Origin of the sequence: Flavobacterium sp. UBA7682 (assembly GCF_002482945.1) — a bacterium.
In the GTDB taxonomy this organism is placed as follows: domain Bacteria; phylum Bacteroidota; class Bacteroidia; order Flavobacteriales; family Flavobacteriaceae; genus Flavobacterium.
Genome location: NZ_DLGY01000050.1, coordinates 1 through 110,208, shown reverse-complemented (window position 1 = coordinate 110,208; position 110,208 = coordinate 1). Strand labels below are relative to the sequence as shown.

At 35.5% G+C, this 110,208-nt stretch carries 103 protein-coding genes and 1 tRNA gene; 55 read left to right on the top strand and 49 right to left on the bottom strand.

From position 1 onward, the window contains the following. Window positions 1-131: 131 nt before the first annotated feature. The 6 genes from B3C16_RS15875 (at window position 132) to B3C16_RS15850 (ending at window position 3,514) form a co-directional block, all read left to right on the top strand. A complete protein-coding gene (locus B3C16_RS15875) occupies window positions 132-854 on the top strand; it encodes a tetratricopeptide repeat protein (RefSeq protein ID WP_121313732.1) in 723 nt (240 codons plus the stop codon). A 58-nt stretch (window positions 855-912) separates the two neighbouring features. Beyond that, window positions 913-1,371 carry a hypothetical protein gene (locus tag B3C16_RS15870; RefSeq protein ID WP_291133259.1) on the top strand — a complete coding sequence of 153 codons (459 nt, stop codon included), beginning with the start codon at window positions 913-915 and terminating at the stop codon, window positions 1,369-1,371. Window positions 1,372-1,577: 206 nt separating this feature from the next. Beyond that, window positions 1,578-2,204, top strand: coding sequence for a hypothetical protein (locus tag B3C16_RS15865; protein WP_291133257.1), 627 nt, complete (start codon window positions 1,578-1,580; stop codon window positions 2,202-2,204). A 118-nt stretch (window positions 2,205-2,322) separates the two neighbouring features. Continuing rightward, window positions 2,323-2,634 carry a hypothetical protein gene (locus B3C16_RS15860; RefSeq protein WP_291133255.1) on the top strand — a complete coding sequence of 104 codons (312 nt, stop codon included), beginning with the start codon at window positions 2,323-2,325 and terminating at the stop codon, window positions 2,632-2,634. A 164-nt stretch (window positions 2,635-2,798) separates the two neighbouring features. Next, window positions 2,799-3,284, top strand: coding sequence for a hypothetical protein (locus B3C16_RS15855; protein WP_291133253.1), 486 nt, complete (start codon window positions 2,799-2,801; stop codon window positions 3,282-3,284). Then, window positions 3,281-3,514: a hypothetical protein gene (locus tag B3C16_RS15850; protein WP_291133251.1), complete on the top strand. Its 234-nt coding sequence runs from the start codon at window positions 3,281-3,283 to the stop codon at window positions 3,512-3,514. Before B3C16_RS15855 ends, B3C16_RS15850 begins: the two co-directional genes overlap by 4 nt. Before the next feature lie 350 nt (window positions 3,515-3,864). Here B3C16_RS15850 and B3C16_RS15845 read toward each other — a convergent pair whose 3' ends face one another. From B3C16_RS15845 to B3C16_RS15830, 4 genes are read right to left on the bottom strand one after another with little or no spacing between them, the layout of a single operon-like run. Continuing rightward, on the bottom strand, window positions 3,865-5,298 hold the full coding sequence (locus tag B3C16_RS15845; RefSeq protein WP_291133250.1) for a DUF3570 domain-containing protein: 1,434 nt from the start codon (window positions 5,296-5,298) through the stop codon (window positions 3,865-3,867). A gap of 8 nt (window positions 5,299-5,306) precedes the next feature. Further along, on the bottom strand, window positions 5,307-5,516 hold the full coding sequence (locus tag B3C16_RS15840) for a DUF4266 domain-containing protein (protein WP_199717152.1): 210 nt from the start codon (window positions 5,514-5,516) through the stop codon (window positions 5,307-5,309). Further along, window positions 5,509-6,498: an FAD:protein FMN transferase gene (locus tag B3C16_RS15835; protein ID WP_121313729.1), complete on the bottom strand. Its 990-nt coding sequence runs from the start codon at window positions 6,496-6,498 to the stop codon at window positions 5,509-5,511. Before B3C16_RS15835 ends, B3C16_RS15840 begins: the two co-directional genes overlap by 8 nt. Window positions 6,499-6,500: 2 nt before the next feature. After that, window positions 6,501-6,935 (bottom strand): thioredoxin family protein, encoded by a 435-nt coding sequence (locus B3C16_RS15830; protein WP_121313728.1) that lies wholly within the window; start codon window positions 6,933-6,935, stop codon window positions 6,501-6,503. Window positions 6,936-7,093: 158 nt separating this feature from the next. Here B3C16_RS15830 and B3C16_RS15825 point away from each other — a divergent pair, with 158 nt between their 5' ends. From B3C16_RS15825 to B3C16_RS15810, 4 genes are all read left to right on the top strand, one after another. Further along, complete coding sequence (locus tag B3C16_RS15825) at window positions 7,094-9,184, top strand: LTA synthase family protein (protein WP_291133247.1); 2,091 nt, start codon at window positions 7,094-7,096, stop codon at window positions 9,182-9,184. A gap of 356 nt (window positions 9,185-9,540) precedes the next feature. Then, window positions 9,541-10,860: a serine hydrolase gene (locus B3C16_RS15820; protein ID WP_291133245.1), complete on the top strand. Its 1,320-nt coding sequence runs from the start codon at window positions 9,541-9,543 to the stop codon at window positions 10,858-10,860. A gap of 46 nt (window positions 10,861-10,906) precedes the next feature. Continuing rightward, entirely contained in the window at window positions 10,907-11,638 is a 732-nt protein-coding gene (locus B3C16_RS15815; protein ID WP_121313726.1) for a YoaK family protein, read from the top strand. 3 nt (window positions 11,639-11,641) lie between these two features. Further along, the gene (locus B3C16_RS15810) at window positions 11,642-12,025 is read left to right on the top strand and encodes a DUF2809 domain-containing protein (RefSeq protein ID WP_291133243.1); all 384 of its coding nucleotides are present in this window, start codon (window positions 11,642-11,644) and stop codon (window positions 12,023-12,025) included. On the opposite strand, the gene B3C16_RS15805 is transcribed toward B3C16_RS15810, so the two are convergent. Together B3C16_RS15805 and fabG are read right to left on the bottom strand one after the other, a co-directional pair. Continuing rightward, a complete protein-coding gene (locus B3C16_RS15805) occupies window positions 12,017-14,044 on the bottom strand; it encodes a hypothetical protein (protein ID WP_291133241.1) in 2,028 nt (675 codons plus the stop codon). The genes B3C16_RS15810 and B3C16_RS15805 overlap by 9 nt on opposite strands. Window positions 14,045-14,128: 84 nt before the next feature. Further along, window positions 14,129-14,875, bottom strand: coding sequence for a 3-oxoacyl-[acyl-carrier-protein] reductase (gene fabG / locus B3C16_RS15800; RefSeq protein ID WP_291133239.1), 747 nt, complete (start codon window positions 14,873-14,875; stop codon window positions 14,129-14,131). 140 nt (window positions 14,876-15,015) lie between these two features. Here fabG and B3C16_RS15795 point away from each other — a divergent pair, with 140 nt between their 5' ends. Continuing rightward, a complete protein-coding gene (locus tag B3C16_RS15795) occupies window positions 15,016-16,200 on the top strand; it encodes a cytochrome-c peroxidase (RefSeq protein ID WP_291133237.1) in 1,185 nt (394 codons plus the stop codon). Between the two features lie 105 nt (window positions 16,201-16,305). Here B3C16_RS15795 and B3C16_RS15790 read toward each other — a convergent pair whose 3' ends face one another. From B3C16_RS15790 to B3C16_RS15730, 13 genes are all read right to left on the bottom strand, one after another. Next, entirely contained in the window at window positions 16,306-18,423 is a 2,118-nt protein-coding gene (locus B3C16_RS15790) for a DUF7619 domain-containing protein (protein WP_291133235.1), read from the bottom strand. A 2-nt stretch (window positions 18,424-18,425) separates the two neighbouring features. Next, entirely contained in the window at window positions 18,426-20,777 is a 2,352-nt protein-coding gene (locus B3C16_RS15785; RefSeq protein WP_291133233.1) for a DUF7619 domain-containing protein, read from the bottom strand. 87 nt (window positions 20,778-20,864) lie between these two features. After that, window positions 20,865-21,416 carry a helix-turn-helix domain-containing protein gene (locus tag B3C16_RS15780; RefSeq protein WP_291133231.1) on the bottom strand — a complete coding sequence of 184 codons (552 nt, stop codon included), beginning with the start codon at window positions 21,414-21,416 and terminating at the stop codon, window positions 20,865-20,867. 133 nt (window positions 21,417-21,549) lie between these two features. Continuing rightward, window positions 21,550-22,422, bottom strand: coding sequence for a succinate--CoA ligase subunit alpha (gene sucD / locus B3C16_RS15775; RefSeq protein ID WP_121313718.1), 873 nt, complete (start codon window positions 22,420-22,422; stop codon window positions 21,550-21,552). A gap of 129 nt (window positions 22,423-22,551) precedes the next feature. Then, a complete protein-coding gene (locus B3C16_RS15770) occupies window positions 22,552-22,911 on the bottom strand; it encodes a nuclear transport factor 2 family protein (protein WP_291133229.1) in 360 nt (119 codons plus the stop codon). Between the two features lie 3 nt (window positions 22,912-22,914). Continuing rightward, on the bottom strand, window positions 22,915-23,844 hold the full coding sequence (locus tag B3C16_RS15765; RefSeq protein ID WP_291133227.1) for a UDP-3-O-(3-hydroxymyristoyl)glucosamine N-acyltransferase: 930 nt from the start codon (window positions 23,842-23,844) through the stop codon (window positions 22,915-22,917). Between the two features lie 81 nt (window positions 23,845-23,925). Beyond that, window positions 23,926-24,492, bottom strand: coding sequence for an elongation factor P (efp, locus tag B3C16_RS15760; RefSeq protein WP_121313715.1), 567 nt, complete (start codon window positions 24,490-24,492; stop codon window positions 23,926-23,928). Between the two features lie 40 nt (window positions 24,493-24,532). After that, window positions 24,533-25,318, bottom strand: coding sequence for an acyl-ACP--UDP-N-acetylglucosamine O-acyltransferase (gene lpxA, locus B3C16_RS15755; protein ID WP_121313714.1), 786 nt, complete (start codon window positions 25,316-25,318; stop codon window positions 24,533-24,535). Window positions 25,319-25,321: 3 nt separating this feature from the next. Then, window positions 25,322-26,710 carry a bifunctional UDP-3-O-[3-hydroxymyristoyl] N-acetylglucosamine deacetylase/3-hydroxyacyl-ACP dehydratase gene (locus tag B3C16_RS15750; protein ID WP_291133224.1) on the bottom strand — a complete coding sequence of 463 codons (1,389 nt, stop codon included), beginning with the start codon at window positions 26,708-26,710 and terminating at the stop codon, window positions 25,322-25,324. Between the two features lie 68 nt (window positions 26,711-26,778). Then, the gene (gene lpxD, locus B3C16_RS15745; RefSeq protein WP_291133222.1) at window positions 26,779-27,792 is read right to left on the bottom strand and encodes a UDP-3-O-(3-hydroxymyristoyl)glucosamine N-acyltransferase; all 1,014 of its coding nucleotides are present in this window, start codon (window positions 27,790-27,792) and stop codon (window positions 26,779-26,781) included. 121 nt (window positions 27,793-27,913) lie between these two features. Beyond that, window positions 27,914-29,149, bottom strand: coding sequence for an HD domain-containing protein (locus B3C16_RS15740; RefSeq protein WP_121313711.1), 1,236 nt, complete (start codon window positions 29,147-29,149; stop codon window positions 27,914-27,916). 30 nt (window positions 29,150-29,179) lie between these two features. Beyond that, the gene (menD, locus tag B3C16_RS15735) at window positions 29,180-30,841 is read right to left on the bottom strand and encodes a 2-succinyl-5-enolpyruvyl-6-hydroxy-3-cyclohexene-1-carboxylic-acid synthase (RefSeq protein ID WP_291133220.1); all 1,662 of its coding nucleotides are present in this window, start codon (window positions 30,839-30,841) and stop codon (window positions 29,180-29,182) included. A gap of 58 nt (window positions 30,842-30,899) precedes the next feature. Beyond that, window positions 30,900-32,006: a hypothetical protein gene (locus tag B3C16_RS15730; protein ID WP_291133218.1), complete on the bottom strand. Its 1,107-nt coding sequence runs from the start codon at window positions 32,004-32,006 to the stop codon at window positions 30,900-30,902. Window positions 32,007-32,106: 100 nt separating this feature from the next. On the opposite strand from B3C16_RS15730, the gene B3C16_RS15725 reads away from it, so the two are divergent. Beyond that, window positions 32,107-32,604: a GNAT family N-acetyltransferase gene (locus B3C16_RS15725; protein WP_291133216.1), complete on the top strand. Its 498-nt coding sequence runs from the start codon at window positions 32,107-32,109 to the stop codon at window positions 32,602-32,604. Between the two features lie 19 nt (window positions 32,605-32,623). Further along, window positions 32,624-33,007 carry a RidA family protein gene (locus B3C16_RS15720; protein WP_121313707.1) on the top strand — a complete coding sequence of 128 codons (384 nt, stop codon included), beginning with the start codon at window positions 32,624-32,626 and terminating at the stop codon, window positions 33,005-33,007. 48 nt (window positions 33,008-33,055) lie between these two features. Here the strand turns inward: B3C16_RS15720 and B3C16_RS15715 are convergent, their stop codons facing one another. Continuing rightward, window positions 33,056-33,430 carry a hypothetical protein gene (locus tag B3C16_RS15715; protein WP_291133214.1) on the bottom strand — a complete coding sequence of 125 codons (375 nt, stop codon included), beginning with the start codon at window positions 33,428-33,430 and terminating at the stop codon, window positions 33,056-33,058. A 188-nt stretch (window positions 33,431-33,618) separates the two neighbouring features. Then, window positions 33,619-34,224, bottom strand: a complete 606-nt coding sequence (locus tag B3C16_RS15710) for a glutathione peroxidase (RefSeq protein ID WP_291133212.1) — start codon at window positions 34,222-34,224, stop codon at window positions 33,619-33,621. Window positions 34,225-34,532: 308 nt separating this feature from the next. Between B3C16_RS15710 and B3C16_RS15705 the strand changes: the two genes are divergently transcribed. Beyond that, window positions 34,533-35,063, top strand: a complete 531-nt coding sequence (locus tag B3C16_RS15705; protein WP_121313705.1) for an RNA polymerase sigma factor — start codon at window positions 34,533-34,535, stop codon at window positions 35,061-35,063. Continuing rightward, the gene (locus tag B3C16_RS15700; RefSeq protein ID WP_121313704.1) at window positions 35,063-35,845 is read left to right on the top strand and encodes an anti-sigma factor; all 783 of its coding nucleotides are present in this window, start codon (window positions 35,063-35,065) and stop codon (window positions 35,843-35,845) included. Before B3C16_RS15705 ends, B3C16_RS15700 begins: the two co-directional genes overlap by 1 nt. A gap of 65 nt (window positions 35,846-35,910) precedes the next feature. On the opposite strand, the gene ccsA is transcribed toward B3C16_RS15700, so the two are convergent. Beyond that, window positions 35,911-39,048 (bottom strand): cytochrome c biogenesis protein CcsA, encoded by a 3,138-nt coding sequence (gene ccsA, locus B3C16_RS15695; RefSeq protein WP_121313703.1) that lies wholly within the window; start codon window positions 39,046-39,048, stop codon window positions 35,911-35,913. 153 nt (window positions 39,049-39,201) lie between these two features. On the opposite strand from ccsA, the gene B3C16_RS15690 reads away from it, so the two are divergent. From B3C16_RS15690 to B3C16_RS15645, 10 genes are all read left to right on the top strand, one after another. Beyond that, window positions 39,202-39,963: a Rossmann-like and DUF2520 domain-containing protein gene (locus B3C16_RS15690; protein ID WP_121313702.1), complete on the top strand. Its 762-nt coding sequence runs from the start codon at window positions 39,202-39,204 to the stop codon at window positions 39,961-39,963. Then, window positions 39,947-40,474, top strand: coding sequence for a KdsC family phosphatase (locus B3C16_RS15685; RefSeq protein WP_121313701.1), 528 nt, complete (start codon window positions 39,947-39,949; stop codon window positions 40,472-40,474). The genes B3C16_RS15690 and B3C16_RS15685 overlap by 17 nt, the downstream gene beginning before the upstream one ends. A 50-nt stretch (window positions 40,475-40,524) precedes the next feature. After that, a complete protein-coding gene (locus tag B3C16_RS15680) occupies window positions 40,525-40,896 on the top strand; it encodes a four helix bundle protein (RefSeq protein ID WP_291133208.1) in 372 nt (123 codons plus the stop codon). 40 nt (window positions 40,897-40,936) lie between these two features. Further along, a complete protein-coding gene (locus B3C16_RS15675) occupies window positions 40,937-41,863 on the top strand; it encodes a geranylgeranylglycerol-phosphate geranylgeranyltransferase (RefSeq protein ID WP_121313699.1) in 927 nt (308 codons plus the stop codon). Continuing rightward, window positions 41,856-42,437: a Maf-like protein gene (locus tag B3C16_RS15670; protein WP_291133206.1), complete on the top strand. Its 582-nt coding sequence runs from the start codon at window positions 41,856-41,858 to the stop codon at window positions 42,435-42,437. The genes B3C16_RS15675 and B3C16_RS15670 overlap by 8 nt, the downstream gene beginning before the upstream one ends. A 4-nt stretch (window positions 42,438-42,441) precedes the next feature. Beyond that, window positions 42,442-42,972, top strand: coding sequence for a mechanosensitive ion channel domain-containing protein (locus tag B3C16_RS15665; protein WP_121313697.1), 531 nt, complete (start codon window positions 42,442-42,444; stop codon window positions 42,970-42,972). Window positions 42,973-43,158: 186 nt separating this feature from the next. Further along, on the top strand, window positions 43,159-43,569 hold the full coding sequence (locus B3C16_RS15660) for a hypothetical protein (RefSeq protein WP_291133204.1): 411 nt from the start codon (window positions 43,159-43,161) through the stop codon (window positions 43,567-43,569). 213 nt (window positions 43,570-43,782) lie between these two features. Further along, window positions 43,783-44,163 carry a hypothetical protein gene (locus B3C16_RS15655; protein ID WP_291133202.1) on the top strand — a complete coding sequence of 127 codons (381 nt, stop codon included), beginning with the start codon at window positions 43,783-43,785 and terminating at the stop codon, window positions 44,161-44,163. A 95-nt stretch (window positions 44,164-44,258) separates the two neighbouring features. Continuing rightward, window positions 44,259-46,763, top strand: a complete 2,505-nt coding sequence (locus tag B3C16_RS15650; RefSeq protein ID WP_291133200.1) for a PIG-L family deacetylase — start codon at window positions 44,259-44,261, stop codon at window positions 46,761-46,763. 110 nt (window positions 46,764-46,873) lie between these two features. Then, window positions 46,874-48,595 (top strand): sodium:solute symporter, encoded by a 1,722-nt coding sequence (locus B3C16_RS15645; RefSeq protein ID WP_291133198.1) that lies wholly within the window; start codon window positions 46,874-46,876, stop codon window positions 48,593-48,595. Window positions 48,596-48,647: 52 nt separating this feature from the next. Here the strand turns inward: B3C16_RS15645 and B3C16_RS15640 are convergent, their stop codons facing one another. Next, window positions 48,648-49,499, bottom strand: a complete 852-nt coding sequence (locus tag B3C16_RS15640; protein ID WP_291133196.1) for a DUF2911 domain-containing protein — start codon at window positions 49,497-49,499, stop codon at window positions 48,648-48,650. Between the two features lie 134 nt (window positions 49,500-49,633). Here B3C16_RS15640 and B3C16_RS15635 point away from each other — a divergent pair, with 134 nt between their 5' ends. The 4 genes from B3C16_RS15635 to B3C16_RS15620 all read left to right on the top strand — a co-directional run bounded on the left by B3C16_RS15635 (window position 49,634) and on the right by B3C16_RS15620 (window position 52,449). Continuing rightward, window positions 49,634-50,101: an SRPBCC family protein gene (locus tag B3C16_RS15635; protein WP_291133194.1), complete on the top strand. Its 468-nt coding sequence runs from the start codon at window positions 49,634-49,636 to the stop codon at window positions 50,099-50,101. Window positions 50,102-50,142: 41 nt separating this feature from the next. After that, complete coding sequence (locus B3C16_RS15630; protein ID WP_291133192.1) at window positions 50,143-50,841, top strand: SDR family NAD(P)-dependent oxidoreductase; 699 nt, start codon at window positions 50,143-50,145, stop codon at window positions 50,839-50,841. 9 nt (window positions 50,842-50,850) lie between these two features. Further along, window positions 50,851-52,137, top strand: a complete 1,287-nt coding sequence (locus B3C16_RS15625) for a cryptochrome/photolyase family protein (protein ID WP_291133190.1) — start codon at window positions 50,851-50,853, stop codon at window positions 52,135-52,137. Window positions 52,138-52,221: 84 nt separating this feature from the next. Beyond that, window positions 52,222-52,449 carry a hypothetical protein gene (locus tag B3C16_RS15620; RefSeq protein WP_147406841.1) on the top strand — a complete coding sequence of 76 codons (228 nt, stop codon included), beginning with the start codon at window positions 52,222-52,224 and terminating at the stop codon, window positions 52,447-52,449. 69 nt (window positions 52,450-52,518) lie between these two features. Here the strand turns inward: B3C16_RS15620 and B3C16_RS15615 are convergent, their stop codons facing one another. The 4 genes from B3C16_RS15615 to B3C16_RS15600 form a co-directional block, all read right to left on the bottom strand. After that, entirely contained in the window at window positions 52,519-53,172 is a 654-nt protein-coding gene (locus B3C16_RS15615) for a GDSL-type esterase/lipase family protein (RefSeq protein WP_291133188.1), read from the bottom strand. After that, entirely contained in the window at window positions 53,169-53,831 is a 663-nt protein-coding gene (locus B3C16_RS15610) for an HAD family hydrolase (RefSeq protein WP_121313686.1), read from the bottom strand. The genes B3C16_RS15615 and B3C16_RS15610 overlap by 4 nt, the downstream gene beginning before the upstream one ends. Before the next feature lie 72 nt (window positions 53,832-53,903). After that, window positions 53,904-54,407 (bottom strand): DUF1648 domain-containing protein, encoded by a 504-nt coding sequence (locus tag B3C16_RS15605; protein ID WP_291133185.1) that lies wholly within the window; start codon window positions 54,405-54,407, stop codon window positions 53,904-53,906. A gap of 3 nt (window positions 54,408-54,410) precedes the next feature. Continuing rightward, window positions 54,411-55,133, bottom strand: coding sequence for a tRNA threonylcarbamoyladenosine dehydratase (locus B3C16_RS15600; RefSeq protein ID WP_291133183.1), 723 nt, complete (start codon window positions 55,131-55,133; stop codon window positions 54,411-54,413). Between the two features lie 161 nt (window positions 55,134-55,294). Between B3C16_RS15600 and B3C16_RS15595 the strand changes: the two genes are divergently transcribed. Continuing rightward, on the top strand, window positions 55,295-55,672 hold the full coding sequence (locus B3C16_RS15595) for a hypothetical protein (protein ID WP_291133181.1): 378 nt from the start codon (window positions 55,295-55,297) through the stop codon (window positions 55,670-55,672). Window positions 55,673-55,725: 53 nt separating this feature from the next. Here B3C16_RS15595 and B3C16_RS15590 read toward each other — a convergent pair whose 3' ends face one another. After that, entirely contained in the window at window positions 55,726-56,373 is a 648-nt protein-coding gene (locus tag B3C16_RS15590) for a TatD family hydrolase (RefSeq protein WP_291133179.1), read from the bottom strand. Continuing rightward, on the bottom strand, window positions 56,373-56,960 hold the full coding sequence (locus B3C16_RS15585) for a DUF1684 domain-containing protein (RefSeq protein WP_291133177.1): 588 nt from the start codon (window positions 56,958-56,960) through the stop codon (window positions 56,373-56,375). The genes B3C16_RS15590 and B3C16_RS15585 overlap by 1 nt, the downstream gene beginning before the upstream one ends. 146 nt (window positions 56,961-57,106) lie before the next feature. Between B3C16_RS15585 and B3C16_RS15580 the strand changes: the two genes are divergently transcribed. The 6 genes from B3C16_RS15580 (at window position 57,107) to B3C16_RS15555 (ending at window position 65,314) form a co-directional block, all read left to right on the top strand. Then, on the top strand, window positions 57,107-58,339 hold the full coding sequence (locus B3C16_RS15580; protein WP_291133175.1) for an MDR family MFS transporter: 1,233 nt from the start codon (window positions 57,107-57,109) through the stop codon (window positions 58,337-58,339). Between the two features lie 137 nt (window positions 58,340-58,476). After that, the gene (locus B3C16_RS15575) at window positions 58,477-58,833 is read left to right on the top strand and encodes a BlaI/MecI/CopY family transcriptional regulator (protein ID WP_121313679.1); all 357 of its coding nucleotides are present in this window, start codon (window positions 58,477-58,479) and stop codon (window positions 58,831-58,833) included. Window positions 58,834-58,837: 4 nt separating this feature from the next. Further along, window positions 58,838-60,598 (top strand): M56 family metallopeptidase, encoded by a 1,761-nt coding sequence (locus tag B3C16_RS15570; protein ID WP_291133173.1) that lies wholly within the window; start codon window positions 58,838-58,840, stop codon window positions 60,596-60,598. Between the two features lie 29 nt (window positions 60,599-60,627). Further along, window positions 60,628-62,463: a M56 family metallopeptidase gene (locus B3C16_RS15565; RefSeq protein WP_291133171.1), complete on the top strand. Its 1,836-nt coding sequence runs from the start codon at window positions 60,628-60,630 to the stop codon at window positions 62,461-62,463. A 189-nt stretch (window positions 62,464-62,652) separates the two neighbouring features. Beyond that, a complete protein-coding gene (locus tag B3C16_RS15560; protein WP_291133169.1) occupies window positions 62,653-65,103 on the top strand; it encodes an outer membrane beta-barrel family protein in 2,451 nt (816 codons plus the stop codon). A gap of 70 nt (window positions 65,104-65,173) precedes the next feature. Beyond that, window positions 65,174-65,314, top strand: a complete 141-nt coding sequence (locus B3C16_RS15555; protein WP_121313675.1) for an SsrA-binding protein — start codon at window positions 65,174-65,176, stop codon at window positions 65,312-65,314. 237 nt (window positions 65,315-65,551) lie between these two features. On the opposite strand, the gene B3C16_RS15550 is transcribed toward B3C16_RS15555, so the two are convergent. The 4 genes from B3C16_RS15550 to B3C16_RS15535 form a co-directional block, all read right to left on the bottom strand. After that, window positions 65,552-65,625, bottom strand: a tRNA-Arg gene (locus tag B3C16_RS15550). Window positions 65,626-65,706: 81 nt separating this feature from the next. After that, the gene (locus B3C16_RS15545) at window positions 65,707-67,122 is read right to left on the bottom strand and encodes an MATE family efflux transporter (RefSeq protein WP_121315045.1); all 1,416 of its coding nucleotides are present in this window, start codon (window positions 67,120-67,122) and stop codon (window positions 65,707-65,709) included. Between the two features lie 62 nt (window positions 67,123-67,184). Further along, a complete protein-coding gene (locus tag B3C16_RS15540) occupies window positions 67,185-67,715 on the bottom strand; it encodes an NUDIX hydrolase (protein WP_121313674.1) in 531 nt (176 codons plus the stop codon). Window positions 67,716-67,825: 110 nt separating this feature from the next. Continuing rightward, complete coding sequence (locus B3C16_RS15535) at window positions 67,826-68,869, bottom strand: GMP reductase (protein WP_291133166.1); 1,044 nt, start codon at window positions 68,867-68,869, stop codon at window positions 67,826-67,828. 147 nt (window positions 68,870-69,016) lie between these two features. Here B3C16_RS15535 and B3C16_RS15530 point away from each other — a divergent pair, with 147 nt between their 5' ends. Further along, entirely contained in the window at window positions 69,017-69,589 is a 573-nt protein-coding gene (locus B3C16_RS15530; protein WP_291133164.1) for a pentapeptide repeat-containing protein, read from the top strand. On the opposite strand, the gene B3C16_RS15525 is transcribed toward B3C16_RS15530, so the two are convergent. From B3C16_RS15525 to glyA, 4 genes are all read right to left on the bottom strand, one after another. Continuing rightward, window positions 69,582-70,256 (bottom strand): ABC transporter ATP-binding protein, encoded by a 675-nt coding sequence (locus tag B3C16_RS15525; RefSeq protein ID WP_291133162.1) that lies wholly within the window; start codon window positions 70,254-70,256, stop codon window positions 69,582-69,584. The two genes, B3C16_RS15530 and B3C16_RS15525, sit on opposite strands and share 8 nt — an antisense overlap. 62 nt (window positions 70,257-70,318) lie before the next feature. Beyond that, a complete protein-coding gene (locus B3C16_RS15520) occupies window positions 70,319-71,575 on the bottom strand; it encodes an ABC transporter permease (protein ID WP_291133160.1) in 1,257 nt (418 codons plus the stop codon). After that, window positions 71,575-72,723, bottom strand: a complete 1,149-nt coding sequence (locus tag B3C16_RS15515) for an efflux RND transporter periplasmic adaptor subunit (protein ID WP_291133158.1) — start codon at window positions 72,721-72,723, stop codon at window positions 71,575-71,577. The genes B3C16_RS15520 and B3C16_RS15515 overlap by 1 nt, the downstream gene beginning before the upstream one ends. A 74-nt stretch (window positions 72,724-72,797) precedes the next feature. Then, window positions 72,798-74,072, bottom strand: coding sequence for a serine hydroxymethyltransferase (glyA, locus tag B3C16_RS15510; RefSeq protein WP_121313669.1), 1,275 nt, complete (start codon window positions 74,070-74,072; stop codon window positions 72,798-72,800). 109 nt (window positions 74,073-74,181) lie between these two features. On the opposite strand from glyA, the gene fahA reads away from it, so the two are divergent. The 6 genes from fahA to B3C16_RS15480 all read left to right on the top strand — a co-directional run bounded on the left by fahA (window position 74,182) and on the right by B3C16_RS15480 (window position 81,757). After that, on the top strand, window positions 74,182-75,465 hold the full coding sequence (gene fahA / locus B3C16_RS15505) for a fumarylacetoacetase (RefSeq protein WP_291133156.1): 1,284 nt from the start codon (window positions 74,182-74,184) through the stop codon (window positions 75,463-75,465). 141 nt (window positions 75,466-75,606) lie between these two features. Then, complete coding sequence (gene gcvT / locus B3C16_RS15500) at window positions 75,607-76,689, top strand: glycine cleavage system aminomethyltransferase GcvT (protein ID WP_291133154.1); 1,083 nt, start codon at window positions 75,607-75,609, stop codon at window positions 76,687-76,689. A gap of 5 nt (window positions 76,690-76,694) precedes the next feature. Beyond that, window positions 76,695-78,719 (top strand): S41 family peptidase, encoded by a 2,025-nt coding sequence (locus tag B3C16_RS15495; protein ID WP_291133152.1) that lies wholly within the window; start codon window positions 76,695-76,697, stop codon window positions 78,717-78,719. A gap of 4 nt (window positions 78,720-78,723) precedes the next feature. Then, the gene (locus tag B3C16_RS15490) at window positions 78,724-79,758 is read left to right on the top strand and encodes an LIC11966 family surface protein (RefSeq protein WP_291133150.1); all 1,035 of its coding nucleotides are present in this window, start codon (window positions 78,724-78,726) and stop codon (window positions 79,756-79,758) included. Between the two features lie 107 nt (window positions 79,759-79,865). Beyond that, complete coding sequence (locus tag B3C16_RS15485) at window positions 79,866-80,576, top strand: YebC/PmpR family DNA-binding transcriptional regulator (protein WP_121313664.1); 711 nt, start codon at window positions 79,866-79,868, stop codon at window positions 80,574-80,576. Between the two features lie 245 nt (window positions 80,577-80,821). Continuing rightward, a complete protein-coding gene (locus B3C16_RS15480) occupies window positions 80,822-81,757 on the top strand; it encodes a hypothetical protein (protein WP_291133148.1) in 936 nt (311 codons plus the stop codon). A 127-nt stretch (window positions 81,758-81,884) separates the two neighbouring features. On the opposite strand, the gene B3C16_RS15475 is transcribed toward B3C16_RS15480, so the two are convergent. Together B3C16_RS15475 and B3C16_RS15470 are read right to left on the bottom strand one after the other, a co-directional pair. Continuing rightward, on the bottom strand, window positions 81,885-82,925 hold the full coding sequence (locus B3C16_RS15475; protein ID WP_121313661.1) for a PLP-dependent cysteine synthase family protein: 1,041 nt from the start codon (window positions 82,923-82,925) through the stop codon (window positions 81,885-81,887). 79 nt (window positions 82,926-83,004) lie between these two features. Further along, window positions 83,005-85,101, bottom strand: coding sequence for a S9 family peptidase (locus B3C16_RS15470; RefSeq protein WP_291133145.1), 2,097 nt, complete (start codon window positions 85,099-85,101; stop codon window positions 83,005-83,007). An 88-nt stretch (window positions 85,102-85,189) separates the two neighbouring features. Between B3C16_RS15470 and B3C16_RS15465 the strand changes: the two genes are divergently transcribed. Beyond that, window positions 85,190-86,236, top strand: coding sequence for a hypothetical protein (locus B3C16_RS15465; RefSeq protein ID WP_291133143.1), 1,047 nt, complete (start codon window positions 85,190-85,192; stop codon window positions 86,234-86,236). Window position 86,237: 1 nt separating this feature from the next. Here the strand turns inward: B3C16_RS15465 and B3C16_RS15460 are convergent, their stop codons facing one another. Beyond that, window positions 86,238-87,263 (bottom strand): threonine aldolase family protein, encoded by a 1,026-nt coding sequence (locus B3C16_RS15460; RefSeq protein ID WP_291133141.1) that lies wholly within the window; start codon window positions 87,261-87,263, stop codon window positions 86,238-86,240. Window positions 87,264-87,435: 172 nt separating this feature from the next. Here B3C16_RS15460 and prfB point away from each other — a divergent pair. Then, a protein-coding gene (prfB, locus tag B3C16_RS15455; protein WP_121313657.1) for a peptide chain release factor 2 occupies window positions 87,436-88,534 on the top strand; the annotation gives its coding sequence in 2 pieces (ribosomal slippage) (window positions 87,436-87,498 and window positions 87,500-88,534; 1,098 coding nt in all). Window positions 88,535-88,613: 79 nt separating this feature from the next. Continuing rightward, window positions 88,614-89,612: a UDP-3-O-(3-hydroxymyristoyl)glucosamine N-acyltransferase gene (gene lpxD / locus B3C16_RS15450; RefSeq protein WP_291133138.1), complete on the top strand. Its 999-nt coding sequence runs from the start codon at window positions 88,614-88,616 to the stop codon at window positions 89,610-89,612. A 273-nt stretch (window positions 89,613-89,885) separates the two neighbouring features. On the opposite strand, the gene B3C16_RS15445 is transcribed toward lpxD (B3C16_RS15450), so the two are convergent. The 5 genes from B3C16_RS15445 to B3C16_RS15425 all read right to left on the bottom strand — a co-directional run bounded on the left by B3C16_RS15445 (window position 89,886) and on the right by B3C16_RS15425 (window position 94,822). Then, entirely contained in the window at window positions 89,886-90,653 is a 768-nt protein-coding gene (locus tag B3C16_RS15445) for a dienelactone hydrolase family protein (RefSeq protein WP_291133136.1), read from the bottom strand. Between the two features lie 106 nt (window positions 90,654-90,759). Beyond that, window positions 90,760-91,308, bottom strand: coding sequence for a hypothetical protein (locus B3C16_RS15440; protein WP_291133134.1), 549 nt, complete (start codon window positions 91,306-91,308; stop codon window positions 90,760-90,762). Window positions 91,309-91,461: 153 nt separating this feature from the next. Beyond that, window positions 91,462-92,685 (bottom strand): porin, encoded by a 1,224-nt coding sequence (locus tag B3C16_RS15435; RefSeq protein WP_291133132.1) that lies wholly within the window; start codon window positions 92,683-92,685, stop codon window positions 91,462-91,464. A 135-nt stretch (window positions 92,686-92,820) separates the two neighbouring features. Continuing rightward, a complete protein-coding gene (locus B3C16_RS15430) occupies window positions 92,821-94,152 on the bottom strand; it encodes an inorganic phosphate transporter (RefSeq protein WP_121313652.1) in 1,332 nt (443 codons plus the stop codon). 25 nt (window positions 94,153-94,177) lie between these two features. Beyond that, a complete protein-coding gene (locus B3C16_RS15425) occupies window positions 94,178-94,822 on the bottom strand; it encodes a DUF47 domain-containing protein (protein WP_121313651.1) in 645 nt (214 codons plus the stop codon). A 191-nt stretch (window positions 94,823-95,013) separates the two neighbouring features. Between B3C16_RS15425 and B3C16_RS15420 the strand changes: the two genes are divergently transcribed. The 6 genes from B3C16_RS15420 to B3C16_RS15395 all read left to right on the top strand — a co-directional run bounded on the left by B3C16_RS15420 (window position 95,014) and on the right by B3C16_RS15395 (window position 102,514). Further along, the gene (locus B3C16_RS15420; protein WP_291133129.1) at window positions 95,014-96,642 is read left to right on the top strand and encodes an acyl-CoA carboxylase subunit beta; all 1,629 of its coding nucleotides are present in this window, start codon (window positions 95,014-95,016) and stop codon (window positions 96,640-96,642) included. Between the two features lie 28 nt (window positions 96,643-96,670). Continuing rightward, window positions 96,671-97,090: a DUF5004 domain-containing protein gene (locus tag B3C16_RS15415; protein WP_121313649.1), complete on the top strand. Its 420-nt coding sequence runs from the start codon at window positions 96,671-96,673 to the stop codon at window positions 97,088-97,090. Window positions 97,091-97,373: 283 nt separating this feature from the next. Further along, window positions 97,374-98,639: a hypothetical protein gene (locus B3C16_RS15410; protein ID WP_291133127.1), complete on the top strand. Its 1,266-nt coding sequence runs from the start codon at window positions 97,374-97,376 to the stop codon at window positions 98,637-98,639. A gap of 60 nt (window positions 98,640-98,699) precedes the next feature. Beyond that, a complete protein-coding gene (locus B3C16_RS15405) occupies window positions 98,700-100,358 on the top strand; it encodes an RluA family pseudouridine synthase (protein WP_291133125.1) in 1,659 nt (552 codons plus the stop codon). A 32-nt stretch (window positions 100,359-100,390) separates the two neighbouring features. Further along, on the top strand, window positions 100,391-102,007 hold the full coding sequence (locus tag B3C16_RS15400; RefSeq protein WP_291133123.1) for a M1 family metallopeptidase: 1,617 nt from the start codon (window positions 100,391-100,393) through the stop codon (window positions 102,005-102,007). Window positions 102,008-102,088: 81 nt separating this feature from the next. Next, a complete protein-coding gene (locus B3C16_RS15395) occupies window positions 102,089-102,514 on the top strand; it encodes a DoxX family protein (protein ID WP_121313645.1) in 426 nt (141 codons plus the stop codon). Between the two features lie 64 nt (window positions 102,515-102,578). Here B3C16_RS15395 and B3C16_RS15390 read toward each other — a convergent pair whose 3' ends face one another. Continuing rightward, window positions 102,579-103,619, bottom strand: coding sequence for an AMP-binding protein (locus B3C16_RS15390; protein WP_121313644.1), 1,041 nt, complete (start codon window positions 103,617-103,619; stop codon window positions 102,579-102,581). Beyond that, window positions 103,612-104,424, bottom strand: a complete 813-nt coding sequence (locus B3C16_RS15385) for a type II CAAX endopeptidase family protein (protein WP_349680466.1) — start codon at window positions 104,422-104,424, stop codon at window positions 103,612-103,614. The genes B3C16_RS15390 and B3C16_RS15385 overlap by 8 nt, the downstream gene beginning before the upstream one ends. A gap of 214 nt (window positions 104,425-104,638) precedes the next feature. Here B3C16_RS15385 and B3C16_RS15380 point away from each other — a divergent pair, with 214 nt between their 5' ends. Next, complete coding sequence (locus B3C16_RS15380) at window positions 104,639-104,980, top strand: ArsC/Spx/MgsR family protein (RefSeq protein WP_291133118.1); 342 nt, start codon at window positions 104,639-104,641, stop codon at window positions 104,978-104,980. A 92-nt stretch (window positions 104,981-105,072) separates the two neighbouring features. Next, on the top strand, window positions 105,073-107,532 hold the full coding sequence (locus tag B3C16_RS15375) for a TonB-dependent receptor domain-containing protein (protein WP_291133116.1): 2,460 nt from the start codon (window positions 105,073-105,075) through the stop codon (window positions 107,530-107,532). Between the two features lie 50 nt (window positions 107,533-107,582). Here B3C16_RS15375 and B3C16_RS15370 read toward each other — a convergent pair whose 3' ends face one another. After that, window positions 107,583-107,756: a hypothetical protein gene (locus B3C16_RS15370; protein WP_171223207.1), complete on the bottom strand. Its 174-nt coding sequence runs from the start codon at window positions 107,754-107,756 to the stop codon at window positions 107,583-107,585. A gap of 284 nt (window positions 107,757-108,040) precedes the next feature. Between B3C16_RS15370 and fumC the strand changes: the two genes are divergently transcribed. Beyond that, complete coding sequence (gene fumC, locus B3C16_RS15365; protein WP_291133113.1) at window positions 108,041-109,438, top strand: class II fumarate hydratase; 1,398 nt, start codon at window positions 108,041-108,043, stop codon at window positions 109,436-109,438. A gap of 83 nt (window positions 109,439-109,521) precedes the next feature. Here fumC and B3C16_RS15360 read toward each other — a convergent pair whose 3' ends face one another. Continuing rightward, the gene (locus B3C16_RS15360) at window positions 109,522-110,016 is read right to left on the bottom strand and encodes a CAP domain-containing protein (protein ID WP_291133111.1); all 495 of its coding nucleotides are present in this window, start codon (window positions 110,014-110,016) and stop codon (window positions 109,522-109,524) included. Between the last annotated feature and the right edge of the window lie 192 nt (window positions 110,017-110,208).

Below are 110,208 nucleotides of genomic sequence, written 5' to 3'. Positions count from 1 at the left end.
TTTGGTCGCATCAGAAATGTATCAGCTGACTGAAATTTTAGTTATATTTGGAAACGCTAGTGAGTGAAGAACGCCAAAATCACAATCTGCAAAACGTTAGCGATAAGCGTAATAAAACCATAAAATTCAATATGAGAACCATTTTAAAAACTTTATTAGTTTGCATAATTATAACCAGTTGTAATTTGGGAAAAGCTCAAATTAAGGACTTAAATTCATCACTTAAGGAAATAGAAAGTTTCCAAAGTGAAAACAATTATGAAAAAGCAAATGAAATGCTTGATTCTCTCATTACTGTATATCCAAACAATGCAGAATTATATTTTAGATTAGCTCATTCAAAAACCATTTCAAAACCTAATCTGTTTGAAATAATGAATCTTCTTGATAAATGTTTGTCTAAAGATTCATTACACTTCAAAGCTTTGTATCTAAAATCACAAGGACTAATGTTTATGGGAGATTTTCGAGGAGCTTTAAATATTCAAAATAAATTAATTGAAAATTATCCGAATTTATTTTTACTTAAACTGGATAGAATATCAACCTATTTATTTTGTGGTGATTTTAAATTGGCAAAATCAGAAGCTTTCAAATATATTCCTTTGTGCGAAGATTTAAATGAAAAAGAAAGGCTTTACAGAGTAAGTATGTACTCCAATTACTTTTTGGGAAATAAAGAAGCTATGTTGGAAAATATTAACGAAATGAATTCATTAGGTTTAAATACCGATTATTCTGCTAAACTTATTAATAAAGAATTAATATTTGAGGAATTTGCTAAAGGAAAAAATGTTGGAAATATACCGTGTTCTTTATCTCAACTTGAATATATGTTTCCAATAAAAAAATAACGCCTATCGCTAAAAGTAGTTTACAACAATTGCCTTACGTTCCTGAACGACACAAACAATGAAAAAATCAACAAAAACATTGCTAATAATTCTTCTACTCCTAATTCTTGGAATTTTTATACATCCCAAAAAGGTAGTCTATGTTCCAAAAATAACCGGAAAAGTAATTGACGAAAAAGGAAATTCAATAAAAGATGCCGTTGTCTCTCGAATAGAAGAGTTGAGTTCGATAAATGAGAAACAGGGTTATTATGATTATACAAAATATAAATCCCAGACCACAAAAACTGATGAAAATGGAAATTTTGAACTTCTGGAAAAATCAAGAATTGAATGGATACACACTCCGTTAGATTTACCTTTTGCTTGGTGCTTTGGGAATTTTGAAATTGAAAAAGACGGTTTTAAAACATACAAAACAGAGTTTGACGAATTTCGTCAATTGCATAAAGACAATTGTTATGCTTGTGAAGAAATAGAATTTAAACCAATAATAACTCTGAAAAAAAAGGAATAAAAAATGTTACAGAAAGAAAAAAGCAACGGTTAACAGCATTTTCTCGCAATTGCGAGTTTTGTGGTAAGTTCACGTTTAGCAAGAAAAATTTATCTTTAATAGAAAATAGTCAGTTCGGAAGTTTGCCACTTCGAAAAGCCAAAAACCGTTGGAGGGAAGTGTAAATAACCTCTACCCAATTGACATTAAATAAATATAAATAATTTATGGAAAAACCTCAATTGAACTATAATGAATATTTGAGATACACTTTTGCCGGTGGCTTTGGTGTATTGACATATTTATACTTAAATCCAACAATTAGACAAACATTATTTGATGAAAATGGAACGATTAAGGACTCACTTTTTCTTGTTCTTCTTTCATTATTACTTGGTTCATTTTTGTATGCAGTTCACAGGGCAACATTATATCCAATTTGCTATAAGCTGAATCTAATCATACTCAGGATTAGTGGAAAGACAAATAATAATTTGAGTTGGGTAAAATTCATTTTTACACAGGACGAAGTAAAGCGACAAGACTTTCGAAGATGGAAACAAAGAGCAAACCCGAAATCATTTGCGTCTAATTTGTTGGACTGGTCTGCACAAATACACTTTCTCTATTGTTGTGTTTGGGCAATGTGGCTATCGTTTATATTTACCGAAAATATAACAACTGATAACTTCTTGAAAAAAAACTGGTTGTTATTTACAATTATACTTTTTGTAATTTCATTAAGAAATCATTACCGAAGTTTATTGTATGATATTGATATTGTTAAGCATGACCAAATAGAAAATATTGACAAAAAAGTCAAAACTATAGAGTTGAAAGTAGAAACAGAATAAAGTGAAACACCAGTTGACAAGAAAGGTTTTACGCTATTGCGAGTTTTCTGACTTTAAAGCCGCGGCACGTCATAGGCAAGTTATCATTCCTTTAAAAGACATAAATCTTAATATATTCATGGAAAAATTAAACGTCAATTCAAACAAAGGATTCAAATGGGCAATAATAACAATGTCCATTTTCATACTTATAATAATTCTTCATGTTATTCAAGAGTTTGTAAAAATAGATATGTCAAATTTCTATGGAATATTATTGGTTTTAATTTTAATATTTACCGTTGTTGGTGTTATTGATTCAATTAAGGGAATAAAAGAACCAAATACTTTGCGAAAGGTTATTGGTATGATTTTGAATTCAGGTTATGTTGTTCTATTAATTTTTATAATAGTTGCAAATATTCTTGACATCTATAAAGCATTTCAATAGTAACCTGCCTATAAAAGTACTTTGCAACAACTGCTTGGCTTGAGTTTCTCACCGAGTTTTCTCTGAAAACTCAAAAGCAATTCTACATTTGAAATCATCAGTAATAAATTGTTACAACTATGCGAAGACGACACCTTATAGCCAATTTTTAAACTCTTGAACAAATGAAATATTTCTTAAGCATTTTACTCTTGTTGGTAATACAACCTAAGATTTACTGCCAAAAAAATGAGCCTATCAAACAACTTGATTCACTATCATTGAAAAACAATGAAAGACTTTTCATTTTGATGGAAACTGATTCATTTACTGTAGTAACAACGGAAAATTTTTTAATGAAGGATTGTAAAGATTGGATTAAAAAACATAATATAGATTGGGACAAACAGCTTTTAAATAGCTTAGCAAAAGAAAAGTCCAAAATTGTTCATGCAGACAGTTTAACAGAAAGCGCCAAAGTAAAATCCAGACTTAAGTTTAGAATAGCCAGCTTATTAGAAAAAGGAAAATGCCTAGTTTATAATAAACAGAAAAGAAAATTGGAAAAGTATACTTCGTCTGAATATTATAGAACTGAATATGTGGATGGCCGCACATTTAAAACAAAACAGAATTGGATTATTTTTAAAATTGTTGATGGAGTTTATTGAAAAAAACTGATTATAACAGCATTTTCCTTCTAATTCCCTCAAGTAACAAAACCCAAAAAGTACTGAACGAAACCCGAAAAGTACTTAACAAACATCGAAAAGTGCCTAACAAAACCCAAAAAGTACTGAACGAAACCCGAAAAGTGCCTAACAAACATCAAAAAGTACTGAACGAAACCCGAAAAGTACTGAACGAAACCCGAAAAGTGCTTAACAAACAACGATATTGACCTAACAAAACCCGAAAAGTGCCTAACAAACATCGAAAAGTGCTGAACGAAACCCGAAAAGTGCCTGACAAAAGTCGAAAAGTGCTGAACGAAACCCGAAAAGTGCTTAACAAAACCCGAAAAGTGCCTGAGTAACATCGAAAAGTAACAAAGTCACCTCAAAATGTGCTGTACAAATTGGGAAAAGTACCAAACCAAAACTGACTATTCCATTTTCACCATCAAATACCACCAACAAAAAAGCATCCCAAAAATGGATGCTTTTTTTATCTTTAGTGAATCTTTGTGCTGCTTCGCAATCTTTGTGAAACCACCTTCGTAATTCCTAATTAATAATTCGTAATTAGTTTCTATTTATCCATCACAAACTTAAACGCCATACTAACAATATCCGCGCTCAAAGTATCACTGCGTTGGTAATGATTGTACCTGAAATCGATATTCTTCAACCCAAACTTCCAAATATGAGCTTTGGTAAATATATCCAAGTACGTTGCGCCTACACCATACTGACTCGCATTAAAAGTTGACAAATCATAATCAGACGTATAATATTTCTCTGTAGACAAATGCGTTTCAAAGGGCGCAAAATACTTCGACTCTGTTTGCGTATAATAACGATACATCGGATAAACCGTGAAATGGTCATTCAACTTTATCGGCACTTCTATATTAGCCGTATGCGCCTGAACGCCCCAATCATCGGTATAGAAACGATAATAAGTTCTCAGTTTAAAGTGTTCATTGATGTAGTAATTAAAACGCGCACCAATCGGCAATTTAAAACGAGTATTCGGCAAACGCTCAATATCATCCGCCAAGCGATACACACCTACATTCTCCGGGCTTTCATACACCGGAATGTATTGGCTTTGCCCAACATAGTAATTCGATTTATCCGCAAAATAAATACGGTGATAAGGAGTTGACAACAAGCCTTGCTGTTTTAAAACATCAAAGAACACAGAAGCCTGAAGCTTTTTAGTCAATACTTGTGAATACCCAAACGATAACGAATATGAGTTTCTATTCACCGATTGAATGTTTTCAAATTGCGAAGGCAAATAACCGTTAGAAGCCACGCCGTTCTGATCATAAATGGTAATACCACTGAAATACCCGTTGTTCAAAAATGAATTTCCATACTGGTCATACTCATGCAGTTCCGTTGGCAATATCGGTCGCCATTGGTCAAGATACACATTGGCTTTCAAACTCAATTCGGTGTTTTTCTCATTAAAAAGTTTGGCAACGCCACCACCAAAACCGATAGAGGTATAATCAAATTCATTAGAAAAAGACACATCCGCATTCCATATAAAGTTTCTATCGTCAGAACTATGACTGTAGTTCACATTCACACTCGTCAAAGCATCTTGTGCCGATGCACCCGAAGAAGCCAACCAAGGCGTTCCATAAGGAGAACCGGCTTTGTCATCATCATCATCGTCATCACCACCGCCAGAAGCACCGGTATCATTAAAAGGATTAATATTACTCGAAGAAGCCGATGTATAAGCCGATAAACCCGCATCAATAGTCAATACATCATCGGCATTCATAGGCATGGTGACTATAATATTCGAAGCCAAATCGGTCAACTTCTCAGAACCCATTCCACCCGAAACGGAAGAATGCACACCGTCTTGTTTGTAATAACTCAATAAGAAGTCAACTTCCGTTGCCTCTAAAACTCTCTTTTTAAATACAACAGTACTGTCTTTTTCTTGTGAAAAAGAACAGTAACTGCTCAATAAGGCTAATAGAAATAGGTACTTTTTCATTTTATTTATTAATTACAACCACAACCACCACCGGTTTTTCCTCCATTGGCTCCAGCCGCAGCCTCTCGATAAACTTGGAAAGTCACTTCATAGCGTTCCGCGGTTTTGGCCGATAATTTCATTTCAGTGTCGTTGATGTATTCCTTTTCATATTCTTTCACCGGCGAGCAGGAAGTCATGAAAACAAACAAAGCGAGTATTCCAAATACTTTAGTCATGTTGGTACTTTTTTAAATCTATATTATTTGAGGTCGATATCTTACCGTCTTCGTCAACCATAATGCAGCCTATGCCCGGCAATTGGTTAATCAAGTTCATTCCGGCGTCTTTGCCCATTACAAACACACCGGTTGCCAAGGCATCAGCCAACTCAGTGGTATTGGCAAAAACACTAATGCTAATCAAACCCGTCGCAGGATAACCTGTTCGAGTGTCTATAATATGCGAATAGCGTTTTCCGTTAAACGTGACATATTTTTCATAACTGCCCGAAGTTTCAACCGCCTTATCTTCAAGCGGGAACGTAGCAAATATTTTGTTTTTATTCATCGGATTCTTAATCCCTACTTTCCATTGTTCACCATTAGGTTGTTTGCCCCAAGTGCTAATGTCACCGGAGATATTCACCAATCCGGCAGTACAACCTTTAGCAATCAAATGGGCTTTGACTTTATCGGCAATATAACCTTGACCAATGCCGCCCATGCCGAGTTTCATCCCTTCGAGTTTTAAGAAAACGGTTTGCTTTTCTTTATCAATGATGATATTTTCATAGCCAACCTTCTCTACCGATTTTTTGATGGCTTCCGGTGTTGGCATTTCCTTCATGCTGCCGTCAAACTTCCATATTCTGTCCATTGACGCATAACTAATGTCAAAAGCACCATCCGTAAGCTTCGATATTTTGATAGAACGTTCAATTAGTTCTATCAGTTCTAAAGGCACTTTAACCGCTTGCTTTCCGGCATTCTGATTAATTTGGGATAATGGTGTAGTCGGAATCCAATCAGAGATAATATTTTCTATCCGTTTGACTTCAGCGATAGCCATATCTTCATATTGATGGGCTTGTATGGTATCATTAGCCACTACGGTAATTTCAAACGGACTGCCGAGCAAACTCACTTTTCGTTTGTGAATCAGTTGGGCATTGGCACTGAAACCAATAGTTAGCAACAATATAAATAGTAATCTGTTCATGTTTATTTAATAATGGCTTTTAATTCGGTTACAAATTGGTCTGCGCTTTGGCTTTCATAACCTTTCTTAGCCATGACTTTTCCGGTTTTATCTAAAACAGCTACTAAGGGGAAAAACCCTTCTTTATTGTATTTTTCGGCTAAAGCCAAATTGGCGGTTCTCAAATCTTCCGGTAAAGCGTTGTTCTTCTTCTTAGGAAAATCGGCACGAAGAAGTACAAGATGATCATTGGCATAAGCTTTAAACACTTCAGATTGCCAAACGTTTTTATCTAATTTAATACAAGGCGCACACCAATCAGAGCCGGAGAACACCAATAAGATTTTTTTGTTTTCCTTTTCTGCAGTGGCTTTAGCTTCTTCAAAATTAGTCGTCCAGTTTTGAGCAAAACCAGCCATTGATAGGAATAAAAACGAGGCTATAAATATTTTTTTCATGTTGACTTTTTATGTAAAGCAAGTTCAAATTCATTTACCCTACTTTCTTTTTAAAGTATTTTTTTTATCACAACGGTATAGCCTTAATATCAAAACTAGCATAGGGTATTTAAACACTAATCGGTTATAGTTGTATCAGTCAATTTATAATTCGTTATATGAACTATTTTAAAAAGTACTCGCCTTTCATCAATTTACTTTTCTTATTTATCATTGTCAATGTTATCCTAAGAATCATATTGCTTTTCCATCCCATTACACAATCCTCATTTGGACTTCTCGAAATCACTAAAATCTTTGTTTTAGGATTCATTTCCGATGTGTTTCTATTTATAATCGTCAGTGCTTTTCTATGGCTTTACTTATTGTTTTTATCCAATGTAAAGTATGAGAAATATGGATACCTTATTTTTGGCGCTTTGGTTTTACTATTGGTGTATGTTTCGTTTTTCAATACAATCCTAAATGAATATGGCGGTTCGTTACCGGAAATAGGAATAAGTTTTATTGCCTTGAAAACTATCTTTTTTGGGTTGTTGTTATTCCTCCCAAAACACAGAAAAGCAATTCGATTGGTATTGTTTTTTATCACGATGTTCATTTTTACGTTGGTGATAATTCAAAACGCCATCAGTGAGTTTTTCTTTTGGAATGAATTTGGCGTACGTTACAACTTCATCGCCGTAGATTATTTAGTCTACACGAATACAGTAATTGGTAACATCATGGAATCTTATCCGGTAGTGCCGTTGTTTGCAAGCGTTGGATTAGTGACTGCTGTACTAACGTATTTTATCGTAAAACGTGCCCAACCTTTTCTGAATCATTTACCTTCCTTTAAAGAAAAAGTAAAAGGTTTGGGAGTTTATGTTGTCTTAGTGATACTATCACTTACAGCCATTCCGTTATTGGCAAAACAAGAAAATAGCCCTAATGTTTACACCAATGAATTACAAGCCAATGGCATGTTTAAGTTTTATACAGCGTTCATGAATAACGAATTAGAATTCTATAAATTCTATAAAACAATGCCGAAAGCCGAAGCTTTTGCGCTACTACAAAAACAAATACCGGGAATTAATAGGGAAAGTTCACTCAGAACCATCAAAGCTGATTCTACTGAGCTTCACAAAAATGTAGTGTTGATTACGGTAGAAAGTTTAAGCGAGGATTTTATGACCGAATATGGCAACAAGAAACACATCACACCATTCTTAGATTCATTAGCCGATAAGAGCTTACAGTTTACCAATCTGTATGCGGTTGGCAACAGAACCGTTCGCGGATTAGAAGCCGTAACTTTATGTCTGCCGCCAAGTGCCGCCGAAAGCGTCGTGAAACGAACAGACAATAAAAACAAATTCTCCACCGGTAGTGTCTTCAAACAAAAGGGTTATGCCGTGAAGTATATGTATGGTGGCGATGCCTTCTTTGACAATATGGGCGACTTTTTTGGAGGCAATGGTTACGACGTTATTGACAAAAAAACTTTCCAGCCTAACGAAATTACTTTTGCCAATATTTGGGGTGTATGTGACGAAGACATGTACCACAAAGCCATCAAAGAAATGAATAACGAAGCCAAGGCAAATAAACCGTTCTTTAACCATATCATGACCGTGAGCAATCACCGACCTTTTACATATCCTGAAGGCAAAATTGATATTTCAGGAATGGCCAAATCCAGAGACGGAGGTGTAAAATATACCGATTATGCGTTAAAACAATTTTTTACAATGGCCCAAAAACAACCTTGGTTTAAAAACACTGTTTTTGTAATCCTGGCCGATCATTGTGCTTCAAGTTCCGGTAAAACCGAATTGCCTTTGGACAAATACCGAATACCGGCTATGATTTATGCACCGGGTTTCATACAACCTGAACATGTCAATACTTTAATGTCTCAAATTGATATCATGCCTACCCTATTTGGTTTGCTCCATTTTAATTACAACAGTAAATTTTATGGTCAGGACATATTTAAACCAACCTACCAGCCAAGAGCATTTGTGGCGACTTATCAGGATTTAGGGATGATTAAGAATAATGTTTTGACCATCATTTCACCAGTTAAAAAGGTAAAACAATTCCAGTTGATTTCAAAAGCAAAACCCAATGTAAAAGAAGAGTTTCAATCACAGTATGACGAAATTCCAATGTTACATTTGAGAGAGGATTTGGTAAAAGAAACCATTGCTTACTACCAAACGTCTGCCTTTTTGTTAAAAAACAAACAACTCCAAAAATAATGATTGTAACCCAACTGTATATTCATTTGTCAAATCATGGCCTCATCGGTATCATTGCTATTTCTTAATTTATTCTTATCTTAGAGGCATCAAAAAAAGAGTAAATTAATTAAATCATTTAGTTATGAGAATTTTTATGCCTATTATTTTTATTACACTTTTTGTACTCTATGTTTTATATATAACGGTTGTAAAAAAGGAATTAAAGCAAAATTTGTATAAAGTAGTTTACCCCGGTTTGTTTTTTATAACCGTTTGGGGCACAATCTATTACTTTATGATAGAATAAAATGGTAACTTCTCTTTAGATAATATGCCATTACAATGAATTTATATCACTAACTAAACCACACATCATGATTAAAAAACGGTCTCTTGGGATTCTCTTTTTATTTTTCGTTAGCGTTTCTTTTGCCCAACAACTCAATACGGTTAAACTCGATAGTTTGTTTGCCGTTCTGGAGGCCAAAAACAAGTATATGGGAAGTATTGCGGTACGTGAAAATGGTAAAATAATTTACACCAAAGCAGTTGGTAAAGTCGATATAGGTTTAAAACAAAAAGTCACAACCGCCACAAAATACCGTATTGGTTCCATCACCAAAATGTTTACTTCTTGCTTGATTTTTAAAGCCGTAGAAGAAAACAAACTGACTTTAGACAAAACCATAGATGTTTATTTTCCTTCGGTTCCCAATGCCAATAAAATAACGGTTGGTAACTTACTCAATCACCGTAGCGGAATTTATAACTTCACCAACAGCGGTGAGTTTATGAGCTATTACACCCAACCCAAAACCGAAGCTGAAATGGTCGCTATCATTGCCAAAAGCAAAAGTGTTTTTGAACCTAACAGTAAGGCAGATTATAGTAATTCAAACTACGTGTTATTGAGTTATATCTTGGAGAAAGTTTATAAAAAGCCTTATAAAGAGATTCTTGCCGAAAAAATAGTAAAGCCTTTAGGATTGAAAAATACATATTTGGGAAGCAAAACCGATCTTGCCAACAACGAATGCTATTCCTTTTCATTCACCGAAACTTGGAACCATGAGAAAGAAACAGATATGTCCATCCCAATGGGCGCCGGTGCTATAGTTTCTAACCCAACCGATTTGACCATTTTCATTGAAAACCTTTTTGCCGGAAAAGTAATCACGACAAAGAGTTTAGATCAAATGAAAACCATTCAAGAAGATTATGGTATGGGTATTTTTGAAATCCCTTTTAATGATAAAAAAGGATACGGTCATACCGGTGGCATTGACGGATTTACTTCTGTACTCACCTATTTCCCGGATAATAAGTTGTCGGTTGCTATTACTTCCAACGGTAGCGTTTATCCAAATAATGATATCTTGCTTGCTGTGATGAAAAATTACTACCAAATTCCTTTTGAGATTCCGACCTTTAAAGCGGTTGAGTTGAGTTCGGAAGACCTGGACAAATATTTAGGAAACTACAACAGTCAGGAATTGGTAATGAAAATTAGCGTTACTAAAAAGGGCAACAAACTTTTTGCGCAAGCTACAGGACAAGGTGAATTTCCTTTAGACGCTACCGAAACAGATGTTTTTGAATTTGTACAAGCCGGAATTAAGTTAAAGTTTAACGTCGCCGATAAACAAATGACTTTAGAACAAGGTGGCGGAAAATTTATTTTTTTTAAACTTTAATCCGATGGAAAAGCGTCTAAACTATAACTACAAGTACTTTTAATTTATGTTTAGACACCAAGGCAATGCGCGAACTTTTATTCATAATCTGCGATTAGCAACATTATTATCTTTCGTTGCCGGTATCGTGAATATTACAGGTGTTTTATCGTTAAAAACGCTTACCACTAATGTAACCGGACATTTCGCTTTTTTTGCCGAAGAGATTCTGCGTAAGGATTATGCCATCGCCATTACTTTTTTGGTTTTTACACTTTGCTTTTTATTGGGTTCGTTTACCGCCAATACCATTGTGGAATTAGTTTTACAGAAGCGGCCAAAATTGGCTCATGTAGTTCCAATTGCTCTAGAAATTACGATTCTGTCCTGCGTTGCATTTTTTTTTGGCGCATCAAGTATTTATGATCTATATGGAAAAGTAGAAGCTTTTCTACTGCTTTTTGCCATGGGTATTCAAAATTCATTGGTGACCAAAGTATCTCAATCAACGGTGAGAACTACTCATTTAACAGGTTTGTTCACCGATTTAGGGATCGAACTTTCGCAATTGTTCTTCTATAAAAAGCCGGAACAGCAAACTAAGTTGAAAACCAACATTTATCTGAGGTTATCCATCATTACTTTCTTTTTTATCGGTTGTGTCGTGGGCGGATATGCGTATAGTTATCTTCAAATAAAAACCTTGTTAATTGCCTCAATAGTATTGGTTATAGCACTCTTTTATGATTATCTTCGATTGAAGTTTTTTGTTATTACCCGAAAATCATTTGAATTATAATTTATGCTGCATTTTAACAGAACCTATTTGCTACTGACCATTTTACTTTTTGTCATTGAAGTATGCATCGCTTTATTTGTTCACGACAATTTTATCCGACCATATTTTGGGGATGTTTTGGTCGTAATCTTGATTTATTGCTTTGTGAAATCGTTTCTCAAGATATCAGTAACCAAAGCTGCTATCGCCGTTCTATTATTTGCTTTTTTGGTAGAAACATTACAATATTTTACCATAATTGAAGTTTTAGGTCTTCAAAACAATAGGTTGGCACGAACTGTTATTGGAACTTCCTTTGCTTGGGAAGATATTTTGGCCTACATAGCCGGAATTGTAATAGTAATTGTTTCTGAAAGGATTTTTAGCCGGAAAAGCCAATTACAATAGACCGTTATACTTTCTAATAAACCATTCTGCGGCAAGTGATAAGGCTAATAAAACGAGTAACCAAACCCAATCTACCAAAGGCGATTTCTTAACGATGGTTTTCTGAATGGCTTTGTAACTTTCGTCTTCTGACAGTTGCTTGATCAGCGCATCGATTTGATTTGGCAAATAAGCTTTCCCTTGCGTTTGCGTAGCCAATTGGTTCAACTTGTTCCAATCCGGATTGACAAATTGTTTTTCGATATCAAAATCCAAGACTTCAAAACCGCTTGAATACGAAGAATTAGAATTCAATTCTTTTACGGTAAACTTATAATTTCCGGCAACTAATCCATCAAGGTTAACTTGAAAAGCATTCGTGGTTCTAAGTAAATCATAGTTTTTGACTTGCTTTGTTTTAGTATTGGTAACGGCAATGGTTAATCTGGCTTTTTCGTCTAGCTCATAGTTTTTGTTGAAATATTGGGCTGTGATTTCAATGCCTTCGCCAGAATTGTAAAAACGCTCGTGATTCACTACTAAAGACTTTCGGGCATTGTTGGACGCCAAATATTGAATGGTTTTGTCCAAGAAAATATCGAAGTCTACAAAGTCCTTTTTGGTCAAATAATTATCCGCGCGCCATTTCCAAATATTCTCTCCGAATAAATAAGCCGAACGCTTACCTTGTTCTTCATTGAAAGTCAATAAAGGTTGATTGGTTTCTATATTGCGAATCGTAGATGACAATAATGTATTGGTGTTTCCTTTCGCAGTAATTGTTCCAAACGGGTTTTCCAAAGGAGGAAATTGTTCGAAACCAATATTGTCTAGTGCAAACAGATTAAATTGGGAATCATGAGATGCCAAATAATCTTCTTTCTGCGAACTCATTTTAAATACAAACTGCGTTTGATTTTGGTTTAAAAAGTTGAAATCGGTATCGTTTCCGGTGATAATCCACGAGTTGATTTTGGCATTGGCATTCTTATCAAAAACCGATTTAAAAGCGACCGTTGGTTGGTACAGAATTAAAATATTATAATTTTCTAAACTGCTGATTTGATTTGGTTTAAGTATTGTTACTTTTCGTTGTGCATTAGTTTCAATGGCACGTTTTATCGCTCCTAAATCGGGATGTGCAATATCTGCAATCAAAGCGACTTCTGTCTTTTGATCAATGACTTCAACGGCAAAGTTTTTCGTGTTGTTATACGTATTTTTTTCTTGTTCTTTAGAAGAAATAGTTGCTTTCAGAATTTGTAATCCAACATTGTTCGCCGGTAATAAAACATTAAAGGTTGCTGATTTCTTTGAAGGCGAAAAAGCTACCGTTTGCTCATTTAACACCGAATTCCCTTGGGTAATTTTAAATGAAGCATTGATACTTTTGGTTCCCGAATAATTCAGAAACACTTCAACAGGATATTTGTTCTTGTGAAAAGCGTATTTGTTGACGTTGAGTTGCGTCACTTTTAAGTCCAAATAAGTAGTCGTATCACCTACTACCAATGGATAAACTTTGTTCAAAGGATTAAACCCGAAAACATAATCTTCACCCGAAGTTTGGTTTCCGTCAGAGATTAAAACAGTTGGAAACGTTTGGTTTTTATAGATGTTTTTCAAGCTTTTCGCTACGACATCTACATTCGATTGTGTGCCTTTAAAATCAATGGTGTCCGAAGGTAAAAAGTCTTCATCAAACTGATAGGTCTGTACTTCAAACTTATCATTTAAAGCCGAATTGTCTTTTAGTTTTTCAAACAATTCCATAGCAACTTTATCCGATTTCAAATCCGCCATCGAAGCTGAATTGTCAATGACTATCGGCAAAGGTGTTTTTACTGTCTCTACAGTTTTTCGCGTGATAATCGGATTAATCAGCAAAAGTAACAATCCGAACACGCTAAAGAAACGCAAAAAAGCCAAAAGCAAAGTCACTTTCGACCTGCTTTTGACCTTATATAAATATTGGTAGAATGACACAGCTAACGCTATTCCTAAAGAAAGCAATATTAGTAAAACAGTGTTTGTGGTCATATATTTTAAGTGATCAGTGTTCAGTAATAAGTGTTCAGTTGATTGGTTTTCTGCCAACTAATAACTGAGCACTGCCTACTCTTTTTAAGTAAGCATTCCTCCGCAAACATTCAATACTTGTCCCGAAACGTAAGCACTCATGTCTGAAGCGAAGAACAAACAAGCATTGGCCACATCTTCCGGACTTCCGCCACGTCTTAACGGGATAGAATCTCTCCAACCTTGTACAACATCATCGTTTAATTTAGCTGTCATTTCAGTTTCAATAAATCCCGGAGCAATCGCATTACAACGTATATTTCTCGAACCTAATTCTAAAGCTACCGATTTTGTAAACCCAATCATACCGGCTTTTGACGCGGCATAATTGGCTTGACCTGCATTTCCTTTTACACCAACAACCGAACTCATGTTGACGATAGAACCTTTGCGGTTTTTTAACATGATTTTCTGAACAGCTTTGGTCATATTGAATACCGACTTCAAATTGATTTCAATTACTTTATCAAAATCCTCTTCGCTCATACGCATTAAAAGATTGTCTTTGGTGATTCCGGCGTTGTTGATTAACACGTCAACGTTTCCAAAATCGGCCATGACATCATCCACTAATTTTTGCGCTTCATTGAAATCAGCTGCGTTTGATTTGTATCCTTTGGCTTTGATTCCCAAAGCGATTAATTCGTTTTCCAATGCCAAAGCACTTTCGGCAGAAGAACTATAAGTAAAAGCCACATTGGCTCCGTGTTGTGCAAAAACTTTAGCGATACCGCTTCCGATTCCTCTACTCGCGCCGGTGATAATGGCTACTTTTCCTTCTAATAATTTCATACTATAAAAATTAGTTTGTTTGTTTTAATGAAAGTTCAAATATAGGAATATTTTATAGGTTGGAAAAGATTACACCACTTTTAAACCTTTTAAAATTTATGCAGTCTTAGAAGGTAACTCACCAACCAAAACCAATTTTTATGTTCAAAAAGATTATACTATTACTGATTCTACCACTTACCTATTCTTGCGGAAGTGACGATAGTTCAAATTATGAAGAGATTGATCCTTATGCCAATATTAGAGCTACTTTTGGGAGTAACATCAGTCCGGAAAACCTCTCTAATTACGCCAATCAAGTCATTCCAAACTATATTACCAAAGACAACACCGCCGGAAATTCAATTACTGATAAAGGCGCTACTTTGGGAAGGGTTTTGTTTTATGACAAGAATCTGTCTTCTAACAATACCATTTCTTGTTCGAGTTGTCACCAACAAGCCAATGCTTTTGGAGATTCAAATATTGCCAGCAACGGTGTAAACGGAACTACCGGAAGACATTCGATGCGTTTAATCAATACACGTTTTGCTAATGAAGTAAAATTCTTTTGGGATGAACGTGCAATTAATTTAGAAACTCAAACAACGATGCCTATTAAAGACCATGGAGAAATGGGTTTTAGCGGTACCAATGGCGACGAACCTTTTAGTGGTTTAATCACAAAACTCAGCAACATCGGTTATTACAGAGAATTGTTTCAGTTTGTGTATGGCTCTGAAGAAATTACTGAAAACAAAATCCAATTGGCTTTAGCTCAATTCATCAGAAGCATCCAGTCTTTTGATAGTAAATACGATATTGGCAGAGCACAAGTGGCTAATGACGGTCAACCTTTTTCCAACTTTACCAATCAAGAGAATCAAGGAAAAAATTTATTTTTATCACCACCGGTTTTTGATGCTACCGGTAACAGAACATCCGGTGGTTTGGGTTGTGCCGGTTGTCATGCGGCACCAGAGTTTGATATTAATCCAAACACCGGAAACAATGGTATCATTGGCACCATTAACGGCACCGGAATTGACATAACCAACACTAGAGCACCTTCATTGCGTGACTTAGTAAAACTTGATGGAACTACTAACGGACCGATGATGCATACCGGAGTTATTACCACTTTACAGGCGGCAATTGGTCATTATGGTGCAATCAACTTAGCGCCGGGCAATACTAATTTAGATGTAAAATTAAGACCCAATGGTTTTGGACAACAATTGCATTTAACAGCACCCGAAGTCAATGCGGTTATTGCTTTTCTTCGAACATTATCGGGAACCAATGTGTATGTTGACCCAAAATGGTCAAGTCCTTTTCCGAATTAAAACACCATTTGTTGTAGAGACGCGATTAATCGCGTCTCTACGGTTAACAAACAAAAAAACCGCCTCGTTAGTTAAATGAGGCGTTTTTTTTTTATTTAAAAGGAATTATTCTTTTATAAACTTACCGGTAGCACTACCCCTATCGCTTATAATCTTAATAAAGTAACTACCTCTCTGTAATCCTGAAACATCAATCGTTTCATTTGGATCTGTATTCACTTGAACCAATTGACCAAGTGTATTATAAATATTTACCGAGGTCATAACCACACTTTCCTTAGCAGTAATGTTTAGCACATTTTTAGTCGGTACCGGTGATAAACTATATAAAGTAGTGAAACTAAAATCCGAATTATTTAACGGATTATAAAAAGTTGTCGTATAAGTCTCAGTAACTATCGGAGCATTGTAATCAAAATATATACTCGCTGCATTACTAAAGGTCTCTAAATCTAAAAATGTGGTCTTTGTTTTTATTTTAAAAGCCACATACCCATCATTATTAGCATCGTCAAAAGGCAAGTTGATATTTTCAAAAATAAACTCAACTTGATTTGTGTTGATAATTCTTGTCACAAATGAATGACTACCACTTAGAGGAACCAAAGTAGCCATGTCAAACTTGGTCAAATCAATAATATCTTTTACAACTACATTTTCAGCGGCAAATGTACCGTTGTTTTCAAATCGAATTATATAGTGAACATATTCTCCAACAAATTCTAATGGCAACCATGTTCCTTGAATACACGTTTTATCATTAGGGTCAAAAGAATTAACGACTGTTTGATTTAGATTTGCGGTATTGTCTTCCGGTGTTTCATCTGTATCACCAACCGCTGTTGCAGAAAAAAGCAACCCATTACCGGCATTCACCGGAGGTGTTTCAAGCGGAGAATTTAGATTTAAAATAACTGAAATTTCTCTGGATTCGAATGGCAATAAGTTATTAAAATTCCAACTCAAAAGGTCTGCTCCTTGACTCGATGTACTAGGATTGGCAGTAACTAATTGCAAAATAGTATCATCATAATACATACTTATTGAACCACTTTGAGTAGTATTTCCTTTGTTTTTGTAAATGATTTTATACTGTGAATCAAAACCCGGTCTGGTCGGACCGATGGGTAATATAATAACCTCTAGATCATTATGAGTGCCATTAGGAGTTACACAAAAGTTTTGAACAAACGGACTGGCAGAAGTAGGAAACGTTACGGTAGATGAACTTGGAGAGATATTGAAATAAGTAGGGTTTTCTAATTGTGGTGTTAAAATGTGGTTTCCAGCTTGCATAGGGATTGCATAATTTCCTGTTGCATTTGCTATGATATTCCCTGTAAATGAACCGTTAGTAATTGCTATTTTTAAATTAGGAACAACAATGTCGTTAATTTCACAACCGTTATTATCCATATCAAACTTGCTATTGCCTTGAATGGTATAATATAGGCCATTCGGCGTAAAACTACAATAGCTGTTTACATGGCAATTAGTATAACCATAAGAACTGATTTTTTGTTGTACAAAAGACAAATCTTGTTCATCAGCACAAACATATAGAAGATTAGGGTTATAATCAAATCCAAGATTAAGCCAACTACTATTGTTATTTTTAATATTGAGTAATGTTAATTGATTATCACTACAGCCTAAATTGTTCAAACTAGTTAAAGTAGAAACATCTAAATTGGATAACTGGTTTTCAAAACAAAATAAATTTTTAAGGTTGGTTAAATTATTGACATCAAAACTCATTAGCTGATTGTTATCACAAGCTAATTGAATTAAACTTATACAATTTGATATATTTAATAAACTTTGTAATTGATTATACCGACAATTTAAATTATTCAAATTTGTTAGATTAGAAACATTCAAACTTGATAATTGATTATAACTGCAATCTAAATAAATTAAGTTATTAAATGCTTCGATACCCGTCAAACTTGAAATGTTTGAACTTTTAACATCAAGCCATTTTATTGCTTGAGCTTCACTCACCTGAATTTCTCCATCGCCATTAGTATCAACACTACTGCTACTAGCTAAACTCCAAGCGATAATTGGATAGTAAATTGGAGTTTGTGTTGATGCAATAGTATTATTTGGACCAGCCGCTAACAACTTCGCCTTAAAATTGGCATCAGGAATATTTACAATTTGCGAATTTGCGATAGAAACAGCAAACAATAAAACCAAAAGGGTGTAAATTTTTTTCATCTCTATTCTTTTATAAACTTACCGATAGCACTACCCCTATCACTAACAATCTTAATAAAATAACTACCGTTCTGTAACCCAGAAACATCAATCATTTCACTCGGATTAGTATTCACTAGAACCAATTGCCCAAGCGTATTATAAATGCTAACCGAAGTCATGACTACACTTTCTTTAGCAGTAATTGTTAACACATTTTTCGTCGGTACCGGCGATAAACTAAACACACTGTTAAACTCAAAATCCTGATTGCTTAAAGCTTGAATAGTTGTGGTATAAGTATTGGTTACAATCGGGAAATTATAATCAAAATAGATGTTTGCACTATTACTGAAAGTATCACCCAATACCAATGTCGGTTTGGTTTTGATTTTAAACGCTACATACCCGTCATTATTGGCATCGTCGAAGGGTAAGTTAATGTTTTCGAAAATGAATTCTACCTGATTGGTGTTGATTCGGCTAATAAAAGAATGACTTCCATTTAATGGAATTAATGTAGCGATGTCAAATTTAGCACTATCAATCATATCCTTTACAACAATGTTTTCAGCAGCAAATGTTCCGGTATTCTCAAAACGAATAAGGTAATGCACATATTCTCCAATCATAGTAGTGGATACGGTTGTTCCTTCCAGACAAGTTTTGTCATTAGGATCTAATGAGTTTACTACGATTTGTTTCAAAGTTGAACTATTGTCAATCGGTATGTCGTCATTTGGAATGGGATTGATAACTGCCATAAAATCCAATTGATCGCCAGCATTAACAGCCGGAATCTCCATTGGCGAATTGATATTCATAGTAACCAATATTTCCCTTGTTTCAAAAGGCTGCAGATTGCTGTAATTCCAGGACAATATATTTTCGGACTGATTTGAAACCATTGGACTAGCCGAAACAAAATCAATATAATCATTTTCAAATTCGAAACTTAATGATCCTGTTTGCATTTGATTTCCTTTATTTTTATAGATAATCTTGTAGGTAGCATCAAATCCGGGACGCGCAATAAGTATTGGCAAAATAACAACTTCCAGGTCATTGTGTGATCCATTGGCTGTGATGCAATAGTTTTGTGTCAGTGGGCTTAATGTGTCCGGGAAGTCAACGGATAGTGAACTCGGAGAAACTGTAAAATAATCGGGATTTTCCAAAATCGGCGCTAAAGTATAGTTCCCATCAGAAACAGGTATCAAATAATTCCCTGATAAATTACTTATTATAGTTCCCGAATTACTTCCGTCAGTAATGGAAAACCTTAGATTGGGTATAGCAATATCGTTATTGTCGCAACCATTATTATCAACATCTAATTTGTGATTTCCCTGAATTGTATAATAAATACCTCCTGGTGTAAAATTACAATAAGTGTTTGTGTTACAAACAGCGCTGCTGTAATAACTCTGAACCATTGAAACTTCTGATTCATCGCAACACACATAAGTTATGTTGGGATTTCCTTGAGCAATCATCCCAAAGTTGTCAAAATAACCATTTTTGACATTAATGGCCTGTAGATTATTGAATCGGAGTTCATAAAATCCATTACCTTGATTGGGAGGTCCGCCGGTTGCAAAATCACTTAAATCAATATATTCGATCATATTGTTAGGGCATTGTAAATCACGTAACATTGTCAAGCCCGAAATATCCAATTGTGTTAACTGATTGTTCAGGCAAATCAAATGCTCCAAATTCAATAGGTTGGAAACATTCAGGCTCGTTAAACCAAGTTCACTGCATCCCAAATACGTCAGGGCAATGTTACTGGAAACATCTAAGGACGTAAAGGGATTGGAACCACAATCCAGAATTTTCAACGTAGAAAGATTTGACAAATTTAGACCAGTCAGTTGATTTGAACTGCAATAAAGAAGTTCTAAATGAGGTAAATTGATAAGCGACAAATTGGTTAGCTGGTTTGCACCACAGTCAAAATTTTTTAAATTAGGATAATTGGTTAAGTTGATTGTGGTGAGCAGGTTATGATCACAATACAGTTCTTCCAAATTAGTCAAACCAGTAAAATTCATATTGGTAATCTGATGGTTGCTGCATCGCAGAAATTTTAAATTGGTAAAACTACTTAAGCCCGTTAAGGTAGCAATATAAGGCTGATCATAATAACGGTAAACATCTATATAAGATACGTTTAGAGCTTCACTGACTTCAATTTGCCCATTACTGTTAGCATCCATCTTAAAATAATTCCCGGCTAAATTTTTCGCTATGAAATTATTGGTATCTGCCTGTAGCAGCTTTGATTTAAAATTAGCATCCGGAATGGTAATCACTTGGGCGTTTGCTGTCAATGGCAATAGCGCTAGTAATAAGAAGTAAAGCTTTTTCATGAAAATAGTTTGATGCTCAAATATATATAAAATACTTATAAGACTATCCTATCTTTAAAAATTGCAGTTAAAAAATAAAATTAATTGCTATTCTAACTCTTGTTTATCTAACCTATTACTTTCTATTAACTTTTTTAGTATCTCTTCTTGCTGTTGCAATATTAATAGCTGGTACTTTTGTCTCACTACCTCTTTTGGTCCACATCTTTCCAAACTTTTCATAGCTTTATCTTCTAAAGTTAATAAGGCTGCGGGATGCAGTGCATCTTCTTTATTAGCTTGTTCTTTAAAAAAAATAATTAGTTGGAGTAGATTCAATGTGGCTCGATATTCTTCTTCCATTTTGGGTAACTTTCTAATGATACTCGACTGATAATGTTCACAGTCCTTTAAGGCTTTCGCGAGAAATTTTTCTTTTTCTTCTTCCCAATCAGCAATTTGAGGAAAATCCTTGGCTTCAGGCGTTTTGGAAGTGGCCATGAAAAGACCTATTTGTGAAGATCTTATCAATGCATTTGTAGGCAATTCTCGTAATCCCAGTTCGAAAAGTGACAATTGGCTTCGGGTAATATTTAATAATTCAGCCATTTCGTATTGCGTAAGATTCAATTCATTTCTAAGGTATGCGCTTTTTCTCATATGTAGCATTTTTTTTGTAGCATTTTGATTTGCTACATAACTATTGCTACGCTATTAAACAAAAAAGGTGCCAATGCAAAAAAGCCCCGATTTCTCGAGGCTTTCTATTATTTATATCAATTGAAGGAATAAATTATCCCATTACTTCTTTTACTTTCTTACCAATCTCAGCCGGAGAATCTACAACGTGAATACCACATTCTCTCATGATTCTCTTTTTGGCTTCAGCCGTATCATCAGAACCACCAACGATAGCACCGGCATGACCCATAGTACGACCTTTTGGCGCTGTTTCACCGGCGATAAAACCAACTACCGGCTTGCGGTTTCCGTCCGCTTTAATCCAATGCGCTGCATCGGCTTCCAATTGACCTCCAATTTCACCAATCATGATGATACATTCTGTTTCAGGATCATTCATTAACAATTCAACTGCTTCTTTAGTAGTAGTTCCAATGATTGGATCTCCACCAATTCCGATAGCCGTTGTAATACCTAAACCTTGTTTTACCACTTGGTCAGCCGCTTCATAAGTTAAAGTACCTGATTTAGATACAATCCCAACTTTTCCTTTTTTGAAAACGAAACCAGGCATGATACCCACTTTAGCTTCTTCCGGAGTAATTACTCCAGGACAGTTTGGACCAATTAATCTACAATCTTTTCCTTTGATAAAATCATACGCTTTAATCATATCTGCTACCGGAATACCTTCAGTAATCGCAATGATTACTTTGATACCCGCATCAGCCGCTTCCATAATAGCATCGGCAGCAAATGCCGGCGGAACAAAAATGATAGAAGTATCTGCTCCTGCTTGTTCTACTGCATCTTTTACGGTATTAAAAACCGGACGCTCTAAATGAGTTGAACCACCTTTTCCCGGTGTTACACCACCAACAACATTGGTCCCGTATTCAATCATTTGAGAAGCGTGAAATGTTCCTTCACTTCCTGTAAATCCTTGTACTATTATTTTTGAATTCTTATTAACTAAAACGCTCATTTGTGTGTTTGTTTATTTGTGTTTATTTTTTAATTTCATTCCGTTCGGCCTGCCGGCCTCAGGTGTGTTGCAAAAGTATGAAATAGTATTCAGTGTTCAGTATTCAGCATTCAGATTTTTGCAAAATTACTATAGTTGACTCATTTGATAACCTCGATATAATTTATCGTCTTTAATCTCCCAAATGACCATAAAGTGCGCTAACAGCATTTCTTCTCTCGGGTTTTCAATGGTTTTTACGTAATGAGAATAACGAACAGAAACAGTATGACCCTCGGAAAGAATATGAGATATTCTTGATTTAGAACGAACATAAGCTTTACTCATCTCATTACTCAAGTCAACAATTTGACTTTTGTTGAGCTTTAAAAAGCCTTTTGTACTGTGCCATTCTAAAACAACTTCGGGATGCAATAAAGCATTCACTTTATCCGCTTCTAACAATACATCCGATTTGTAAAACTCTTGAACGATAGCTTTAGCGCCCATATTTTATTTAAGTTTATTTAATATTTCGGGGATTTTTTTGATGTAGGCAAACTGTTTCATTTTCTCACGTGCTTCATCAATCGGTGTTCCCGAATAGGTTTTTCCTCCTTCAATGGATTTGCTTACACCGGTTTGTCCCAAAACTACTGCTTTGGTGCCGATTGTTATTCCGCTGGTAGTTCCAACTTGTCCCCAAAGAGTCACTTCATCTTCAATGATAACACAGCCGGCAATTCCGGTTTGGGCAGCAATCAGGCATTTTTTACCAATAACGGTATCGTGACCAACATGCACTTGGTTGTCAATTTTGGTTCCGGCACCAATAGTGGTATCGCCGGTAACACCTTTATCAATAGTACACAACGCTCCTATTCCAACATTATCTTCAATAATAACTCTTCCTCCTGAAAGCAATTGGTCAAAACCTTCCGGACGTTTTTTATAATAAAAAGCATCAGCCCCTAAAATTGTCCCCGAATGAATAATCACATTGTCACCGATAACCGTATGGTCATATACAATTACATTGGCATGCAACAAACAATTTTTACCGATGGTTACATTATGACCAATAAAACAATTCGGTTGGATTACCGTTCCTTCTCCTATTTTGGCCGAAGCTGAAATGCTGGCATTCGCCGCCACAAAAGGTCTGAAATGCTTAGTCAATTTATTGAAATCTCTAAAAGGATCATCAGAAATCAATAAGGCTTTACCATCAGGGCAATCGACTTCTTTGTTGATTAAAACAATAGTCGCCGCGGATTGCAATGCTTTGTCGTAATATTTCGGATGGTCTACAAAAACGATATCGCCCGGTTCCACCACGTGAATTTCGTTCATGCCGTGAACTGCAAAATCATCGGCGCCAACATATTGACTATCGATAATCGTTGCAATTTCTTTTAAGGTATGTATTCTTGAGAATTTCATTTTTTATAGTGTTCAGTCCCGAAACTTCGGGACAGTTGTAAGTGATCAGTTTTCTGCTAACTGACCACTGAATACTGATTACTATTCTTTAACTCTTTCCATATAAGAACCAGTAGCCGTATCAATCTTAATTTTGTCTCCTTCATTAATAAATAAAGGTACATTTACAGAAGCACCGGTTTCTACTTTTGCAGGTTTTGTCGCGTTGGTCGCTGTATTTCCTTTTACGCCCGGTTCAGCATAAGTAACTTCTAAAACGATTGACGCCGGCATATCTACAGACAATGGCAAATCGGTCTCCGTGTTAATTTGAACCATTACGATTGTTCCTTCTTTTAACAAATCCGGAGCATCAAGGACTTTTTTATCCAAAGTAATTTGTTCGTAAGACTCGGTATTCATAAAATGAAACTGATCTCCTTCTGCATATAGATACTGGAAATTTTGTGTTTCTACACGAACTTCTTCAATCTTGTGTCCCGCCGAAAAAGTATTGTCTAATACTTTACCATTGGTTAAAGATTTTAATTTGGTTCTCACGAAAGCCGGTCCTTTTCCCGGTTTAACGTGAAGGAATTCGATGATTTTATAAATATCGTGGTTGTATTTGATACACAATCCGTTTCTAATATCTGATGTAGATGCCATTTTGTTTGTTTTATAATTCGTAATTGATAATTAGTAATTTTTAGTAAGAACCTGAGTAACCTTTCATGATTCCTCTTGAGGAGTTTCTGATGAAATCTAAAATCTCGTCGCGTTCCGGTGTGGCTTCCATTTCACCTTCAATGATGGCCATCGCTTGTGAAGTGTTATAGTTTTTTTGGTATAATATTCTGTAAATATCTTGAATCTCTCTGATTTTGTCCGAAGTAAAACCTCTTCTTCTCAATCCTACTGAGTTGATTCCAACATAAGAAAGTGGTTCTTTTGCTGCTTTGGTATAAGGCGGAACATCTTTACGTACCAATGAACCTCCTGAAATCATAGCGTGATCTCCAATATGAATAAACTGATGAATAGCAGCCAAACCACCAATGATGGCGTAATTTCCAACGATTACGTGTCCGGCCAAAGCCACACCATTTACAATGATGGCGTTATCACCAATATGACAATCGTGAGCAATATGCGCTGTTGCCATTACCAAACAGTTTTTACCAATTACGGTTTGTCCGGAAGCGATAGTACCACGATTAATCGTTACACATTCTCTGATCGTTGAATTGTCACCAATTATCGCCAGTGAATCTTCTCCACCAAATTTTAAATCTTGAGGAACAGCGGCAATTACGGCTCCTGGAAAAATATTGCAATTCTTTCCGATACGTGCGCCTTCCATGATGGTAACATTGGACCCAATCCAAGTTCCTTCACCAATGATGACGTTGTTATGAATAGTTGTAAAAGGTTCTATAACGACATTCTTAGCGATTTTGGCACCAGGATGTACATAGGCTAACGGTTGGTTCATATATTATTGTTTTTTGGCTATTTGTGCCATTAATTCGGCTTCGGCGACTAACTTTCCGTTAGCATACGCTTTGGCTTGCATATGACAAATTCCTCTTCTAATTGGTGTAATCAATTCACATTTAAATATCAAAGTATCACCCGGAAGCACTTTGTGTTTGAACTTTACATTGTCTATTTTCATAAAGAATGTCAAGTAATTTTCAGGATCCGGAACCGTGCTTAAAACTAAGATTCCTCCGGTTTGAGCCATAGCTTCGACTATAATAACTCCCGGCATAACCGGCGCTTCCGGGAAATGGCCTACGAAGAAACCTTCGTTCATCGTCACATTTTTCATTCCAACCACGTGCTGGTCTGACATTTCAATGATTCTGTCAATGAATAAAAATGGCGGACGGTGTGGCAAGATATTCATAATTTTATGAATATCCATTAACGGTTCCAAATTCAAATCGTAAACCGGAACTTGATTGCGCTGTTCTATTTTGATAATTTTTGAAAGTTTTTTGGCAAATTGAGTGTTTACAAAATGACCAGGCTTATTAGCAATTACTTTTCCTTTAATTCTTGTACCTATTAAGGCCAAATCACCAATCACATCCAATAATTTATGACGTGCGGCTTCGTTTGGATAATGCAACGTTAAGTTGTCAAGGATACCGTTTGGCTTCACTGAAATTTTATCTTTTCCAAAAGCTACTTTCAGATTGTCCATAGTCTTTTCAGAAATCTCTTTGTCAACATAAACAATAGCGTTATTTAAATCGCCGCCTTTGATTAATCCGTTATCCAATAAAGTTTCTAATTCGTGAAGAAAACTAAAAGTTCTGGCATCTGAAATTTCGGTTTTGAAATCGGAGATGTTTTTCAATGTAGCGTTTTGTGTACCTAAAACTTTGGTCCCAAAATCAACCATTGCAGTGACTTGGTACTCATCAGCAGGCATTACTAAAATCTCACTTCCGGTAGTTTCATCCATAAATGAAATGACTTCTTTCACTACATAATAATTTCGTTCAGCATCTTGCTCAACGATTCCGGCTTTTTCAATTGCTTCTACAAAGAACTTAGACGAACCGTCCATAATTGGTGGCTCAGATTCATTTAATTCGATAATAACATTATCAACATCACAACCCACAAAAGCTGCAAGTACGTGCTCTGAAGTTTGAATTTTTACACCTAATTTTTCAAGGTTGGTGCCTCTTTGTGTGTTTACCACATAATTGGCATCCGCTTCAATAATCGGGCTTCCCTCTAAATCAACCCTAACAAATGTATAGCCATTGTTAATTGGCGCGGGTTTGAAGGTCATCTTTACTTCTTTTCCTGTATGAAGACCAACACCGGTCAAGGAAATTTCGTTTTGGATGGTTCTCTGTTTAACCATTGGTATGCTTATTTAAGTTTAGTTTTATTCCGCTGTACTACCTGCAATTAGGTAACACCTCGGGTGTATTATTTTTTCTTTAATTCTTCTAAGTCGGCTACAATCTTTGGTAAGTTTCTAAAATGAACATACGATTTACTGTAGTCTCCATAATTAAATGCCGGAGAGCCTTGTATGGTTTCACCATCAGCTATATTTTTTCCAATGCCTGATTGGGCTTGAACCCGGACATTGTTGCCAATGGTCAAATGACCGGCAATACCTACTTGGCCACCAATCATACAATTATTTCCGATTTTGGTGGAACCTGCCACACCGGTTTGAGCGGCAATCACTGTGTTTTCTCCTATTTCAACATTATGGGCAATTTGAATATGATTGTCGAGTTTTACCCCTTTGCGAATAATAGTTGATCCCAATGTCGCTCTGTCAATCGTTGTGCAAGCACCAACATCAACAAAATCTTCCATAATTACGTTTCCGATTTGAGGGATTTTGCTAAAAGAACCATCTTCTGTTGGCGCGAAACCAAATCCGTCTGAACCGATAATAGCTCCGGAATGAATGGCGCAATTGGCACCAATAATTGACTCGGAATATATTCTAACACCAGCAAAAAGAATCGTATTGTCTCCAATCGTTACATTATCACCAACAAAAGTGTTTGGGTAAATTTTTACATTCTCACCGATAACGACATTTTTACCAATATAACTAAAACTACCTAAGTATAAATTCTCGCCGTAAGTAACATTCTCTGAAATCACTGACGGTTGCTCAATACCCGATTTCATTAGTTTTACTTGATTGTAATATTCGAGTAACTTTGAAAAGGACTGATAAGCATCATCCACTTTGATTAAAGTAGTTTTGATTTCGTTCTCAGGCTCAAAAGTATTATTTACAATAGTAATCGTAGCTTCGGTTGAGTAGATATAATTGAGGTATTTCGGGTTGGCTAAGAATGTTAGCGAACCTTCAGTGCCTTCTTCGATTTTTGACAACTTGAAAACTTCGGCGTCCGGGTTTCCCACTACTACACCTTCTAGAATTCCTGCTATTTGAGCTGCTGTAAATTTCATCTTATGCTATTTTATTTTTAATAGTTATAAGATAGAACCCGTCAGAGGCAATTTTAAAGAATGGATTCAAAATATTTGTAGCTCGTTTCATCCCGACAAAAGTATAAAAAAAAAATCAATGTTAAATATCAGCCAGTAGTTTAGGATAACAGATGAAATACTTGGTCACCGGCTTGGATAAAGCTTTTAAATTCAATTGATCAGAGGCTTCAACAACATCTTCAATGGTTCGGTCTTTCTTTAAAATGCGAATCGGTTCCGCATCTTTACTGTAAGCTTGATTTTTAATCTTGCCTTTAAAAATAAAATATTTGGCTTCCTGTATGGTAATATTATGTTCTTTGGAAAATCGGCTTGACATTTCCTGTAACACTTCTACAGGGAATTTTTCGCTGTTGAGTTTGATTTTAGACAGGTCTCGATTGATAATCATTTTGCTCAAACTGCTCAAGATAAAGTCCTCGTGAAACTGCCAAGCTTTCAAAGCGCTAATAATATCAAAATCATCTAATTGCGCAAAAGTATCTAAATCATGAGTTGAAAAATTTTCCAATGTAACTTTGTGCTCCATAAAGTACTTTAACGGCTTACTGCATTCTATTTCGACACCTTTATGAAGTAACTCTTTGGCCCTTTGCAAGGTTTTGGTCAAAGTAAGTTCGGCGACCAAACTAGTCTTATGCAAATAGGCTTGCCAATACATTAATCGGCGCGCCATTAGAAATTTTTCTATCGAATAAATCCCTTTTTCTTCCATGACCAACACATCATCCACCACATTCATCATTTGGATTAAACGGTCCGAATTAATATTCCCTTCCGCAACGCCTGAATAGAAACTATCGCGTTTTAAGTAATCCATTCGATCCATATCTAACTGACTTGAAATCAACTGCAACATGAATTTTCTATGGTATTCGCCTTTAAAAACTTGGATAGCCAAACTTAGTTGTCCATCAAATTCCTCATTCAATTTATTCATAAACAAAAGCGAAATCGCTTCGTGATTCACTTCTTCAACGATGCTGTGTTCCATTGCATGCGAAAATGGTCCGTGCCCGATATCGTGTAAAAGTATAGCGATTAACAAAGCATTTTCTTCTTCTTTTGAAATAGAAACCTCTTTAAAACGAAGCACTTCCACGGCTTGTTGCATCATGTGCATTGCGCCCAAGGCATGGTGAAAACGAGTATGATGCGCACCGGGATAAACCAAATAAGACAAACCCATTTGGGAAATGCGACGCAAACGTTGAAAATATGGATGTTGAATTAAATCATACACCAAGGTATTGGGAATGGTAATAAACCCATAAATCGGATCGTTGAATATTTTTAATTTATTGGTTTGGCTCACAGCGTGTTCAATTTTAGTAAAGATATAAATTTAGACCAAAGCCTTAAAATAGTTCGACAACTGTTTGTTGTTCTCTCTGGTTGGTGTAAAAACTTCTAGTATCGCAGGTTTGTCGTTGTTTTTATATAATTGTTTCAAACCATTGGTCAAAGTGGCTTCATCGCTTGCTGTTAGATAATCGAATTGGTACATTTTAGCCAAATGTTCTGCAGTCAAACAATGAGAAGTTTCAAAATAAGTGTTGAAAGTTTCATTTTCCTGATGACCGGGCAGAATTCTGAAAATGCCGCCACCGCCGTTGTTGACCAATATAATTTTGAAATTCTTTGGAATATAATTGTTCCAAAGGGCATTGCTATCGTACAAGAAACTAACATCTCCGGTGATTAAAACCGTTGGTTTATTACTACCAACAGCCGCTCCGATTGCGGTTGAAGTACTTCCGTCAATACCGCTGGTTCCTCGATTACAAAAGACTTGAATCGATTGATCGATATCAAATAACTGTGCGTATCGAATTGCAGCGCTGTTACTGACTTGCAGTTGGATGTTTTTGGGCAAAGTCGATAATATACTTTCAAATGCTTTTAAATCAGAGAATTTAACTTTAGAGAGATAGTCAACATGCTTACCTTTTCTATCTTGGTGTACCGCTTCAAAAATCTTTTTATAGTCGCTTTTGGTTTCTTTTAAATGCGGCATAAACTGGAAAAAGAACTGATTCGGACTCACATGAAAATGTTTGGTTAAAATCCCAAAAGTGTCATAAGCTCTGAGTTCATCTATATGCCAATGGTGTCTTGGTTTGTATTTTCTTAAGAATGCTTTTATCCTTTTGGAAACTATCATACCACCAAAAGTGATTAGTATTCTTGGTTGCAATTCGGTGAATTCTTTTTCGGCAAATGGTGTAATCAGCGTGTCGATGTTATTGATAAATGACGGATGATGTAAGTTAGATGTAGTTTCTGTCAACACCACTACCGATGGGAATTGGGCTAATTGGTCAATCCATTTTTGTTCCACTGAATTCGGAGCACACTCGCCTACCAATACCAAAATCTTCTGACTGTGATTCCACAAAGTCGAAAAAGCAATAATATCTTCTACTCTAACAGAACGATTTGCTTTAAATAAATGGGTTACATTCACATCAACAGAAAGCTTGTTAGTCGTTTGGTACAAAGGTTCTTCAAACGGAACATTGATGTGCACCGGACCTTTGTGAGCAATAGCTACATTAATCGCTTCATTGATAAATACATCATTTTCTTCCGAAGCTTCTTCGAGTAAATTAGCATTGTATAAAGAGTGATTTAAGAAAACATTTTCCTGACGAATGGTTTGACCGTCGCCAATATCAATTTTATCGTGTGGTCTATCGGCTGAAATCACTATAAATGGAATCTGACTGTAAAAGGCTTCTGCCAATGCCGGATAATAATTCAGCAATGCCGAACCTGACGTACAAACAACGGCAACCGGTTTTTGCGTTTGTTGCGCTATTCCTAAAGCAAAAAAAGCAGCACAACGTTCATCTGCAATACTATAGCAACGAAAATTGGAATTATTAGTAAAACCAATAGTCAATGGTGCATTTCTGGAACCTGGCGAAATAATAATATCGTGAACTCCTTTGGCATTGCAAATCTCAATAATGCTTTGCGCCAATGGTATTTTGGGATAAATCATTGTTGTTTTTTATGGATGACAAAGGTACAAATATAGATTTGGGTTTAAGAATACTATTTTAGAAATATTCAACTTTATATTCTTCAATACTAGTACTATTAATATCTAAAATCGTATGCACTTTTTTTATCATATGTTTGTGTTGATTGTAGAAATACTCAACTTCAAGTTTTCTGTCTTTTTCGATATTGAAAGTGCTGTAAACTTTGTGAAGCAATCCATTTTTATATTCATAGTTTGCAATAGTCTCTTTTCCATCGGGATGTGTGCTATCTCCATCATAAGCATGTGAATACACTTTAAGATTGTTTTCATAAACATATTTATACCATTCTTCAGATTTTAGAGAATTATCAACATTCAGGTATATTTTAACAGAATAATAGGTCATATTATGATTCTCATCATATTCATAAATTCGTTCTTCTGTAGTTTCCCTATTCTTGAAAACTTTTTTTACAGGCTGTTTTCTTTTATAATTAATGATGGCAGTTGATGATGTTTGTTTATCAATTAGTTTACCGTCAACATATTTTTCCTTAATTGTTTCAGAATAGACCACTAAATTCCTTTTGTATTTAAAGTTTAAGATGGTTTTGTCCACTTTATTATTGGCTTCATAAACATATTCTTTTGCAATAAGATTACTTCTGTTGTATTTAAAGTTCGTTGAACTTTTCCCTTCAACATCAGTATATTTTATAGGACGTTCTTTATCGTCATAGTAAGTATTCCCTAATTTTCTGTAAACATTATCTACTGAAATCCTTCCGGATTCTCCTTCGATTATTTTTCCGGTTTTATCAAAATTGACTTTAAAAACCTGACTTTCCGACTTTTTATCTTTTGGAAATTCATCGAGTGTTGTGATTTTTGAATCTTTATAGAATATTCTTAAATTCCCTTTGTGTTTATATTCGTGTACATATATATAATCCCCTGTATAAGATTGGGTTTTTATTACATTTCCAACACTGTCATAATCAGTTTCAAATCGCAGTTTTCCTTGATTATACTTTTTAATATTTTTATAAGGTTTTAGTTTGAAATCTTGCAAAACTTCAGGTCTTTGAAAGGTCTCGATAGATAAGTTGGGTTCAGGATCATTTTGTGCCAAACCAAAAAGTGAACAAAAAGCGGCTATAAATAAAAAGAAAAATTTCATGATAATAATCTTGATTGGATTAATACAAACTTACAAATAGAAGAAGTGTTATTTATGTTTAGAATTCTAAAACATGTTAAAAATACATTATTTTTGAAATATGGAAATTAGCATCAGACCTTATCAAAAAAATGACACACAACCTATTGTGGACATTCTAAATTATAACATTTTAAACTCAACCGCTTTATACGATTATCATCCGCGCACTTTGGAACAGCAAATTGCCATTTTTGAAGACAAACTCAAAAAAGGTTTTCCTGTGATTGTTGCCACTATTGATAAAAAAGTGATTGGATTTGGTTACTATAGTGAGTTTCGTTTTCGCGATGCATATCGATTTACCGTAGAACATTCGGTATATGTAGCCAATGACTTTCACGGAAAAGGCATCGGAAAAGTGATTATGACTAATTTGATTACTTTAGCCAAAACACAAAAATTGCATACTATGATTGCCGTCATCGACTCAGAAAACCAAAGTAGTGTTACTTTTCATGAGCAATTTGGATTTAAAACGATAGCGGTGTTAAAAGAAACCGGCTTTAAGTTTGACCGTTGGTTGCATTCTCAAATTATGCAGTTGATGTTGGAATAACCATTAAAAATTAGCCTTTATGAAAAGACAATTCATCAGTTCAGGTTCGACGTTTGAGACAGAAATAGGCTATTCACGAGCAGTTGTTCAAGGCGATTGGGTTTTTGTGTCGGGAACAACCGGCTTTGATTATGACACGATGACCATTTCAGAACAAATTGAAGAACAAACGGAGCAGTGTTTAAAAAATATAATCGCTGCTTTAGCCAACGCTGACGCCGAAATAACCGATGTTGTTCGCGTGCTTTATATTGTTCCGCAAGCGGATGAATTTAAACTATGTTGGCCAATTCTCAGAAAATATTTCGACAAGTGCAAACCTGCAGCGACTATGATTTCCGCAGGTTTAGCTGATGCTCGAATGAAAATAGAAATTGAAGTAACTGCGATAAAGCAAAAATAAAAAACTGATGAGGGTTTCATCAGTTTTTAAAAAAGTCAGGGGTATTTGTTAGGCAATTTCAATGCCATTCTGTTCTAAAATTGAGTGCAAATAATCACTTTGTGTAGCGTTGTATTTCTCAACACCACTTTGATACCATTTTTGGATAACATCAATTTGAAAAGCCGTATAGCCATCAGAATCGATATCCATTCCTAGCATTCCTGCTAAAAGAAAATCTTCTAAAACTTTGTTAGTGACTATCAATTGCGGAATGCCATAAGCGACTTTTCCGTTCATTCTTTCGTAATCTAACCTTCCTTGTTTAAAACCAAGAATATAGGCTTCATTTTTGCTTTCTGAGATTTTCAGGTATGGATTTAGTCCGTTTGAATAACCTTCTAAATAATCCTCTCTATATACAGGATTGAAAATATTCTTCATATATTAATCATTGTGGTAGTTGATATTGTAATTCAAAGCTAAGAACAATTCACAAAGCAATTATTCAAAAATCGTTAAACGGATAAAAAACTCTTTAAATCACGAGTCCAGTGACGTTTGTCGATATTTTTAAAGCAAAAAACCTGACGAATGACTTCATCAGGCTTAGCTCTAAATAAACAATTATTTTACTTTTCGTTAATCCAACCGACAATTTCAGTGTCTGTTGGTAATACTCTTGGCGATAATACTTTGACCAATTCACCTTGTTCGTTGATTAAGTATTTTTGGAAATTCCATTCGACTTCACTGTCTTGCAACCCATTTTTACTCTTTTGCGTTAGGAATTGATACAATTCACTTTTATCCGCTCCTTTTACGGAGACTTTACTCATCATTGGAAAAGTAACCCCATAATTCATTTCGCAAAACTTAGCAATTTCTTGATTACTTCCCGGTTCTTGTGCTCCGAAGTTATTAGCCGGAAATCCGATGATTACAAAATTTTTGTCTTTGTATTTTTTATAAATTGCTTCCAGGTCTTTGTACTGTGGCGTTAATCCACATTCTGAAGCGGTGTTTACAATGAGTACTTTTTTGCCTTTTAATGAGGCAAAGTCAAACTGCTGACCATATAAATCTGTTACCTTAAATTGGTAAATAGTCTCTGCTTTAACTGCTGTGTCCATTTTTTTATTGTTTTCTGAAGAATTTGTAACTGGTTTTTGTTGCGCATTGCCTTGACAACTCCAAAGTAACAATACGCTGCAACTCAGTAGGATTATTTTTTTCATCTTTATTTTTTTTATAAAATTAGTCATTATTCGATACCAATGGTGTTATACAACTGCTAAAGTTTTTGTTAAATAAAAGAAGCCCAATGACTCTGCAATCATTGAGCTTCCAACAAACATGACAGAAATTTATTTTCTATCACAAAACAAAAAACCTAAACAAAAATCATAGCAGATTTCCCTTGAATACATTTACGAAAATGCTGTTGATTAGGTTCTCATTATGGATTGATTTACATCATATTATTTTATAACATTAGGAAATGTGAACTAAGTTTCGTTATTTTTACGATTATAAAATATTAGGTATGACACAAGAGGAATTATTACCGTTGCTTCTGAGGAAGGAAGAAAAAGCTTTTACAATACTATATGATATGTATTCTAAAAGCCTTTTCAGCATTATAACCAATTTAATAAAAGATCGTGAAGAAGCGGAAGACGTCCTTCAAGAAGTATTTGTTAAGATATGGAAAAACATCGATACTTACAATCAAAGCAAAGGCCGATTGTACACTTGGATGCTCAATATCACTAGAAATACTTCAATCGACAAATTGCGTTCTAAAGGTTTTAACAACAGTCAAAAAAACCTCTCCTCTGATAATTTCGTACATCTGTTAGATGACAGTAACAAACTAACCAATAGAATTGATACCATCGGAATTTTGGATTTTGTAAAAAAACTAAAACCCAAATGTATTCAAATTATCGATCTACTGTTTTTCAAAGGATATACCCAACAAGAAGCTTCGGAAGAATTAGAAATCCCTTTGGGTACAGTTAAGACCCAAAATCGAATGTGTATGAACGACCTACGTAAATTTTTAAATGTATAATGGAAACTAAAGACTATATAGAATCAGGCATATTAGAACTCTATGTGTATGGTTTGCTTACCGAATCGGAAAACGATGAAGTTAACGCTATGGCGAATAAGAATCCCGAGATTAAAGCGGAAATTCTCTCGATAGAAAAGGCAATTATCAACCTTTCCAGCAGCTTCTCGCCTTTTATTTCGCATAGCCAATTTGAGAAAATTAAAGCCCAACTCGAACTGAAACACGGAAGAGTTGTCGACTTTAAATCGAGAAGCAATACTGCCACTTATATCGGTTGGGCGGCTTCTTTGGCATTGTTGATTGGTATCGGCTTTCAATATTCAAAATTGAGTGAAAGCAATCAACAAATTGAAACTATCAAAGTAGAAAAAAATAAATTACAAGAAACAGTAGTTGATTTGGAACTGAAAAACAAAGAAACAACCACCGTTTTGAATGTGATTAGAGATACTAAAACAACCGTTATTCAGTTAGGCGGACAAGCTATTGATCCATCCGCTTCGGCCAAAGTATATTGGAATAAAGAACAACAAACCGTTTATGTAGATGCGTCAGGTTTGCCGGAACCACCGGAAGGCATGGTGTATCAGGTTTGGGCTTTGAAATTAGAACCGTTAACACCAACAAGTGTCGGTTTATTAGAGAATTTTACAGCTGATAATTCTATCTTTAAAGTTGAGAACAATGCCGGAGCAGAAGCTTTCGGAATTACACTGGAACCGGCAGGCGGAAGCAAATCGCCAACATTGGAAAAATTGTATACTTTAGGAAAAGTATAATTCAAGCAAATAATTATAAAAAAAGTCCCGATAATCTCGGGACTTTTTATTTTCTGTATATATGATTACTTTCTTAAATACTTTCTGTACTTGAAGTAAGATAAAGTAGCCAAAACAACTACAAAAGCAACAGAATAATATACAAAAGAAGGTGTTACCACTTTATCGCCACTAGCATAAGAATGCAATCCTGTTAGATAGAAATTCACTCCAAAATACGTCATCATAATTGAGTAAAAAGCAAATACCGCCAATACATTATAAACCCATTTATTGCGTAATGCAGGAACAAATCGGGCATGAATTACAAAGGCATAAATCATAATGCTGATTAAAGCCCAAGTTTCTTTTGGATCCCAACCCCAATACCTACCCCAACTCTCATTCGCCCATTGGCCACCTAAAAAGTTACCAATAGTTAACATGACCAAACCGATAGTCAATGCCATTTCATTGATATAAGTGATTTCTTTGATGTTGAGTTCCATTTTGGTTTTGTTTTTTTCATTGACAAACAACATCAACAGTAATGATACAATACCTAAAACCATCGCTAAAGTAAACGGTCCATAACTGGCTACGATTACGGCAACGTGAATCATTAACCAATAAGAATTTAATACCGGCTGTAAATTAGCAATCGCCGGATCCATCCAATTCCAGTGAGCAATCATTAAAATCATTGAAGCCACAAAAGTTCCTGAAGCCACTGTTAATTTAGATTTTCGGTCAAAAGCCAGAGTAAAGAACATCGTCGCCCAAGCCACATAAATCATACTTTCATACGCATCACTCCAAGGTGCATGGCCTGAAATATACCAACGCGCAATCAGTCCGAGTGTGTGAATTCCGAATAACAAGCCGATAAGTATATGGAATCCGTTGACGGTAATTTTTAAAATCTTACTTTCAAAGAAAATGTTGACTATTACTAAAACCAACATTAAACAACCTATTAGCATGTACAGCCAAAACAAGTTTTTGAAAACATCATATTTATTATACAATATTTCGTAATCGATTTTTTGGTCTGCAGGTCGAACAGCTTTTCCGTACACTTTCTGATAGTCTTCCATACCCACTAAAAAAGTGTTGGCACGAGTGTAATCCTTACTATCAGAAGCTTTCATGAGTGCGTCTAAATAAACAGGCAAGGCACCTTTAATGGTGTCTAAAGCATTTCCTGTGGTATGATTGATTTCTAAGAACGAAACCCATTTGTTATTCGGATCATTCGGAACCGGAAAGATTTTTAAAATTTTTCCGCTTAAGGCGGCATTCAACAGATTTACTTTTTTATCGGTTTCGATAAAATCTTTTTCAAACTGATCCGGAATCGCTGATTTATAGGCTTTTTCTAAATAAGGCGATAATTTATAATTCCAATCTTCGTCGAAAAAATCATGGAAAGAAGCATATTTAGCATCCGGATTGACTCCGATGATTTTGCGAATACTATCGTTTCCTTTTTTAATGTAAATCAGCGGTGATTCGAACCAAACGGTTGGAAATTGTGTCATGGAAAGAAAAACTTGGTCAGAGTTCATTCCGTTATAAGTATCACTTTTACTGACTTTACGCAACAATTCAGAAGAAAACGTATTGATAGGTTTCATTCTTCCGCCGTCATCCTGAATAACCAAACGACCAAACTGCGCCGCATGTTTTTCGGAAACTTTGTATTTGTTGATGATAGAATCGACTTGTTTTTGTGTTGGTAACGCTTTATTGTGCGTTGCAGTATGCTCTTGCGCCAATCCATTTAAAGAAAACAATAAAACCAAAGCGGTAGTCAACTTGGCTTTCTTCCTTTTTACGTTTTCTAATTTTCGTTTCAAGTCAGAAAAGCGCGTGTTTTTAGTAAACAATATGGCCATCATACAGAAATACAATAAAAAGTAACCAATATAAGTAATGGTTGTTCCCCAAAAATCATGATTAACCGAAAGAACGGTTCCTTTTTCATCCGGATCAAAATTGGCTTGGAAAAATCTAAATCCTTTATAATCTAAAATGTTATTCATATAAATATGAGCGTCAAATTTTTCGGCACCATCTAAAACGGTTACTTTACTTTCGAAAGAAGAATAGCTTTTTTCTGTTCCGGGATATTTGGCGGCGATAAAATCATTGAGTTTTAAACTAAAAGGCAATTCGTATATTCTACTGCCATAGCTTAAAGTGAATTCGAGTTTACCTAATTTAAACGATTTGGGTTCGCCTTGTTTTCCCTTGGAACCCACAAGCGTTACGACTTTTTCTTTTCCATCTGTTTTAACCACAAGTGTCAGTGCATCTTCTCCGTTTTTAGCTTTGAAATCGCCACTCGATTGGAATGACTTTACGCCTTTTTTAGGCAATTCCGGAATTACAAATTGGCTTCCGCCGATGTTATATAGCGAACGATACATTAAAGGTTGAACTACATCCTTAGTCACTTCGCCTTGCATTTTATCAGCCATTCGCATAAACTGTCCGTCAAACGGTGACGTAATGGTATTGGCTTTGGAATCAATATTAATTGCGCCTTTGGTAGGTTTGTCCAAAGCAAATAAAACGTTGTGTATGTTTTGTACTTCTCCGGCTTTGAGCATGTGTTCGTGTCTTGAACCATCTCCAGATTCGACTAATTTAAGATAAGTATCACCTTTCGCATCTTCTTTAATGCTCTCTTTCGCATCAAAAACAAAGTCTTTGTATTCTATTTCAAACGGAATGTCGGCAAACTTTTCATTCAACGAAAAATGATTATTGGTAACCGGTGAAAGTAATAATGGTTCTTCAAATGTTCGTCTCTTAACTTCGCCTTGATAAACACCATCTACAAAAACTGTCAGATAGCATTTGTCTGAGTAAACTTGTTTAGAACTTTCTCCTTCTCGAATAGGCATCATACCTTCATAACTGATGTAACGCGTAATAAAAGCACCTGCGATGATAAAGATGAAAGACAAATGCAGCAAAAGTGTCGCCCATTTTTCTTTTTTGTACAATTGGTAACGTTTGATATTCCCAAAGAAATTGATCATAAAAAACAACATGATGGCTTCAAACCACCAAGTGTTGTATATCAAAATTCGAGCGGTATCAGTGTTGTATTCACTTTCAATAAACGTTCCGGCTGCCATTGCTGCGGCAAAACCAAGAAACAAAACAGCCATTAATCGTGTGGAGAATAAAAAAGAGTATAATTTTTTTTCCATGAGTTGGAATTATTTTTTAAAAAAGTCGTACAAAAATAGGGTAAATAAATAGATTTACACTTCATTTGATTGGTGTTTTAATACATTTTTAAGACTTGTGGATTTCTTTGATTTAAAATAAAAAATGAAATTAATTTTCGATAATTTAGCCACATGATTCAAGTGACTATTATTGGTTCAGGAAATGTTGCCCGTCATCTCATTAAAGCGTTTAGTGAAAAGGCTGAAATTGAGTTGGTTCAAGTGTTTTCAAGAAAACCTCAAGTGGTTGCTGACCTTGTCAATTCCAACAAAATAATATCAGATTACAACCATTTACAAACCGTTGATGTAATTATTATAGCGGTTACTGATGATGCTATTGCTGAAGTTTCCGATCAAATTCCTTTTAAAAATCAATTGGTGGTTCATACTTCGGGAAGTGTTGCTATGAGCAACATGGATGACAAAAATCGCAAGGGTGTTTTTTATCCGCTACAAACCTTTTCTAAATCGAAAGCAGTCGATTTTAAAATCATTCCTATTTGTTTGGAAGCCGAAAATGATAAGGATTATCAAACGCTTGAAACGGTCGCAAAATTGATTTCTAATGTAATTTACAAAGTCAATTCCGAACAAAGAAAAGCGTTGCATGTTGCCGCCGTTTTTGTCTCGAATTTTGTCAATCACTTGTACCAAATGGGGAACGAAATTTGTACCGAAAACAATTTGTCTTTCGACATCTTAAAGCCTTTGATACAAGAAACGGCCAATAAAATTTTAACGCTGTCACCTAAGGAAGCGCAAACCGGTCCGGCCAAACGAAAAGACACACAAACGATTAACACTCATCTGTCTTTTTTGACTGACGAAAACCAAAAAGAAATCTATAAATTGCTAACCAAATCTATTATCGATCATGGGAAAAAGTTATAAAGAAATCATGAATGAGATTACTACATTTATTTTTGATGTAGACGGCGTTTTAACCGATAGTTCGGTTCATGTTACTGAAAGTGGCGAAATGCTTCGCATCATGAATATCAGAGATGGTTTTGCGATGAAAGCGGCTATAGAAAGTGGTTATCATGTTTGCATCATTTCAGGTGGCAATAATGAAGGCGTTCGCATTCGATTGAGGAACTTAGGTATTACCGATATTCATTTGGCTTCGCCGGATAAAGTGGCAACTTTCAAAGAATATGCCGAATTGTACAACATCAAGCCCGAACAAGTTTTGTACATGGGTGATGATATTCCCGATTTTCATGTGATGCAATTGGTAGGTTTACCGACTTGTCCGCAAGACGCTGTAGCAGAAATTAAAGCGATTTCCAAATACATTTCGCATAAAAATGGCGGAAAAGGTGCTGTTCGTGAAGTGATTGAACAGGTTATGAAAGTACAAGGCAAATGGCATATGTACTATAATGGAAAACACGATTAGATTAGTGGTCAGTTTTTAGTGTTCAGTTGTAAGGATTTAAAAATACAAATATGAGATTTCAAGATTTATTGGCTTATAAAAAAGCATTTAATTTGGCAATGAAAATATTTAAAATTACTAAAGCTTTTCCTAAAGAAGAGATGTATTCATTGACCGATCAAATAAGACGTTCCTCAAGAAGTGTTCCTGTCACTATTGCTGAAGCCTATAGAAAAAGAGATTATCCTAAACATTTTCATAGTAAATTAACTGATTCTGATGGAGAAAATTCTGAGACACAGGTTTGGCTTGATTTTGCTATAAGTTGTGAATATATATCAAATGAAGTTTATGAAGAAATCTACAATGACTCTTTAGAAATCGGAAAACTAATCAATTACATGATTTTGAATCCGCAAAAATTTGGCGTAAAAAAAGATTAATACTGAACACTAAAAACTGAACACTGAACACTCATACTTTATGAAATACCTTAAACTAATAAGATACCAAAACTTACTCCTACTTGCTTTCATGCAATTGATTTTCCGATATGGATTTCTAAAACATGAAGCTATTTATTTGTTTCTGAGTGATTTTCAATATTCATTATTGGTTTTATCAACTGTATTAATAGCCGCTGCCGGTTACATCATCAATGATGTCATGGATCAAGAAACGGATAATGACAACAAACCTAACCAAGTGATTATTGGCAAAAGCATTTCGGAAGCTATGGCTTATAACATTTATTTCGCCTTGAATGTTACCGGTGTTGGAATTGGTTTTTATTTGTCAAACACTATACAAAAACCAACCTTTGCAGGGATTTTTATTATTATTGTTACACTACTCTATTTGTACGCAACCACTTTTAAAAAGATGTTGTTGATTGGAAATATTATAGTTGCGTTTCTGTTAGCGATTAGTATTTTAATCATTGGTGTTTACGATTTGTTGCCGCTTACTTTTGAGAACAATCAAAAGGAAATGGGGATTTATTTTTCATTGCTTTTAGACTATGCCTTATTTGCTTTTTGTATTAATTTTATTCGAGAAATTGTTAAAGACATGGAAGATATAAATGGCGATTATAACCAAGGAATGAATACTTTACCAATTGCTCTTGGTGTGAGCCGAACTGCTAAAGTTGTCTTCGGGTTAGGTTTTATTTCAATCTTGATTTTACTTTGGTACATCAACACTTTTCTAATGAGTAATGCTCTTTATTATGCTGTAATTTATGCCTTGTTATTTGTGGTTGCTCCAATGATTTTCTTTGTAATTAAAATTTGGAACGCTAAAGCAAAAAAAGATTTTACTTTGTTAAGTACCGTGTTAAAATGGGTAATCTTCTTTGGAATATTGTCTATTTTAGTCATCAATTTGAATATTAAAAATAATGCTTAATTTGCTGAATAAAAAGTACAAAATAATCTTAGCTTCGGGTTCGCCGCGAAGGCAACAGTTTTTAAAAGATTTAGATGCGGATTTCGAAATCAGACTAAAAGAGATTGAAGAAATTTATCCTGAAAACCTTCAAGGCGTTGAGATAACCAACTTTTTAGCCGTGCTAAAGGCCAATGCTTTCGAAGGCGAAATTGCAGAAAACGAAATTCTCATCACCAGTGATACCATTGTTTGGTTTGAAAATAAAGCTTTAGGAAAACCTAAAGATTATGATGATGCCTTTCAAATGCTGCAATCTATGTCGGGCAAAACCCATGAAGTTATCACTTCAGTTTGTTTCAAAACCACTCAAAAAACAGAAACCATTTTTGAAGTAACCAAAGTGACTTTTAATAAACTTTCAGACGATGCCATTCGGTATTATTTGGAACATTATAAACCCTTTGACAAAGCGGGTGCCTATGGTATTCAGGAATGGATTGGCCTGGTTGGTATTTCAAAAATTGAAGGTTCTTATACGAATGTTGTAGGTTTACCCACTGATAAAGTTTACGCATATCTAACCAATTTATAAGATTATGAGTTTTTTTGATTTCTATACAAAAGAAACCATTGCCACCGGACTGGTAATTCTCGTAGTGGTTTTTCTCAGACTAATAGTGACCAAAGCAGTAAAAAGCTATTCAAGATCACACACCGGAATTGAAAAAAGAACCAATTTGGTGATTAAATACATTCATTTATTGATAAGCATTTTGGCCATTATTTCGCTTATTGTAATTTGGGGTGTACAAAAAGATGATATTTTAATTACGCTTTCCTCAATTGCAACAGTGGTTGGTGTTGCTATGTTTGCACAATGGTCAATCCTTAGCAATATCACTTCGGGCATTATTTTATTCTTCTCCTTTCCATTTAAAATAGGTGATATTATTAAAGTACACGACAAAGATTTTAATATTGAAGCTGAAATTATTGATATTAATGCTTTCCACACCGACTTACTGACACAAGATGGCGAACGTATCGTTTACCCTAACAATCTCTTACTCCAAAAGGGAATTTCTATTATTAAACCTAAGTTTGAAGACAAAGAATTTATGGATTAAAACTTAATTCTGTAAATTTAAACAGAAATCATATAACGAGCTTGCTTCTTTCTGGCACTACTTTTGGAATATCTAATACCAAAGCGTGCAAGAGTAATTACTATTTTCTCTACACCAAACCTAAGCTTTAAAACAATTAAAAATTAGTTAGGTAAGTACAAGAATTTTTAATTTAAACGAAGAACCATGAAAATAAGAAATTTTATTTTACTGATGACATTATTAATAGTCACGGTAAGCAGTCAAGCTCAAGTCTCAGTTAATGTTAATGTTGGAACACCGCCAGTTTGGGCACCGGCAGCACCACCTGCTACTAAATATTACTACATCCCGGATATAGAAACATACTATGATGTTCCTGCTCAAAGATATATTTATTTAAAAAACGGAAAATGGCATCGTTCTGCTTCGCTTCCTGCTCAGTATAGAGGTTATGATTTGCGAAAAGGGCGAACAGTCTATTTAACCAGTTACAAAGGCAATGCGCCTTACAAATATTATAAAAACCATAAAATAAAGTACAAAGGACATGGACATCATGGAAAAGGTCATGGAAAAGCCAAAAAAGGACATGGCCATAAAAAAGGTAATGATTAAAAATAAAACATAATACTAAAAAGGCAAAGATTAATTTCTTTGCCTTTTTACATCTTACTATTTTAATTCTCAAACCTTTAAATTAGTATTATTCTTAAATTTTAATAAAAAAAATGCTTTTCAGCGTTAAAAAATACTTTTAAAGGATAAATAATATTTATATTTGTTTCAAATTATTAAATCAGTTTTTGTTAACCCCAAATTTACAAAATCATGAAAACACTAAAATTAATGCTCGTGCTGTCTATTGTATTGGTTTCCAGTATTTCTTACGCACAGAATACTACAGCCAAAATAGAGAACTTACCGATAAACAAGAAAACCAATTGTTATATTCGTTATTTCTACTTTCCCAATATTCAAGCTTATTTCGATAACCTTAAAATGGTTTACTATTACAAGGAGAATGGCGAATGGCAAACAGCTCCTGAATTACCGAAAAATTATGGTGGTTATTCCTTATACAATAAATCCCGTGTAACAATCAACGATTTTGATGATGATAATCCGTATGAACTTTTGCCTATTCACAAAAAAATGTATCCATACAATTCCAAAGGTCGTTTTGCCAATGCCAATGTAGGCGCTGAATAATCCCTTTTTTTACCTATTTGTTAAAAACAAATTAAATAAAACGCTGCTTTTTATTTAATGTTTATATTTGAAGCTATTGCCATAAAGTCAAACCAATGCAAAAGCTTTACTCCTTATTCATTGCCTTTTTATTCCTTACTTGTCAATCTCTATTGGCTCAAAAACCCGCAAAACCTAATGCGGTTGAAATTTATAATCAAATTCAAAAGCTTAATTTTTTAGGATCAGTGCTTTACATCGCTGCGCATCCTGATGATGAAAATACGCGTTTGATTTCTTATTTATCCAATGACAAAAAAGCCAGAACAGGCTATTTATCTTTGACCCGTGGCGATGGCGGACAGAATCTTATTGGTCCTGAACTAAGAGAATTGTTAGGCGTAATCAGAACACAAGAATTAATTGAGGCCAGAAAAATTGATGGTGGCGAACAATTCTTTACCCGCGCCAATGATTTTGGTTTTTCTAAAAACCCTGAAGAAACCTTAAAAATTTGGGACAAAGACCAAGTACTAAGCGATGTGATATGGGCGATACGGAAATTCCAACCCGATGTCATTATCAACCGTTTTGACCATCGTTCTCCCGGAACAACACATGGTCATCATACGGCCTCTGCTATGTTGAGCATCGAAGCTTTTGACCAAGTGAATAATACAAATACTTATCCAAATCAATTAGAATTTGTCAGCACTTGGCAACCGAAACGATTATTTTTCAACACATCGTGGTGGTTTTATGGAAGTCGGGAGAAGTTTGAAGCGGCCGATAAAACCAATTTGGTTAATCTCAAAATCGGTACTTATTACCAATCCGTTGGTAAATCCAATCAGGAAATAGCTGCGCTAAGCAGAAGTAGTCATCAATCGCAAGGTTTTGGTTCAACCGGTTCTCGTGGTGAAGAAGAAGAATATCTCGAATTTTTAAAAGGCGATATGCCTAAAGACAAAACCAATCTATTCGAGGGAATCGACACGACTTGGAATAGAATTCAAGGCGGAAAAGCAATTGGTGACATCTTATCGAATGTTGAAAAGAACTTCGATTTCAAAAATCCATCGGCAAGTATTCCCGAATTGGTGAAAGCTTATGCTTTAATCCAAAATTTGGAAGACAAACATTGGAAAACCATCAAATCCGAAGAGATAAAAAAAATCATCGCTGCTTGTGCCGGTTTGTATTTAGAAGCTGTTGCCGACACACAAGAGATCACACCGGGAAGTCCTTTAAAAATTAAAATTGAAGTAATCAACCGAAGTGACATTCCTATGAATTTAAAGGGAATTGGTGCTGTACCGGTTTATATGAGTGATGGGCAAAACAACACTATTGCTTTAAAAAACAACATTCCTCATACTGTAACGAACACTTTACAACTGCCGAATGACTTTGATTTCACTAACGCTTATTGGTTAAACCAAAACGGGTCCAATGGAATGTATCGAGTAGACAACCAAGAAAACATTGGCATTCCCGATGTATTACGTCGGGTAAAAGTTGGTTTTTGGATCGAAGTAAATGGTGTTGAGATTTCTTTCGAACGCTATGTGATATACAAATACAATGATGATGTCAAAGGAGAAGTTTACCAACCTTTAGATATAGTTCCGGTTGCAACCTCTTCCATTGCGGAGAAAGTGTATATTTTCAACAACAACCGAAGCAAAACGATAACGGTTAAAGTCAAAGCCGGAAAAGACAGTTTAACGGGAAATGTAAAATTGGATTTGCCACAAGATTGGAAAGTTTCACCAACTGAAATTCCATTTGCCATTGACAAAAAAGGGCAAGAAGTTTTGGCCGTCTTCACCGTTTCTCCTTCAGAAGAAGCCAGTGAGATTGACATTAAAAGTATAGTAACCGTTAACGGACAAACTTTCGACAAAGAAAAAATCGACATCAACTATTCACATATTTACAAGCAAATGGTTTTAAAATCGGCTGAAGCCAAAGGCATTCGCTTAAAAATTAAAACCAAGAATGAAAAAATCGCCTATATCATGGGCGCCGGAGATGAAGTGCCAAAAAGCTTAGCGCAAATGGGCTACGAAGTCCAAATCCTAAAACCGGAAGATATTTCTACAGAAAAGTTACAAGAATTTGACGTTGTTATGACCGGAATCAGAGCTTACAATGTCGTAAATACTTTGGCGTACAAGCAAAACATCTTATTGGATTTTGTAAAAAACGGAAAAACCATGATTGTACAATACAATACTTTAGATGATTTGGTTACCAAACAAATGGCGCCTTATTCTCTAAAAATATCCCGCGACCGAGTGACTGAAGAAGATGCCGAAGTTCGATTTCTAGCACCAAATCATTCCGTTTTAAATTACCCGAACAAAATCACTGCCGAAGATTTCAAAGGTTGGAAACAAGAACAAGGTTTGTATTATCCAAGTGAATGGGATGCCAACTTCACGCCTATTATTTCCGCGAATGACAAAGGAGAAAAACCTAAAAATGGCGCTTTATTAGTGGCCAAATACGGTAAAGGAAATTACATTTATACCGGATTGAGTTTCTTCAGAGAATTACCCGAAGGCGTTTCAGGCGCTTTTAGATTATTAGCAAACATGATAGCTATTGGAAAATAATATGGGAACAGAAAAAAAATCATCTTGGAAGAATAGCTATAGTTGGGTTTTAATTGCCAATGCTATTTATATTTTAATCTTCTTCTTATTAATGCAATTATTCTTCTGATATGCAACAACTCGACTGGATAATTTTATCGGTTACACTGCTTTTTATAGTTTCTTATGGTGTATACAAAACCAAAGGAAGCAAAAACGTTGAAGATTATATCTTAGGAAACAAAGAAACGCCATGGTGGACAGTCGGTTTATCGGTTATGGCAACACAAGCCAGTGCGATTACTTTCCTTTCCACACCGGGACAAGCCTATCATGACGGAATGGGATTTGTGCAGTTTTATTTTGGTTTACCAATAGCGATGGTGGTAATTTCGATGACCTTTATCCCAATTTATCACCGATTAAAAGTCTTTACAGCTTATGAATATTTAGAACAACGTTTCGATTTAAAAACACGGTCGTTCACAGCCATTTTGTTTTTAATCCAACGCGGATTAGGAACCGGACTGACCATTTATGCACCGGCGATTATTTTGTCCTCTATTTTAGGTTGGAATTTGACTTTGCTCAATGTTATCATTGGAATATTGGTAATTATTTACACATTTGCCGGTGGAACCAAAGCTGTAAACGTAACCCAAAAGCAACAGATGTTTATCATCATGACGGGTATGTTTATCACGTTTTTCTTGATTTTGCATTTGTTACCCAATGACATGACGTTTTCTAATGCCATGCATATTGCCGGTGCCAATGACAAAATGAACATTCTTGATTTCTCCGTTGATCCCGAAAACCGCTATACGTTTTGGAGCGGCATTACCGGTGGTTTCTTCTTGATGCTTTCTTACTTTGGAACAGACCAATCACAAGTTGGGCGCTATTTGTCCGGTAAATCAGATAGAGAAAGCCAAATGGGATTAATCATGAACGGCTTTTTAAAAGTGCCAATGCAATTTTTTATTTTATTGACAGGCGTGATGGTATTTGTGTTTTTCCAATTCAATCCGGTGCCGTTGCATTTCAATCCTGTTAATCGTGATGCGGTTGAAAAATCTGTTTATGCGGAACAATACAATTCGCTTGAAACCCAATTAGCACAATTATCTGAGGAAAAAAAGGAATACAACTTATTGTATATTGACCATTTGAATCAAAATTTTGACAATCCTATTCTTCGTCAAAAACTGATTTCGCTTTCGGGCAAAGAAAAAGACTTACACGATCAAGCCAAAGAAATTATCGCCAAAGTCGATAGCAAAGCCGAAACCAACGATAAAGATTATGTGTTTATCTACTTTATTTTAAACTATTTGCCTTCCGGATTGATTGGGCTTTTGTTAGCCGTAATTCTATCGGCGGCTATGTCATCTTCCGCTTCCGGATTAACGGCTTTGGCTTCCACCACGGCAATAGATATTTACAAGCGAAATATCAAAGGTGAGAAATCAGAGAAACATTTTGTAAATGCTACTAAAGCCTTCACTTTACTTTGGGGTGTTATTGCCATACTGTTTGCTTGCGTGGGAACATTGTTTGAAAACTTAATCCAATTGGTTAATATCGTAGGTTCTATATTTTACGGAACCGTTTTGGGTGTTTTCTTAGTGGGATTCTATATCAAATTTGTCAAAGCTAATGCCATCTTTTACAGCGCTGTAATCAGTCAGACTACCATTTTCTTCATCTACTATTACGCTATTCACATTTACCCGAACGGACAAGAAAAATTGGGCTATTTGTGGTTGAACTTTATTGGTGCTTCTTTAACAGTCGTACTATCGATAATAATGCAATTGGGTGTAAAAGGGAAACAAAAAGTTATGGCATAAAAAAACCACGAACTCAAATTGAATTCGTGGTTTTTTTATCAGATAGAAGTAATTATTTTTTACTCCATTCTTTAATACTGTCGTTATTCATTTTAACATAGTCACCATTATTCTCTTTTTCAGCACCGGCCAATGACAATCTTGCTGTTTCAATAGCACCTGACTTATTACCTAGTTTAGCTTGGATTAAAGATTTTAATCTCAAATGCCAAAATGGAACATTGTCAGCTTTTGCCATTGAAATAGCTTTATTTACATATTCTAAAGCTTTATTCAAATCGCCTTCAGATTGATAAAAATATTGTGCTGATGAAAAATAATCTCCAGCTGTTGGACCGGCCAAAACTTTACTTATACTAGCCAGAGCCGCTTTTTGGGTTGGTACTTCAAACTTGACAGAAGCCATGGTTTTTTCCCATGAAATATCCAAAGTAGCACTATCGTTGGTCAAATTATTAATAGCAATGGTAAAAGTCTCAACGTTGTTGCCTAGAGCAATTGGATCAACATTGGTTTTGTAAGCTACTTTGTTTTCATCCCAGTTTTCCGGTGTACCCCAGTTTTCAGTATCTGTGTAGAAAATGATTTCCCACATGTCAGCTTTTGGTGTAGTAAAAATGGCATATTTCCCTTTTTTTAAAGTAGTACCCTTAATTACAACATCTTCACTGAAAGTAACCATCGAATTTTGATTGGCTCCGGTTCTCCATAGTTTCCCAAAAGGAACTAAATCACCAAAAACGGCTCTGCCTTTTGCACTAGGACGAGAATACTCGACTGTTACATCAGTTAAGCCAACCACTTGATTTATTGTTGATTTCGGACTTGGCGCAGGTGTTTTTACTTGAGCTTCAATCGTAAAATTGGCAATCAGTATAGCCAACATAAAAATAATTTTTCTCATAATGTTTATTTTAGTTTGTTCAAAATTACAAATTGTTAGGCTTTCAAATGTTAATATAAACTTAAATCAAAATAATATTGTTTAATGTTTTTACAATTTTGTTAAACAATTAGTATCTTTACAAGAAAATTGAAATGAAAATTTATACTTTACACACGAAACAAAACTTGCCAATAACAATTGAAGAAGCTTGGGAATTTTTGTCCAATCCAAAAAATTTAAAGACCATCACCCCGGATTATATGGGATTCAAAACACTTTCCGGGGATGAAAAACCAATGTTTTCAGGGCAAATTATACAGTACATAGTAACACCGGTTTTGGGCATTCCAATGAAGTGGGTCACCGAAATTACACATGTAATGGACAAAAAGTATTTTGTTGATGAACAACGTTTTGGCCCTTATGCGCTTTGGCATCACAAACACTTCTTGAAAGAAATTCCCGGTGGTGTTGAGATGGAAGATATAGTCGATTATAAAGTGCCCATGGGTATTTTAGGTCAAATGGTTCACCCCTTTTTAGTAAAACCAAAACTCAATGAAATTTTTAATTATCGCAGAGAAAAACTAATTGAACTTTTTGGAGAATTTCAACACTAATGCAAAAATACGGTTAATCGCATTTCTAACAAATGAATCAAATGAAAAACATATTACTAATTGGCGGTTCTTACGGAATTGGTTTGGCCATAGCTAAGGAATTACAATACGAAAACAAAGTCTACATAGCATCAAGAACAAATGAAACGATAACGGATATGAATATCACTCATATCCCGTTTGATGCAACAACCGATACTTTAGATGTTTCCAAATTACCTGAAGTCATTCATGGTTTGGTCTATTGCCCGGGAAGCATTAATTTACGACCGTTTCGGGGCTTAAAGCCGGAATCTTTTGAAAGTGATTTACAAATCAATTTTATCAGTTTGGTCAAAGTAATCCAATCCGTTTTACCCAATCTGACCATTGCAGAACAGTCCAGTATTGTATTATTTAGTTCAGTTGCAGCCACTATGGGAATGCCTTTTCACACTAGTGTTGCAGCTTCAAAAGGAGCCATTGAAGGTTTTGCCAAAGCCTTAGCTGCAGAATATGCTCCTAAAATCAGAGTGAATGTTATTGCACCTTCTTTAACCGATACACCATTAGCAGAAAAGTTTTTGAGTAATGATGAGAAAAGAGAAAAATCAGCACAACGTCATCCTTTAAAACGTGTTGGTACTACTGAAGATATGGCACAAATGGCCGGTTTTCTTTTAGGTGACAAAAGCAGTTGGATTTCCGGGCAAATTTTCCATGTTGATGGCGGAATGTCAACTTTATTGGTAAATGCCTAAATTTACAATATGAACATTTTTTGGTTTAGACGCGATTTAAGATTAGAAGACAATGTAGGCCTTTTTCATGCACTGCAAAGTGGTGAAGAAGTATTACCTATTTTTATTTTTGATGAAAATATTCTTTCTCAACTCTCTAATGATGATTCGCGTGTGACTTTTATTCACCAACAATTGGTTAAAATTCAAAATCAATTAAATAAACTTGGCAAATCATTGGCGGTATTTTATGGTGATCCATTTGAAGTTTACAACAAGATATTAACCGAAAACGAAATCACATCGGTTTACACCAATCACGATTACGAACCTTACGCCCGAAAGCGTGACTTAGAATTATACTATTTATTCAAAGAGTACAACATCGAATTTAAAACAAGTAAAGACCAAGTCATTTTCGAGAAAAGCGAAGTGGTGAAAGACGACGGAACACCTTATGTAGTCTATACGCCGTATTCCAATAAATGGAAAGAACGCTTTAAAAAGATACAATTAACAAGCTACAATTCAGAAGATTATTTAGATAAAATAACGCTTCACTCCTATCCTTTTTTAAGTTTGGCAGCCATTGGATTTGTTGAGTCAAACTTAAGCGTTACACCTTATGACATTTCGGATTCGTTGATTGATAATTATGAAGCTACACGTAATTTCCCGGCGTTGAATAAGACATCTTATTTGGGAATCTATCTTCGTTTTGGCGCAGTTTCTATACGAAAAATGGTCGCAAAAGCTTTGGAAAGTAACAACGAAACCTTTTTAAAAGAATTGATTTGGCGTGAGTTTTTTATGCAAATTCTTTGGCATTTTCCCCATACGGTAAATAAGAGTTTCAAGGCTAAATACGACGAAATACAATGGAGTAACAACGAAGCTTTGTTCCAAAAATGGTGCGAAGGCAAAACCGGTTATCCTTTTGTAGATGCCGGAATGCGAGAATTAAATGCTACAGGTCACATGCACAATCGAGTTCGTATGATTGTCGCTAGTTTTTTATGTAAACATTTATTAATTGACTGGCGTTGGGGTGAAACTTATTTTGCTCAAAAACTATTAGATTACGAACAAGCCAGTAATGTGGGCAATTGGCAATGGGCAGCCGGAAGTGGTGTAGATGCTGCACCTTACTTCAGAATTTTTAATCCAACAGAACAAATCAAGAAGTTTGACAAAGACTTGGTTTACATTAAAAAATGGATTCCTGAATTAAACTCGCTTGAATATCCGCAAGCCATTGTTGACCACAAAGAAGCCAGAGAAAAATGTTTAAGAACTTACAAAGTAGCTGTCGGTTAATATCCGAAAAAGTAAATTGATTGATATTAAATAGTTTAACTGGTATTTATTACCTATCTTTCCAAATAACTTAAAAATTAATTTATGAAAAATATTGGTATTTGCCTAAGTATGTTGTCGATGGTGTTGGTAATGTCTTGTGATAAAAAAGAAGAAAAAACAACAGAAACAATTGAAACTAACACTATTGAAAAAGAAACTGTAATCGTAAAAGATACTGTTCAAGAAAAAGAAGATGGTACTTCAGTAAAGATTAATGGTGATGGCGTCGATGTTGACAGTAAAGACGTTGATGTAGAAATCAAGAAATAAGCTCTTCTACCATACAAAAAAGTAAAAGCCAGTAAAAACTGGCTTTTTTTATGAAATAAAGTAATTGTCTTATTCGTTTACCAATGGCTCCAGTTCTTTGTACCAAATAGCATAGCCTTTTGAATTCATATGCAAATTGTCTTGAATAAAGATGTCTTTCATCGGCTCATCATTTTCCAACATTTTGTCCCAAATATTGACAAAAACTGCATTAGAGTCTTGTTTTAAATACGCACTGATTAAGGCATTGGCAGCCATCATTCGATCTTTCATTGCCCATCTTAAAATACAAGGCTTTATCGAGACAAATACGATTGTTATTTCCGGGAATTGATTTCTTAAAGTAGTATGTAATGCTTTATATCTATCTAAAACTATTTCGGGCGTAACTTTTTCTGAGCTGGCAATGTCATTTTCACCACAATAAATAAATATCTTTTTAGGCTTGTACTTCAATACGATATCATTTTGCCAATAAATCAAATCCTCAAGTGTTGCACCACCAAAAGCGCGATTTACAATAGTTTCATTGTGAAAATCTTCCTTAGCCGATTTCCATAATCTAAAGGAAGAACTACCAATAAACAAAATCATTCCGTCTTGCGGTTTCTGGATACTGTCTTGCGTTCTGAAGGTTTTTATTTCATTCCAAAATGGTTTTTCTTGCGAATAAACATTCAATGAAATGAATAATATAGCAAAGGCAATTAGTTGTTTTTTCATGAAGTTTTAATTTTACGAATGATATTGTAATTCAATTTCTTAAAATCTTTAATCACCATATCCGCTTTTGAATAATCCTGCATTTTAGAATGAAAACTATCGTAACCAATACAATAGATTCCGGCTGCTTTTGCCGCTAAAATACCGTTCGTACTATCTTCAATCACAATGCAATTTTCTATCGGAGTTTGTGCCAAAAAAGCGGCATGTTGAAATATCGCCGGATGCGGTTTCGATTTAGGAAAATCTTCTCCGGAAACTTTATGCGTGAAATACTGGTCTAAATTAAAGCGTTTAAAAATCCTATTGATAGTAACGGTGGCCGAGGATGACGCCAAAACCAACTGCATACCATTTCGGTGTAATTCTTTAATTAAATCTTCAACACCTTCCAATAAATACAAATCTTCTTTGTTGTCAAAAGCGTCATTGAACAAGTTGCGTTTGGTTTCTACCAAAGTCTGTACATCGGCTTCTAAATTGAATTGTGCTTTTAAACGCTCAAAGATATTCTTAGTAGAATTTCCGGTAAACGAAGCATACATTTCCGGTGTGATGTTGATGTTGAGTTGTTTGAAATGTTGCGCGTAGGCATAATGGTGAACCGGTTCGGTATCTACAATTACGCCATCCATGTCGAATATTACGGTTTGTATCATTATAAAGTGGCTAAGTTTAACTTCGTTCTATTCACCTTTTCAGGCTCGGGTCTGATTGAATGAGGTGTATAGTTAGGCATTTTTGGAAGATTGAATAAGAAAATAGAATATGGGTACAAAAACCAGAGCAAAAACCAAAAGTAAAAACCATCGACCAAATAAATCCGGTAGTCCTAATGCAATCTGTACTGTTTTATAGTCGAGGACAAAAAATACCAGAAGTATCATAACTTTTAAGACTCTAAGCATTTGTACCATAATAGTATATTGCTTTGCGGCATTGATTTCAGTGATTGTGGCAGAATAATTCATTTTGTGTGGAAATCTTGCCAAAATGGTCAATGCAATATATAGCGTACTGCCTATAATTGGTAATAAAAATAGCGTCCATTTTTCACCATAACCATCAGGCTTGCCTTCTGCTCCGAAATGCGTCGGAATAATATCCGGCAGTTGGCTGTAATGGGTTAAGGTAAAAATCCAAAAACCAATTAGTACTAATACACCAATCAACTCAACGATTTTATCGGTCATAGTCAATGGGATTTTGATTTTAGGTCTATCCAAATTAGACATATACTATTTTTGTTTTTTAAGCAAATGTTTCACAACTGTTTCTGCGGCGTGCAATCCAAAGAGACAAGGCATCCAACTATTTGTGCCATAAAATGACTTTTTGTAGTTTTTGCCATCAGTCAATTTTACACTGCTTTCATCAGGCATTTCGGTCGAGAAAACGGCTTTAATTCCTTTTGATATTTTGGCTTCTTTCAAACGCTTGCGCATGTTTTTCGCTAACGGACAATATTCGGTTCTACTGATATCCCGAACTTTTACTTTGCTCGATTCATATTTTCCGCCCGCGCCCATACTGCTGATGACTTTTACTTTTTTACGTTTAGCCGCAATCAATAAGTTCAATTTTGGCGTAATACTGTCAATGCAATCTAAGACATAATCAAACTCAGGCGTAACCAATTCAAAAGCCCTTTCCGGAGAAAGAAATTCTTCCAAACGGATTAAGTTGAGCTCAGGATTGATATCCATTAGCCTATCGCCTACTACATGAACTTTGGGCATACCAACCGTTGAATGCAAAGCCGGTAATTGTCGGTTAACATTCGTAATATCGACTACATCACCATCAACAATGGTCATATTGCCAACACCGGCTCGCGCCAAAAACTCCGCAGCAAACGAACCTACGCCACCAAGTCCAACTACCAAGACATTAGCATTCTTCAAATTGTTTAATCCTTCTGTTTTAAATAAAAGTTCTGCTCTTTCTTGCCACTTTGCCATTTTTAGATACTTTAGGAAATTAGATGGTTAGATTTTTAGATTAAAAATAAGGTGCAAAAATAAGTAAATTTAGGAACGGATGTTTGTAAAGCATATCACAATCTTAACCCAAAATAAAATCTTTCCGTTCAAAAGGACATACCTTTAAGAAAAAGTAAAATATGTCAGATAAAAACAAAAAACAGTTTGGTGTTTGGATGGATTCCCACACCGCAACAATCGTAGGAAAAGAAGAAGTTAATGAAGGAGATTTTATAGTCATCGGACAGGTTAGAAACAGTGGTCCGGATCCCAACTCTAACGAAAAGACCTCAAACAATCAAGAGATTACCTTAACCCAAAAGTACTTCAAAGAAATTGCGCATACGATGCCTAATATTGATGAAATTCATATCACAGGAACGGGACAAATTCAAGAGCAATTCATGAAGTTTTTGGCAGAAACACCACAATACAAAAATGCGGTTTCGAGTGAAAGTACTTCAAATAGAATGAGCGATGAAAACTTGGCTCAGTTTATCGCAAAACATTTCAATTAGAAAAATAAGTTTCTATTTTAAGAAAGGCTGTCGACTTGCGTTTGCAGTCTTTTTTATGTTTTAAAAACCTTATCCCAATTCGTGCCGACTTGCTTTTGCAATGCTTCAACGGTAATACCTTTATATTGGGCTGCTAACGTGTAAACTTCTTCCAAAGTTTCTTCAATAGTGTCCGTTTCAAGAAAGAATCGATCATTGGGCACCGAAAGAAACACTTGCTTTAACTCAGGATTGCGCAACAAATATTTACCAAATGACAAATAGAATCCATTGTCTATCATTTGTTTGGCGGTTGGCTCATTCTTTGAAAATCCGTGGAGTATTATAGGCACTGTAATATTCAAACGGTTTTTGATTTCTACCAATTCCTGATAAGCAGCCACTAAGTGCAATACTAAAGGCTTGCGATACTTTTCAGCTAAGGCAATTTGCTTTTCAAAGACTTCTATCTGTAAATGCATTGGTATGTCAATGCGCTTGTCTAAACCACATTCGCCTAAAGCCAAACATTCAGGAAGTTGTAATTTGTTTTCAATCATTTGCAAATCACTTTGCAAACGACTTTCATTGATATACCAAGGATGAATACCAATAGAATATAGCGGAATGTCATTGACAAATTCCCACGGATATTGATTCACCAATGCTATAATATTGGCTTCACTCGTTAATTTATGCGTATGTAAATTGTAGAAAGGCATTAGTCGTGAAACTTTTTTACACCGGCTAAAATCTCGATATCCAAATCATTTTCTAAAGGAACAATTGGGCAAGAATATTTATGGTTGTAAGCACAATACGGATTGTAAGCCTTGTTGAAATCGATGATAAGGGTATCGTCTTTTGGAATTCTCATATCAATATAACGCCCGCCAATGTAGCTTTCCTTACCGCAAGTCAAATCAGAAAAAGGTAAAAATAAGTAATCCGCATAGCCTTCTTTTTTAGTCAAATCGATGTTTTGGTACAGATTCAGTTTGAATGTTTTTCCATCAATATTGAAAACCAATTTTCCATACTTCACATATTCCGGCAAACGGGTACCGGTAGTTTTCATTTTGAATACTTTTTCGTTTGGAGTTCTGGTAAACTTGGCTTCAACAATAAACTTTTCGTTGATAGGATAAAAATCCAACCCTTTGAATACTTTAAAATCTTCCTCTGTTAACGGACTTTCTTCACGATTTCCATATTCTTTATTGATTGTTTCTTGAAATTCTTTTGCCGTTTCTTGAGCTGTCAGCATACATACATTAAGCAATAACAAAAAGGAAAGCATTTTTTTCATAGGACACTTTTTAACAAAAATAGCATAAAAATTGTTTGAAACCTCAGAAACTTAACTACTCAGGAACTCTAGGTTCTTTGTAACTTTACATCATCACCCGAGGCATTGCCGACTTGTTTGGAGCGCAGCGGAGAAAATCATCTATCATGCTTAAATCGGCTTTCCAACGCTATATCGATAACTTTAAAGGCTTTTCCAGAGAAATTTGGATACTAACCATTATCACTTTTATCAATCGAGCCGGAACTATGGTATTGCCTTTTCTTTCTAAATATTTGAAAGAAGATTTGGGTTTTAGCTATGGTCAGGTTGGTTGGATTATGGTTTGCTTTGGTATAGGTTCTATGTTGGGTTCATGGCTTGGCGGAAAACTCTCAGACAAAATAGGCTTCTACAAAATCATGATTTTCAGTTTGTTGACCAGCGGATTGATGTTCTTCGTTATTCAATACATTACCAGTTTCATTGGTCTTTGCATTAGTATGTTTGCCATTATGACGGTTGCCGATATGTATCGACCGGCCATGTTTGTGTCGATTGGCGCTTATGCCAAACCCGAAAACAGAACGCGAGCACTAACCTTAGTTCGACTGGCCATCAATCTTGGTTTCGCGGCCGGACCGGCGATGGGCGGATTAATTATTATGAATATTGGCTATCGTGGCTTGTTTTGGGCAGATGGTATTACTTGTATAATAGCGATTCTTATCTTTTGGCTCAAAGTAAAAGAAAAGAAAAAATCGCCGTTCACCGATAAAGAACATCCGGGCGAAGTCTTGACCCATTCGGTTTTTAGAGACAAACCGTTTTGGCTCTTTTTGTTTACATGTTTGGTTTCGGGTATCTTGTTTTTCCAAGTATTTACCACTATTCCGCTTTACCACAGAGAGCAATTTAATTTAACCGAATTGCAAACCGGATTGTTACTCACCATGAATGGTGTTTTGGTTTTTTTCTGCGAAATGCCCATAGTAAGTTATGTCGAAAGAAAGAAAATCAATAAAGTAAAAGTGGTTGCTTTTGGTTGTTTTTTAATGGCTATCAGTATGTTTCTGATGTTATTTAACACTTGGGTTGGCATTTTGACCATTATGATGGTATTCATGACTTTTGCCGAAATGTTTGCTTTTCCTTTTTCGAATTCTGTGGCTTTGAGTCGAGCACCAAAAGGCCACGAAGGTCGTTATATGGCAATTTACACCATGAGTTTTAGTTTGGCGCATATTCTTAGTGCCAAAGTTGGTATGGAAATCATAGAATATTATAAAAAAGATGGTTACCAAATGAATTGGCTGTATATGGGATTACTTGGCCTCATAGGATGCATTTGTGGTTATTGGGTTTTCAAACTCATTCAAGCGGAACGTAAAGCCATATAATACAGTATTTTATATTTACATCACTTTATTTATTACTTAAAATTTAGTTAAATAACTATAAATATAGTTGCGTAACTAGAAAAATAGTTATACGTTTGTTTTGTCAATTTAGACAAACAGATTTAAACACTATAATCATGCAAAAGTTAACGAATAAGGAAGAAGAGATTATGCAAATCTTATGGAAGCTTAAAAAAGCTTTCGTCAAAGAAGTTTTAGCCGAAATCACCGAAGAGCAACCCCATTACAACACACTTTCCACTATTATCAGAAACTTGGAAGAAAAAGGGTTTGTTGGTCACAATGCTTTTGGAAATACACACCAATACTTCCCGATTGTTAAAATGGAAGATTATAGAAAACGCTTTATGAATACGGCAATTGACAATTATTTCAACAGTTCGTATAAAAATTTGGTTTCCTTTTTTGCTGAAGAAGAAAAGATTTCAGCAGAAGAATTAAGAGAGATTTTAGCCATTATAGAAAAAAAATAGTCTAATGGAAACGCTACTCATTTATCTTTTAAAATCAAGCGGATTAATTGCTGTATTTTATTTGGCTTACTATTTTTTGGTGCGCAAAGAAACTTTTTTCAGCAGTAATCGTTGGTTTTTAATAGCAGGATTGTTCACGTCACTCCTATTGCCAATGCTTTCTTTTACAAAAATTATCTATGTGGAGCGTACACCATTACCTTTAGAGGAATTGGCAGCAATAGCGGATGTATCAGCACCGGTTATCGTTACGCCAATCAATGGGCAAAGTGAGCCTTTAGATTATTTTAAAATTGTCGCTATAGCTTATTTATTAATAGGTTTGGTATTATTAGCTAAAGCTATAATTGATTTAATATCATTATCGAAATTACTTCGAAACCAAAAAGTAGTGAAATCTGAAAACTATTCACTAATCGATTTAAGAGTTGATATTGCTCCATTTTCATTCTTTAATTACATAGTTTATAATTCCAATTTATACACCCAAAATGAACTGGAAAACATTTTACAGCACGAAAAAATTCACAGCCAACAAAAACATTCCTTTGACTTACTTATAGCCAAATTGTTTTGCATAGTATTTTGGTTCAATCCATTTATATGGTTGTACAAAAAATCAATTGTTCAAAATCTGGAATACATTGCTGATAATGAAGCCACGCTTCACCTAGATGACAAAACATCCTACCAAAAAGCACTTTTGAAAGTAACCGCTTCTAAAAACTGCTTTTCGCTTACCAATCATTTTTATCAATCATTAATCAAAAAACGTATCATTATGCTAAACCAAAACCAATCTCACAAAAGAAACTTATGGAAATACGCCGTTGTAATTCCGTCTTTAATTGCCTTTGTTTTTTTATTCCAAATCAACACTGAAGCCCGAAATAAGGTTTCCAAAACACCTAATTTTAACAATACTGCCAATACACCTATTGCAGTGATAAACGAAAATGTTGGCGATCCAATTGAAGGTGCGTACGTTTTTGACAAAATTTCTTCTGACAAAGAATTCAAAGAAAATGCTTTAGAAATTAAGTCAAAATTCAATATTGATTTAAAAGTTTCCAATATTAAGCGAAACGGTAAAGGTGAAATCATCGCTATCAAATTGTCTTATGACGACAACAAAGGAAACAAAGGTAAAACCGAACAAATTAGAGACATTCCAATCAGACCTATTTTTTTTAAGATTAGCAAAAAAGACGAAAAAAATGTTATCGGTTTTTATGACAACTCTGAATTTGTAGTAAAACCTACAGATCCTGTTAATGAAAGCAAGATAACTACCATAGAATCGATCAAAGATGATGCGTTAATTTATGTTGACGGACAAAGATATACCAAGGAAGATTTGAATGAGCTAGATCCAAAAGGCTTGGAAAAAATCGAAATCTTAAAAGACATAAAATCACTGGAAAAATACAATGCTAAAGACAAAAAAGAAGTCATTGTAATTACCACCAATTGGACCACAAGACAAGAAACACCTGAACCAAATGCCTCAAGTATTTTTACTTTAGAAAACGGAGATGAAGTAGTGTTATTTGACCGTGTCAATATAAAAGTTCCCGGACATCCTGCTGTGCAATTCACGGACAATTCACCTGTTTTAATTTTCAACGGTGTTCCACAAAAAAATCCAAGACTCCTATTAGAAAGCATGGATATTTCAAAAATAAAAAGCATCAAAGTATTTAATGAAAATGATTCAGAAGTTAAAGGAACACCGATTTATAAAATGATTATCACTACCAAGTAGTAAGGCATAAATTCTTTAAAAAATATCTTATGGAAACATTATTCATTTATCTTTTAAAATCTAGCGGACTGATGGCTATGTTTTATTTAGCGTATCATTTTTTAGTACGCAAAGAAACATTCTTCAACAGTAACCGTTGGTTTTTGATCACAGGATTGTTCACTTCACTCCTATTACCATTGTTTTCCATTAAGAAAATTGTCTATGTTGAAAGACCAAAAGTCAACCTTGAAGATTTAGTGGCTTACGCCAATGTAAATCCTCCGGCACAACAAGTTACCGCTGTTGAAGCATTTGATTGGATACAGTTTGTTTGGGTTAGTTACTTCCTAATTGCTTTACTTTTACTAATCAAAATCGTGATCAATTTCATGTCTCTCTTTCAAATGCTTTACCAACAGCAAAAAATTAAAAATGAACAATTTACGCTAGTCGACTTGAATCATGACATTGCACCTTTTTCGTTCTTTAATTACATTGTTTTCAATTCATCTTTGTATACCGAAGAAGAGTTGCAAAGCATCCTTTTACACGAAAAAGTTCATAGCCAAGAAAAGCATTCCTTTGATGTGATGGTGGCCAAAATATTTTGCATTCTCTTTTGGTTCAATCCGTTTATTTGGCTGTATAAAAAAGCCATAATTCAAAACTTAGAATACATCGCTGATCAAAAAGCGGTACAACAATTACAAGACCCGAAAGTGTATCAAAGAGCACTTTTAAAAGCAATTTCTCATCAAAATTGTTTATCAATTACCAATAATTTTTATCAATCATTAATCAAAAAACGAATCGTTATGTTAAACACCAATCAATCCCAAAAAAGAAATTCATGGAAATACACTTTAATAATTCCGGCCTTAATAGGTTTTGTGTTTTTATTCCAAATTAAAACCATCGCACAAGAAAAAGAAGTTGCTGCAGAAATTGCCCAATCACTGCAACACCGTGAAGAAGTTCGATTGGTTATCGACAAAAATTCTTCTGAAGATGACCTAAAAAGAGAAGCCAAAAGATTAAAAGAAGAACATGGCATTACTTTAAAATGCTCAAAAGTTAAACGAAATGCCAAGGGAGAAATCACCGGTATCAAAGTAGAGTACAAAGACAAAAATGGCAATAAAGGTGTTTCACACGTAGATACTAAAGAACCTATCGCTCCTATTCATTTTTTTAAGAATAATAAAACCATAGGATTTGGTAAGCCTAAAAATTTCAAAGTATATGCTAATGTTCCGGATGTAAATGTTGTTCCTAGAGAAGCACTTGATGCTCTTGATAGTTTGCCAACAATGGAAGCCTTTAATTTTGACTTTGATTTCGAAATGCCTGAAGCGCCTGAATTTCCGGAAGTTCCGGAAGCTCCGGAAGGAATGGGTTGGAATAAAGAAAACTCAAAAATCATAATCAAAAAAGGAGGCGATAAAAAACCAATGGTTATTGTTAACGGTAAAGTATTGTCTGATGAAGCCGAAATTGAAAAAGCATTACATGATGCCGGAGCCAAAGGACAATACAGCATAACTGTTGACAGTGATGATGATAATGGCGAAAGCAAAGTTATCATCAATGGAAAAGATGTCAGTAAATTAACAGCAGAAGCCATGGCCAATGTTAAAGTGCAAATGCGTAAAAACAAAGAAATGATACGCCAACAAATGGAACGCGTAAGAGAAGAAATGGAAAGGGTTAAACCTCAAATGGAACGTGCCAAGAGAGAAGCCGAACTGGCCAAACCTGATATGGCTAAAGCCAAAGCCGAAATGGAACAAGCGAGAGCCGAAATGATTAAGGCTAGAGAAGATATGCAAAAAGCCAAAGCTGAACTGGATAAAGCCAGAGAAGATCTTAAAAGAACCAAATAAAGCACTTTATTATGATGACTTTTATAACTTCAGTTTCTATGGCAATAGCACTTTGGATGAGCAAATAAAAAAAGGCTCAATAATTTGACGAAATAGTGAAACAAAAAAAAAGGTTCTACGACAAATCCAAAAAAGTATAAAGAAACCGCGTTTGCGGTTTTTTTTATGTCATCAATCAAAATCAAAAAAATGAAAAATCAAATCAAAGCCTTAGTTGCGTTCCTTTTCCTTAGCGGAATCCTCAACGCGCAAACCAACTTTAGCATCACCGGAAAATTAATTGACAAAGATCAAAAACCGGGAATAGGAATTCAAATTACGCTTCTTCAAGCCAAAGACAATTCGATTGTCAAAATTGAAATCAGTGACAATGACGGTAATTTTTCTTTTTCTAATCTAAACGAAAACGATTATAAACTGCTGGTTGAAGACATTGGTTTTAAAAGATACCAAAGCGAGATAATTAGTCTTAACGCTGCTAATCCTAATCGGAACTTACCTCCTATTTCGTTAACCACCAATGATCTCAACAAATTAGATGAAGTAGTAATCACCAAGAAGAAACCTTTTGTAGAAAACAAAATAGACCGAACAGTTGTAAATGTAGACGCTTTTATAACCGCTGCCGGAGGCGATGCAATGGATATTTTAGAAAAATCTCCCGGAATTTCAGTTGACCAAAACGGTACGATTACTTTCAAAGGAAAATCGGGAGTTCAGGTTTTTATCGATGATAAACCCACTTATTTATCCGGAGCCGAACTCGAAGCCTATTTAAAATCATTACCGGCAAGCACACTTGACAAAATTGAATTGATGACCAATCCACCGGCAAAATATGACGCTGCCGGCGGTGCAGGAATTATCAATATCGTTTCCAAAAGATCAAAAACCAAAGGTTTCAACGGTAATCTCACTTCGAGAGTTTCTCAAGGAAAAAGAAGTGGCAATCGTCAAGGGTTGAATTTCAATTATATGAACAATAAAATTAGGCTTTTTGGAAATATTGGCTTTGCAGAACAAAATCCAATTAACGATTTATTTATTTTCAGAAAATTCAAGGACAATTCAGGAAATGCTACCAGTTTGTTTTACCAAAATAGTTTTATTGACACTAAAGTACAATCTAAGAATGCCCGAATCGGTTTGGATTATTATCTTTCAGACAAAACTACGATTGGACTTGGATTGAGTGGTATCTTGAGAAATAACAATCAAAATTCAGATGTACGTAGTGAAATTACGGATGCCAATTCGGTTTTAGATTCTTCCATCATTGCTTACAACAAACAAAAACAAAAATTCAAAAATGGTGGCATTACTCTAAATTTTCGCCATGAATTAGACAGTCTTGGGCAACGTTTAACCGTTGATGTCGATTATTTAAAATATGATACTGCTGTCAAACAAACGTTCAACAATTACATCTATCAACCCGACAATACACTTTCAAGTCAGGATGAATTAAAAGGCGATTTGCCTTCGGACATTGACATTTATTCCTTAAAATCGGATTATACATTACCCATGAAAAACGGTAGTACTTTTGAAGCCGGATACAAAGTCAGCTATACCAAAACCGATAATATAGCCGATTATCGGGATGTTATCAATAACGAAGAAATCCCGAATTACGCTACTAGCAATCATTTCAAATATGATGAGATTATTAATGCGGCCTATGTCAATTTCAGTACCAATTACAAACGCTTTAGTTTCCAAACCGGTTTGCGTGTTGAAAATACTGAATCGAAAGGAAATCAATTGGGCAATATCGAACAACCGGCTTCTAAATTCAAAAGAAACTACACCAATCTTTTTCCGACGGTATATGTACAATATAAGTTGGATTCTATTGGCGATAATTCTTTGGTTATCAATTATGGCAGAAGAATTAACCGACCTTATTTTCAAGACTTGAATCCATTTGTAAGTCCGTTAGACCGATTTACCTTTTATTCGGGTAATCCTTTCTTGAATCCATCATTTGCCAATAATTATGAACTTTCATATCGCTACAAAAGCATTTTCTCAACCACTTTGAGTTATGGCGCTTCCACAGATGACATCTATGAAACCATCGAAATCAATGACGGCATTTATTACAGTCGTCCCGGAAATATTGGTAAAAGTGAATTTTTCAGTCTTAACGCCAGTTTGCAACTTGAATTAAACAAATGGTGGTCAACTAATATTTACAATGAAGTAACCCATACTCGTTACAAAAGCAAATTATATACGGAAGATTTAGAATCGTCAGGAACGTTTTGGAGCATTAACATCAATAACAGTTTTAAATTCCAAAAAGGATGGTCAGCCGAATTGAGCGGAAACTATCACACCGATATTATTTCGGCACAGTTTGTCATATTATCCAGATCAAGTATTAATATTGGTGTGCAGAAAAAAATTCTCCAAGACAAAGCCACCATTAAACTATCGGGTAATGATATTTTTTATTCCAATTTAAATAACGGAATTATCAGAAACCTCCAAAATACTGAAGCCAATTGGAGAAACAAACTCGATAGCCGATTTGTCGCCTTGACTTTTACCTATAGCTTTGGAAAATCATTCGCTCCTAAAAAGCAATATGATGCCAATGGTGCCGAAAGTGAAAAGAACAGGGTAAAAAGCTAGTTTCTTGGTATATTTACAATTAAACCGTCATTTGACGGTTTTTTTTATCTTTGACACTAAAGAAAATAAGATGTACAAAATTCTGGCCCAACTCAACAAACTTCTTTTACCAAGCTTTACTAAGCGCGGCTTAGATTTGGCGAAAGCCAAAAAATGGCAAATGGCTATTATTGCTTGGCGGTATTATGTTACTTGTAAAGCATTGGAATAAACTGATTACAGTATTTATAAAAAAAGAAAAGTCTACATTCTCATGTAGACTTTTTGCTTTTCAGTGACCCCAATTGGATTAAATATCCAGAACAAATTCCGTAGTGGAAATGAAAAGCATTCCACTAAAAAATTGAAATGCTTCTTTTGTGTCTACAAAATCCTTTAAAACCAAACTTTTAGTTTTTTCTAAACACAAAAAAAGCTCACACTTTTGTGTGAGCTTTTCATTCTTAAGTGACCTCGACTGGATTCAAACCAGTAACCTTCTGAGCCGTAATCAGATGCGCTATTCAGTTGCGCCACGAGGCCTTTTTGTGGGTGCAAATATAGTTATATTTGATAAACTTGCAAATCAAATTTGATTTAAAACCTAAAAAAAACGAGTAAACATTAAACTTGTACCGTCTTCCACTTCCCTTTCTTGAAATAATAAAAAGCCAACAAAGCCAAAACCGTTTCAGCCGATGGAATCGCTATAAAAGCACCAAGCGGACCAAAATCTAGATAAACCGCAAGAAACCAAGCCAATGGAATTTGAATCATCCAAAAACAAACGATGTTAATCCAAGTTGGTGTTTTGGTATCGCCTGCTCCATTCAGCGCTTGTATCATCACCATTCCGATACCGTAAAAAACATAACCCAATCCGATGATTCGTAGCGCCTGACTGCCATAAGCCAAAATTACTTTGTCCTCGGTATAAAAACTAATGATGAATTCTGAGAAGCAAACAAAGATTAAAGTCACGAAACTCATAAAAATAATATTGTATTTGGTCGTTAGCAATACGCTTTGTTGTGCACGTTCCGGTTGCTTCGCACCTAAATTCTGTCCCACTAAAGTCGCAGCCGCGTTACTCAATCCCCAAGCCGGTAAAATAAAGAATACCACATTTCTAATCGCAATCTGATAACCGGCACTTGCATCCGTACTTCCGGTTACAGAAACAATATACGTCAGCACAATCCAACTGCCGCTTTGGATAAAAAACTGAAACATGGCCGGTGTTGATATATTCAGCAAGGATTTGACAATCTCTAAATTAGGTTTAAAATAAGTCTTGTATATTTTAATCGATCTACTTTTAAGAAACAAATGATAACATTGATACAAAACACCCGTCGTTCTTCCTATAGCGGTTGCAATCGCTGCGCCTGTTAAACCCAATTCAGGAAACGGTCCGTAACCGTAAATTAATAGCGGACACAAAATAATATTAATAATACTCGCCAACCAAAGACTTCGCATCGCCATCGCAGCATCACCGGCGCCACGGAATATTCCATTAATCAAAAACAATAAAATAATTGCCGGACTGCTCGCAAAAATGATTTGGGCAAAAGTGGTTCCTTCCTTTATTACTTCAGGTTTTGCACCCATTAAAGCCAAAATATCAGCCGCAAAAGTAACGCCCAAAATAGCCACCAAAATAGCTACTATCAAAGAAACCGTAATGGCTTGCGCTCCTGATTTGGAAGCTTCAATTAAATCTTTTTCGCCAACACGTCGAGCTACAATCGCTGTTGCACCGACGCTCAAGCCAATTCCGAGTGTGTAAACCAAAGAAATCACAGCTTCGGTTAAGCCAACTGTCGCCACAGCAATATCAGCATTAGGCAAATGCCCCACAAAATAAATGTCCACTACGGCAAAAACCGATTCCAGACTTAATTCCAAAATCATTGGAATGGACAATAAAAGAATGGCTGTTTTTACATTGCCTTGCGTATAATCGTGTTCTTCTCCCTTAAGCGATTGCTTAATTAGCCGAAAAAGTGTGGTGATTTTGTTTGGTTTGGATGACATTTGAAAATAATTATTGATTTCAAAAATAGCTATTTTAGGAAATGCAAACACAATTTACAAAATTACTTTTCCAAAATATAATATTTTTCGATTACCTTTTTGATGGAAATAAACCCAATTTTATTCAAATCGATTTCGCTTCTTTTAATCCAAATCAGGTCTTGAATTTCATCTTTGGCAGTAATTTCCATCTCTTCTGAATCCAATGAACATTCATAAAAAATATCCATGGTTCGGTAAGCTACCTTTTTATACAAATAATTATTGGGTGAAGTTGTAACATATTTTAATTCCGTCGTAGAAATATACAAACCAATTTCTTCTCTGATTTCTCTACAAGCTGCTTCCTCAGCCGTTTCTCCGGGATCAATAAATCCACCGGGTAAATCGAGTTTGCCTTTGTCGGGATCAACATTTCTTACGGTAAACAAAACTTTGTCTTCATAAGTAAAAACAATCGCAACCGCTGCTGCTATGTTGTGATACAATACAAAATCACAAGTATGGCAGTTGAATTTGAAGTTGTTTTGATAAGTAAAGCTTTGACTGGAGCAATTCGGACAGTAGTTGAAAAAATTAATTTCGTTTGTCATATTAACACTCTGATTAGAAAGGATTGATAGCGTTATAGAACACAGATTTCACAGATTATAATAAATATTGGACGAACTGATTTGTGCTAATTTGTGAAATCTGTGTTTAATTACAATTTTCCAAAAACGGTATTTTCTTGTTCTGTTACTCTGATGAATGTAGTTCTTTTGGTCAATTCTTTCAATTTTGAAGCGCCAACATAAGTACAAGTACTGCGAATGCCACCCAAAATATCATGCAAAGTATCAATCACATCACCTTTGAACGGAACTTGCACCGTTTTGCCTTCACTTGCACGGTATTCGGCAACGCCACCAACGTGTTTTTTCATTGCAGTTTCTGAACTCATACCATAAAATTGTTTGAACTTTTCACCATTGATTTCAATGAGTTTTCCACCACTTTCAGTATGTCCGGCCAACATTCCGCCGAGCATTACAAAATCGGAACCTGCGCCAAAAGCTTTCGCCACATCGCCCGGAATCGCACAACCACCATCGCTGATGATATGTCCGCCTAAACCGTGAGCCGCATCGGCACATTCAATAATAGCAGACAATTGCGGATAACCAACACCGGTTTTGACTCTGGTCGTACAAACCGAACCCGGGCCAATTCCTACTTTGATAATATCAGCACCTTCTAATAACAATTCTTCCACCATTTCACCTGTGACAACATTTCCGGCGATAATCACTTTATCCGGGAATTGTTTTCGCGCTTGACGCAAGAATTCCACAAAATGTTCTGAATAACCATTGGCTACATCAATACAAAGGAATTTTAATTGTGGATTTTGAGTGAATATTTCGTTTATCTTTTTGAAATCGCTTTTACCGGTTCCGGTACTAACGGCAATATAATCTGCAATTTCGCTGGGTGCAGTTTTCATAAAATCATTCCATTGTGCTACTGTATAATGTTTGTGTATCGCCGTAAACAATTTTTCTTTGGCTAAAGCCAATGCCATTTCGAAGGTGCCAACTGTATCCATATTGGCAGCCATAATTGGAACACCTGTCCATAAATGCGTACTATGCAAAAACTTAAATTCTCTTTCCAAAGACACTTGCGCTCTACTGTTTAAAGTCGAACGTTTTGGTCGTATCATTACATCTTTAAAGCCCAGTTTCAGGTCGGTTTCAATTCTCATAAGTCAAAAATTTCATTACAATCAAATGTATTGCTTTTCCACCTTTGGTAATTGAAAAAAAAAGTTTTTTACCGTTAAAATTTATCAACAATTGTTAGCAAGGCATTGCGATTTATTTTAGTAGTTTTACGCATCAATAAATCACTTATGCATTCAGATTATATCGCAGACCAAGAATTCAGAGACGAAGTTTTTAATGACGTTAATACCAAATTCAAGGAGTTTGAAAACTGTACGTTTTACAACATCGATTTCACCGATTGTACTTTTCAAACTGTGACTTTTGTGGATTGTAATTTTTTTGACTGTAATTTTAAAGACACCAAAATCAACTATGTTTCTCTGCGCGGGGTTTGGTTTACCAAATGTAATTTCACCAACGTCAATTTTGCCATGACCGACCAAGTGATTTTTGAGTTTCACTTCAAAGATTGTTTGTTGGATTATGCCCAATTTTATGCATTAAAGATGAAAAAAATGCAATTCATCAACTGCAGTATGATTGCAGTCGATTTTATGGCGAGTGATTTAACCGAAGTTTTATTTGACAATTGCAACTTACGACGAGCTGTTTTTATTGACACTATCGCCAACAAAGCCGATTTTTCAACAAGCTACGATTATGCTTTTGACCCGGAAAAGAATAAAATCAAGAAAGCGGTTTTTTCCACTGATGGATTGAAAGGATTGTTGCAGAAATACGATATAATAGTTAAATAATCTTTCCGTCTTCCATCGTGATTGTCCGTTGAGTTCGGCTTGCAAAATCATTGTCATGAGTTACGACTAATAAAGTTTGGTTGTGATCTTTAGTCAAATGATTGAAAATATCAAAAACGATATCGCTGTTTTTCTTGTCGAGATTTCCCGTAGGTTCATCACCCATAATGATTAAGGGATTGTTGATTAAGGCTCGGGCAATAGCCACACGTTGTTTTTGTCCACCGCTTAATTGGTTGGGCATTTTTAAAGCTTGCTCGTGCATGTCCAATGTTTTCAGATGTTCCATAGCATTGTGCTCAATTTCTTCTTCGGAAAATTTATTGAGTTTCATTCCGGGCAACATCACATTCTTCAGGACATTATATTCCGAAAGCAAATAGTGAAACTGAAACACAAAGCCAATTTTTTCATTCCTGAGTTGAGCCAATGATTTATCTGATTTACCCGTAATCAATTCTTCATTGATAAACAATTGCCCTTCATAATCAGTATCCATAGTAGAAAGTAAATACAGTAAAGTCGATTTTCCACAGCCCGATTTCCCAACAATTGAAACAAATTCTCCGTGATTGATGCTCATGTCGATTGCTTTCAACACCTGAAATTGAATCGGGTCGTAAAAGTATTTGGTCAAGCCTTTAGTTTCGAGTACTTTATTGCTCATCTTACATTTGTATAAATTTTAGCCACAAATATTATTTTAAACTTGTGCTTTCGTGGCTATAATCATTTTCCTCTAATAATTTCCACCGGATCAATTTTACTGGCTTTCAGCGCCGGAAACAAACCGGCAATAAAAGTGGTGACCAAAGCAAATGCAATTCCTATGATATAAAACATTGGATTATAATTAATTGGATAAGTAGAAATGGTTGGAAGTGCCGCTGTGTTGAACGGAATATTGTCAATATTTTTAGTAAACCCAAAACCAAAAATCAGTCCGAAAACGCCACCGGTTAAACCAATAATCATCGAAAGCGAAATAAAAATCCATTTGACATCATTACCGGAAAACCCTGTTGCTTTCAGAATCGCAATACTGTCCATTTTCTCAAAAATCATCATGTTCAAGATATTGTAGATTCCAAATCCAGCGACAATCAGTAATACTATTCCAACGGCATAAGATATAATACTTCTAATGGAACTTCCCGTTTCAAACTGTGAATTGGCCGTTTGGTAGTCAATAGCATCTAGATCAAATTTATTATGGAATTCCATTGCTACTGTAGGCGCGGAAGTAATATCGTGTAATTTTATTTGTATGTCTGTGATATAGTTAGTGGCTTCTCCTAATAATTTTTGGGCTGTTGCCAAAGAAGTATAACTACTAACATCATCTATTTCAGCAATTCCTATTTGGGATATACCTACAATTTTTAACGATGCTAGATTTCCTTTGGCAGTAGTGATTTTTATGATATCGCCCTGAACCAAGAGCATTTTGTCGGCTAATCCTTTACCAATAATTATACTGTTGTTTTGATCTAAATCGGCTATTGTTCCTTCAATAATATAATCGCTGAGTGTGAATAATTTTTCTTCTGCAAGAACATCAATTCCGTTAATTACGCCTGATATTTCTATAGTACCCGAATTAAAAAAAACAGGTGTAGTTATTTTTGGCGCTACATCAATAATGCGATGGTCTTGTTTTAAATAATGAATAATAGCTTTGCTATTGTATATTGATTTTCCCCTGTCTTTTGGCTTTATGGAAGAAATGAAATTAATGTCATTTTTATATTTTTCAGATAACATTATCGGTTGATTTTCAGAAGGTTTAATCTCGTTATATAAACGAACATGTGGCGTTCTATTGAGCATCAATCCGTCTAGTAAATCATTCAAACCATTCATAAAACTCACAAGAGAAATGAACATGGCTATCCCAAAAGTTACTCCTACAGCGGCGACAATCGTTTGTTTAAGTCTTGCTCGAAGTAAGTGAAATGCAATATTTAAAATGAGTTTAAAATTCACTACTTAGGTTTATAGATGGTTTCTGTTGGTGTTAATCCGTCCAAAATTTCCACCTTCTGATAATCGCTCAATCCAATTTTTACTTTGCGTTTTTCATCACCATTGACCAATACGTATTCATTATCTACCAAATAACTTTTGGGAATGGTTAAAGCCTCTTGTTTGGTCTGAATAATAATATTGGCTTCTGCCGTAAGATTAGGATACAATTTTACCGGTGGATCAGTAAAATGGGCTTCTATTTTAAAGGTTCGAGAACGCTCGTCCATAATCGGATAAATTTTATCAACTATAGCTTCAAAAGCTTTGCCTTTGTAACTGTCCATGGTTACGGCTAATTTTTGTCCCAATTTTACACGAACCATGTCATTCTCATCAACATCCAATTCGAGTAAGTAGGTGTTTTTTTCTCCAATTATAGCCAACGGTGTTTGCGGATTAATCAAAGTACCTTCTTTTACCAAAACATCAAATAATTCTCCAGTTATGGCACTCTTTACAATAAAGTCGCTTTGAGATTTTTCATTGATTTTAAGATTGATATTATTTCTGCTTTGCTCATTTTTTAATTGAGATTTTAGTTGAGATAATTGCTTTACGGCGGCTTCATAATTGGATTTTGAGTTTTTATAAGCCAATTCTACACGCTCATAATCCACTTCCGATATGACATTGTATTGCTTGATATTTTTATTTCGGTTGTAGATAGACAAATCTAAAGCGAGTTTGTCTTTGGCAGCTTGAACTTTGGTTTCCATTTCAGCAATTTTATCCTGAATGTAACGGTTGTTTTCATTACTCAATTGGTAAGCCAATCGGGCATTCTCCGTATTCAATGCGGCTTTATCGCTTTCAATTTGAAACAAAGATTGCCCTTTTCCAATGGTTTGTCCGGCCGTAACATTGATTTTTTGCAACACACCACTAACAGTTGAATAAACTGTATATTGATTTTCAGACTTTACAACTCCGGATGAATAAACGCTTTCGGTTATGTTGCCTTTTGTCGGCTGAATTTGACCATCGTCCTTTTTGGAACATGAAACAAATATGAAGAAAGAAGATAAACAGAGAACTTTCAGCAATTTCATTAAATTTTGGTATTTGTGAATTTTGTCTTTCAAATTTACAACAATTGACTCGTTCAAAGCCTAACATTTATCATAAAAAAACCTCCAAAAGCGAACTCTTGAAGGTTTGATTTTATCAATATTTGAAGTGATTAATAAACAAAAATCGCTCTTTCACTCATCATGTCATTTACTTCATCTCCGATTTCGGCCAATAATTCTTCATTGGTCGAATTCATCAACACTCTATCGATTAAATCCACTATGGTTTCCATATCGTTTTCTACTAAACCACGAGTTGTAATCGCTGGTGTTCCAACGCGAATTCCCGAAGTCACAAAAGGTGATTTATCATCAAATGGGACCATGTTCTTATTCACGGTGATTTCGGCTTTACCTAAAGCAATTTCGGCATCTTTTCCTGAAATATTTTTGTTTCTTAAGTCAATCAGCATCATGTGATTGTCTGTTCCGCCTGAGATTAAGTGGTAACCTCTTTTAACGAATGCTTCCGCCATCGCTTTGGCATTTTTCTGTACTTGCATCGCATAAGCGAAGAACTCATCTGATAGAGCTTCACCAAAAGCTACAGCTTTCGCCGCAATAATATGTTCCAATGGACCGCCTTGATTTCCAGGAAAAACCGACATATCTAAAACGTGTGACATCATTCTGACTTCACCTTTTGGCGTAGTTAAACCCCATGGATTTGGAAAATCTTTCCCCATCATAATCATTCCGCCTCTTGGTCCGCGCAATGTTTTGTGAGTGGTTGTGGTAACTATATGACAATGTGGAATTGGGTCATTCATTAATCCTTTGGCAATTAAACCGGCTGGATGTGAAATATCGGCTAATAATAAAGCGCCAACGCTATCCGCAATTTCTCTGAAACGTTTGAAATCCATATCACGAGAATACGCAGAAGCTCCTGCAATAATCATTTTTGGTTGCTCTTTGGTCGCAATTTCTTGGATTTTGTCATAATTCAACATTCCGGTTTCTTGTTCAACACCATAAAAACTTGGCGAGTACAATTTTCCTGAAAAATTCACAGGAGAACCATGTGTTAAGTGTCCACCGTGAGACAAATCGAATCCTAAGATTTTATCTCCCGGTTTTAAACAAGCTGCAAAAACAGCGGTATTGGCTTGTGAACCAGAGTGTGGTTGTACGTTTACATAGTCGGCACCAAATAAAGCTTTTGCTCTATCGATGGCGATTTGTTCAATCACATCTACTACTTCGCAGCCACCGTAATATCTTTTACCTGGATAGCCTTCAGCATACTTATTTGTCAATACAGAACCTGCTGCTTCCATTACCTGATCACTCACAAAGTTCTCAGAGGCAATAAGTTCAATTCCGTGAATTTGTCTTTCTTGTTCTTCAAGAATTAAGTCAAAAATTTGTTCGTCGCGTTGCATTTGAAATTATTTCGTTAAATTGAGGTCAAAATTACAAAAATCGTTTGTTAAATTAATAGTTAATGATATATTTGATTGCTAATTTTTCAACAACTAAATCAACACAATCATGCCCATTACTACTAACAATCCCATCCGCAAATCTTGGCTTACAGTCCCTGAAAACAGTGACTTCCCAATTCAAAACATTCCTTTTGGTGTATTCTTAACGAAAGAAGATGTTATCACTATTGGAACCAGAATTGGTGATTATGCTATCGATTTGGGTGCTTTACAACAACTTAATTATTTTGAAGGCATCGATTTGACTGATGATATGTTTATGCAAGACACGCTAAACGATTTTATTTCCGACGGCAAAAAAACATGGCGTTTGGTTAGAAACCGAATTGGCGATATTTTCGACAGCAATAATCCAAAACTAAGAGACAACGAAGAACACAAAGAAATCGTAATTTTCAAAATGGAAGATGTTGAAATGCAACTTCCGGTTTTAATTGGCGATTACACCGATTTTTATTCCAGTAAAGAACACGCTACTAACGTTGGCAAAATGTTCCGTGATCCTGCAAATGCTTTATTGCCCAACTGGCTGCATATTCCGGTTGGTTATCATGGAAGAAGTTCTACGATTATTCCATCTGGAATTCCGATTCACAGACCAATGGGACAGACTTTGCCTAATGGTGAAACTTCACCTGTTTTTGGTCCGTCACGATTAGTAGATTTCGAATTAGAAACCGCTTTTATCACGACCGATGCCAATATCATGGGAGAAAATATCCCGGTGACAGAAGCTGAAGATTATATTTTCGGAATGGTTTTGCTCAACGATTGGAGTGCACGTGATATTCAAAAATGGGAATATGTGCCACTAGGACCATTCCTAGCCAAAAACTTTGCCTCGTCAATTTCACCTTGGATTGTAACTATGGATGCTTTGGAACCATTCAGATGTAAAGGACCAAATCAAGAACCAATGCCGCTTCCCTATTTGCAACAAAAAGGAAAAAATGCGTTCGATATTAATTTGGAAGTTTATATTGAACCTGAAAATGTAGAACCAAGTTTGGTTTCTAAATCCAATTTCAAGTATATGTATTGGTCCATGTCACAGCAATTGGCACATCACACGTCTAACGGTTGTCGCGTAAATTCAGGTGATATGATGGGTTCTGGAACAATTTCGGGTCCAACACCGGATAGTTTTGGCTCTATGCTCGAATTAACTTGGGGCGGAAAAAATCCTATCATAATGAATGACGGTACCGAACGTAAATTTATCAACGATAATGATACCGTGACTATGAAAGGGTATTGCCAAAACAGTACGATTCGAATTGGTTTTGGTGAAGTTTCTACAAAACTATTACCGCCATTCGTTAGAAAATAATCCTTCGACATCCCGATAGTTATCGGGACAGGATGACAAACACCCGAGGCGCAGCCGACTCGAAGCTTTAGCTGAACTGGCGAAGCAATTGTATGGAGCGTAGCGGAATAAAACACAAACAACAATACAATTTAATCTAAAATGAAAAACACTGCTTTATCACACATTCATGAAAATTTAGGAGCCAAAATGGTACCATTTGCGGGTTACAACATGCCCGTACAATATGAAGGTGTAAATGCCGAACATGAAACCGTAAGAAATGGCGTGGGCGTTTTTGACGTTTCACACATGGGTGAGTTTTTGCTTTCAGGAGAAAACGCGCTGGCACTAATTCAAAAAGTAACTTCTAATGACGCTTCGGTTCTCGAAATCGGGCGTGCGCAATATTCTTGTTTGCCTAATAATGACGGCGGAATTGTAGATGATTTAATCGTTTACCGAATGAAAGAAGACCAATATCTATTGGTAGTCAATGCGTCAAATATCGACAAAGACTGGAATTGGATTTCAACTCACAATGATTTAGGTGTTGACATGAGAAATATTTCAGAAGACTATTCATTGTTAGCGATACAAGGACCAAAAGCCGTGGAAGCGATGCAATCCTTGACTTCTATCAACTTATCTGAAATCAAATATTATCATTTTAAAGTAGCTGATTTTGCCGGAGTTTCCGACGTTATTATTTCTGCAACTGGTTATACCGGTTCAGGCGGATTTGAAATTTATTGCAAAAATGCTGATGCGGAAAAAGTTTGGAACAAAGTATTCGAAGCCGGTGCTGCTTTTGGCATCAAGCCAATTGGTTTAGCAGCTCGTGATACTTTGCGTTTGGAAATGGGATTCTGTTTGTACGGAAATGATATCAATGATACGACTTCTCCTTTAGAAGCCGGTTTAGGTTGGATTACCAAATTCACCAAAACTTTTACCAATTCAGAAAACCTTTTAAAACAAAAAGAAGCCGGTGTTACCCGCAAATTAATTGGTTTCGAATTAATAGAAAGAGGTATTCCGCGTCATGACTACGAAATCGTTGATGCTGACGGAAATAATATTGGAATAGTAACTTCGGGAACTATGGCACCATCTTTAGGTAAAGGAATTGGAATGGGTTATGTTAAAACTGAATTTGCAGCGGTTGACAGCGAGATTTATATCCAAATCAGAAACAATAAAGTAAAAGCGAAAGTGGCCAAATTGCCCTTTTACAAAAAATAATTAAGGTGAACCGATTCTTAGTATGCTTAGGACTTTTTCCTCTTTTTCTTTTTGGTCAAAGAGAAAAAAATCCTTGCGAAACCTTATCAAGAATCAATGCACTCATTCAAGAATACCATTATAGCACTAAACCGATAGACGACAGTTTATCGGTTTATGTTTTTAAAACATTTCTAAGTCGGTTAGATGAGGAAAACCGACTATTTATAGAGCCCGAAATCAAAGCACTACAAAAACACGAGCTTACAATTGACGATTATCTCAAAGAAAAAGATTGCAGTTTTTTAGATGATTTCTACACGGCTTATACTAAAACCGTTACACGGTATAAAACATTATTGGAAAGTGTCAAGAATGAACCTTTTCCTTTAAGTAGCACAGAAAAAGTCCAATTCTCCAAAGATGCTTTTCCTTATGCCAAAGACGAAGCAGAATTAAAGCATCTGTACAAAAAAAGAATTTTGTTCAATACGCTTCGTGATGTAGCGGAATTAAGTACCAATAAAGATTCGCTAAAAGCCAACTTTGAAACATTAGCCGCCATCAGTAAAGCGAAGGTTTTAGACAAAAACGAATGCAAAATCAGAAGCTACGAACTCACCAAAGAAGAGTTTAATTCGGCTTTCTTTACCGTTTTTTGCTCCTATTTTGACCCACATACTGATTATTTCTCCCAAAGCGATAAATCGTCTTTTTATTCCACGGTAAGTTCAGACAATTTGACTTTTGGTTTATACATTTCTATGACCGAAAAGGACGAAATGACTGTTGACGAAGTTTTACCGGGAAGTTCGGCCTATTTTACGGAGAAAATTGATAAAGGCGATCAATTATTAAAAGTCAAACACAAAAACGACGAATACGAGATTGCCTGCTCATCAATGAAAAAAATTGATGAAATTATTACGTCAAACGAATACAAAACTGCCGATTTTACTTTTAGAAAAAAAAGTGGCGAAGTGTACAGTGTTCGCTTGAACAAAAAGATAATGAAGGATTACCAAAACAATGTCTTCAGTTTCAAAATAAAGGCAGAAAATGCGACCATTGGCTACATCCGAATTCCGAGTTTCTATGCTACTTTCGAAAACGGAAAATCGAGTGCGAGCAATGATGTTGCCAAAGAAGTGTACAAACTTCAAGAAGACAATATCGACGGTATTATCATCGATGTAGAAAACAATGGCGGCGGTTCAATGGAAGAAGCGATTAAATTGTCGGGATTGTTTATTGATTTCGGACCATTAGCAGTGATGAACAACAATAAAAACAAAAAGGAAATCCTGAAAGACATGCGCCGCGGCACTATTTATGACGGACCAATTGTAGTCATGGTTAACGGATTTTCGGCTTCTGCCAGTGAGTTTTTTGCCAATGCTATGCAAGATTACAATCGCGCGCTATTGGTTGGCAATCGTACTTTAGGAAAAGCTTCTATGCAAAGAATATTTCCTTTAGATGATGACAATCAAGAGTTTTTAAAATTGACCTTGGAAAAATTTTATCGCATTACCGGGAAAAGCAATCAATATTCAGGAATCATTCCCGATATTGAAATTCCGTTGTTGTTTGACAAGCAAATGCCACGAGAAGACAGCAATAAAACTGCTTTACCCAATGATGAAATCAGCGTTATCGTCAAGTACAATCGATTGAGTAATGAAATCAAAGACGAACTGATTGCCTTGAGTAAAAAACGCATTGAACAAAGCCAAACCGCTAAAGAAATTGAAGCATTAAACGCCAAAATCAATCCGTTATACGATAATGATTTGCCACCTATTTTGTTGCAATTTGACACCGTTTTTGATGACGTCAACAGCATAAACAAACTTTGGAAAACCATCAAATTGAACGGCGAAAAAGAATTGCCTATAACCGTTGAACAAAATTCCATTGACTTAGAAAACCAACAATTTGATGAGTACTTAAAGAGTTTTAATACTGAAAGAATCAAAGACATCAAACATAACTATCATATTTTGGAAGCCGTAAACATACTAAATGATGTTAAAAACATAAAACCTTAACTTTATGAAAATCAAAATACTATTAGCCATTACATTTTTTATTAGTTTAAATTTAAAAGCACAGGAATTCAAGTCTCCGGTTGACTATTTAAGCTACATCGGCAAAGAGCAAGAGAACATTTCTAAAAGCATGTGGAAATACACTTCTGCCGTTGCCCATTCTAAAAGTGCACGTCGCATTGACAACACCAGAAAACTTTTGGTGAAAAGTATCCAAACCGCCAACAAAAAAGTCAGCGTGCTAAAAGACGGTTACCAAGGCGATGTGGAATACCGAAATCAAGTCATTGAATTTTTAAATATCTCAGAGAAAAACATCAACGAAGAATACGATAAAATCATCAACATGCAAGAAGTCGCTGAGCAATCCTATGACTTGATGGAAGCCTTTATCATGACGCGTGATTTGGTCAATAAAAAAATCGATGCCGAATATGACAAAGTCAGTCTGGCGCAAAAAACATTCGCCGCTAAATACAAAATCAATCTAACTGAAGACGTAAGTGAATTGGGTAAGAAGATGAAAATTTCAGGTGAAGTTTTTGATTACCACACGCAATTGTACCTAATCTTCTTCAAAACCAATATCACCGATTTGTATCTGTCGCAAGCCATTGAAAAAAAAGACCTAGGCGCTATTCAGCAAAACAGCAGCGCTTTGATTCAGTATGCCGAGGAAGGTTTGGAAAAACTAAAAGCTATCAAACCCTATAACGGCGACAACACTATGGTTTTAATCACCAAAAAAGCTTTGGATTATTATAAAAAGGAAGCACAACAATTTTCTCCAAAAGTTGTAGATTTCTTGATGTTCAACGAAAAATTTGATTCTGCCAGAAAATCATTGGAATCCAAATCAGACAAAGACAGAACCAAAGAAGAAATCGAGAATTACAATGGGATGGTCAAACAAATCAACAAGGAAATAGACAATTACAATAAAATCAGCAACTCGAATTTACAAGAGAAAAACACCATAATCAGTAATTGGAATGCTACCGGAGACAATTTCATCTCAGGTCATGTTCCTCAAGGTTAATTTGTAGTTTCTATTGTTTGCAATAACCGAATAAACCGTTATTTTTGCACTCGCATGAGGTCAAGATGACCGAACTGACGAAGTAAAATAAAAACATTCTATCAGAAATGGGAAGAGCATTTGAATTTAGAAAAGGAAGAAAAATGAAGCGTTGGTCAGCGATGGCCAAAGCCTTTACACGTATTGGAAAAGACATCGTCATGGCGGTGAAAGAAGGCGGACCAAACCCGGAAGCCAATTCTCGTTTGAGAGCCGTAATGCAAAACGCAAAGTCGGCGAATATGCCGAAAGAAAACGTAGAACGCGCGATTAAAAAAGCTACCGACAAAGACACGGCCAACTATAAAGAAGTCCTTTTTGAAGGTTATGCACCTCACGGAATCGCTATCTTAATCGAAACCGCTACCGACAATAACAACAGAACAGTGGCGAACGTTAGAAGTTATTTCAACAAATGCAACGGCACTTTGGGAACGCAAGGTTCGGTAGAATTTATGTTCGACCATACTTGTAATTTCAGAATTCCAAACAACAATATCGATATTGAGGAGATGGAATTAGAATTCATCGATTTCGGTGCCGAAGAAATCTTCGCCGATGAAGACGGAATCCTAATCTACGCGCCTTTCGGAAGTTTTGGAGCGATTCAAAAAGAATTGGAAAGCCGTGGTATTGAAATTCTATCATCAGGATTTGAAAGAATTCCGCAAATCACCAAAAAGTTAACCGAAGCCGAAATGGCCGACGTAGAAAAACTAATCGAGAAAATCGAGGAAGATGATGACGTGATGAATGTGTATCATACGATGGAAGAGTAATTAGACTTCTTAGATTTTTAGATTATTAGATAGAAACGCTGGGCTTTGCTTGGCGTTTTTTGTTTTTAGGAGCAGAACGTTTCGGCTTTCTTTTACTACTGTTCCCGCTATCCGCACTACGCGGTAGTTTGCTCCTATCGGGGCTAGAATTAGGAATCTGCAACTGTATTGTGAAAGCAGTTGAGATTATTTGTTATATTTGATTAACCTCTATTTTAAATAACCTGAAACTTTAAATCATCTTTATGAAAGTAAAAAATATTTTATTACTACTATTTGCTATTAACATTGCGTCAGCACAGAAAATCGAAACCATTAAGATTCCAAAAGGAGTTGTTTATAATTATTGTGATAATAAAATAATTGAAAAGACAAAAAAAATGATTACCAGTAATATTGGTAATGGTAATGATTACTCCTTACTACAAAAGACTCTTATTGTTGGTCCTGTATTATGGAGTAGGTTTAAAGATTATAAAAAAATACAAGGGATTGAAAAAGGCAAAGTATCCTTTCATGTTGATGATTTGATATTAGAAGGCAAAATGAGTCAGAATCTCGATGATTCAAAAATAATCTGGGATGAATTTAGGAAAGAAGTAACCGGAGATTATATAATTAGAAAAGCTAATGAACAAGAATTAAAATACTATTGGTCTGTCATTTCATTTGATATTGATGAACCGTTATTGATTGTAGAAACAAAAAACCACAACTATATTTTGAATGTTTTAAAAAAGGATTTGAAGCTTATGTGGTTAGATGAAGTACCTCCTGTAAACGAGAAACCAAAAGATTTAGTGGATTCTAAGGTCAAAATGTATCGAGATGGAAAAGAAATAGATTCAATTTCGAAAGGCGTAAAAGAAACTAAACTTGAGAAAATTATTTTATTGAACACAGATGCTGAACTAAAAGAAAACAGTTCTATTGAAGATATCAGTGAAATTATGACTAAAACGAATTCCATTTTTGAAGAGCTCTTCAAAAATTCTGACAAACCAGGAAAAATTATGGTTCAGTTTGAATTAGGAAAAATTGAAAATAAAATAGAATTTGCCGTTAGAGATGAATTAGATTTAGAGATCATGAAAGAATTTGAAAGAAGAATAAATGCTGAAAAATATCCAATCAAAATTCAATTAATTTATAAAGTAAACTCTTTTGATGATACAGAATAAAAAAATACCAAAACTTCTGGTATTAAGTAATCGATAGTATTAACCAAAAACGCCAGCAAATGCTCGGCGTTTTCTATATCTAAAAATCTAACTATCTAATAATCTAACTATCTAATAGTCTAACAATCTATTTAATAAACTCAACCTTCTGCACTTCTTCCGCATTAATGCTGTCAAAGAAACCTTGCTCATTCATCCAGTCGTCGCTGAATACTTTGCTCATATAACGAGAACCGTGATCCGGGAAAATGGCGATAACATTACTGTTTTCGTCAAACTCACCATCAGCGGCATATTGTTTAATCGCTTGCATCACCGCACCCGAAGTGTAGCCGACAAACAATCCTTCTTTTTTAGCAATTTCTCTGGTGGTGTGTGCACTTTCTTCATCGGTCACTTTCATGAAATGATCGATAGCGTCGAAGTCGGTGGCAGTTGGGATTAAGTTTTTCCCTAAACCTTCTATTCTGTATGGGTAAATTTCATTGGCATCAAACTCTTTGGTTTCGTGGTATTTTTTCAATACTGAACCAAATGCATCAACTCCTAAAATTCTAATGTTTGGATTCTGTTCTTTCAAGAACTTTGCCGCTCCTGAAATGGTTCCTCCGGTTCCACTACACGCAATCAAGTGGGTAATTTTTCCGTTGGTTTGTTCCCAAATTTCCGGACCGGTTGATTTGTAGTGCGCATCAATATTCAATTGGTTAAAATACTGATTGATATAAATTGAACCTTTGGTCTCTTCGTGCAAACGCTTGGCTACATTGTAGTAAGAACGCTCATCATCGGCAGAAACATGCGCCGGACAGACATACACTTTGGCACCTAAAGTGCGCAACATGTCTATTTTATCTTTTGAAGATTTAGAACTCACCGCCAAGATACAGTTGTATCCTTTGATGATGCTGACCATAGCCAAACTGAATCCGGTGTTACCCGAAGTTGTTTCAATAATAGTATCACCAGGCGTTAAAATGCCTTGTTTTTCTGCTTCTTCAATAATATATAATGCAATCCTGTCTTTGGTGGAGTGACCAGGGTTGAAAGCTTCAACCTTAGCATAAAAATTTCCCTGTAAAGATTCTGTAATTTTATTAAGTCTAATAAGAGGCGTATTCCCTATTAAACTTAACACATTATCGTGAGCTTTTATATTTTCTTTCATAAAATAAATTAGTCAAGGCGTATTTATGAAGCCGTTTTACACACTTCTAAACGTTGCAAATTTAATAAAATATTTTTAACTATCTTTTTATTCCTTCTAAATCTAACAAAAAACTGTATTCTTTGGCGATTTCCTTAATGGCTTCAAACCTTCCCGAAGCACCTCCATGACCTGCTTCCATGTTGGTATCCAAATACAATTGGTTATTATCTGTTTTCATAACTCTTAATTTGGCCACCCATTTCGCTGGTTCCCAATATTGTACCTGAGAATCGTGCAATCCTGTCGATACATACATATTCGGATAATCTTGCGCCACTACATTATCATAAGGCGAATACGAAAGCATATAATTATAATATTTCTTCACATTCGGATTGCCCCATTCGTCATATTCGCCTGTCGTTAATGGGATTGTATCGTCTAACATCGTCGTTATTACGTCCACAAACGGTACTTGGGCAATGACTCCGTGGTACAAAGATGGTGCCATGTTGACTATTGCGCCTATCAAAAGTCCGCCGGCAGAACCGCCTTCCGCATATAAATGTTTCGTGGATGTATACTTAGCGTCAATCAAAAATTGCGAACAATCAATGAAATCGGTAAATGTATTTTTCTTTTTCAACAGCTTTCCGTCTTCATACCATTGTCGGCCTAAATCCTCACCACCGCGAATGTGTGCAATGGCAAAAATAAATCCTCTGTCCAATAACGTCAATCGCACTGAAGAGAAATAACAATCCATCGTAGCGCCATACGAACCGTAAGCATACAAAAGCGTTGGATTGTTCCCATCTTTCTTAATGCCTTTACGATAAACCATAGAAATCGGTACTTGCGTTCCGTCTTTGGCTTTCGCCCAAAGTCTTTCTTCGGTATAATTGTTTTTATCGAATTGTCCACCCAAAACTTCGTGTTCTTTCAACAAGGTTTTGGTTTTGGTTTTCATATTAAAATCAAACACCGATGATGGTGTTGCCAGCGATTGAAAGCTAAAGCGAAGGATTTCGGTATCAAAATCGAGATTGGTTGTCGTATACGCCGTATATGTTTCACTGTCGAAAGGCAAATAGTATTCTCCTACTCCATTCCATGGCATGATTCGAATTTGATTCAAACCATTAGCGCGTTCGGCAACGACTAAGTAATCTTTGAAAATATCAATATCTTCCAATAATACATCCTCGCGATGCGCAATCACATCTACCCAATTTTCCTTGGTGGTATTGTTTTCGGATGTTTTCATCAACTTAAAGTTGGTGGCCTTGTCTTTATTGGTTACGATATAAAAATGGTCTCCAAAATGCGACATCGAATATTCTAACCCGCGAGTTCGTTTCTGAAAAATCGTAAATTTAGCATCCGGCGTAGCCGATAAAACAGTTCGGTATTCTGTCGTTAGCGTACTGTTAGAATTGATGATAATGTATTTCTTCGATTTTGATTTGTAAACCGAAACATCAAAAGTTTCATCTTTTTCGAAATAAACCAACTTGTCTTTATCAGAAGTGGTTCCGATTTTGTGCTTGTAAATTTTATCCGAACGCAGCGTTTGCTCGTCTTTTCGAGTATAAAATAAAGTTTTGTTATCACTCGCCCAAGTGGCGCCACCGGTAGTGTTTTCAATCTTTACGGGAAGTATTTCTCCGGTTTGAAGGTTTTTGATTTGAATGTTATATTGTCTTCTCGAAACGGTATCGGTTCCAAAACTAGCCCAAACATTGTCTTCGCTAATACTCAATCCGGCTAAGTTGAAATAAGTAAAGCCTTTTGCCATTTCATTGCAATCGAACATGATTTCTTCTTGGGCTTCCAAATTCCCTTTTTTGCGAGAATGAATCGGATAATCTTTGCCTTTTTCAAAACGCGTGATATAGTAATAACCATTATAGAAATAAGGCACCGATTCGTCGTCTTCCTTAATTCGGGCTTTCATTTCTTCGAATAAAGCCGCCTGAAAATCTTTGGTATGTGCAGTCGATTGTTGATAATACTCGTTTTCTTGATTAAGATAATCAATCACTTCCGGGTTTTCCCTTTGGTTTAACCAATAATAATTATCGGTACGAACATGTCCGTGTTTTTCCAACGCATGTGGAACAATAGTAGCTTTTGGCGGTAATAGTGGTGTTTTGGGCATCGATATAATTTTATCAACTACAAAAATAACCATTCTACACGCGTAGATTTTAGTTTTTAAAGGAAGTTATAAACTTAAGAATTAACAAATATTTGCTAATTTGGCTAACTAAAAATAAAGTGTGTACCTAAAACGATTCTTGTTACCAATTTGGTTATTGTTCGCAAACCTGAGTTTTGCCCAACATTGTGGTTGGGATGGTACGTATATGTTTAGCGTAAAAGTAACTGACAGTACAGGAAATCCTATTGAAAACTTGAAATTAACTTTGCTGGATAGTATCGGAAATCCGATGGTAATAAAGGATTATTCGAAATATTACCAAAAACGATTTGAAGGTTACGGCATAAATGATACGCTGATTTTCAATCAAAATCTGACAGAAATTAAGAATACGGATAACGATTACAAAACCAGGCATTTGAAAATCGCAAAAAAAGATTATTATCTGTTTGTTCCTTATGCTTATTCCGAAAACAAATCGGAATTTTATCAAATCAGAATTGAAGATCCATCAAAGCGATTTTATTCTAATGTGGGTGCTGTTTTTACTGATGCCATTATTGGTTTGTGTGCCGATTATAGAAAGAATACTGAAGATAAAAAAGTAACCTTTACCCTATCTAAAAGAAAGGAATATTTGTTTTCTCAGCTAAAATTAATGGATGTTATCAAAGACAAACAAAAAATAAAATCATTAGAAGAAAAAACAGATTATCCTAAATACAAAAACTTTTTTGTTGCCAATTATATAGACCAAACCAACACCAATTTTGTGGGATTGTTTCAAAAGAAAGGATCAAAATGCCTTGTTTATTGTTTAACTTACAACACTGAGATTTCCATTAATGATTTTGACAATAATAGACTGACTTTTAATGATGGATATCATTTTGGTTCCAGAGAACATTTTGAAGCAACCAATACTTTTGGATTGGTCAATCTGAAAACGCTGCAATCCGTTTCATTTAAAACATTTATAAAAGACGAAAACTGGTCCGAAGATGGTGGCGAAGATTTACAAGAATGCACTTCAACTATTGAGATTATAAACGACAAAATAATCATCAAAAAATCACATACACCCAACTACATCAAAGGTTTTGAAGGCGATTGCATTGAGGAAGGTGACTATAAAATCACCAAAGAAAAATTAATCAAACTGTAATTTAAAAGCTGATTTTTCCTAACGCTTCCAAAACATATTCATGCATCACTTGACGGTAATCTAAATGGGTAACCATACGCAATTTCCCTTGTCCCATCGAACTGATTAGAATGCCTTTGGCTTTCAATTTTTCAATGACATCTTTTTCGTTCAACGTCTTTTTAACTTCAAAAATCAGAATGTTGGTTTCTGCAGGTTCTACTTTTTCAACCCAAGACAATTGCTGCAAGGCTTGCCCTAACTCCTTAGCTCTTCTGTGGTCGTCCGTCAATCGGTTGATGTTATTGTGCAAAGCATAAATGCCGGCTGCCGCCAAATATCCCGATTGGCGTAAGTTACCACCAAATATTTTTCGAACACGCAAAGCTTTATGCATCGTCTCCGAATCAGAAATCAAAACCGAACCAATCGGCGCACCTAATCCTTTAGAAAAACAAACTGAAATCGTATCGAATAGTTCTCCGAACTGCTTTGGATGTTGCTTTTTTTCCACAATAGCATTCCACAAACGCGCGCCGTCTAAATGGTATTTTAAATTATTATCAACACAAACTTGCTTGATTTTTTTTAGTTCATCCAAATCATAACAAGCGCCGCCGCCTTTGTTCGTCGTGTTTTCAATACTGACCATTTTGGATAATGGTGCATGATAAAACTCAGGATCATTAATGCCGGCTTTGACTTGCTCAGCCGTAATCATACCACGGTTTCCGTCTAATAAATTAAAATTCGCACCACTATTAAATGACGCGCCGCCGGCTTCGTACAAATGAATGTGCGACCATTTATCGCAAATAATTTGGTCTCCGGGATTGGTATTCAATTTAATCGCCGTCTGATTGGCCATCGTTCCCGACGGAAAAAACAAAGCCGCTTCTTTCCCAAATAAATTGGCTACCATTTTTTCAAAAGCATTAACGGTTGGGTCTTGTTTGAACACGTCATCGCCTACTTTGGCGTTGAACATGGCTTGCAACATTTCGGGTGAAGGTTTGGTTACGGTATCACTGATTAAATTAATTTCCATATTTTATGAAGATAGCTTACTTTCGCATTATATTTATTTGAAGCTAATCCCGCTATTCGCTGCAATTCCCGATAAACAAAAACTACGGCAGTAGCCTTGTTTTTCTAAATCGGGAGATTTTCACTACTATCGGGGCTAGGGTTCAATTGTAAACCACAAAACTACATTATTTATGACAAATACCGAACAAATTAAAGGTATTGTGGAGCGCCTTGGTGCGTTGAGGAGGTATCTTTGACATTGATGCCAAGCTTATAGAAATTACCAACGAAGAGGAAAAAACCTTTGCGCCCGACTTTTGGAACAACGCCAAGGAAGCCGAAATCATTGTCAGAAACTTGCGCTCCAAGAAAAAATGGGTGGAAGATTTTGAAAAAGGAAATGCCATGGCAGAAGAGCTTCAAATGGTGTACGAATTTTTCAAAGACGGCGATGCTACCGAAGCAGAACTCGACGAACAATACGAACTAACCAATACCCATATCGAAAGTTTAGAATTCAAGAACATGCTTTCGGATGAAGGTGACAGTTTGAGTGCGGTGCTGCAAATTACAGCCGGTGCCGGCGGAACCGAAAGTTGTGATTGGGCTTCCATGTTGATGCGTATGTATCTCATGTGGGCAGAAAATCAAGGCTATAAAGTCAAAGAACTCAACTTCCAAGAAGGCGAAGTAGCCGGAATCAAAACCGTGACTTTAGAAATCGAAGGCGATTATGCTTTTGGTTACTTAAAAGGCGAAAACGGCGTGCATCGTTTGGTGCGTATTTCGCCTTTTGACAGTAATGCCAAACGCCATACTTCCTTTGCTTCTGTTTATGTTTATCCTTTGGTGGATGATACGATTGAAATTGAAATCAATCCGGCTGACATAGAAATTATCACTTCACGTTCGAGCGGCGCCGGTGGACAAAACGTAAATAAGGTTGAAACCAAAGTACAGTTGTTTCACAAACCAACGGGAATACAGATTCAGTGTTCGGAAACGCGTTCGCAACAAGACAACCGCCAACGTGCGATGCAAATGTTGAAATCGCAGTTGTATGAAATTGAGTTGAAAAAGCAACAAGCCCAACGTAGCGACATCGAAGCCGGAAAAATGAAAATCGAATGGGGTTCACAAATCCGAAACTATGTAATGCATCCGTATAAATTGGTTAAAGATGTTCGTTCAGGTTATGAAACCAGCGATGTTGACGGCGTAATGAATGGAAATTTAGACGAATTTTTGAAAGCTTATCTAATGATGATGGGACAAAAAGAAGAGGAATAAGCAGACTTTCTGTTTTGGATAATTAGGATATTCAAATCCATTTTCAGTTATTTGAGAACTATAACCAACCAAAACCACTATGGCTTCATTCACCATTCAAGAAATCAACGATGTAATACTAGGAGAAATCGTAGGCAATACATCGCATAAAATTACGGCTCCGGAACAATTAGACAGCGCAACGGAAACCGAAATGTCTATTATTGGCAACAAAAAATATGAAAAGCTTTGGGCGACTTCCAAAGCTTGTGTTGCCGTAGTAAATCAAGACATTTCTATTGAACCCGGAGAAAATCGCGCCTTTATCAAGGTAAAGAATGCCGATTTGGCCATGTCGCAAGTGCTGGAACTCTTTGCTCCTGCTCCACCGGTTTTTTCAGTAGATATTCATCCAACCGCCATTATTGACGATACAGTTTCTATAGGAAACGGAGTTAGAATTGGTGCCGGATGTTATATCGGTCCGAATGTTGTCATCGGTGACAACACTACTATTTATCCAAACGTGACTATTTTGGACGAATGTACGATTGGTAAAAACACCATTATCTGGTCGGGAACAGTAATTCGTGAACGTTGTCATGTTGGAAGTCATTGTATTTTACATCCTAATTGCACCATTGGTGCTGACGGTTTCGGATTCCGACCATGTTCAGAAAGAGGTTTGGTTAAAATTCCGCAAATTGGGAATGTAATTTTGGGTAATGGCGTTGAAATTGGCGCCAACTCTTGTGTTGACCGAGGTAAATTCAGCTCGACAGTCTTAGACGACGGTTGTAAAATTGACAACTTAGTGCAAATTGGTCACAATTCTAAATTGGGGAAATTCTGTATTATGGCCGGAAATTCCGGTTTGGCCGGTTCGGTAACTTTAGGAAACGGTGTTATCATTGGCGGAAGTGCTTCGATAAAAGACCACACAACGATTGGTGATGGTGCTATTGTTGGAGCAGGTTCGGGCGTTGCCGGAGATATTGAAGCCGGAAAAACGGTTTTAGGTTATCCTGCAATTGATGCTCGTGATGCTTTGAAACAATGGGCGATTTTGAAAAGATTGGTAAGAGACTCTAATAAATAATTACGAATTTAAAATTACGACCCGAGGCTATAGCCTAACTGAGCGAAGCTAATTACGAATTGTTGAAGCTACAGTTCAAAATTTCTAAAAATGAATTCATAATTTATAATTCGTAATTCATAATTAAATTATATCTTTGCCACGAGGATTCCGAAAGGGAGTTACACCTCGCCGCAATTGTCGATCGCTCCAGATCGACTTTTGTATTTTATATCACTAATGAAGCCCAAAGTAGATAACTATTTTGGGCTTTTTTATTAGGTGGAAATCAATTTATAATACTTCTTTTAAGAAATCTTTAAAGGCAATCCAAGAGCGTTTATCAGCCAATTCATTGTAAGCTGCGCCTTTGCTATTGTCACTTCCGGCATCTTTGTGGGTAAACGCGTGAACGGAATTCGCATAATAAACCATCTGCCAATCGGCACCTGAAGTTCTCATTTCGGTTTGAAAATTGTCTACTTCTTCTTTCGGCACAAAAGGATCATCAGCACCGTGAAGCACTAACACTTTAGCATTAATTTTTCCAACAGCTCTAGTCGCCTCTTTACCTAAACCACCGTGGAAAGAAACTACACCTTGTACTTTTAAATTACCTCTAGCCGCTTCAATCGCACCGGTTCCACCGAAACAATAGCCCATAACAACAATTTTATCAGGATTAGCGCCGAGTTTTATTAATTCGTCTAAAGCCAACTGGATTCGTTTTTGGTATTCGGCAATATTTTTTTTGTAATAACCGGCATTTTTTCCGGCTTCTGCGCCGTTTTTGGGACGGTTATCTTTACCGTAAATATCAGCTACGAAAGAATAATAGCCTAATTCAGCTAACTTGGCTGCACTTTCTTTGGAATGTCCATCGATACCAAACCAAGCCGGTAAAACCAATACGCCAGGTTTGTCTTTTAATTCGGTTTTCGGTTTTATACCAAAGCCACTTAACACTTGTTCATCGTCTTTATAATCTACAGCGGTAAGTTGGGCAAAGCTGTTAAATGACAATGGTAGCACAATAGCCATAATAATTGTTTTGAGTTTCATAGTAATTAAATTAGTTACCGATAAAATTAACCATTAAAGGGTAAAACAAAAGTTAATGACCTATTAAATAAAAAAAGCATCCGATATCCGAATGCTTTTGAAATGACTATTTTTTCTTTTTTGACTTAGATTTCTTTTTGTCTTTGTCTTTTTTTGCTTTTGCTTTAGCCTTGGCTTTTTTAGCTTTTTCCTTTGCTTTTGCTTTCTCTTTTTTGGCTTTCACTTTCTTCTTAGCTTTTTCCTTTTTCTCTTTTTCCTTTTCTTTTTGCTTTTTGGCTTTGGCCTTTTTCTTCGCTTTCTCTTTTTTGTCTTTTTCTTTCGCCTTAGCTTTTTTAGCTTTTTCTTTATCAGAATCTTTCATAATTTCCGGTGTTTCTTGGTTAATAATAGGCTCTGAGATTATGTCCTTGCTAACATCTACATTTTCAGGCTTTTTGGGAGTTGCTGTTTTTCTCGGCGTTACGGCTTTTGTTGGCGCTACAGTTTTTCTTGGAGTTGTAGCTTTAGCCACAGTAGTAGTTGTGGCAGTAGTTCTTCTTCTTGTTACAGGTTTTGGAACTGCTACTTTGGCAACCTCTTCGGCTGTAGTTTGGTTAACTGAATCTGAATTAATTTCAGGTGTAGTTTCTTTAACCGTTACTTTTCTTTTTATCATTGTATGGTGTTTATTATTGAGATTAACGTAAACAATTTGTTAATTTACTGTAAACAAAAGTACTGCATAAAAAGATAACCCAATGTTAAGTTTTCGTTTTAAGTGAAAACTTAACATTGGGAATATAAAAAGTTGCTTAAATAGAAAAAGATATTAGATTCCGATTTCGACTTGGAAGCGCAAGTACCAATTGTTTTTGGTGCTGCCGTCAAAGTATTTCAACGTATCATAGTTGAGTTCGGCTTGCAATTTAAAAGAGTGTTCCCAAATGTATCGTGTAATACCAACCGAATATTCTCGAGTATTTGGCGATAAAGCTTCGATATCTTTTCCAACATTCTGAGTAGAATATCTGGCAATAAATTCATAATTAGACTTGGTGACATAACTCGCTTGGTAATCGAAACCATTTCCAATAAAAACATAATTGCTTTCGGTAAGATCTTCAGGATTGAAAGTAATGGCATTATCATTGGCAGTTCTCGACATATAACTCATCATGGCTGCCCAACCGTTGTATTTGAACATCGCATCAAGTAAAACTGATTTCATCGTTCTCGTTTCAAATAAATCATTTCCTAATTGCCCTTGAGTACGTTGAGCGTGATTGTTTTGGTGAAATGCTCCTGAAAACAATAATTTAGGCTTAGTTTCTCTAATTACATCTCCTTCAAAATAAGTTCCGTCTTTGGTAAAAGCACCTAGTGGAAACAATTCGACTTTACCAGTTACGGCAACTCCATCATCGGCATTATCAGTTTGGTTTCTTCCTTCACCTGTCGAAAGTGCGGCTTTTAAATTATAAGAGAATTTATCTTTGTATTCATTCATATTATGAACTTGGAATCCAAAATCCCTGTCAATAGTAAATTTAGCATTATTAATCGTTCTATCGGTTAATTGTAAACCACCAGAAGAATTCACACGTTGGCGATTTCCGGGTAATTTGGTTTGACCGAAACTGATGTTCCAATTTTTATTCGGACGATAAAAAACCACCGCATCTCTGATGATATTGATGTTTTCTCCTTCTTTTACTTCACCTACATCGCCAGGCGCAAAAGACAATTGAATAGCATATAAGAATTTTGGATTCCCAACATAACCGTCAAAACGCAAACGCAAACGACGAATCTGTCCATCGTAAGCACCGTTTTCACCATCATTTTCTATATAAGAAACGCGATTTTGCATTCTGAAACGAATATTCATTTGGAACAAACTATCCGGAGAAGTCATTCCAATACCTTTACCAAAACTATAATAAGGTAAGGCAGATAATTTAATATCATTGTCATGCTTGGTTTGCTCAATGGTGATTTGGGCTGATATTGAAATGGAGAAGAGTAAAGTAGCAGTCAGTAATAGTTTTTTCATGTTATGTAGTGTGTTGTAGTTAAGTAATGTAATTGCTTTACAATAATTTGATGTTATAGAAATGATTTGGTAACAAGTAAGGATTAGCTATAAAAAAAGCCAACCTTACAGTCGGCTTTTAAAAATATAAAAAGTTTAAATAAATAATTTTAATAAATAGTAAATTATAGCGGCTAAAACTGCAGAAACCGGAATGGTTAAAATCCATGCCCACAATAGTTTTACAGTTACACCCCAACGAACGGCCGAAACCCTTTTGGTTACACCTACTCCAATAATAGAACCCGTAATAGTATGAGTTGTCGATACAGGAATTTTAAAATGTTCTGTTGAAAATAGTGTCAAAGCACCGGCAGATTCAGCTACTACACCTTCAAAAGCAGTTACTTTCGTGATTTTGGACCCCATTGTTTTTACAATTTTCCATCCACCACTCAAAGTTCCTAACGCAATTACAGTATAACAAGTCAACGGAATCCAACTCGGCATTATTCCGTCAATTTTTACACCGTCTTTCTCGGAAGGCAAAACTACATTCAAATCAAGCCAACCCGCAGACATATCGATGTTCGGATTTGATTTGATGTAAACCGCTACTGCTGCTGCAATAATACCCATTACTTTTTGTGAATCGTTCCCACCATGTCCTAAACTGAAAGCCGCTGAAGACAATAACTGCATTTTCTTTAGAACTTTTTCAGCTTTGGCAGTAGAAAAACTACTGAACAATAAATTGAATATCGCCAAACTATAGAAAATAATAGCGACCAAAAACCATTTGATATTGTGCGGCTCTGTAATCACGCTCCAGAAGTGACTGTCGAATCTAGGTTTTTTAATGTCTTCATACGGAACCATTACTGAAAATAAAAACCATCCAACCAATAACATTAATACTCCGGTTAAAACTTTTGGCCAAACGTTTTTCTTGGAAGAATACATTAACCACAAAGAGATAAAGTAGGAAATCAACATTCCTAATAAAGGCGCAAATACAATGAACAAGATTACAATCACTACACCGGAAGGCAATAATTCTCCTTCTTTAGCGTCTTTTAACCAGTTTACAATTTTAAATCCAGCATGTTCAGGATCAGTCACATCGCGGAAACCATGAGCAATCGCTGCTCCTGCAAATCCACCGATTAAAGTATGCGAAGAGGATGATGGAATTCCTTTCCACCAAGTGATTAAATTCCAAATAATCGCTGCTATAACTCCGGCCAAAATTACCGTCAAGTCAATACTACTAGTGTGAGCCGTTTTCGCTACCGTATCGGCTACACCAAAACCAAAAACCCAATAGGCCATGAAGTTGAAAAGCGCTGCCCAAAGTACGGCTTGAAAAGGTGTCAAAACCTTTGTCGCTACTATCGTTGCAATAGAGTTAGCTGCATCATGAAAACCATTGATGTAGTCAAAAACTAACGCAAGAAAAATGATAATTAATAATAAAGTAAAATCCATAAAAGTCGATTTTGATTAAAACTATTTATGAATGTTTTACTGAAATTTGCTCCATTACATTGGAAACACTTTTACATTTATCAGAAGCTGATTCCAAAGCAGAAAGTACTTCTTTGTATTTAATGATGTTTTTAACATCGGTTTCGTTTTCGAAGATATCAGCAACCGCTTTGTCAAAAACCGAATCCGCTTTGCTTTCTAATTTATTGATTTTTTTACAAGTATCTTTAATCGCCTTATGGTCTTTCATGTCTTTCAATTCTTTAACACCAAGGTTAATCAATTGACAAGCTTCTAAATTAATTTCGGTCAATTTGCGAATCGATTTAGTAATTTTTTCTACTTGATACAAACGCATTCTACTTGCGGCACCATGCATATAATCGGCTACGTTATCAATCGCTTTGATTAAAGAGTGAATATCTTCTCTATCAAAAGGCGTGATAAAGTTTCTGCTTAATTCTAAGTGCGTTTTATGGGTAATCTCTTCTATAGTTGCTTCCAACTCTTCTATTTTTCTAAAATAATCTTCACGTTCCGCTTTTGGAGCATTTACTGCTTCGTGAAGTGCTTCTGCTAATAAGACTAAATTTGCTGTGGCTTGTTCGAAAAGTGGAAAGAATTTTTTATCTTTTGGAACTAAAAACTGGAAAATACTGTTTATCGACATAGTGTTAAAATTTGATGCAAATGTAAATGACTAATGTTAAGTGAATATTAATAAATCATAATTAAGAAGTTATTAAAGTTTACAATTTGTTAACATAACGATTTAAGCCTACTTTAAACAAATTTCTCATATTGAAAACGTTTTCGTAGCTTAGCATCCGAATAAAAACACACTATTACACTCATCAAAATATGGACATCAACTTCAATAAAAACGAAGATCACAACAAACTTTTACTGACCGATTTAAAGCAACGTTTTGCTAAAGTCAGAGTTGGCGGCGGCGAAAAGCGCATCGAAAAATTGCATTCCGAAGGCAAAATGACCGCTCGGGAACGTGTCGATTACTTGCTTGACGCTAAAGCAAATAGTATTGAAATCGGTGCTTTTGTTGGTGATGGCATGTATGCGGAACATGGTGGTTGTCCTTCGGGTGGCGTTGTGGTAAAAATGGGTTATATCAAAGGAAAACAGTGTATTGTTGTGGCGAATGATGCTACTGTAAAAGCCGGTGCTTGGTTTCCGATTACAGCTAAAAAGAACTTACGTGCTCAGGAAATAGCGATGGAAAATCGTTTACCGATAATATATTTAGTCGATTCTGCCGGAGTGTATTTACCCATGCAAGACGAAATTTTTCCGGATAAAGAACATTTTGGCAGAATCTTCAGAAACAATGCTATTATGAGCAGTATGGGCATTACCCAAATTGCCGCCGTAATGGGAAGTTGTGTTGCCGGTGGCGCGTATCTTCCGATTATGAGCGATGAAGCGATGATAGTTGATAAAACGGGAAGTATTTTCTTGGCCGGAAGTTATTTGGTCAAAGCTGCCATAGGCGAAAACATAGACAACGAAACGCTTGGCGGAGCCACAACTCACTGCGAAATCTCAGGCGTGACCGATTATAAAGCCAAAGATGATAAGGACGCTTTAGACCGCATCAAAAGTATCGTCGGAAAAATTGGTGATTATGAAAAAGCAGGATTCAACCGTGAAAAAGCGGAAAAACCGGCTTTAAACGAAAAAGAAATCTACGGCATTATACCAAAATCAAGAACGGAACAATACGATATGATGGAGATTATCAAACGTTTGGTTGACAACTCTGAAATGGACATGTACAAACCCGATTATGGTAAATCCATCATCACTTGTTATGCCCGAATTGACGGTTGGGCTGTCGGAATTGTAGCCAATCAAAGAACCGTTTCTAAAACAAAGAAAGGTGAAATCCAGTTTGGTGGCGTAATTTATTCGGATTCTGCCGATAAGGCGACTCGTTTTATTGCGAATTGTAATCAAAAGAAAATTCCGTTGGTTTTTGTACAAGACGTAACAGGTTTCATGGTGGGTTCCAAAAGTGAGCACGGCGGAATCATCAAAGATGGTGCGAAAATGGTGAACGCTGTTTCCAATTCGGTTGTACCAAAATTCACTGTAGTTGTCGGTAACTCGTATGGTGCCGGAAATTACGCCATGTGCGGCAAAGCTTATGACCCGAGGTTAATATTTGCCTGGCCAAGCGCGGAACTCGCAGTTATGGGCGGAACACAAGCCGCAAAAGTATTGGCCCAAATTGAAGCTTCTTCATTAAAAGCCAAAGGCGAAACCGTTGACGAGAAAGTAGAACAAGAATTATTCGATAAAATCAAAGCGCGCTATGATGCCCAAGTTTCTCCTTATTATGCAGCGGCAAGATTATGGACAGATGCGATTATTGATCCGTTAGAAACGCGTACGTGGATTTCAATGGGAATCGAAGCTGCAAATCATGCACCGATTGAGAAAAAGTTCAATTTGGGTGTGATACAAGTTTAAATTTATCCTAACCAAAAAGTCATTTCACATGAAACCATTACTCCTTCTCTTACTTGTAACTTTGAATTTTAGTTTTACTACTCAAACCGAAGATTATACTGGAACTTACATTTTTTATGTAGAAGCTAAAAAAGGTGAAATCATTGACTATAAGCTTCAATTAAATTCTGATAAAAAATTTCTTTATACAAGTTATATTAATAATGGGATGAATGAATATCATCTAAAAGGGAAAGGAACCTGGAAAGTAGAAAATAAAATTATAAGATTCACCACCGAAACAACTGATTTAGATAAAGACCATACTTTAAATTTCACCGGTACAACTGCCAGAATTATCAAAAAATCGCCTCGTGACACGTCTGATAAAATGGTACCAACAGCGCTTCAATTTTACAAATCTGAAATTTCCACGATTGCCAATTTGAAACTTTTATTGAAAGAATAAAATCAGAATTTAGCTAACATTTTTCAATTCCTTTTTTTAGTTTTGCAACGATGAAATCTAATATTCACTTTGTCGTTTTAAAAAAACTACGGGGTATATTATCTTAAAATTCACTTTGCGTTTTATTATTCATCCAAAAAATTATTACTGACTCTAATATTTCCTTTTTATAACTAGTATTTGGATTTTCTAGAACATAAAAAAGGGTCAAATCTTAGGCCGATTTATAAAGAAGTTCAAATTAAAACGTAAATCTAAATCTTTAAAAAAAATAATTAAAATCATGCAAAAAGTATTCATTCTATTACTATTAACAAGTTCATTATTTGCTCAAAAAAAATTCAAACAAGGTTACTATATCAATGATTTAAATCAGAAAATTTCGGGGTTAATTTTATACAATAAAACAGTTAATACTCCTGATAGATTTCAATTCAAAAAAAGTATGGAATCTGAAACTATATCGCTAAATACAAGTAATTCTAAACAGATTGTATTTGAAGAAGAAAGTATAATTTTTGAAAGATACACCGTAACTTATGATAAAGAATCTGTAAATTATGCAGACGTACTACAAAGAATTAATCCTAATATTGAAGCTGAAACTAAAACTTTATTTTTAGAAAAATTGGTCAATGGAGAAGTTTCACTTTATCTGTTAACAATTAACGGCTTTAAAAGTTATTTCATAAAGAACAAAGACGAAGAAAATGTAAAGTTACTTGAATACAAAAAAATCTACAATGATGGAAATATCAAGGAAATAACTAACTACAAAAAACAACTATCAGAAAACTTATTGTGCAACAAATTAACATTAAAAAACTTTTTAGCGGTTGAATACAAAGAGAATAAGTTGAAGGATATAATTAACAAAAACAATAATTGCGATAGTGTCTTTTTTAATTATGACACAATAAAGCATTCAAGTAAAATAATACTTACTCCATATATTGATTATTCTTTTAATACGTTTAACTATGAAAACTTGGGAATCAATGAAAATAAAATCAATAGACAAAATATTAATTTAGGTATTGAATTTTCATATCTTATCTCTGATATTAATAGAAAATTTGAAACCTTTTTAAGAATCAATTATAGCAAGTATGACTTTACTTATGGCACAAAGTCAATCGATTCTCAAGATTTTACTGAATATTACACCACAAAATTCGAACCAACCATTTTAACCCCGGAAATAGGTATTAGATATAATTTTGTAACCCAAATAAAGCACAAGATTTATTCAAATTTTTCATTAGGTTATTCTTATACAAATGATGATATTAAATTATCTATAACCAAAAAATATAATGAAGACTTAAATCTCCCTGATGAATACACCAATATTACATACAAAACTTTCGGCGACATATTTATTCAACTTGGATTAGGTTATGCATTCGACTGGAGATATGGATTTGAAGTAAAATATAATTTGATACCAAGAAATTATTTTGATAGAATATACAGTTACAAAACCAACCACGATAATATTTCTCTTTCTTTTAGATATTCAATAATTAAACCTAAATTTAAAAAGTGATAGTAGAATAGATAGTTTTACTTCTTTAAAGGAAAGTTATTATGAATCCTGAATAAACAAATGTCAAACCTATTCCAACCTTTCCAACAAAATATCTCTGGTATTCCTTTACCCGAAAAATTCACCTTTCCATTCTATTACGAACCGCATCAGTTGAGCGTTATTGCTGCGAATGAGTTGCAAAACTATCTGGAAACTCAATCTGATTTTGAACACAATTTCGGATTAAATGTGGAACAAGACGGATTAGTGATTGGTAAAATGTTTGGCATTTTAGTGGTGCAAAATAATGATGGGCAATTGGGTTATCTATGGGCTTTTTCAGGAAAATTGGCAGAAAGTAATCATCATCCGCTGTTTGTTCCGACAGTTTTTGACATGCTCGAAGAAAACAGTTTTTTCAAAAAGGAAGAAACCATTCTTAATCTGTACAACAAAAAGATTGAAAAACTTGAAAATGATGTTGATTATCTGGCTTCTATCCAACATTTGGAACAAACCAAAAGCCAAGCAGAAAAAGAGATCCAAGAGCAAAAACTAAAGATAAAACTGGGTAAAAAACTCCGTACCGAAAAACGAAAATTATTTCCTCAAGAAGCTTTGGAACAACTCAACAAAGAAAGTCAGGAAGAAGGAATCTTACTCAAAAAAATGACGCAATATTGGAACTATCATATCCAAGCTGCCATGGAGTCTTTGAATGCATACACCAATACAATCAACCAACTCAGAGAAGAGCGTCGTCAAAAATCGGCGAACTTACAGCAACAATTATTTGCCGAATATGCTTTTTTAAACCAATACCAAGAACTAAAAAGTTTAGGTGAAATCTTTAATGGCAATCCACCAGCCGGTGCCGGCGAATGTGCGGCACCTAAATTATTGCATTATGCTTTTCAATACGATTTGAAACCAATTGCTATGGCGGAATTTTGGTGGGGACAATCGCCCAAATCTGAAGTCAGAAAACACAAGCAATTTTATCCGGCATGTTCCGGAAAATGCGAACCTATTTTGGCTCACATGCTGAAAGATATCCCGATGGATGACAATCCGTTTCAAATCAATACTGCTCAAGACAAAGAACTCGAAATTGTTTTCGAAGATGACTATTTGGCATTGGTAAACAAACCTGCTGAATTCCTGTCAGTTCCGGGAAAACAAGTCACCGATTCTGTTTTTACTAGAGTCAAAAAGCTTTATCCCAGCGCAACCGGACCATTGGTAGTACATCGCTTAGACATGTCGACTTCAGGTTTGATTTTGATAGCCAAATCGAGCGAAATCCATAAAAACCTGCAGTCCCAATTTATCAAACGAAAAGTCAAAAAACGTTATGTAGCTCTACTTGATGGTTTGTTAAAAGAAAATAATGGCGTAATCGATTTGCCTTTACGCGTTGATTTAGACAATCGCCCGAATCAAATCGTATGCTATGAACATGGTAAACCGGCACAAACCCTTTGGGAAGTAATTGAAAGAAGAGAAAATCAAACCCTGGTCTACTTCTACCCGATTACCGGCAGAACGCACCAACTTCGGGTTCATGCCGCTCATAATTTAGGTTTAAATACACCCATTGTCGGCGATGATTTATACGGTACTAAAGCCAATCGTTTGCATTTGCACGCAGAAAGCATTACTTTTAGTCATCCCATTTCAAAAGAGACTATTACAATTACAGTCTCTGCTGATTTTTATACCCGTAACAAAAGTTAGGTTTTCAGACTCATTGTGAAACACTTTCCCTTATGAAAAAATTGTTTTGTTATTCATTTTTGCTGTTCGGTTTTCAAACATTTTTCGCCCAAAACTTTAGCCGCAAAGATTCGCTTCAAGGTGGATTACGTTTGGAACGAACTTCATATGACGTTTTACGATATGATTTGAATATCAAAATTGACCCGAAAGAAAAGTCAATTGTAGGCTATAATAACATCACTTTAAAAGTGGTTGAAAATACTTCAAAAATTCAAGTCGATTTATTTGAAAACATGACTGTAGACAGTATCATTTACAACAAAAGCAGACTGACATATATTAGAGATTTTAATGCGGTTTTTATCGATTTTCCCTCTATATTATCAACAGAAATGCCGGAACAATCGATTAAATTTTATTATTCAGGGAAACCAATAATTGCACGACGTGCGCCTTGGGATGGCGGGTTTGTTTTTTCAAAAGACAAGAACGGAAAAGACTGGATTGGGGTTGCCGTGCAAGGAACCGGAGCGAGTTTATGGTATCCGGTGAAAGATTCTCAAACCGATGAACCCGATAGAGGAGCAAGTATCAAAGTGGCTGTTCCCAATGGATTAATGAATGTTTCTAATGGTAGGTTTATAGGTTCTGAAGATTTAAAAAACGGTTACACTCGTTGGGATTGGGAAGTGAAAAATCCGATAAATACTTATGACATTACAGTGAATGTTGCTGATTATGTTCACCTGCAAGATAATTACAAAGGATTGGATTTGGATTATTATGTTTTGCGTGAAAACGAAGCCAAAGCCAGAAAGCATTTTGAAGAAGTAAAACCTATGATGGATTGCTTTCAAAGTAAATTCGGCGACTATCCATTCAAGGATGACGGTTATAAATTAGTCGAAACTTCTTATTTAGGTATGGAACACCAAAGCGCTGTAGCTTATGGAAATAAATATTTTAAAGGATATCTCGGAATGGATTTATCTGGAACGGGAATCGGTTTGACTTTTGATTACATCACGATTCACGAAAGTGGTCACGAATGGTTCGGCAACAGTATCACTTCAAAAGACATTGCCGACATGTGGATTCATGAAGGATTTACCCAATACTCCGAAATCGTTTATGTCGAATGTACACTAGGCTACGAAAAAGCAATGAAATACGCCAACGGTTTGCGGGGTAATGTTGACAATGACAGACCGATTATTGGAATTTATGGTTTAAATCACGAAGGTTCAGGCGATATGTATCCTAAAGGTGCTTTATTGTTAAACACTCTGAGACACGTAATCAATGATGACGATAAATGGTGGAAATTGATTTTAGATTATTCAAATACTTATAAACACAAAATCATTGATACCGAAACGGTGATTGCCTTTTTCAACAAAGAAAGCGGAATGAATTTGACACCCATTTTTAAGCAGTATTTATATAAAACTTCCATTCCAAAATTGGAACTTAAAGTTAATAAAGGCAAATTACATGCAAGATGGACCAATGTTGAGAAAGACTTTGAGATGCCGGTTGATATTACTTTGAACGAAAAAACCATCAGAATTTACCCCAAAAATGACTGGTCTTCTACAAAGTTGAAAGTTAAAAAAATCGGTCAAGTCCAAGTATTGGACAATAAATTCTACATCAACGTACCTTAATCAATATTAAAAAAACAGCACCAACTATTTCGTATCTCATTAATAAATAGTAAATTAGACTAAACTTTAAACTCATTTATTATGGATACTTCAGTAAAAGGTTTGAACAAATGGGCCAATGCTCATTCAACAATTTGGTTTGATACTTTCAGAGTAATACTTGGTGTTTTTTTAATTTACAAAGGCGCCTATTTCATCAGCAACAGTAGAGATTTTGAAGACTTAATTGCTCCAGTAAGTAACTTTCTCGGCGGCATGCTAACTTTCCATTATATCGCTTCTGCTCATATTATGGGCGGCATAATGATTGTTTTCGGATTGTTAACCCGTTGGGCTTTAATTGCGCAATTGCCAATTCTCCTCGGTGCAGTTCTAATCAATTTTATTGGAGAAATGAATGCGATGAACTTATTGATAGCTACAATTACACTAGCGTTAAGTGTTTTTTACACTATTTATGGAAGTGGAAAGCATTCAGCGGATTACTATTTCAAAATGCAAAAATAGCGTATTGTAATTCCCCTAAAATAAAAAAACGCACTAAGGTCTTTTTACTTCAGTGCGTTTTCCTTTATTGCAAAGTTTCTTTCCTCATGACTTTCCCGCTGCCGGTTTCTTTGAATTTCGGAAGAAAAATCAACTCTTTTGGCTTTTCATATTTATCTAATTCTTCATATAAATCTGCACCTAAATCTTGCTTTTCACCTTCAACCACCAAAATCACTTTTTCACCTAATTCTGAATCCGGTTTAGAAGCTATAAAGAAACGTTGGTGTATTTTATGCGCCAACTTCTCCTCTATTTGTTCCGGAATGAGTTTGATTCCGCCACTGTTGATTACATTATCCATTCGACCTAAGAAAACAAACTGGTTCTCGTTAACCAATTCTACAATATCATTAGTGATAATAACATCGTCAGAAATTCTTGGGGCATGAATCACTAAACAGTTTCTATCGTCATACGAAATAGTTACGCCAGGCAAAACAGTAAATGCTTTTTCACCCAATTTTCGGGCGGCAATATGCGTGATTGTTTCTGTCATGCCATAAGTTTCAAAAACTTGGGTTGACAGTTTTAACAGTTGCTTTTCTAAATTTTTATTAATTGCTGCACCACCAACAATCAATTTCTTTACTTTCTTTAATTCGGATATAGAATTTTGGGCTTGTAAAGGAACCATCGCTACGAAATCATAATCAATTTCATTATGACGCAGAGGATGCGAACTCGGGGCTACAAATTCTAAGTCTAAACCCAAAATCATGGCGCGAACCAACATCATTTTACCGGCTACATATTTTACGGGCAAACAATGTAAAGCAGAATTACCGGGTTGCAAATCAAAAAAATCACCGGTTGCCAAAGCAGAATGCACCATCGCTTGCTTGCTTACCGAAATTATTTTTGGCGTTCCGGTAGTTCCCGAAGTTTGCATCTCGATATAATCTCTTCCATCAAACCAATCCAAAAGAAAATCGCCAACCGGCTTTTCAAAATCTTCTCCTTCTTTGATAAAACTATAAGCCACACGACACAAGTCTTCTCTGTCGAGATGAAATCCATTCAATTTAAATTGATTGTGTACGTTTTCGTAGGTTGGACTATTCATGACTTTCACTATTTTGTATTGGTTCTTCGCTTTTAATTACAATATTTCCGGTTAGTTTTTCCTTCCAATTGGTCCATTGGTATTTTTTACTAAAGATAAATAATAGTATTGGAAAAATAATTATGACCGGTGCCAAAACTTCAAACCCGACTGATGGTGTGGAAATGTCTTTCAAAATAGATTCCGTTTTAAGCGCTGACCAATCAGCCGATACTAATAATGCAGCCGTAATATTATTAGCAGCATGAAACCCAAGCGCTAATTCCATTCCATCATCCATCAAAGTAATAATACCGAGAAAAAATCCAGTACCAACATAATAAATCATAATAATATAACCCATTTTTTGAACTTCAGGATTCATAATATGCATTAATCCAAACATCAATGAAGTTGTCACCAAAGGAAACCATCTGTTTTTTGCCAATAATCCCAAACCTTGCATCAAATAACCTCTGAAAATATACTCTTCAGCACTAGTCTGAATTGGCAACAAAGTAAAAGATATAAGTAGTAGAATTAAAAATGGTATTAACTTAAAATTCAACACAAAATTTTCAGGGCTTAAAAAATAAAAGGCCAAAGTGGAAAGAATTGTAAATGAACTCCAAATGCTAAAGCTAAAGAATATTCTCTTCCAATCTACTTTATCTCTTGAAGTTGTTATGTCAATCATCTTTAACTTATGTAGATATTTTACCACCAAAATAATACCAATCATAGTTGAAACAAAAATCAATAACATTAGAAACAACGTGGTGTTTGGGCTAAAAACTTTCATTATTTCCTCTTCAGTAGTTGGCATTGTTTTTCCTGTTGAGAAGGTATTAACTATCAGGGCTACCGCAAGCGGAATTTGCCCAAGTAAATAAAATACAGCTATGATAAAAAATCCTAAAAGGTAATTAAGAACTGAATTGTGCGACTTATTTTTATTTTCTAAAAACATAGGGCTTGAAATTATTGTTTCGCCTAAATTAACTTTTTTCTATTAATATCTATTACTTTGTAAAAAAAAGATGTTACAAATACTTCACAATCCAAGATGTGGAAAATCGAGAAATTGCTTGGCTTTTCTGGATGATTCTAAAGCAGAATATGAAATTAGAAACTACATTCAAAATCCACTTTCCGAAGAAGAATTAAAAATTGTAATTAAGAAGCTAAATATCAAACCCATAGAACTGGTGCGTCAGAAAGAAATCATTTGGATTGAACATTTTAAAGGCAAAACATTATCTGACAGCGAAGTTATCAAAGCATTAGCCCAATACCCAATTTTAATAGAACGACCAATTATCATTAAAGGGAACGTTGCTATCATTGGCAGAGAACTCGAAAAAGTGGAAAAATTCCTCTAAAGTTGGCTTTATACATTTAACAAACATTTGTGAATTGTCCCTTAAACCAAAGTGTACTTTTGCACTCTTAAGCAAGAATCAAAACATTTTAGATGAAAAAAATTAAAATTATCTCAACCCTACTTTTATTTTGCTGCACATTTTTAGCATTGGCACAACAAAATCCATCACGAGCTAAAATTATTATTACCGGTAATGTTATCGAAAAGACAAGCAAATTGCCTTTAGAATATGCAACCATTACTTTAAAAAATACCAAAAACCCAAAACAGATTTTCGGTGGAATAACAGACAACAAAGGAAATTTTGCTGTTGATGCCGCTACCGGAGAATTTGATATCATCATCGAGTTTATTTCATTTAAACCTACCGAAATTAAGGCAAAGCAATTGACTGAAAATACCAATTTAGGAACAATTGGTTTAGAAGAAGATGCCACACAACTAAACGAAGTGGTTGTTAGATCCGAAAAAACGACTGTTGAAATCAAGCTTGACAAAAAAGTGTACAACGTCGGAAACGACTTAATGGTTAAAGGCGGTACGGTTAGTGACGTTTTAGACAATATTCCTTCTGTTTCTGTTGACGTTGAAGGAAATGTGAGTTTAAGAGGAAATGAAAACGTTAGAATCTTAATTGACGGCAGACCATCGAATGCAATCAATATTACTGAAGCTTTGCGATTAATTCCGGCAGATGCGATTGAGAAAGTAGAAGTAATCACAAATCCATCAGCACGTTATGATGCAGAAGGCGGCGGCGGATTATTGAATATTATACTAAAAAAAGGAAAAAACCAAGGTATTAACGGAACATTCATTGGCGGAATTGGAGATCCAAAAAACAATAGTTTGAGCGGAACACTAAACTATAAAGAGGAAAATTTCAATCTATTCACCACTCAAGGCTATAGTCTTAGAAACAATCCGGGAAATGCGTTAACCAATTCCCGATATTTAAACGACGACAATACGACCAGAAATTATTTGTTTGAAACCCGTGAAAATGATCGTTTGAATGAATCTTACAATGGCAATTTTGGTTTTGATTGGTTCTTAACTAAATCATTGACATGGACGAATATTGTTAATTACAGAAGAAGTCTCGGCGATAATGTTGACAATGTCTTGCAAGACTATTACGATGCCAATCGCGTATATGATTATACCCGAAATCGTATCAACTACGAAGACAGTAAAAGTAAGAATGTGGAATTTTCGACCAACTTCACTAAAAACTTTAAAAAAGAAGGTCACAAATTAACCATTGATGGTTCCTTCTCTTCTAATACAGACAAAAATTTGGCTCTAATTTCGGATACGGCTACCAATACCAGTATTGTTGGTTTAGACGAAACTACCAATAATCAAAAGCAAAGCAGAAACTTATTTCAAGCAGATTACGTTTATCCTATTGGAAAAGGAAGCCAATTTGAATTCGGTTACAAAGGTGATTTTTCTAAAAACATTTCCGATTTCAGCGTAATCAATGACGGAGTTCCTTCGCCTCAATTTACCAATACTTTAGAATACAAGGAATATGTGAATGCGTTGTACACCAGTTATGGCTTTAAAGTGAAGAAGTTCTCTTTCCTTTTTGGCGCACGTTGGGAAGATTCTAATATTGATGTAAACCAATTGGCAACCGATGATTTCAACAACAAAAAATACGATAACTTTTTCCCGAGTGCTTTCTTTACTTACGAAATCGGAGATCAAACAAGTGCTTCCATAAGCTACAGTCGAAGAATTCAAAGACCAAGAGGACGATTCCTTAATCCATTTAACAACTTATCAAGTAACGTTAATATTTTTCAAGGAAATCCCGATTTAAATCCGGCCTTCACTGATGCTGTCGATTTAGGGTATATCAAACGTTGGAACAAATTAACGTTCAACACGTCACTTTACGGTAACAAAACATCTGATTCATTCCAATTTGTGAGAAGACCAAACGGAGAATTGCAAAACGATATTCCGGTAATTATTACTTCGCCTATCAATTTGGCTACACAATATAGAGTTGGTTTTGAATTTACCTTAAATTATTCACCGTACAAATGGTGGAAATTGAACAGTAATTTCAACTTCTTCTACAACGAAACCGATGGTGATTACTCTTATACCGATTTAAATGATAACCTTGTTGTGCAAAATTTTGATTTTAGTGCAACTTCATGGTTTACGAGAGTAACCTCAAAAATAACATTACCTTATAAAATAGATTGGCAAACCAACGCTACTTATAATGGCGCTCAAAAACAAGCACAAGGAAAAAGCTTAGGCGTTTTTAGCATGAACCTAGGTTTCAGTAAAGACATTCTAAAAGACAAAGGAACTCTTTCTCTAAATGTAAATGATGTTTTCAATTCCAGAAAGAGAATTTCAGAAACCTATCTTCCGGGCGAAGTAGACTCTTATAGCGAAATGCAATGGAGAGTGAGACAAATCAACTTCTCTTTTACTTACCGTTTCAACGTACCTAAAAACGAAAAAGAAAGAAAACCGCGTAATGGGCAACAAGATGATGGCGGAGATTTCCCAGGATCATAAATTAAAAAAGCCCCGAAATTCGGGGCTTTTTTATGAACATCTAGTTTAAACTAGGCTGTTTGTTCGGCTTCTTTTTGTGCTTTTCTTTCAGCCAATAATTCTTTAACACCACCAAAAATCCAATAAGGAACAATGAAAGTGATTAAAAATATCATCAACCAAAAACCAATCGTTAAAATGGTTAAGAAAGCTAAGAACCCTAAATACTGTTGAAATTCAAACATGTTTTCCGGAATTTTTTTGAATTATACGCAAATGTAAGCGGAATATTTAAGCTTACCAAAAAACAAAATCAATTTTTATTAAATAGTTTTTATCACTAATTTTGCAAGGCTTTTTTAGGAGCTGTTTCCCGCTTTCCGTTGCAATCTTTTTATTGCTTTGTCACCCTGAGCGTCCCGAAGTTTCGGGAAAGGGCTTTTCTTCAAAGCAATAAAGAGGATTTCCACTTCAATCGGGGCTAAAATAAAGCATAAACAATACACATTAACAACAAACAATAAACACAATGGAATACAGAATTGAGAAAGACACCATGGGCGAAGTTAAAGTGCCTGCCGATAAATATTGGGGCGCACAAACCGAACGTTCAAGAAATAACTTTAAAATTGGCCCATCAGCTTCTATGCCAAAAGAAATCGTAGAAGGTTTTGCGTACTTGAAAAAAGCGGCCGCTTATGCCAATTGTGACTTAGGTGCGCTTTCAACCGAAAAACGCGATGCGATTGCAGCCGTTTGTGACGAAATACTTGCCGGAAAATTAACGGACGAATTTCCTTTGGTGATTTGGCAAACCGGTTCAGGAACGCAAAGCAACATGAATGTAAACGAAGTGATTGCCAATCGCGCTCAAGTCTTAGCCGGATTCAAAATCGGTGAAGGCGAACAACTGGTAAAAGCCAATGATGATGTCAACAAATCACAATCTTCTAACGATACCTTTCCAACCGGAATGCATATTGCCTGTTACAAAGCAGCGGTTGAAGTAACAATTCCGGGAGTTGAAAAACTGCGCAATACTTTAGAAGCCAAATCAAAAGAATATATGAATGTGGTGAAAATCGGAAGAACACACTTGATGGATGCCACGCCACTAACCTTAGGACAAGAACTTTCTGGTTATGTTGCGCAATTGAACTACGGTTTAAAAGCTTTAAAAAATACTTTGTCCCATTTGTCTGAAGTAGCTTTAGGCGGAACTGCTGTAGGAACCGGATTAAACACACCAGCGGGTTACGATGTAAAAGTAGCCGAATATATTGCCCAATTCACCGGTCATCCTTTTGTAACAGCTCCGAATAAATTTGAAGCTTTAGCTTCTCACGACGCAATTGTTGAAGCGCATGGTGCTTTAAAACAATTGGCCGTTTCCTTAAATAAAATTGCAAACGATATCAGAATGTTGGCTTCAGGTCCGCGCTCGGGAATTGGCGAAATCCTAATTCCTGAAAACGAACCGGGTTCATCTATCATGCCTGGAAAAGTAAATCCAACACAGTGCGAAGCTTTGACAATGGTTTGTGCTCAAGTTATGGGTAACGACGTAGCGATTGCTGTTGGCGGAATGCAAGGTCATTATGAATTGAATGTTTTCAAACCGGTAATGGCAGCCAACTTTTTACAGTCAGCTCGTTTGATTGGTGATGCTTGTGTTTCTTTTGACGAACATTGTGCACAAGGTATTGAGCCAAACCACAAACGCATTAAAGAGTTGGTAGACAATTCATTGATGTTGGTTACCGCTTTAAATACCAAAATCGGTTATTACAAAGCAGCCGAAATTGCGCAAACCGCTCATAAAAACGGTACAACTTTAAAAGAACAAGCGGTTAGATTGGGTTATGTTTCTCCTGAAGACTTCGATGCTTGGGTAAAACCCGAAGACATGGTAGGAAGTTTAAAGTAGAAATAGAATGTATTCAAAATAATAAAACCCGGTTTAGAGCCGGGTTTTTCGATCTGTCAAAATCAAACAAAACAATAATCAAACTATTTTTTTATTAACATATTAGTGTAATATTTTCTTCCGGTATCCGGATTTGTTGTAACTGAAATTCCAAAGTGCGTGTAGTCACCTTCTATGTTAGCTTTGTGTGCCGGACTGTTTAACCAAGCCGCAAATGCACTTTCCGGAGTTTGATAATTATAGGCAATATTCTCGCCTACTCTTTCTGCTCCTAATACTCTGATTAAGTTGTCTGATCGTTGCTGAAAATAATCGTGATTAAACACATTTTTTTCAATCATGTAATAATTGTGCTCTTCTGATTTGTAAGAGATGTGATTGATTACATGAAGGGTGTTTAATCCAAGGCTCTCACGGTAGTCGTTAATTAGCGTAACTAATTTTAACTCATTCTCGTTGTAATTGTAGGTAGTTACAACTTGTTTGTCTTCTGTTGTTCCTTCTGAGTCAGAAGAACAAGACACCATAGTGAACACGATTGCTAGCGGCAACAATGCTCTAAACATTTTTGCTTTCATAGTAGTAGGTTAAGTTTTAATAAAGTAGATGTGGGGCAAACACTTTATTCGATTAATTTTGACAGGTTTTAATAAAGTAGATGTGGGGCAAACACTTTATAGATTTTGTTTTTTAAGAACGTATTGTTTTATTTTCTTGAACAATATTAGCAAAAACACCGATTAAAATACAAATAAAATCGTTGAAATACA

Bases quoted from the DNA above. Each gene is read 5' to 3' on its own strand.
- B3C16_RS15580 (WP_291133175.1), top strand. From the start codon at position 57,107: ATGCTTAAATCGGCTTTCCAACGCTATATCGATAACTTTAAAGGCTTT.
- B3C16_RS15635 (WP_291133194.1), top strand. From the start codon at position 49,634: ATGAAAATTTATACTTTACACACGAAACAAAACTTGCCAATAACAATT.
- B3C16_RS15630 (WP_291133192.1), top strand. From the start codon at position 50,143: ATGAAAAACATATTACTAATTGGCGGTTCTTACGGAATTGGTTTGGCC.
- B3C16_RS15625 (WP_291133190.1), top strand. From the start codon at position 50,851: ATGAACATTTTTTGGTTTAGACGCGATTTAAGATTAGAAGACAATGTA.
- B3C16_RS15360 (WP_291133111.1), bottom strand. From the start codon at position 110,016: ATGAAAGCAAAAATGTTTAGAGCATTGTTGCCGCTAGCAATCGTGTTC.
- B3C16_RS15685 (WP_121313701.1), top strand. From the start codon at position 39,947: ATGGGAAAAAGTTATAAAGAAATCATGAATGAGATTACTACATTTATT.
- B3C16_RS15415 (WP_121313649.1), top strand. From the start codon at position 96,671: ATGAAACCATTACTCCTTCTCTTACTTGTAACTTTGAATTTTAGTTTT.
- B3C16_RS15380 (WP_291133118.1), top strand. From the start codon at position 104,639: ATGTTACAAATACTTCACAATCCAAGATGTGGAAAATCGAGAAATTGC.
- menD (WP_291133220.1), bottom strand. From the start codon at position 30,841: ATGATTTATCCCAAAATACCATTGGCGCAAAGCATTATTGAGATTTGC.
- B3C16_RS15470 (WP_291133145.1), bottom strand. From the start codon at position 85,101: ATGGTTATTTTTGTAGTTGATAAAATTATATCGATGCCCAAAACACCA.
- B3C16_RS15485 (WP_121313664.1), top strand. From the start codon at position 79,866: ATGGGAAGAGCATTTGAATTTAGAAAAGGAAGAAAAATGAAGCGTTGG.
- B3C16_RS15660 (WP_291133204.1), top strand. From the start codon at position 43,159: ATGAAAATAAGAAATTTTATTTTACTGATGACATTATTAATAGTCACG.
- B3C16_RS15665 (WP_121313697.1), top strand. From the start codon at position 42,442: ATGAGTTTTTTTGATTTCTATACAAAAGAAACCATTGCCACCGGACTG.
- B3C16_RS15640 (WP_291133196.1), bottom strand. From the start codon at position 49,499: ATGAGAAAAATTATTTTTATGTTGGCTATACTGATTGCCAATTTTACG.
- B3C16_RS15445 (WP_291133136.1), bottom strand. From the start codon at position 90,653: ATGAAACTCAAAACAATTATTATGGCTATTGTGCTACCATTGTCATTT.
- B3C16_RS15600 (WP_291133183.1), bottom strand. From the start codon at position 55,133: ATGGCAAAGTGGCAAGAAAGAGCAGAACTTTTATTTAAAACAGAAGGA.
- B3C16_RS15610 (WP_121313686.1), bottom strand. From the start codon at position 53,831: ATGATACAAACCGTAATATTCGACATGGATGGCGTAATTGTAGATACC.
- lpxD (WP_291133222.1), bottom strand. From the start codon at position 27,792: ATGAAATTTACAGCAGCTCAAATAGCAGGAATTCTAGAAGGTGTAGTA.
- B3C16_RS15645 (WP_291133198.1), top strand. From the start codon at position 46,874: ATGCAACAACTCGACTGGATAATTTTATCGGTTACACTGCTTTTTATA.
- B3C16_RS15690 (WP_121313702.1), top strand. From the start codon at position 39,202: ATGATTCAAGTGACTATTATTGGTTCAGGAAATGTTGCCCGTCATCTC.
- B3C16_RS15475 (WP_121313661.1), bottom strand. From the start codon at position 82,925: ATGAAAGAAAATATAAAAGCTCACGATAATGTGTTAAGTTTAATAGGG.
- B3C16_RS15615 (WP_291133188.1), bottom strand. From the start codon at position 53,172: ATGAAAAAACAACTAATTGCCTTTGCTATATTATTCATTTCATTGAAT.
- B3C16_RS15425 (WP_121313651.1), bottom strand. From the start codon at position 94,822: ATGTCGATAAACAGTATTTTCCAGTTTTTAGTTCCAAAAGATAAAAAA.
- B3C16_RS15490 (WP_291133150.1), top strand. From the start codon at position 78,724: ATGAAAATCAAAATACTATTAGCCATTACATTTTTTATTAGTTTAAAT.
- B3C16_RS15385 (WP_349680466.1), bottom strand. From the start codon at position 104,424: ATGCCAACTACTGAAGAGGAAATAATGAAAGTTTTTAGCCCAAACACC.
- B3C16_RS15430 (WP_121313652.1), bottom strand. From the start codon at position 94,152: ATGGATTTTACTTTATTATTAATTATCATTTTTCTTGCGTTAGTTTTT.
- B3C16_RS15845 (WP_291133250.1), bottom strand. From the start codon at position 5,298: ATGAAAAAGTACCTATTTCTATTAGCCTTATTGAGCAGTTACTGTTCT.
- B3C16_RS15765 (WP_291133227.1), bottom strand. From the start codon at position 23,844: ATGAAATTCTCAAGAATACATACCTTAAAAGAAATTGCAACGATTATC.
- B3C16_RS15655 (WP_291133202.1), top strand. From the start codon at position 43,783: ATGAAAACACTAAAATTAATGCTCGTGCTGTCTATTGTATTGGTTTCC.
- B3C16_RS15865 (WP_291133257.1), top strand. From the start codon at position 1,578: ATGGAAAAACCTCAATTGAACTATAATGAATATTTGAGATACACTTTT.
- B3C16_RS15410 (WP_291133127.1), top strand. From the start codon at position 97,374: ATGCAAAAAGTATTCATTCTATTACTATTAACAAGTTCATTATTTGCT.
- B3C16_RS15650 (WP_291133200.1), top strand. From the start codon at position 44,259: ATGCAAAAGCTTTACTCCTTATTCATTGCCTTTTTATTCCTTACTTGT.
- B3C16_RS15480 (WP_291133148.1), top strand. From the start codon at position 80,822: ATGAAAGTAAAAAATATTTTATTACTACTATTTGCTATTAACATTGCG.
- B3C16_RS15795 (WP_291133237.1), top strand. From the start codon at position 15,016: ATGTTCAAAAAGATTATACTATTACTGATTCTACCACTTACCTATTCT.
- B3C16_RS15725 (WP_291133216.1), top strand. From the start codon at position 32,107: ATGGAAATTAGCATCAGACCTTATCAAAAAAATGACACACAACCTATT.
- B3C16_RS15370 (WP_171223207.1), bottom strand. From the start codon at position 107,756: ATGTTTGAATTTCAACAGTATTTAGGGTTCTTAGCTTTCTTAACCATT.
- B3C16_RS15555 (WP_121313675.1), top strand. From the start codon at position 65,174: ATGTACAAAATTCTGGCCCAACTCAACAAACTTCTTTTACCAAGCTTT.
- B3C16_RS15720 (WP_121313707.1), top strand. From the start codon at position 32,624: ATGAAAAGACAATTCATCAGTTCAGGTTCGACGTTTGAGACAGAAATA.
- B3C16_RS15770 (WP_291133229.1), bottom strand. From the start codon at position 22,911: ATGGGCGCTAAAGCTATCGTTCAAGAGTTTTACAAATCGGATGTATTG.
- B3C16_RS15545 (WP_121315045.1), bottom strand. From the start codon at position 67,122: ATGTCATCCAAACCAAACAAAATCACCACACTTTTTCGGCTAATTAAG.
- B3C16_RS15790 (WP_291133235.1), bottom strand. From the start codon at position 18,423: ATGAAAAAAATTTACACCCTTTTGGTTTTATTGTTTGCTGTTTCTATC.
- B3C16_RS15820 (WP_291133245.1), top strand. From the start codon at position 9,541: ATGATTAAAAAACGGTCTCTTGGGATTCTCTTTTTATTTTTCGTTAGC.
- B3C16_RS15390 (WP_121313644.1), bottom strand. From the start codon at position 103,619: ATGAATAGTCCAACCTACGAAAACGTACACAATCAATTTAAATTGAAT.
- B3C16_RS15870 (WP_291133259.1), top strand. From the start codon at position 913: ATGAAAAAATCAACAAAAACATTGCTAATAATTCTTCTACTCCTAATT.
- B3C16_RS15855 (WP_291133253.1), top strand. From the start codon at position 2,799: ATGAAATATTTCTTAAGCATTTTACTCTTGTTGGTAATACAACCTAAG.
- sucD (WP_121313718.1), bottom strand. From the start codon at position 22,422: ATGAGCGTTTTAGTTAATAAGAATTCAAAAATAATAGTACAAGGATTT.
- B3C16_RS15440 (WP_291133134.1), bottom strand. From the start codon at position 91,308: ATGATAAAAAGAAAAGTAACGGTTAAAGAAACTACACCTGAAATTAAT.
- ccsA (WP_121313703.1), bottom strand. From the start codon at position 39,048: ATGGAAAAAAAATTATACTCTTTTTTATTCTCCACACGATTAATGGCT.
- B3C16_RS15595 (WP_291133181.1), top strand. From the start codon at position 55,295: ATGTCAGATAAAAACAAAAAACAGTTTGGTGTTTGGATGGATTCCCAC.
- B3C16_RS15435 (WP_291133132.1), bottom strand. From the start codon at position 92,685: ATGAAAAAACTATTACTGACTGCTACTTTACTCTTCTCCATTTCAATA.
- B3C16_RS15785 (WP_291133233.1), bottom strand. From the start codon at position 20,777: ATGAAAAAGCTTTACTTCTTATTACTAGCGCTATTGCCATTGACAGCA.
- B3C16_RS15700 (WP_121313704.1), top strand. From the start codon at position 35,063: ATGGAAACTAAAGACTATATAGAATCAGGCATATTAGAACTCTATGTG.
- B3C16_RS15525 (WP_291133162.1), bottom strand. From the start codon at position 70,256: ATGAGCAATAAAGTACTCGAAACTAAAGGCTTGACCAAATACTTTTAC.
- B3C16_RS15605 (WP_291133185.1), bottom strand. From the start codon at position 54,407: ATGTCTAATTTGGATAGACCTAAAATCAAAATCCCATTGACTATGACC.
- B3C16_RS15575 (WP_121313679.1), top strand. From the start codon at position 58,477: ATGCAAAAGTTAACGAATAAGGAAGAAGAGATTATGCAAATCTTATGG.
- lpxD (WP_291133138.1), top strand. From the start codon at position 88,614: ATGGCTTCATTCACCATTCAAGAAATCAACGATGTAATACTAGGAGAA.
- B3C16_RS15875 (WP_121313732.1), top strand. From the start codon at position 132: ATGAGAACCATTTTAAAAACTTTATTAGTTTGCATAATTATAACCAGT.
- B3C16_RS15715 (WP_291133214.1), bottom strand. From the start codon at position 33,430: ATGAAGAATATTTTCAATCCTGTATATAGAGAGGATTATTTAGAAGGT.
- B3C16_RS15560 (WP_291133169.1), top strand. From the start codon at position 62,653: ATGAAAAATCAAATCAAAGCCTTAGTTGCGTTCCTTTTCCTTAGCGGA.
- B3C16_RS15375 (WP_291133116.1), top strand. From the start codon at position 105,073: ATGAAAAAAATTAAAATTATCTCAACCCTACTTTTATTTTGCTGCACA.
- gcvT (WP_291133154.1), top strand. From the start codon at position 75,607: ATGAAAAACACTGCTTTATCACACATTCATGAAAATTTAGGAGCCAAA.
- fabG (WP_291133239.1), bottom strand. From the start codon at position 14,875: ATGAAATTATTAGAAGGAAAAGTAGCCATTATCACCGGCGCGAGTAGA.
- B3C16_RS15840 (WP_199717152.1), bottom strand. From the start codon at position 5,516: ATGACTAAAGTATTTGGAATACTCGCTTTGTTTGTTTTCATGACTTCC.
- B3C16_RS15395 (WP_121313645.1), top strand. From the start codon at position 102,089: ATGGATACTTCAGTAAAAGGTTTGAACAAATGGGCCAATGCTCATTCA.
- B3C16_RS15570 (WP_291133173.1), top strand. From the start codon at position 58,838: ATGGAAACGCTACTCATTTATCTTTTAAAATCAAGCGGATTAATTGCT.
- B3C16_RS15565 (WP_291133171.1), top strand. From the start codon at position 60,628: ATGGAAACATTATTCATTTATCTTTTAAAATCTAGCGGACTGATGGCT.
- B3C16_RS15710 (WP_291133212.1), bottom strand. From the start codon at position 34,224: ATGAAAAAAATAATCCTACTGAGTTGCAGCGTATTGTTACTTTGGAGT.
- fumC (WP_291133113.1), top strand. From the start codon at position 108,041: ATGGAATACAGAATTGAGAAAGACACCATGGGCGAAGTTAAAGTGCCT.
- B3C16_RS15750 (WP_291133224.1), bottom strand. From the start codon at position 26,710: ATGGTTAAACAGAGAACCATCCAAAACGAAATTTCCTTGACCGGTGTT.
- B3C16_RS15835 (WP_121313729.1), bottom strand. From the start codon at position 6,498: ATGAACAGATTACTATTTATATTGTTGCTAACTATTGGTTTCAGTGCC.
- B3C16_RS15705 (WP_121313705.1), top strand. From the start codon at position 34,533: ATGACACAAGAGGAATTATTACCGTTGCTTCTGAGGAAGGAAGAAAAA.
- B3C16_RS15620 (WP_147406841.1), top strand. From the start codon at position 52,222: ATGAAAAATATTGGTATTTGCCTAAGTATGTTGTCGATGGTGTTGGTA.
- B3C16_RS15680 (WP_291133208.1), top strand. From the start codon at position 40,525: ATGAGATTTCAAGATTTATTGGCTTATAAAAAAGCATTTAATTTGGCA.
- lpxA (WP_121313714.1), bottom strand. From the start codon at position 25,318: ATGAACCAACCGTTAGCCTATGTACATCCTGGTGCCAAAATCGCTAAG.
- B3C16_RS15805 (WP_291133241.1), bottom strand. From the start codon at position 14,044: ATGACCACAAACACTGTTTTACTAATATTGCTTTCTTTAGGAATAGCG.
- glyA (WP_121313669.1), bottom strand. From the start codon at position 74,072: ATGCAACGCGACGAACAAATTTTTGACTTAATTCTTGAAGAACAAGAA.
- B3C16_RS15730 (WP_291133218.1), bottom strand. From the start codon at position 32,006: ATGAAATTTTTCTTTTTATTTATAGCCGCTTTTTGTTCACTTTTTGGT.
- B3C16_RS15830 (WP_121313728.1), bottom strand. From the start codon at position 6,935: ATGAAAAAAATATTTATAGCCTCGTTTTTATTCCTATCAATGGCTGGT.
- efp (WP_121313715.1), bottom strand. From the start codon at position 24,492: ATGGCATCTACATCAGATATTAGAAACGGATTGTGTATCAAATACAAC.
- B3C16_RS15400 (WP_291133123.1), top strand. From the start codon at position 100,391: ATGAAAAAATTGTTTTGTTATTCATTTTTGCTGTTCGGTTTTCAAACA.
- B3C16_RS15535 (WP_291133166.1), bottom strand. From the start codon at position 68,869: ATGAGAATTGAAACCGACCTGAAACTGGGCTTTAAAGATGTAATGATA.
- B3C16_RS15675 (WP_121313699.1), top strand. From the start codon at position 40,937: ATGAAATACCTTAAACTAATAAGATACCAAAACTTACTCCTACTTGCT.
- B3C16_RS15810 (WP_291133243.1), top strand. From the start codon at position 11,642: ATGCTGCATTTTAACAGAACCTATTTGCTACTGACCATTTTACTTTTT.
- B3C16_RS15860 (WP_291133255.1), top strand. From the start codon at position 2,323: ATGGAAAAATTAAACGTCAATTCAAACAAAGGATTCAAATGGGCAATA.
- B3C16_RS15420 (WP_291133129.1), top strand. From the start codon at position 95,014: ATGGACATCAACTTCAATAAAAACGAAGATCACAACAAACTTTTACTG.
- B3C16_RS15530 (WP_291133164.1), top strand. From the start codon at position 69,017: ATGCATTCAGATTATATCGCAGACCAAGAATTCAGAGACGAAGTTTTT.
- B3C16_RS15405 (WP_291133125.1), top strand. From the start codon at position 98,700: ATGTCAAACCTATTCCAACCTTTCCAACAAAATATCTCTGGTATTCCT.
- B3C16_RS15590 (WP_291133179.1), bottom strand. From the start codon at position 56,373: ATGCCTTTCTACAATTTACATACGCATAAATTAACGAGTGAAGCCAAT.
- B3C16_RS15780 (WP_291133231.1), bottom strand. From the start codon at position 21,416: ATGAGAAAAAGCGCATACCTTAGAAATGAATTGAATCTTACGCAATAC.
- B3C16_RS15825 (WP_291133247.1), top strand. From the start codon at position 7,094: ATGAACTATTTTAAAAAGTACTCGCCTTTCATCAATTTACTTTTCTTA.
- fahA (WP_291133156.1), top strand. From the start codon at position 74,182: ATGCCCATTACTACTAACAATCCCATCCGCAAATCTTGGCTTACAGTC.
- B3C16_RS15460 (WP_291133141.1), bottom strand. From the start codon at position 87,263: ATGGAAATTAATTTAATCAGTGATACCGTAACCAAACCTTCACCCGAA.
- B3C16_RS15585 (WP_291133177.1), bottom strand. From the start codon at position 56,960: ATGAAAAAAATGCTTTCCTTTTTGTTATTGCTTAATGTATGTATGCTG.
- B3C16_RS15540 (WP_121313674.1), bottom strand. From the start codon at position 67,715: ATGACAAACGAAATTAATTTTTTCAACTACTGTCCGAATTGCTCCAGT.
- B3C16_RS15815 (WP_121313726.1), top strand. From the start codon at position 10,907: ATGTTTAGACACCAAGGCAATGCGCGAACTTTTATTCATAATCTGCGA.
- B3C16_RS15670 (WP_291133206.1), top strand. From the start codon at position 41,856: ATGCTTAATTTGCTGAATAAAAAGTACAAAATAATCTTAGCTTCGGGT.